Source organism: Serratia sp. 121840015-1 (assembly GCF_053627655.1).
On record NZ_JBSEYF010000001.1, the window covers coordinates 1,067,741 to 1,179,424 of the forward strand.

The 111,684-nt window shown below is 57.2% G+C and carries 108 protein-coding genes, 2 tRNA genes and 3 other RNA genes (2 of these 113 only partly in view); 60 read left to right on the forward strand and 53 right to left on the reverse strand.

Annotation, left to right across the window (positions count from 1 at the left end; all coding sequences use genetic code 11):
• The 4 genes from ACUXAC_RS05140 to mdtH all read right to left on the reverse strand — a co-directional run.
• Positions 1 to 420: the 5' end (the start) of an ABC1 kinase family protein gene (locus ACUXAC_RS05140; protein ID WP_387441371.1), read on the reverse strand. The gene continues 1,221 nt to the left of window position 1, outside the view; only the first 420 of its 1,641 coding nucleotides appear in the window; its start codon is at positions 418 to 420; its stop codon lies off the left edge, out of view.
• A gap of 35 nt (positions 421 to 455) precedes the next feature.
• The gene (gene grxB, locus ACUXAC_RS05145) at positions 456 to 1,103 is read right to left on the reverse strand and encodes a glutaredoxin 2 (RefSeq protein ID WP_060423952.1); all 648 of its coding nucleotides are present in this window, start codon (positions 1,101 to 1,103) and stop codon (positions 456 to 458) included.
• Positions 1,104 to 1,230: 127 nt separating this feature from the next.
• The gene (locus ACUXAC_RS05150; protein ID WP_049202450.1) at positions 1,231 to 1,479 is read right to left on the reverse strand and encodes a hypothetical protein; all 249 of its coding nucleotides are present in this window, start codon (positions 1,477 to 1,479) and stop codon (positions 1,231 to 1,233) included.
• 72 nt (positions 1,480 to 1,551) lie between these two features.
• Entirely contained in the window at positions 1,552 to 2,757 is a 1,206-nt protein-coding gene (mdtH, locus tag ACUXAC_RS05155; RefSeq protein WP_387441368.1) for a multidrug efflux MFS transporter MdtH, read from the reverse strand.
• Positions 2,758 to 3,102: 345 nt separating this feature from the next.
• Here mdtH and rimJ point away from each other — a divergent pair, with 345 nt between their 5' ends.
• The 4 genes from rimJ (at position 3,103) to murJ (ending at position 6,896) form a co-directional block, all read left to right on the forward strand.
• Positions 3,103 to 3,687, forward strand: coding sequence for a ribosomal protein S5-alanine N-acetyltransferase (gene rimJ / locus ACUXAC_RS05160; protein WP_197862479.1), 585 nt, complete (start codon positions 3,103 to 3,105; stop codon positions 3,685 to 3,687).
• Positions 3,688 to 3,696: 9 nt separating this feature from the next.
• Positions 3,697 to 4,341 carry a YceH family protein gene (locus ACUXAC_RS05165; RefSeq protein ID WP_087762679.1) on the forward strand — a complete coding sequence of 215 codons (645 nt, stop codon included), beginning with the start codon at positions 3,697 to 3,699 and terminating at the stop codon, positions 4,339 to 4,341.
• Complete coding sequence (locus ACUXAC_RS05170; RefSeq protein ID WP_147839859.1) at positions 4,334 to 5,254, forward strand: Gfo/Idh/MocA family protein; 921 nt, start codon at positions 4,334 to 4,336, stop codon at positions 5,252 to 5,254. Before ACUXAC_RS05165 ends, ACUXAC_RS05170 begins: the two co-directional genes overlap by 8 nt.
• Positions 5,255 to 5,360: 106 nt before the next feature.
• Positions 5,361 to 6,896 carry a murein biosynthesis integral membrane protein MurJ gene (gene murJ / locus ACUXAC_RS05175; RefSeq protein WP_033647656.1) on the forward strand — a complete coding sequence of 512 codons (1,536 nt, stop codon included), beginning with the start codon at positions 5,361 to 5,363 and terminating at the stop codon, positions 6,894 to 6,896.
• Positions 6,897 to 6,958: 62 nt separating this feature from the next.
• On the opposite strand, the gene argS is transcribed toward murJ, so the two are convergent.
• On the reverse strand, positions 6,959 to 8,689 hold the full coding sequence (gene argS, locus ACUXAC_RS05180) for an arginine--tRNA ligase (protein WP_387441365.1): 1,731 nt from the start codon (positions 8,687 to 8,689) through the stop codon (positions 6,959 to 6,961).
• 838 nt (positions 8,690 to 9,527) lie between these two features.
• On the opposite strand from argS, the gene ACUXAC_RS05185 reads away from it, so the two are divergent.
• Entirely contained in the window at positions 9,528 to 10,094 is a 567-nt protein-coding gene (locus ACUXAC_RS05185; RefSeq protein ID WP_060423939.1) for a VOC family protein, read from the forward strand.
• Here the strand turns inward: ACUXAC_RS05185 and ACUXAC_RS05190 are convergent.
• A complete protein-coding gene (locus ACUXAC_RS05190) occupies positions 10,091 to 11,239 on the reverse strand; it encodes a MalY/PatB family protein (RefSeq protein WP_197848149.1) in 1,149 nt (382 codons plus the stop codon). The genes ACUXAC_RS05185 and ACUXAC_RS05190 overlap by 4 nt on opposite strands.
• A 101-nt stretch (positions 11,240 to 11,340) precedes the next feature.
• On the opposite strand from ACUXAC_RS05190, the gene cutC reads away from it, so the two are divergent.
• The gene (gene cutC, locus ACUXAC_RS05195) at positions 11,341 to 12,099 is read left to right on the forward strand and encodes a copper homeostasis protein CutC (RefSeq protein ID WP_038877351.1); all 759 of its coding nucleotides are present in this window, start codon (positions 11,341 to 11,343) and stop codon (positions 12,097 to 12,099) included.
• Between the two features lie 271 nt (positions 12,100 to 12,370).
• Here cutC and ACUXAC_RS05200 read toward each other — a convergent pair whose 3' ends face one another.
• Both ACUXAC_RS05200 and ACUXAC_RS05205 read right to left on the reverse strand, forming a co-directional pair.
• Complete coding sequence (locus tag ACUXAC_RS05200; protein WP_100395677.1) at positions 12,371 to 13,096, reverse strand: IS3 family transposase; 726 nt, start codon at positions 13,094 to 13,096, stop codon at positions 12,371 to 12,373.
• A gap of 130 nt (positions 13,097 to 13,226) precedes the next feature.
• Complete coding sequence (locus ACUXAC_RS05205; protein ID WP_169318495.1) at positions 13,227 to 15,047, reverse strand: exopolysaccharide biosynthesis protein; 1,821 nt, start codon at positions 15,045 to 15,047, stop codon at positions 13,227 to 13,229.
• A gap of 436 nt (positions 15,048 to 15,483) precedes the next feature.
• Between ACUXAC_RS05205 and ACUXAC_RS05210 the strand changes: the two genes are divergently transcribed.
• Entirely contained in the window at positions 15,484 to 15,888 is a 405-nt protein-coding gene (locus ACUXAC_RS05210) for a hypothetical protein (RefSeq protein WP_060425843.1), read from the forward strand.
• Complete coding sequence (locus ACUXAC_RS05215; RefSeq protein ID WP_454266534.1) at positions 15,885 to 17,975, forward strand: FKBP-type peptidyl-prolyl cis-trans isomerase N-terminal domain-containing protein; 2,091 nt, start codon at positions 15,885 to 15,887, stop codon at positions 17,973 to 17,975. The genes ACUXAC_RS05210 and ACUXAC_RS05215 overlap by 4 nt, the downstream gene beginning before the upstream one ends.
• A gap of 36 nt (positions 17,976 to 18,011) precedes the next feature.
• Here the strand turns inward: ACUXAC_RS05215 and cmoB are convergent, their stop codons facing one another.
• The 5 genes from cmoB to ACUXAC_RS05240 all read right to left on the reverse strand — a co-directional run bounded on the left by cmoB (position 18,012) and on the right by ACUXAC_RS05240 (position 21,765).
• Positions 18,012 to 18,983, reverse strand: coding sequence for a tRNA 5-methoxyuridine(34)/uridine 5-oxyacetic acid(34) synthase CmoB (cmoB, locus tag ACUXAC_RS05220; protein WP_060439776.1), 972 nt, complete (start codon positions 18,981 to 18,983; stop codon positions 18,012 to 18,014).
• The gene (gene cmoA, locus ACUXAC_RS05225; RefSeq protein WP_049202466.1) at positions 18,980 to 19,723 is read right to left on the reverse strand and encodes a carboxy-S-adenosyl-L-methionine synthase CmoA; all 744 of its coding nucleotides are present in this window, start codon (positions 19,721 to 19,723) and stop codon (positions 18,980 to 18,982) included. The genes cmoB and cmoA overlap by 4 nt, the downstream gene beginning before the upstream one ends.
• Before the next feature lie 102 nt (positions 19,724 to 19,825).
• Positions 19,826 to 20,221: an MAPEG family protein gene (locus ACUXAC_RS05230; RefSeq protein WP_004932387.1), complete on the reverse strand. Its 396-nt coding sequence runs from the start codon at positions 20,219 to 20,221 to the stop codon at positions 19,826 to 19,828.
• A 102-nt stretch (positions 20,222 to 20,323) separates the two neighbouring features.
• Entirely contained in the window at positions 20,324 to 21,139 is an 816-nt protein-coding gene (locus tag ACUXAC_RS05235) for a DUF72 domain-containing protein (protein ID WP_343180361.1), read from the reverse strand.
• A 47-nt stretch (positions 21,140 to 21,186) separates the two neighbouring features.
• Positions 21,187 to 21,765, reverse strand: coding sequence for a hydrolase (locus ACUXAC_RS05240; RefSeq protein ID WP_060424110.1), 579 nt, complete (start codon positions 21,763 to 21,765; stop codon positions 21,187 to 21,189).
• Positions 21,766 to 22,018: 253 nt separating this feature from the next.
• On the opposite strand from ACUXAC_RS05240, the gene ACUXAC_RS05245 reads away from it, so the two are divergent.
• The 7 genes from ACUXAC_RS05245 to ruvB all read left to right on the forward strand — a co-directional run bounded on the left by ACUXAC_RS05245 (position 22,019) and on the right by ruvB (position 27,609).
• Complete coding sequence (locus ACUXAC_RS05245) at positions 22,019 to 22,210, forward strand: FmdB family zinc ribbon protein (RefSeq protein ID WP_033632845.1); 192 nt, start codon at positions 22,019 to 22,021, stop codon at positions 22,208 to 22,210.
• 74 nt (positions 22,211 to 22,284) lie between these two features.
• The gene (aspS, locus tag ACUXAC_RS05250) at positions 22,285 to 24,069 is read left to right on the forward strand and encodes an aspartate--tRNA ligase (RefSeq protein WP_060423918.1); all 1,785 of its coding nucleotides are present in this window, start codon (positions 22,285 to 22,287) and stop codon (positions 24,067 to 24,069) included.
• The gene (nudB, locus tag ACUXAC_RS05255; protein ID WP_019452808.1) at positions 24,069 to 24,515 is read left to right on the forward strand and encodes a dihydroneopterin triphosphate diphosphatase; all 447 of its coding nucleotides are present in this window, start codon (positions 24,069 to 24,071) and stop codon (positions 24,513 to 24,515) included. Before aspS ends, nudB begins: the two co-directional genes overlap by 1 nt.
• A gap of 20 nt (positions 24,516 to 24,535) precedes the next feature.
• Positions 24,536 to 25,279, forward strand: a complete 744-nt coding sequence (locus tag ACUXAC_RS05260) for a YebC/PmpR family DNA-binding transcriptional regulator (RefSeq protein ID WP_033647638.1) — start codon at positions 24,536 to 24,538, stop codon at positions 25,277 to 25,279.
• Positions 25,280 to 25,336: 57 nt separating this feature from the next.
• On the forward strand, positions 25,337 to 25,858 hold the full coding sequence (ruvC, locus tag ACUXAC_RS05265) for a crossover junction endodeoxyribonuclease RuvC (RefSeq protein WP_387441356.1): 522 nt from the start codon (positions 25,337 to 25,339) through the stop codon (positions 25,856 to 25,858).
• Between the two features lie 112 nt (positions 25,859 to 25,970).
• Positions 25,971 to 26,585: a Holliday junction branch migration protein RuvA gene (gene ruvA / locus ACUXAC_RS05270; protein WP_060423916.1), complete on the forward strand. Its 615-nt coding sequence runs from the start codon at positions 25,971 to 25,973 to the stop codon at positions 26,583 to 26,585.
• Positions 26,586 to 26,604: 19 nt separating this feature from the next.
• Positions 26,605 to 27,609 (forward strand): Holliday junction branch migration DNA helicase RuvB, encoded by a 1,005-nt coding sequence (gene ruvB, locus ACUXAC_RS05275; protein ID WP_038877130.1) that lies wholly within the window; start codon positions 26,605 to 26,607, stop codon positions 27,607 to 27,609.
• Between the two features lie 219 nt (positions 27,610 to 27,828).
• On the opposite strand, the gene znuB is transcribed toward ruvB, so the two are convergent.
• Together znuB and znuC are read right to left on the reverse strand one after the other, a co-directional pair.
• Complete coding sequence (znuB, locus tag ACUXAC_RS05280; RefSeq protein ID WP_038877132.1) at positions 27,829 to 28,614, reverse strand: zinc ABC transporter permease subunit ZnuB; 786 nt, start codon at positions 28,612 to 28,614, stop codon at positions 27,829 to 27,831.
• Positions 28,611 to 29,369 (reverse strand): zinc ABC transporter ATP-binding protein ZnuC, encoded by a 759-nt coding sequence (gene znuC / locus ACUXAC_RS05285; protein ID WP_004932357.1) that lies wholly within the window; start codon positions 29,367 to 29,369, stop codon positions 28,611 to 28,613. Before znuC ends, znuB begins: the two co-directional genes overlap by 4 nt.
• Before the next feature lie 78 nt (positions 29,370 to 29,447).
• Here znuC and znuA point away from each other — a divergent pair, with 78 nt between their 5' ends.
• The 3 genes from znuA to lpxM all read left to right on the forward strand — a co-directional run bounded on the left by znuA (position 29,448) and on the right by lpxM (position 32,854).
• Positions 29,448 to 30,392, forward strand: a complete 945-nt coding sequence (znuA, locus tag ACUXAC_RS05290) for a zinc ABC transporter substrate-binding protein ZnuA (protein ID WP_060424108.1) — start codon at positions 29,448 to 29,450, stop codon at positions 30,390 to 30,392.
• A gap of 21 nt (positions 30,393 to 30,413) precedes the next feature.
• Complete coding sequence (mepM, locus tag ACUXAC_RS05295) at positions 30,414 to 31,736, forward strand: murein DD-endopeptidase MepM (RefSeq protein WP_038877136.1); 1,323 nt, start codon at positions 30,414 to 30,416, stop codon at positions 31,734 to 31,736.
• Positions 31,737 to 31,885: 149 nt separating this feature from the next.
• Positions 31,886 to 32,854 (forward strand): lauroyl-Kdo(2)-lipid IV(A) myristoyltransferase, encoded by a 969-nt coding sequence (lpxM, locus tag ACUXAC_RS05300; protein WP_015378127.1) that lies wholly within the window; start codon positions 31,886 to 31,888, stop codon positions 32,852 to 32,854.
• Between the two features lie 49 nt (positions 32,855 to 32,903).
• Here the strand turns inward: lpxM and ACUXAC_RS05305 are convergent, their stop codons facing one another.
• The 3 genes from ACUXAC_RS05305 to ACUXAC_RS05315 form a co-directional block, all read right to left on the reverse strand.
• A complete protein-coding gene (locus ACUXAC_RS05305; protein WP_454266535.1) occupies positions 32,904 to 33,785 on the reverse strand; it encodes a leucine-rich repeat domain-containing protein in 882 nt (293 codons plus the stop codon).
• Positions 33,786 to 33,870: 85 nt separating this feature from the next.
• Positions 33,871 to 35,313, reverse strand: coding sequence for a pyruvate kinase (gene pyk / locus ACUXAC_RS05310; RefSeq protein WP_019452801.1), 1,443 nt, complete (start codon positions 35,311 to 35,313; stop codon positions 33,871 to 33,873).
• Between the two features lie 190 nt (positions 35,314 to 35,503).
• Positions 35,504 to 36,376 (reverse strand): MurR/RpiR family transcriptional regulator, encoded by an 873-nt coding sequence (locus ACUXAC_RS05315; RefSeq protein WP_038877144.1) that lies wholly within the window; start codon positions 36,374 to 36,376, stop codon positions 35,504 to 35,506.
• A gap of 448 nt (positions 36,377 to 36,824) precedes the next feature.
• Between ACUXAC_RS05315 and zwf the strand changes: the two genes are divergently transcribed.
• From zwf to mdtI, 4 genes are all read left to right on the forward strand, one after another.
• Positions 36,825 to 38,300, forward strand: a complete 1,476-nt coding sequence (gene zwf, locus ACUXAC_RS05320; RefSeq protein WP_019452799.1) for a glucose-6-phosphate dehydrogenase — start codon at positions 36,825 to 36,827, stop codon at positions 38,298 to 38,300.
• Positions 38,301 to 38,454: 154 nt separating this feature from the next.
• Positions 38,455 to 39,096, forward strand: a complete 642-nt coding sequence (locus tag ACUXAC_RS05325; protein WP_060439782.1) for a bifunctional 4-hydroxy-2-oxoglutarate aldolase/2-dehydro-3-deoxy-phosphogluconate aldolase — start codon at positions 38,455 to 38,457, stop codon at positions 39,094 to 39,096.
• Positions 39,097 to 39,648: 552 nt separating this feature from the next.
• Positions 39,649 to 40,017 (forward strand): multidrug/spermidine efflux SMR transporter subunit MdtJ, encoded by a 369-nt coding sequence (gene mdtJ, locus ACUXAC_RS05330; RefSeq protein WP_454266536.1) that lies wholly within the window; start codon positions 39,649 to 39,651, stop codon positions 40,015 to 40,017.
• Positions 40,004 to 40,333, forward strand: coding sequence for a multidrug/spermidine efflux SMR transporter subunit MdtI (gene mdtI, locus ACUXAC_RS05335; protein WP_016927446.1), 330 nt, complete (start codon positions 40,004 to 40,006; stop codon positions 40,331 to 40,333). The genes mdtJ and mdtI overlap by 14 nt, the downstream gene beginning before the upstream one ends.
• A gap of 63 nt (positions 40,334 to 40,396) precedes the next feature.
• Here the strand turns inward: mdtI and ACUXAC_RS05340 are convergent, their stop codons facing one another.
• Complete coding sequence (locus ACUXAC_RS05340) at positions 40,397 to 40,741, reverse strand: RidA family protein (protein ID WP_015378124.1); 345 nt, start codon at positions 40,739 to 40,741, stop codon at positions 40,397 to 40,399.
• A 133-nt stretch (positions 40,742 to 40,874) separates the two neighbouring features.
• Here ACUXAC_RS05340 and ACUXAC_RS05345 point away from each other — a divergent pair, with 133 nt between their 5' ends.
• The 5 genes from ACUXAC_RS05345 (at position 40,875) to rnd (ending at position 47,364) form a co-directional block, all read left to right on the forward strand.
• Positions 40,875 to 42,791 carry an ATP-dependent DNA helicase gene (locus ACUXAC_RS05345; RefSeq protein ID WP_038877150.1) on the forward strand — a complete coding sequence of 639 codons (1,917 nt, stop codon included), beginning with the start codon at positions 40,875 to 40,877 and terminating at the stop codon, positions 42,789 to 42,791.
• Positions 42,792 to 42,870: 79 nt separating this feature from the next.
• Entirely contained in the window at positions 42,871 to 43,572 is a 702-nt protein-coding gene (gene tsaB / locus ACUXAC_RS05350) for a tRNA (adenosine(37)-N6)-threonylcarbamoyltransferase complex dimerization subunit type 1 TsaB (RefSeq protein WP_387441346.1), read from the forward strand.
• A gap of 100 nt (positions 43,573 to 43,672) precedes the next feature.
• Positions 43,673 to 44,263 (forward strand): Slp family lipoprotein, encoded by a 591-nt coding sequence (locus tag ACUXAC_RS05355; protein WP_049271641.1) that lies wholly within the window; start codon positions 43,673 to 43,675, stop codon positions 44,261 to 44,263.
• A 209-nt stretch (positions 44,264 to 44,472) separates the two neighbouring features.
• A complete protein-coding gene (fadD, locus tag ACUXAC_RS05360) occupies positions 44,473 to 46,161 on the forward strand; it encodes a long-chain-fatty-acid--CoA ligase FadD (protein ID WP_060439783.1) in 1,689 nt (562 codons plus the stop codon).
• Positions 46,162 to 46,242: 81 nt separating this feature from the next.
• Positions 46,243 to 47,364 (forward strand): ribonuclease D, encoded by a 1,122-nt coding sequence (rnd, locus tag ACUXAC_RS05365; protein WP_038877158.1) that lies wholly within the window; start codon positions 46,243 to 46,245, stop codon positions 47,362 to 47,364.
• Between the two features lie 237 nt (positions 47,365 to 47,601).
• Here rnd and minE read toward each other — a convergent pair whose 3' ends face one another.
• The 3 genes from minE to minC are packed head-to-tail and all read right to left on the reverse strand — an operon-like array spanning position 47,602 to position 49,408.
• Entirely contained in the window at positions 47,602 to 47,871 is a 270-nt protein-coding gene (minE, locus tag ACUXAC_RS05370; RefSeq protein WP_004932303.1) for a cell division topological specificity factor MinE, read from the reverse strand.
• A gap of 3 nt (positions 47,872 to 47,874) precedes the next feature.
• Positions 47,875 to 48,687, reverse strand: a complete 813-nt coding sequence (gene minD, locus ACUXAC_RS05375; protein ID WP_016927452.1) for a septum site-determining protein MinD — start codon at positions 48,685 to 48,687, stop codon at positions 47,875 to 47,877.
• A gap of 25 nt (positions 48,688 to 48,712) precedes the next feature.
• Positions 48,713 to 49,408, reverse strand: a complete 696-nt coding sequence (minC, locus tag ACUXAC_RS05380; protein WP_454266537.1) for a septum site-determining protein MinC — start codon at positions 49,406 to 49,408, stop codon at positions 48,713 to 48,715.
• Positions 49,409 to 49,544: 136 nt separating this feature from the next.
• Here minC and ACUXAC_RS05385 point away from each other — a divergent pair, with 136 nt between their 5' ends.
• From ACUXAC_RS05385 to ACUXAC_RS05400, 4 genes are all read left to right on the forward strand, one after another.
• A complete protein-coding gene (locus tag ACUXAC_RS05385; protein ID WP_004932294.1) occupies positions 49,545 to 49,817 on the forward strand; it encodes a YcgL domain-containing protein in 273 nt (90 codons plus the stop codon).
• Positions 49,818 to 49,845: 28 nt separating this feature from the next.
• Positions 49,846 to 50,868: a lytic murein transglycosylase gene (locus ACUXAC_RS05390; RefSeq protein ID WP_421114980.1), complete on the forward strand. Its 1,023-nt coding sequence runs from the start codon at positions 49,846 to 49,848 to the stop codon at positions 50,866 to 50,868.
• A 58-nt stretch (positions 50,869 to 50,926) separates the two neighbouring features.
• A complete protein-coding gene (locus tag ACUXAC_RS05395) occupies positions 50,927 to 51,583 on the forward strand; it encodes a fumarylacetoacetate hydrolase family protein (protein WP_004932286.1) in 657 nt (218 codons plus the stop codon).
• A 121-nt stretch (positions 51,584 to 51,704) separates the two neighbouring features.
• On the forward strand, positions 51,705 to 52,151 hold the full coding sequence (locus ACUXAC_RS05400) for a YcgN family cysteine cluster protein (RefSeq protein WP_025159803.1): 447 nt from the start codon (positions 51,705 to 51,707) through the stop codon (positions 52,149 to 52,151).
• A gap of 102 nt (positions 52,152 to 52,253) precedes the next feature.
• Here the strand turns inward: ACUXAC_RS05400 and ACUXAC_RS05405 are convergent, their stop codons facing one another.
• From ACUXAC_RS05405 to nhaB, 3 genes are all read right to left on the reverse strand, one after another.
• The gene (locus tag ACUXAC_RS05405; protein ID WP_387441337.1) at positions 52,254 to 53,015 is read right to left on the reverse strand and encodes an aspartyl/asparaginyl beta-hydroxylase domain-containing protein; all 762 of its coding nucleotides are present in this window, start codon (positions 53,013 to 53,015) and stop codon (positions 52,254 to 52,256) included.
• 657 nt (positions 53,016 to 53,672) lie between these two features.
• Positions 53,673 to 54,203, reverse strand: a complete 531-nt coding sequence (dsbB, locus tag ACUXAC_RS05410; RefSeq protein WP_033643335.1) for a disulfide bond formation protein DsbB — start codon at positions 54,201 to 54,203, stop codon at positions 53,673 to 53,675.
• Positions 54,204 to 54,323: 120 nt separating this feature from the next.
• A complete protein-coding gene (gene nhaB, locus ACUXAC_RS05415; protein ID WP_087762696.1) occupies positions 54,324 to 55,889 on the reverse strand; it encodes a sodium/proton antiporter NhaB in 1,566 nt (521 codons plus the stop codon).
• A gap of 243 nt (positions 55,890 to 56,132) precedes the next feature.
• Between nhaB and fadR the strand changes: the two genes are divergently transcribed.
• The gene (gene fadR / locus ACUXAC_RS05420; protein WP_025303107.1) at positions 56,133 to 56,852 is read left to right on the forward strand and encodes a fatty acid metabolism transcriptional regulator FadR; all 720 of its coding nucleotides are present in this window, start codon (positions 56,133 to 56,135) and stop codon (positions 56,850 to 56,852) included.
• A 57-nt stretch (positions 56,853 to 56,909) separates the two neighbouring features.
• On the opposite strand, the gene ACUXAC_RS05425 is transcribed toward fadR, so the two are convergent.
• Positions 56,910 to 58,445 carry a SpoVR family protein gene (locus ACUXAC_RS05425; protein WP_004932268.1) on the reverse strand — a complete coding sequence of 512 codons (1,536 nt, stop codon included), beginning with the start codon at positions 58,443 to 58,445 and terminating at the stop codon, positions 56,910 to 56,912.
• 342 nt (positions 58,446 to 58,787) lie between these two features.
• Positions 58,788 to 59,849: an acyltransferase family protein gene (locus tag ACUXAC_RS05430; protein WP_049202493.1), complete on the reverse strand. Its 1,062-nt coding sequence runs from the start codon at positions 59,847 to 59,849 to the stop codon at positions 58,788 to 58,790.
• A 231-nt stretch (positions 59,850 to 60,080) separates the two neighbouring features.
• Here ACUXAC_RS05430 and zinT point away from each other — a divergent pair, with 231 nt between their 5' ends.
• Positions 60,081 to 60,731, forward strand: a complete 651-nt coding sequence (zinT, locus tag ACUXAC_RS05435; protein WP_033634825.1) for a metal-binding protein ZinT — start codon at positions 60,081 to 60,083, stop codon at positions 60,729 to 60,731.
• A 44-nt stretch (positions 60,732 to 60,775) separates the two neighbouring features.
• On the opposite strand, the gene ACUXAC_RS05440 is transcribed toward zinT, so the two are convergent.
• Positions 60,776 to 61,093, reverse strand: a complete 318-nt coding sequence (locus ACUXAC_RS05440; protein WP_084827699.1) for an antibiotic biosynthesis monooxygenase family protein — start codon at positions 61,091 to 61,093, stop codon at positions 60,776 to 60,778.
• A gap of 542 nt (positions 61,094 to 61,635) precedes the next feature.
• On the opposite strand from ACUXAC_RS05440, the gene ACUXAC_RS05445 reads away from it, so the two are divergent.
• Together ACUXAC_RS05445 and dadX are read left to right on the forward strand one after the other, a co-directional pair.
• Positions 61,636 to 62,940: a D-amino acid dehydrogenase gene (locus tag ACUXAC_RS05445; RefSeq protein WP_060423866.1), complete on the forward strand. Its 1,305-nt coding sequence runs from the start codon at positions 61,636 to 61,638 to the stop codon at positions 62,938 to 62,940.
• Positions 62,941 to 63,016: 76 nt separating this feature from the next.
• Complete coding sequence (gene dadX / locus ACUXAC_RS05450) at positions 63,017 to 64,090, forward strand: catabolic alanine racemase DadX (protein ID WP_454266538.1); 1,074 nt, start codon at positions 63,017 to 63,019, stop codon at positions 64,088 to 64,090.
• A gap of 8 nt (positions 64,091 to 64,098) precedes the next feature.
• Here the strand turns inward: dadX and ACUXAC_RS05455 are convergent, their stop codons facing one another.
• The 3 genes from ACUXAC_RS05455 to ACUXAC_RS05465 form a co-directional block, all read right to left on the reverse strand.
• Entirely contained in the window at positions 64,099 to 65,292 is a 1,194-nt protein-coding gene (locus ACUXAC_RS05455; protein WP_197827002.1) for a Bcr/CflA family efflux MFS transporter, read from the reverse strand.
• Positions 65,293 to 65,369: 77 nt separating this feature from the next.
• Complete coding sequence (locus ACUXAC_RS05460; RefSeq protein WP_343180314.1) at positions 65,370 to 65,930, reverse strand: 3'-5' exonuclease; 561 nt, start codon at positions 65,928 to 65,930, stop codon at positions 65,370 to 65,372.
• A gap of 306 nt (positions 65,931 to 66,236) precedes the next feature.
• On the reverse strand, positions 66,237 to 66,719 hold the full coding sequence (locus tag ACUXAC_RS05465) for a hypothetical protein (protein ID WP_060423854.1): 483 nt from the start codon (positions 66,717 to 66,719) through the stop codon (positions 66,237 to 66,239).
• Positions 66,720 to 66,945: 226 nt separating this feature from the next.
• On the opposite strand from ACUXAC_RS05465, the gene ACUXAC_RS05470 reads away from it, so the two are divergent.
• Entirely contained in the window at positions 66,946 to 67,239 is a 294-nt protein-coding gene (locus tag ACUXAC_RS05470) for a hypothetical protein (RefSeq protein WP_087762700.1), read from the forward strand.
• Between the two features lie 273 nt (positions 67,240 to 67,512).
• Here the strand turns inward: ACUXAC_RS05470 and ACUXAC_RS05475 are convergent, their stop codons facing one another.
• Entirely contained in the window at positions 67,513 to 67,689 is a 177-nt protein-coding gene (locus ACUXAC_RS05475) for a GhoT/OrtT family toxin (RefSeq protein ID WP_033634815.1), read from the reverse strand.
• Positions 67,690 to 67,991: 302 nt separating this feature from the next.
• Here ACUXAC_RS05475 and ACUXAC_RS05480 point away from each other — a divergent pair, with 302 nt between their 5' ends.
• Together ACUXAC_RS05480 and ACUXAC_RS05485 are read left to right on the forward strand one after the other, a co-directional pair.
• Entirely contained in the window at positions 67,992 to 68,402 is a 411-nt protein-coding gene (locus tag ACUXAC_RS05480) for a hypothetical protein (protein ID WP_454266539.1), read from the forward strand.
• Positions 68,403 to 68,507: 105 nt separating this feature from the next.
• Positions 68,508 to 69,197 (forward strand): alpha/beta hydrolase, encoded by a 690-nt coding sequence (locus tag ACUXAC_RS05485; RefSeq protein ID WP_049201689.1) that lies wholly within the window; start codon positions 68,508 to 68,510, stop codon positions 69,195 to 69,197.
• 191 nt (positions 69,198 to 69,388) lie between these two features.
• Here the strand turns inward: ACUXAC_RS05485 and ACUXAC_RS05490 are convergent, their stop codons facing one another.
• Positions 69,389 to 69,619 (reverse strand): hypothetical protein, encoded by a 231-nt coding sequence (locus ACUXAC_RS05490; RefSeq protein ID WP_060423848.1) that lies wholly within the window; start codon positions 69,617 to 69,619, stop codon positions 69,389 to 69,391.
• A gap of 352 nt (positions 69,620 to 69,971) precedes the next feature.
• Between ACUXAC_RS05490 and ACUXAC_RS05495 the strand changes: the two genes are divergently transcribed.
• From ACUXAC_RS05495 to ACUXAC_RS05505, 3 genes are read left to right on the forward strand one after another with little or no spacing between them, the layout of a single operon-like run.
• On the forward strand, positions 69,972 to 70,535 hold the full coding sequence (locus ACUXAC_RS05495) for a fasciclin domain-containing protein (RefSeq protein ID WP_141959428.1): 564 nt from the start codon (positions 69,972 to 69,974) through the stop codon (positions 70,533 to 70,535).
• Positions 70,536 to 70,580: 45 nt separating this feature from the next.
• Complete coding sequence (locus ACUXAC_RS05500; RefSeq protein WP_141959426.1) at positions 70,581 to 71,129, forward strand: RNA polymerase sigma factor; 549 nt, start codon at positions 70,581 to 70,583, stop codon at positions 71,127 to 71,129.
• Positions 71,126 to 71,776, forward strand: coding sequence for an anti-sigma factor (locus ACUXAC_RS05505; RefSeq protein WP_454266540.1), 651 nt, complete (start codon positions 71,126 to 71,128; stop codon positions 71,774 to 71,776). The genes ACUXAC_RS05500 and ACUXAC_RS05505 overlap by 4 nt, the downstream gene beginning before the upstream one ends.
• 85 nt (positions 71,777 to 71,861) lie before the next feature.
• Here ACUXAC_RS05505 and ACUXAC_RS05510 read toward each other — a convergent pair whose 3' ends face one another.
• Together ACUXAC_RS05510 and yeaG are read right to left on the reverse strand one after the other, a co-directional pair.
• Positions 71,862 to 73,130, reverse strand: coding sequence for a YeaH/YhbH family protein (locus ACUXAC_RS05510; protein ID WP_060423846.1), 1,269 nt, complete (start codon positions 73,128 to 73,130; stop codon positions 71,862 to 71,864).
• 131 nt (positions 73,131 to 73,261) lie between these two features.
• Positions 73,262 to 75,196 (reverse strand): protein kinase YeaG, encoded by a 1,935-nt coding sequence (gene yeaG / locus ACUXAC_RS05515; protein ID WP_004932230.1) that lies wholly within the window; start codon positions 75,194 to 75,196, stop codon positions 73,262 to 73,264.
• A gap of 426 nt (positions 75,197 to 75,622) precedes the next feature.
• Here yeaG and ACUXAC_RS05520 point away from each other — a divergent pair, with 426 nt between their 5' ends.
• Entirely contained in the window at positions 75,623 to 76,387 is a 765-nt protein-coding gene (locus tag ACUXAC_RS05520; RefSeq protein WP_015378103.1) for a MipA/OmpV family protein, read from the forward strand.
• 94 nt (positions 76,388 to 76,481) lie between these two features.
• Here ACUXAC_RS05520 and ACUXAC_RS05525 read toward each other — a convergent pair whose 3' ends face one another.
• Together ACUXAC_RS05525 and gapA are read right to left on the reverse strand one after the other, a co-directional pair.
• Positions 76,482 to 77,357: a D-hexose-6-phosphate mutarotase gene (locus tag ACUXAC_RS05525; RefSeq protein WP_060434801.1), complete on the reverse strand. Its 876-nt coding sequence runs from the start codon at positions 77,355 to 77,357 to the stop codon at positions 76,482 to 76,484.
• An 84-nt stretch (positions 77,358 to 77,441) separates the two neighbouring features.
• On the reverse strand, positions 77,442 to 78,437 hold the full coding sequence (gapA, locus tag ACUXAC_RS05530) for a glyceraldehyde-3-phosphate dehydrogenase (RefSeq protein WP_004932222.1): 996 nt from the start codon (positions 78,435 to 78,437) through the stop codon (positions 77,442 to 77,444).
• A gap of 348 nt (positions 78,438 to 78,785) precedes the next feature.
• On the opposite strand from gapA, the gene msrB reads away from it, so the two are divergent.
• The gene (gene msrB, locus ACUXAC_RS05535) at positions 78,786 to 79,199 is read left to right on the forward strand and encodes a peptide-methionine (R)-S-oxide reductase MsrB (RefSeq protein WP_004932219.1); all 414 of its coding nucleotides are present in this window, start codon (positions 78,786 to 78,788) and stop codon (positions 79,197 to 79,199) included.
• Between the two features lie 64 nt (positions 79,200 to 79,263).
• Positions 79,264 to 79,536 carry a YeaC family protein gene (locus ACUXAC_RS05540; RefSeq protein ID WP_033634809.1) on the forward strand — a complete coding sequence of 91 codons (273 nt, stop codon included), beginning with the start codon at positions 79,264 to 79,266 and terminating at the stop codon, positions 79,534 to 79,536.
• Positions 79,537 to 79,578: 42 nt separating this feature from the next.
• Here ACUXAC_RS05540 and ACUXAC_RS05545 read toward each other — a convergent pair whose 3' ends face one another.
• From ACUXAC_RS05545 to sppA, 4 genes are all read right to left on the reverse strand, one after another.
• Positions 79,579 to 80,856, reverse strand: coding sequence for a glycoside hydrolase family 18 protein (locus tag ACUXAC_RS05545; RefSeq protein WP_330112824.1), 1,278 nt, complete (start codon positions 80,854 to 80,856; stop codon positions 79,579 to 79,581).
• Between the two features lie 232 nt (positions 80,857 to 81,088).
• A complete protein-coding gene (gene pncA, locus ACUXAC_RS05550; RefSeq protein WP_387441323.1) occupies positions 81,089 to 81,721 on the reverse strand; it encodes a bifunctional nicotinamidase/pyrazinamidase in 633 nt (210 codons plus the stop codon).
• Between the two features lie 22 nt (positions 81,722 to 81,743).
• Positions 81,744 to 82,760, reverse strand: a complete 1,017-nt coding sequence (ansA, locus tag ACUXAC_RS05555) for an asparaginase (protein WP_047730911.1) — start codon at positions 82,758 to 82,760, stop codon at positions 81,744 to 81,746.
• Between the two features lie 93 nt (positions 82,761 to 82,853).
• On the reverse strand, positions 82,854 to 84,710 hold the full coding sequence (gene sppA, locus ACUXAC_RS05560; RefSeq protein WP_454266541.1) for a signal peptide peptidase SppA: 1,857 nt from the start codon (positions 84,708 to 84,710) through the stop codon (positions 82,854 to 82,856).
• A gap of 160 nt (positions 84,711 to 84,870) precedes the next feature.
• Here sppA and ACUXAC_RS05565 point away from each other — a divergent pair, with 160 nt between their 5' ends.
• From ACUXAC_RS05565 to ACUXAC_RS05585, 5 genes are all read left to right on the forward strand, one after another.
• Positions 84,871 to 85,422 (forward strand): NAD(P)H nitroreductase, encoded by a 552-nt coding sequence (locus ACUXAC_RS05565; protein ID WP_060423835.1) that lies wholly within the window; start codon positions 84,871 to 84,873, stop codon positions 85,420 to 85,422.
• Positions 85,423 to 85,579: 157 nt separating this feature from the next.
• Complete coding sequence (selD, locus tag ACUXAC_RS05570; RefSeq protein ID WP_060423833.1) at positions 85,580 to 86,623, forward strand: selenide, water dikinase SelD; 1,044 nt, start codon at positions 85,580 to 85,582, stop codon at positions 86,621 to 86,623.
• A gap of 8 nt (positions 86,624 to 86,631) precedes the next feature.
• Entirely contained in the window at positions 86,632 to 87,741 is a 1,110-nt protein-coding gene (gene mnmH / locus ACUXAC_RS05575; RefSeq protein WP_102985028.1) for a tRNA 2-selenouridine(34) synthase MnmH, read from the forward strand.
• Complete coding sequence (locus ACUXAC_RS05580) at positions 87,741 to 89,666, forward strand: DNA topoisomerase III (RefSeq protein WP_164267975.1); 1,926 nt, start codon at positions 87,741 to 87,743, stop codon at positions 89,664 to 89,666. The genes mnmH and ACUXAC_RS05580 overlap by 1 nt, the downstream gene beginning before the upstream one ends.
• A complete protein-coding gene (locus tag ACUXAC_RS05585) occupies positions 89,663 to 89,959 on the forward strand; it encodes a YnjH family protein (RefSeq protein ID WP_049271911.1) in 297 nt (98 codons plus the stop codon). The genes ACUXAC_RS05580 and ACUXAC_RS05585 overlap by 4 nt, the downstream gene beginning before the upstream one ends.
• A gap of 21 nt (positions 89,960 to 89,980) precedes the next feature.
• On the opposite strand, the gene ACUXAC_RS05590 is transcribed toward ACUXAC_RS05585, so the two are convergent.
• The 10 genes from ACUXAC_RS05590 to ACUXAC_RS05635 all read right to left on the reverse strand — a co-directional run bounded on the left by ACUXAC_RS05590 (position 89,981) and on the right by ACUXAC_RS05635 (position 94,392).
• Positions 89,981 to 90,382 carry a pyrimidine (deoxy)nucleoside triphosphate diphosphatase gene (locus ACUXAC_RS05590; RefSeq protein WP_060423827.1) on the reverse strand — a complete coding sequence of 134 codons (402 nt, stop codon included), beginning with the start codon at positions 90,380 to 90,382 and terminating at the stop codon, positions 89,981 to 89,983.
• 44 nt (positions 90,383 to 90,426) lie between these two features.
• Positions 90,427 to 91,233, reverse strand: coding sequence for an exodeoxyribonuclease III (xthA, locus tag ACUXAC_RS05595; RefSeq protein WP_033634797.1), 807 nt, complete (start codon positions 91,231 to 91,233; stop codon positions 90,427 to 90,429).
• A 101-nt stretch (positions 91,234 to 91,334) separates the two neighbouring features.
• Positions 91,335 to 91,907: an LOG family protein gene (locus ACUXAC_RS05600; protein WP_387441319.1), complete on the reverse strand. Its 573-nt coding sequence runs from the start codon at positions 91,905 to 91,907 to the stop codon at positions 91,335 to 91,337.
• A gap of 194 nt (positions 91,908 to 92,101) precedes the next feature.
• Positions 92,102 to 92,229, reverse strand: a non-coding RNA gene (locus ACUXAC_RS05605) — RtT sRNA.
• A gap of 47 nt (positions 92,230 to 92,276) precedes the next feature.
• Positions 92,277 to 92,404, reverse strand: a non-coding RNA gene (locus ACUXAC_RS05610) — RtT sRNA.
• A gap of 47 nt (positions 92,405 to 92,451) precedes the next feature.
• Positions 92,452 to 92,536, reverse strand: a tRNA-Tyr gene (locus ACUXAC_RS05615).
• Positions 92,537 to 92,632: 96 nt separating this feature from the next.
• Positions 92,633 to 92,720: non-coding RNA, RtT sRNA (locus tag ACUXAC_RS05620), on the reverse strand.
• A gap of 29 nt (positions 92,721 to 92,749) precedes the next feature.
• Positions 92,750 to 92,834 (reverse strand) — tRNA-Tyr (locus ACUXAC_RS05625).
• Positions 92,835 to 93,010: 176 nt separating this feature from the next.
• Entirely contained in the window at positions 93,011 to 93,859 is an 849-nt protein-coding gene (purU, locus tag ACUXAC_RS05630; protein ID WP_060423821.1) for a formyltetrahydrofolate deformylase, read from the reverse strand.
• Between the two features lie 68 nt (positions 93,860 to 93,927).
• A complete protein-coding gene (locus tag ACUXAC_RS05635; RefSeq protein ID WP_038877235.1) occupies positions 93,928 to 94,392 on the reverse strand; it encodes a YchJ family protein in 465 nt (154 codons plus the stop codon).
• A gap of 118 nt (positions 94,393 to 94,510) precedes the next feature.
• Between ACUXAC_RS05635 and rssA the strand changes: the two genes are divergently transcribed.
• The 5 genes from rssA to ACUXAC_RS05660 all read left to right on the forward strand — a co-directional run bounded on the left by rssA (position 94,511) and on the right by ACUXAC_RS05660 (position 100,068).
• Positions 94,511 to 95,413, forward strand: coding sequence for a patatin-like phospholipase RssA (gene rssA / locus ACUXAC_RS05640; RefSeq protein ID WP_047730554.1), 903 nt, complete (start codon positions 94,511 to 94,513; stop codon positions 95,411 to 95,413).
• A 103-nt stretch (positions 95,414 to 95,516) separates the two neighbouring features.
• On the forward strand, positions 95,517 to 96,530 hold the full coding sequence (gene rssB, locus ACUXAC_RS05645; RefSeq protein ID WP_038877239.1) for a two-component system response regulator RssB: 1,014 nt from the start codon (positions 95,517 to 95,519) through the stop codon (positions 96,528 to 96,530).
• A gap of 213 nt (positions 96,531 to 96,743) precedes the next feature.
• The gene (gene galU / locus ACUXAC_RS05650) at positions 96,744 to 97,661 is read left to right on the forward strand and encodes a UTP--glucose-1-phosphate uridylyltransferase GalU (protein WP_060423820.1); all 918 of its coding nucleotides are present in this window, start codon (positions 96,744 to 96,746) and stop codon (positions 97,659 to 97,661) included.
• A gap of 43 nt (positions 97,662 to 97,704) precedes the next feature.
• Positions 97,705 to 99,048 carry a UDP-glucose dehydrogenase family protein gene (locus ACUXAC_RS05655; protein ID WP_102984570.1) on the forward strand — a complete coding sequence of 448 codons (1,344 nt, stop codon included), beginning with the start codon at positions 97,705 to 97,707 and terminating at the stop codon, positions 99,046 to 99,048.
• Positions 99,049 to 99,057: 9 nt separating this feature from the next.
• Positions 99,058 to 100,068, forward strand: a complete 1,011-nt coding sequence (locus ACUXAC_RS05660) for an NAD-dependent epimerase (protein ID WP_060423814.1) — start codon at positions 99,058 to 99,060, stop codon at positions 100,066 to 100,068.
• 183 nt (positions 100,069 to 100,251) lie between these two features.
• Here the strand turns inward: ACUXAC_RS05660 and hns are convergent, their stop codons facing one another.
• The gene (hns, locus tag ACUXAC_RS05665) at positions 100,252 to 100,659 is read right to left on the reverse strand and encodes a histone-like nucleoid-structuring protein H-NS (protein WP_004932170.1); all 408 of its coding nucleotides are present in this window, start codon (positions 100,657 to 100,659) and stop codon (positions 100,252 to 100,254) included.
• Positions 100,660 to 101,362: 703 nt separating this feature from the next.
• On the opposite strand from hns, the gene ACUXAC_RS05670 reads away from it, so the two are divergent.
• Positions 101,363 to 101,947 (forward strand): thymidine kinase, encoded by a 585-nt coding sequence (locus ACUXAC_RS05670; protein ID WP_038877247.1) that lies wholly within the window; start codon positions 101,363 to 101,365, stop codon positions 101,945 to 101,947.
• Between the two features lie 119 nt (positions 101,948 to 102,066).
• Here the strand turns inward: ACUXAC_RS05670 and adhE are convergent, their stop codons facing one another.
• A complete protein-coding gene (gene adhE, locus ACUXAC_RS05675; RefSeq protein ID WP_387441314.1) occupies positions 102,067 to 104,739 on the reverse strand; it encodes a bifunctional acetaldehyde-CoA/alcohol dehydrogenase in 2,673 nt (890 codons plus the stop codon).
• 531 nt (positions 104,740 to 105,270) lie between these two features.
• Between adhE and ACUXAC_RS05680 the strand changes: the two genes are divergently transcribed.
• The 5 genes from ACUXAC_RS05680 to oppC form a co-directional block, all read left to right on the forward strand.
• Entirely contained in the window at positions 105,271 to 105,915 is a 645-nt protein-coding gene (locus ACUXAC_RS05680) for a YchE family NAAT transporter (RefSeq protein ID WP_015378089.1), read from the forward strand.
• Between the two features lie 696 nt (positions 105,916 to 106,611).
• Positions 106,612 to 108,249 carry an ABC transporter substrate-binding protein gene (locus tag ACUXAC_RS05685; protein ID WP_087762709.1) on the forward strand — a complete coding sequence of 546 codons (1,638 nt, stop codon included), beginning with the start codon at positions 106,612 to 106,614 and terminating at the stop codon, positions 108,247 to 108,249.
• A 148-nt stretch (positions 108,250 to 108,397) separates the two neighbouring features.
• A complete protein-coding gene (gene oppA / locus ACUXAC_RS05690; RefSeq protein WP_049199093.1) occupies positions 108,398 to 110,035 on the forward strand; it encodes an oligopeptide ABC transporter substrate-binding protein OppA in 1,638 nt (545 codons plus the stop codon).
• Between the two features lie 83 nt (positions 110,036 to 110,118).
• Positions 110,119 to 111,039 carry an oligopeptide ABC transporter permease OppB gene (gene oppB, locus ACUXAC_RS05695; protein WP_004932150.1) on the forward strand — a complete coding sequence of 307 codons (921 nt, stop codon included), beginning with the start codon at positions 110,119 to 110,121 and terminating at the stop codon, positions 111,037 to 111,039.
• Between the two features lie 14 nt (positions 111,040 to 111,053).
• Positions 111,054 to 111,684, forward strand: partial view of an oligopeptide ABC transporter permease OppC gene (gene oppC / locus ACUXAC_RS05700; RefSeq protein ID WP_049199092.1) — the 5' portion only. 278 nt of this gene lie beyond the right edge of the window; only the first 631 of its 909 coding nucleotides appear in the window; its start codon is at positions 111,054 to 111,056; its stop codon lies off the right edge, out of view.

A 111,684-nucleotide genomic window follows, 5' to 3' on the forward strand; every position in this document is an offset into this window, starting at 1 on the left:
GTAGATTTGCGCCATCGACGCCGCGGCCAGCGGCGTGCGATCGAATTCGGCAAACCGCTGTTCCGGCTCGCCCCCCAGATCGGCGATGATTTGCGGCGCCAGCGTTTCCCATGGCAACACCGCCGCCTGGCTGTGCAGGCGATCCAGTTCGTCGGTCCAGGCCGGGTCCAGCAGATCAGAGCGCGTGGCCAGGATCTGACCGAATTTGACGAAGGTGGGGCCCAGCGCTTCGAGCGCTTCGCGCAGACGCTCAGGCAGGGTTTGTGCATCCTGCGGGGCAGATTCACCACGGGCGCCGCGCAACAAGGCTCCCAGGCCCAGCAGGCGTAGAACGTCTTGCAGACCATAACGAATCAGAACGGAGGTTATTTCCTTCAGCCGCGCCCGGTCGCGAGCGGTGGCGAGCACCATTTTCAACATCAGTACGCCATGTCCTTATTTGTCATTCTCGAACGTTATTGTTCCATATCCAGCAGCAACGGCACCTCGCTGCGCTGCGCCATGCGGTTGCGGTAGGCTTCCACGTTGTCCGGCAGCGCAACCCCGGCGACGATCGATAACGAGCGCAACAGCGGGAACAGGTGAATGTCGTCCTCGGACAGCTCGCCGTTTACCGCGTCGGCGGAGACGATCAGCGGCGACAGCGCTTGCAGGTCGGCTTCCAGTTCGGCGATCAGATCGGCACTGTTGGCGAGATGTTCGGCAAAATCACCGATAGCCGCCTGTTTTTTATCGATAAAGTAACGGCGGGCGCTGTCGGTGGCGAACTCTTCGAAATCGGCATGCGCAATACGCGGCAGCAGCAATTTGGCGCTGTAACTGCCGACCCGCTGCAGCCACTCGGCAATGGCCGGGTTGGTGCTACCGGTCAGCACCGGCTTGCCGTCCAGGCTATCGACATAGCGCACGATATCCAGGCTTTCCGGCATCGCTTCGCCGTCGTCTTTGATCAGGATTGGCACCATTTTTGTGCCAATCAGGTTGAATGGGGTCGTCTCATCGTCGTTGAGCAAGGTGACCAGCCGAATCGGCTGGCGCTTCAGGCCGAAAATCATACGGGCTTTAACGCAGAAGGGGCAATGATCGTAAATGAACAGTTTCATGCTTGCTCCGGGTTGTCAGGTTTTAACAGCAATAGTTACCACAGCTTACCGAGGCTGTCTTGAAGCGCGTGTGTTGGATGGTGCGTTATTGCGACATTGCCCGCGCAACAGGCGCGGGCGAGGGGCGTTATTTCTTGGCCGGTACCGAATTGAGCACATCGATCAGGTGAATGCGGGCCTGTTCCAGATCGACCTGATCGCGCTCGTTGGCGGCGGAGACGACCTGCAGCTGTTTGATGATATCGCTTTTCAGCGCGCTGTCGCCGGCGATGATGTGGGCCAGCGCTTTTTCCACCAGGGTGGAGCGCGCATAAATCATGCGCAGGTTCAGTATCATATGTTCGAGCAGTTGCGGTAACTTTGCTTCTTCAATCATGCCGACGGGCTCCTGTGGGGTTTTTACTAACAGGATAGCAGCTGTTGCCGATTCGGCCGGATTTCTATGGCGTTAACCGCCGCGCAGCATCATCGACGCGTTGCGCCGCGGGCTGAATTGCCAGTACAGCGCCAGCAGCGTGGCAAAACCGACGGCCCCGAGCAGCAACCAGGGCAGTTCCGGCATATTCATCGCCCGTCCGGTATCGTACATCCAGCCGCCGCCGGTATAGCCCAATGCGCCGCCCAGCGCCAAACCGAGGCGGCTGAAGCCCATGTAGCTGCCGCGCGCACGCGGATCGGCCAGCGAAGCGCTCAGCGTTTCGCGCGCCGGCTCGGCGATGATCGAGCCCAGATAGAAGCAGCAGATCAGCGTGAAGACCCCCTGCAGGCTGGTGGCGAGACCGATCGGCAGCAGGCTGAGCGTCATCAGCAGCAGGCCCGCCATCAGGCGCTGTTCAAGCCGGAAGTGTTTTTCACCCCAACGCGCCAACGGATAGAGCAGCGACAGCGACAGCGCCGCTTCGATCGCGTACATCCATTTCACCGCCGCCGGTGAACCGGCAATTTCGTTGACCACGATAGGCATCATCAGCATCATCTGCACCGCCAGCATGTAGTAACCGGTCAGCGTCAGGACATAGGTGAGGAAGCGGCGATCGCGCAGAACCCGCAACAGGCCTTCTTTCATCGGCACGCGTACGGTGGAGATGCGATAAGCCGGCAGTAACCAGGCATTCCAACCGGCAGCCAGCACGAAGATCGCCGCCCCGACCCAGCAGACAAAGTGAAAGTCGTACTGCAGCAGCCAACTGCCGATCAGCGCGCCGACCACCGCGCCGGCGCTGTCCTGCATCATTAGCAGCGAGAAAAAGCGGCCGCGCTCGTGCGGACGGGTCAGTTTGATCACCAAAGCGGTGCGCGGCGGATCGAATAACGTGCCGCCGAGGGCGGAAAGTGCGCAGGAGAACCACAGGATCCAGGGCTCATCGGCCATCGCCATGGTGGCGAACCCGGCGGCGCGCAGCAACATGCCGGTGACGATCATCGGCTTGGCGCCGAAACGATCGGCAATGGCGCCGCCAAAGATGCCGAGCCCTTGTTGCAACAGCTGGCGCAAACCCAGCGCGATGCCGACGATCAGCGCCGCCCAGCCCAGCTGATCGACGAAGCGGATCGAAATAAGCGGAAAGACGACAAAGAAGCCTAACACCACCAGCAGGTTATCGAGCAACAGAAAATATTTACCCAAGCTGCGCGCTTGCGACACCAGAGACATGCTTCACCATGAGCAATTAAGAAAGAAGGGGAGACAGCCGTTCCATTCTCTACCCAATTCCCGTACGGCAACAGGGGCGGCATAGATAATATTTTTTTATCGTCAAGGTGTTACCTGAGCTGCAAAATTGGCGGAAAAACGCCGTAAAACGCGTATTCGGCGATTTACTGAGCGGCCGGGATTTTACCTCGGGGGCGGGCTACGGTTATATTGAATGCAGGGAAGCGCAGTTCTGCGGCGCTATTGGCAAAATAAAACCATGGCGAAAGATCGGCACAGGATAATGATCCGCTCGGCTTCCTAATAAATACTTCTTATCGAACCGTTTTGACTGCGGGGGAAATGATGTTCGGCTATCGCTCTGCATCGCCAAAAGTACGTCTTACAACCGACCGGATGGTGGTCCGTTTAGTGCATGAACGGGATGCCTATCGCCTGGCGGATTATTATGCCGAGAACCGGAGCTTTCTCAAACCCTGGGAGCCGGTGCGCGACGAAAGCCACTGTTATCCTTCCGGCTGGCAGGCGCGCCTGGGCATGATCACCGAAATGCAAAAGCAGGGCAGCGCCTACTATTTTATCCTGCTCGATCCGGAAGAGCAGGAAGTGCGCGGCGTGGCGAACTTCAGCAACGTGCTGCGCGGTTCGTTTCATGCCTGTTTCCTCGGTTATTCGCTGGGGGAGAAATGGCAGGGACAAGGGCTGATGTTCGAAGCCTTGCAGTCCGCTATCCGCTATATGCTGCGCCAACAGCGCATGCACCGCATCATGGCCAACTATATGCCTCACAACCAGCGCAGCGGTGGACTGCTGACGCGTCTGGGATTCGAACGTGAAGGTTACGCCAAGGATTACCTGCTGATCGACGGCAAGTGGCAAGACCACGTTTTGACGGCATACACCAATAAAGAGTGGTTACCCCCACGTTGAGGCCAAACGATGAAATATGAATTGAACGCCAAAGAGGCGCGGGTCATCGGCTGCCTGTTGGAAAAACAGGTCACGACCCCGGAGCAATACCCGCTTTCGCTTAACGCCATTACCCTGGCGTGCAACCAAAAAACCAACCGCGAGCCGGTAATGGATCTGAGCGAAAGTGAAGTGCAGCAACTGCTCGATCTGTTGCTGCGCAAACATTTCCTGCGCACCCTCAGCGGGTTCGGCAACCGGGTAGTCAAGTATGAACAGCGGTTTTGCAACTCCGAGTTCGGCCAACTGAAACTCTCGCCCGCCGAACTGGCGGTGATCGCCACCTTATTGCTGCGCGGCGCGCAAACGCCGGGCGAGCTGCGCACCCGCACCAACCGGATGCACGAGTTCAACGATGTCAGTGAGGTCGAACAGGTGCTGCAGCAGCTGGCTACGCGCGAAGATGGCCCGTTCGTGGTGCGCCTGGCGCGTGAGCCGGGCAAACGCGAAAGCCGGTTCATGCACCTGTTCAGCGGCCAGATTGATGAAGCGCCGGCGGCGCTTGAGTCTGAGGACGACGGCGACCTGAACGCCAGGGTCAGCGCATTGGAAAACGAAGTATCGGAATTGAAACGGCTGGTGCAACATCTGTTGGCGAGGGAAGCGAATGACTAAATTGCGTGTGGGCGTGGTGGGATTGGGCAGTATTGCGCAGAAGGCTTACCTGCCAATCCTCGGTCAGGCGGCGGATTGGACGCTGGTGGGCGGTTTTTCGCCCAATCAGCAAAAAGCGCAGCCGCTATGCGACAGCTACCGCATGGCCTGTTTCTCCCGTCTGGACAGCCTGGCCGAACAGTGCGACGCGGTTTTTGTCCACAGCAGCACCGCCAGCCATTTTTCCGTGATAGGCGAGCTTCTGAACCGCGGCGTGCACGTTTACGTCGATAAGCCGCTGGCGGAAACGCTGGAGCAGGGCGAGCAGTTGCTCGAGTTGGCCGAGCGGCGAGGCAAAACGCTGATGGTGGGGTTCAACCGCCGTTTCGCGCCGCTTTACCGGCAGCTCAAACAGCAAATGAACCAGCCGGCTTCCATTCGCATGGACAAGCATCGGACGGACAGCGTCGGCCCGCACGATCTGCGTTTTACCCTGTTGGATGACTATCTGCACGTGGTGGACACCGCGCTGTGGCTGGCGGGCGGGCACGAGCAACTGCTGAGCGGCCGTTTGCAGGCCAACGCCGCCGGTGAAATGCTGTATGCCGAACACCACTTCGCCTGCGGCGACACGCAGGTGACGACCAGCATGCATCGCCGGGGCGGCAGCCAGCGTGAAAGCGTGCAGGCGGTGACCGACGGTGCGCTGTATCAGTTGACCGACATGCGCCACTGGCGGCGTGAAGATGCGCAGGGCGAGTTGGAACAGCCGGTGCCGGGCTGGCAAAGCACGCTGGTGCAACGCGGCTTCGACGGGGCGGTGCGGCATTTCCTCAGCGCCGTCGCCAACCAGAGCGCGCCGGAAACCGGCGGCGAACAGGCGCTGGTCGCCCAGCGGGTGGTCGAGCGTTTGCTGCGGGATAACTCTATGTAACATATGGCGGTAGCTATTCTTTTCCGGATGCGTAAACTGAGCCGATTGTTTCACTGACGCCTGCTGTTGCAGGCGTTGATATTTACGGTACCTATCAGACAACCACATGAACCTACTCAAATCCTTGGCTGCCGTCAGCTCGATGACGATGTTTTCGCGGGTGTTGGGCTTTGCCCGCGATGCAATCGTCGCGCGCGTGTTCGGGGCCGGCATGGCAACGGACGCCTTCTTCGTGGCGTTCAAACTCCCTAATCTGTTACGCCGTATCTTTGCCGAAGGGGCATTTTCGCAGGCCTTCGTGCCGATCCTGGCCGAATACAAGAGCCAGCAGGGTGAAGAGGCGACGCGCACTTTTATCGCCTATGTCTCCGGGCTGTTGACGCTGGTGCTGGCGGTGGTGACGGTGCTGGGGATGCTGGCCGCGCCCTGGGTGATCTATATCACCGCGCCGGGCTTTACCGATACGCCCGACAAGTTTGCCCTGACGTCGGCGCTGCTGCGCATCACATTCCCCTATATTCTGTTGATCTCACTGGCGTCGCTGGTGGGGGCGATCCTCAATACCTGGAACCGCTTCTCGATCCCGGCCTTTGCGCCAACGCTGCTTAACGTCAGCATGATCGGCTTCGCGCTGTTCGCGGCCCCGTATTTCAATCCACCGGTGCTGGCGCTGGCCTGGGCGGTGGTGGTGGGCGGCGTGCTGCAGCTGGGGTATCAGCTGCCGCACCTGCGCAAGATCGGCATGCTGGTATTGCCGCGCCTCAAGCTGGGCGATGCCGGGGTCTGGCGCGTGATGCGCCAGATGGGGCCGGCGATCCTCGGGGTGTCGGTCAGCCAAATCTCGCTGATCATCAACACCATTTTCGCTTCGTTCCTGGTGTCCGGCTCGGTGTCCTGGATGTACTACGCCGACCGCCTGATGGAGTTTCCTTCCGGCGTGCTGGGCGTGGCCTTGGGCACTATCCTGCTGCCGTCGCTGGCCAAAAGCTTCTCGAGCGGCAACCACGACGAGTATTCGCGCCTGATGGATTGGGGGCTGCGCCTGTGCTTCCTGCTGGCGTTGCCGAGCGCCATTGCGCTCGGCATTTTGGCCAAGCCGCTGACCGTTTCGCTGTTCCAGTACGGCAAATTCAGCGCCTTTGACGCGGCGATGACGCAGCGTGCGCTGGTGGCTTACTCGGTAGGGCTGATGGGGCTGATCGTGGTTAAAGTGCTGGCGCCGGGCTTCTATTCGCGGCAGGACATCAAAACGCCGGTCAAGATCGCCATCATTACGCTGATTATGACGCAGGTGATGAACCTGGCGTTTATTGGCCCGCTGAAGCATGCCGGCCTGGCGCTGTCGATCGGTTTGGCGGCATGTCTGAACGCCTCGCTGCTGTATTGGCAACTGCGCAAGCAGAAGATTTTCCAGCCGCAGCCGGGGTGGGCGCTGTTCCTCACCAAGCTGGTGATCGCCGTGCTGGTGATGTCGGCCGTGTTGATTGGCGCGATGTGGCTGATGCCTGCCTGGGATCAGGGCAACATGCTGGAGCGTTTGCTGCGCTTGGCTGCGGTGGTGGTGGCCGGTGTGGTGGCGTACTTTGGCGTGCTGGCCGGGTTGGGCTTCCGCCCGCGCGATTTTGCTCGCCGGGTCGCCTGAGCCAAAGGCAAGCGTAAAAAAAGGTCGCCTGGGCGACCTTTTTGCTTTCTGGGCGGCGCAGTTTACATGCGTTCGACGGTTTCGATGCCCAGCGTATCCAGACCAGTTTTCAGCGTTTTTGAGGTCAGCAGCGCCAGCTTCAGGCGGCTCTGACGCACTTCTTCGCTGTCGGCGTTCAGGATCTGGCAGTGCTCGTAGAAACCGGAGAACAGGCCGGCCAGATCGTACAGGTAGCTGCACATGACGTGAGGCGTGCCTTCACGCGCGACGGTGGTGAGCACTTCTTCGAACTGCAGCAGGCGGGTGGCCAGCGCAATTTCGCGCTCTTCGGTCAGCGTCAGCGGCAGCGTCAGGTTGGTTTCGTCGATGCCGGCGCGTTTGAATACCGATGCCACACGGGTATAGGCGTATTGCATATAAGGCGCGGTATTGCCTTCGAAGGCCAGCATGTTATCCCAGTCGAAGACATAGTCGGTGGTGCGGCTTTTCGACAGATCGGCGTATTTCACCGCGCCGATGCCGACCACGCGGGCCACGGTTTTCATTTCGTCTTCCGGCATATCCGGGTTTTTGCCGGCGATCAGCTGTTCGGCGCGTTCGATGGCCTCATCCAGCAGGTCGGAGAGCTTCACCGTACCGCCCGAGCGGGTTTTGAACGGCTTGCCGTCTTTGCCCAGCATCATGCCGAACATGTGGTGTTCCAGCGAGACGGACTCCGGCACGTAACCGGCCTTGCGCACGATGGTCCAGGCCTGCATCAGGTGCTGATGCTGACGGGAGTCGATGTAATACAGGACGCGATTGGCACCCAGGGTTTCGTAGCGATACTTGGCGCAGGCGATGTCGGTGGTGGTGTAGAGGTAGCCGCCATCCTTTTTCTGGATGATGACGCCCATCGGATCGCCGTCCTTGTTCTGGTATTCATCGAGGAACACCACGGTAGCGCCTTCGCTTTCCACCGCCAGCCCTTTGGCTTTCAGGTCGGCGACGATGCCCGGCAGCATCGCGTTATACAGGCTTTCGCCCATCACGTCGTCTTCGGTCAGCGTGACGTTCAGGCGGTTATAGGTCAGCTGGTTTTGCGCCATGGTGATGTCGACCAGCTTGCGCCACATTTTCAGACAGTACTGATCGCCGCCCTGCAGCTTCACGACGTAAGCGCGCGCGCGTTCGGCGAACTCGGCATCTTCGTCGTAATGCTTCTTGGCTTCGCGGTAGAACTGTTCCAGATCGGACAGGCCCATGTCGCTGGCGTTTTCATTCTGCATTTTTTCCAGGTAGGCAATCAGCATGCCGAACTGGGTGCCCCAGTCGCCGACGTGGTTGGCGCGGATCACTTTATGGCCCAGAAACTCCTGGGTACGTGCCGCGGCGTCGCCGATGATGGTGGAGCGCAGGTGGCCGACGTGCATCTCTTTCGCCACGTTCGGCGCGGAGTAGTCGATAACGATAGTTTGCGGCTCAACCGGTGCGATGCCCAGTTTCGGTGCGTTCAGCACCCGATCGGCCTGGCGCGCGACCCAGTCGCTGTTCAGGAAAATGTTGATAAAGCCGGGGCCGGCGATTTCCACTTTAGCGGCGACGTCGCCGAGATCCAGCAGTTGCACCACTTTTTCCGCCAGTTGACGGGGTGGCATGCCCAGCTTTTTGGCGACGGACATCACGCCATTGGCCTGGTAATCACCAAACTGCGCCTTGGCGGATGGGCGGACCTGCGCTTCGCAATCGGCTGGCGCGCCAGCGGCGATCAGCGCCTGGCTGACTTTATCTGAAAGAAGAACCTGAATATTCACCGGGTTACCTTAATGACGAACGAGGGGCTGAAGCCAACCCCTGTGGGATTCAACGGTGGCAGGCACCGGTGCACGACTGGTGCGGTGCCTTCCACAAAACAGCCTGCAATTGTAACCGATCTGACGGACCCCGTCAGCAGTTGGCGCGGCCGCAGCGATGAAACTGTTGTCGGGTGCGGCGCGTTGATGGCCGGAAGGTGAAAGCAGAATGACCTGGCAGAATGTACGAAGGGGAGAGTTGCAAAGCTAGCGCTTTTTATTGCGGCGACCGGCATCCAGCGTGTTGCCGCTGCGTGATTTGAAATGACGGTAGATGGCGTATACGGCGATAATTATCAACACCAAGGATATCGTCAGCAATAACATAATGATCATCTCGAATTTAAATTTCCTCCAAAGTAGCCGAGTTATCTTGGTGAATCAATTGTTCGGGGTTAAATTAAGATAATCCTTAGTTTTTTATCAATTAATTTTGTTTATTTTCTTCTTTTACAATGGGTTGTGATTGCTTTTTGTGTGGGTTTGATAAGTGGGCCAGGGTTGATTAAACCAGACTATTCAATCGGATTGGCCAATGGGCTGCAGAGGGTTTTGTGCAAAATAACTTAAATCATAGCGTCATGAAGAAAAGGTATAATGGATTGCGAAAATTCTTATTTTTTATTTATCTGTTGATTTAATAAGCTGTCATCTTAATAAAAAGCTGGTTTTTATTCTCCCGGTCCGCAACCAAAAATCATTCTGAACGGCTGCTGAAAAACCTCGCAATGCTGGCGAGCGCTGTCGCCACCGTGTAAATTACGGCGTTTCACATGCGTTCCGTTGTTTTGAGGTTTCTATGACCACCCCCTTGCAGGCCATTGCCGAGCTGGACGACCTGGTGCTCGACCTGCCGCGTTTCGAGCAGGCATTGCATCAATTTGCCGCCAAATTGCGGCTTGATCTGGCCGCGTTTACCGCCGATCACATCTCTCTGCGCTGTCATCAGAACGCCACTGCCGAACGCTGGCGCCAGGGGCTGATGCAGTGCGGGACACTGCTGTCCGAGTCGATGATCAACGGGCGACCTATCTGTCTGTTCGATTTGTCGCAGCCGCTGGCCGTGGGGCCGTGGCAGATAGACTGCGTCGAGCTGCCGTATCCCGGGGAGAAACGCTATCCGCACGAAGGTTGGGAACACGTCGAATTAGTGCTCAGTGGCGATCCACAGACGCTGCACGCCCGGGCGTTGAGCTACCTTGCCGATGAAGCGCTGCTGGCCCCGGGGATCAAACTGAAGCAAAGCTCGCCAAAAGGCGAGGGCGAGCGGCTACCGAACCCGACGCTGGCCATCACCGACGGAACGGTGACGATAAAGTTTCATCCTTATTCCATTCGAGATATCGTCGCCAGCGAACAAGGTTAGCCGGGCAGTGCCGCACAGGCTCGCGCCATGCGATCGAGCGCTTCATCGAGCAGGGCCCACCGGCAACCAAAGTTAAGCCGCACAAAGCGCCGATCGCCGAAATCCAAACCGGCGCTTAATCCTACGCCCGCGCGTTCGAAGAACTGATGCGGGTTGTCCACCGGTAAAGCGCTGCAATCTATCCACGCCAGGTAGGTGGCTTCGATTGGCAAAACCGTCAACCCCGGCATGGCGTTGATGCGCTCGATCAGCCGATCGCGATTGGCACGTAGATAAATCAGCTGCTCGTCCAGCCAGGGCTGCCCGTATTGATAAGCCGCCTGCGCTGCCACCAGCGCCAGCAGATTGACCTCCGGCACGATGCCGCTGCGCGCGCGTTTCAGCCTTTGTCGCAGCGCTTCGTTGGGAACGATCGCCAGTGAAGCGCCCAGCCCGGCAAGATTAAACGTTTTTGACGGCGACATCAGCGTCACGCTGCGTTGGGCCGCATCGTCATTCAGGGTAGCGAAAGGGGTATGCCGCACGCCGGGTTCAAGCAGCAGCTCGCAGTGGATTTCATCGGAACAGACGATTAAATCGTGCTCGCGAGCGAACTGATGGTGCTGCAACAGCTCATCCCGGCGATAAACGGTGCCACCGGGATTCTGCGGGTTGCACAGCAACAGAAGCTTCTCGTTGCCGCTAAGCCGATCACGCATCACGGGGAAGTCCAACACCCAGCGTTGGCCTACCGCCGTTAGCGGCACCGAGAGGTGCTTACGCCCGGCGAATTTGGCCGCTTTGCGGAACGGCGGATAAATGGGCGAGGGGGCCAGCGTGCTCTGGTGTTCTTCGGTGCAGGCTCGCACGCACAGGTTCAGGCCGCACACCAGCCCAGGCAGGAAAATGATCCATTCAGGCTTGATGTGCCAGCCGTAGCGCTCTACCATGCGGCGGGTAAAAACCTCAATAAGATCAGGGGATGGGTGAGTGTAGCCGAATACGCCGTGCGCCACGCGACGCTGCAAGGCTTCGATCACCGCCGGCGGTGAGGTGAAATCGCTGTCGGCGACCCAAAGCGGAATAATGTCGCGGTCGCGATATTTATCCCACTTAACGCTGTCACTGTGACTGCGGTCTACCCATTGATCAAAATTGAATGCCATAGTTACAACCCTGAGCCGGTTTATGCCTAAGCATGAGCCTACGTGAGAAATGAAGAAATGAACAATTGCCGCCGTATGTTGGCCGTTATCTGGGGGTGACAATGATAAAACTGGAAGTTTGTTGCTTTAGCGTCGACTGCGCGCTGACGGCCGAACGGGCAGGCGCCGATCGTATCGAGTTGTGCGCCAGCCAGAGCGAGGGGGGATTGACGCCGAGTTATGGCACGCTGCGTCTGGCGCGCGAGCGGGTGGCGATCCCGGTGCATCCGATCGTTCGTCCTCGCGGTGGCGATTTCTGCTACGGCGCGGTGGATTTCGAGGTGATCAAACAGGATCTCCGCCAGATCCGCGAGATGGGGTTCCCCGGCGTAGTGGTCGGCATGCTGGACGAAGAAGGGCACATCGATCTGCCGCGCATGCGCGAAGTGATGAAGCTGTGCGAGGGCATGGCGGTGACGTTCCATCGCGCGTTCGACATGTGCCAAAACCCGATGGTGGCGTTGGAACAACTGACCGAGCTGGGCGTAGCGCGCATTCTAACCTCCGGCCAACAGCAGAGCGCCGAACTGGGCCTGCCGCTGCTGCGAGATTTGCGCCAGGCCAGTCACGGCCCGGTGATCATGGCGGGTGCCGGTGTGCGCCTCAGCAATCTGCACAAGTTTGTCGACATCGGTCTGCATGAACTGCACAGCTCTTCCGGCCATCTGGTACCGTCGACCATGCGTTACCGCAAGGCGGGCGTCACCATGTGCTCCGATAACGAGTTTGACGAATTTAGCCATTATTGCGTGGATGGCGAAATGGTGGAGGCGATGAAAAACGCGCTGGCCTTGGTTGATCCCCTGGCGCAAAGCGCATAATCACGCAGCTAACCGCGTTTGAAAACCGGTTTCCGGGCCGTAAGACCCCTTTGCGTGTCACTGAGCCCTCGGCGATCGCGCAAGTACCAGGCCCCGGCGTTTTGCCGGGGCTTTTTTTATGTCTTTGACCCGTCCTGAATAGCGTTGACACGTTTTCGACTTAAATCCGGAGAACGTGATAATGGCCGAGTTTAAACGCACACAACGCGACTATCCTTTGTCTTTTAAAATTGCTGTTGTTGAGCAGGTTGAAAAAGGCGAAATGTAGTGGTCAAGTAATATTGGCCACGGTTTTACAGTAAGAACGGTATCTGTTCTCTGATTCTTCTGGCGTCAGTCCACCGTTATGATGATGTGGTCTGACGCTATTGTAGTAATTCAATATATAGCGATTGATTTGCCGCCGGGCTTCGTCTTTGCCCACGTAGCCATTCGCTGGTACCCATTCTGTTTTCAGGCTGCGGAAGAAGCGTTCCATCGGGCTGTTATCCCAGCAGTTTCCCCGCCGACTGACGCTTTGCTTTATTCTGTAACGCCAGAGAAGTTGCTGATATTTCAGGCCTGTATACTGGCTTCCCTGATCGCTATGGAACATGACATCACGCGGTTGGCTACGCGTCTCATATGCCATCCGCAGAGCGTTGCTTATCAGTGCTGTATCGGCATTCGCTGACAGACTCCAGCCGATAACTCTGCGGGCAAAAAGATCCATTACGACCGCCAGATAGCACCAGCGATTTCCTGCCCAGATATAAGTAATATCTCCGTACCATACCCGGTCTGGCTCCGGTACAGCGAACTGGCGCTCTCGTCTGAGCTGGCGTACCCAAGATTCAAGCGTGGTAGAACCAACATTAACCGCTTCACTGGCTTGTCGATATGAGTAGCCCTTATCAACGATCAGCTGTGCACATTCCAGCCTGAACTCAGGGGTAAAAGTACGCTTAGTTCTCTTGTTCATTAAGTCACCTATTTTATGTTGAGGTGAGAATATCACCTTTAATCAGGTGGCCAAATTCACTGTGCCACTACACCAGTCCCTAAAATATAAAACGCCCGATGCGGTGCATCAGGCGTTTTACAGGCATAAAAGTGTCAACCTATGCCAGGACTAGTCATGTGGATGATTAGTGCTGTGCATCGGGCGAGAAGTTGAAGACTTCGCCCGGAGTAATGCCGCAGTTTAAAACGCGCACCGCATTATTGCCATTTCCGGGATTGATCAGGATATCGTGGATAGTGCGATTGTTGTTCATGACAAAACGCGCGTAGTAAAGGTTGCCGATGCGTATCCAGGGAATAGCTTCATTGCTCTCGACAGTGTCGGTATAGTTATCGTTGAACGAGCGGGCCCAAATGCCAGTCGAAGCTTGCGCGGTAGATTGATCGCCGATAGAGGATGCGATGGCCCAGAATGTTCTCAGTCCCATGCTCCGATGAATACGTTGACCTAAACCTTTATAAGCCGGGTTATCTCCATTGGCGGTCAGGATATTGCTATCCGCCGTCAGATTTCCGTCAATAAACCAGCCTACAGGCTGTTTGTCAGCACCGATGGCGATCATATTGCTGTTCGTCAAACAATTTAGCGGAGCCGCATGTAGCTGGTAGCTGCGTTGCGCAATGCTCAGTGTGCCTCTAAGAATGTTGTAACCCGCTTCATTGTTCAGACTGCCGTTCGTCCACATTGGCATGACGGTGTTGCTGAATGAAAGTTGATACCCGCCGTTCGCTTCGAAGCGAACGGCCTGAGGAGAGAGTGAACCCTTCGGTCCATTAGCGGTAGCGAAGTTAACATTGCTGATTTGCACTGGGGTGATATTTGATTGGCCAGTAGACTTTCTTAATACCAGGAAGCCCCCAACGGTATCACCATAGTCATTAATATAAGAACCGTTGGCGATTTGAATATTGGCGGAGGAATCCGAGTCGATATCAATTCCGGTACCATTTCTGTCAGCCATGAAATTGCTCAGGCTAAGGCCGCCTAAATAGGAGGTTCCTTGTGTTGTAGTTTTGATAAAGATCTTTTTGCCATAAGAGAACACATTCACCATAAACGTATTGTCGTGGCGATCGAGATTGAAAGCACAAGAACCGGTTACAGCGATAGAGGCAGTCACCGCGTTTTCTGTCGGGCGCACGACGTTGGCATTGACGTGAACATTGGTAAATCTGTTGATGTCCCTGCTTTCATAAACCCTGTAGTCGCAGCGTACTGCCCAACCGTAGATATTCTCAAAGTTGTTGGCTTCTCCACGAGCTTCAACAAAATCATAGGCGCCTACATAACGGCAGTTGGCGACTGACAGAGCGCCGGTTGCGGTAATGGTGGCCCCGTATGGAACAAACGCCTCCGGCTGGGTGGCAGTATATTTCTGATCTGGATAGAGGAACGACCAACCATCAAAGACAACGTTCTTATCGCAGGCGAAACAAACCGCACCTGCCGGCTTTTTGATGATGAAAGCACTATCGTCCGCAAGGCCTGCCCGATTAGGGCCATTGTTTGTAAGACTTGCAGGGCCTTGAGCAAGACCGCGGCGGGATCCTCTGACTGTGATGCCATTAGCGACGTTGATAGGTTGAGTGCTGGTCAGCAGATATTGAGCATTTTCCGAAGCATAGACCACTTTGTTTTTTAAACTCGCGGCATAGTTTAATGTCGCGCTGATTGCTGCGTCAGAGGTGGAAGTGCCACTAGGATCAGCGCCGAAGTGATCGAAAGTCAGTTTCTGATCCAGTCGTTTCCAGCGGGCTCCTCCCGTTGTAACCACCACGGTACCGTTATTGTCCGCACTGGTTGTATCCGTTTTCGCATAATAGAATTCGCCGCCGCCGGCGAAATGTCCGGGGGTGTGAGAAACTAAAAAGACAATCTGGTCATCTGTAACTGGCGTCAGATTACGCAATTCACTGATGTTATTAACACTAATCATATTGTTCATGAAATTTCTCCTGTTGGTTGGCAACACGATTCTCAATCAGGATGGACGTTTCAAAAAGTCGATGAGGTTTGCTGGGTGCTGATACAGCGTGAAGTTCAGGCCGCGGCAATTGGAGCATGCGTTGGCCTGGTACCTTGTCAAGACGCAGCACCGTTTCAACGCTGTTATTCGGTCGGTGGCCCCATCTCTTCTTGCGATCGCCATGCCCTGCTGATAAGTTTGTGAGTTAAAATCCTTTAAATATCATCATATTAAATGATTTTTTGGTATGTATTGCCGTGGTGAATGGTTTGCGTTCTGCCGCTCGTCACCGCGCCGGTATTTTTACCTGTTCATCGCCTGCCTTATGGCCGGAACATCACAGCATCAATTGAGGAGAGCCGTCGGCGCAGCCGCAGGGCGCGTTAACGGCGGACTAAACAAGGAGATAACGATAATGACCCGAACGGCACACTGTTTGAGCGCGGCGCTTTTACTGACGTTGGCCCTGACCGGCTGCCAGACCGCCAAGCGACCTGTTTCTACATTAAGCCAGCCGCCCAGCGCAGAAGAAATTGCGGAACAAGACAAACGGCAGCGTGAGGCCGAGCGCATGCAGCAGTGCCAGCGCGAGTTGGATGCCATGCGCGGCATGGATAACGAAAAATACCAAAAATTCAAACGCGAATTCGATACCTTGATGGGCGGCGCCGCGCAGTATGCCGGGGTTCGCCAGCGGGTCAACACGGGCACGCAGGAAACCGTCGACGCCCTGTATCGTTATCGCACCAGCCGTCTTTGCGCGGACATCAGTTCTGCCATGATGACCGGCCTGGCTGAGCGCGGAGAACGCGCCCAATGACCCCTCGTGCAAGAAAGGCCTTACTGAGCCTGATGATACCGCTGGCGTTTGCGCCGGCGGTGGCCGGGGCGGATGACGACGTGCCGGCATTATTGCAGTTTGCCGAGCGTTACCAGCGGCAGGACGCGCCGGCAGCCGAGACTGTGGTTACCCCATCCCAAGAAAGCCAAAAGCCGGCGTCCCGGCCGGTTCAAGCTCGTGAAACGAGCTCACAGAGAAAGCAACTGGCTCAGTTGCAAAAGACGCTGCGCGAGAAAGAGACTCGCTTGGAGCAACAGCAAGCCGCTCTTCAATCCCTGCAGCAGGAGTTGACCGCGTTGCGGGTTGCGTCGTCCCTGACCGCTGCCGATAAACCGACACCGGCGCCTGATTTGAGCGCGTTGAGCGACTTCGCCAGCGGCGTACGACAGGCGCTGAACCTGACGCCGCAGGAGCGCAAGGCTCAGGCGCAGATCGCCGAAGCGCAGGCGGCGTTAGCGCTGCAAAAGCAGCAAACCGAGGAGCGCGACCGGCGCATTGCCTTGCTGGAACAACGGCTGGCGGCGTTGCCTGAACAGGCGGATAAGGCTTGGCAGGAGAAACTGGCGGCGGCCCAGACCACCAACGATAAAGCGCGCCAGCGTTATGAGCAGGATAAAAAAGCGGCCGCCGCTGAGCTGGAACAGCAGAAGGCCGAGGCTGCCAGGCTGACGGGCGAACTGCAGCAGCAGCTGGCGCAGCTGCAAAAAGAGCAGGAGGGCCAACGGCAGCAGGGTGGGCAGCAAGAGAAAAGCCTGAAGACGGCGCTGGCGCAGCAAAAGGCCGAAGCCGCCAAGGTGACGGGTGAACTTCAGCAGCAGCTGGCGCAGCTGCAGAAAGAGCGTGATGGTCAACGCCAACAGGCTGAGCAGCAAGAGAAAAGCCTGAAGACGGCGCTGGCGCAGCAAAAGGCCGAAGCCGCCAAGGCGGCGGGTGAGCTTCAGCAGCAGCTGGTGCAGCTGCAGAAAGAGCGTGATGGTCAACGCCAACAGGCCGAGCAGCAAGAGAAAAGCCTAAAGACGGCGCTGGCGCAGCAAAAGGCCGAAGCCGCCAAGGCGGCGGGTGAACTTCAGCAGCAGCTGGCGCAGCTGCAGAAAGAGCGTGATGATCAACGCCAACAGGCCGAACAGCAAGAGAAAAGCCTGAAGACGGCGCTGGCGCAGCAAAAGGCTGAAGCCGTCAAGGCGACGGGTGAACTGCAGCAGCAGCTGGCGCAGCTGCAGGAAAAAAACAAGACGCAAACCGAACAAGCTAAAGCGTTGGAACAACGTTTGGCGGTGGTAACGGCGGAAAGCGCGCAGGCTGCGCAGCAGCGGGATAAAGCGACACTGCAGGTGGATAAAACGGCAACGGAGCTGGCGGCCGCCCATCAGGCGCAGCAAGCTTTGCAAGACGAGCTGAGCGGGCTGAGATCGCGGGCCAAATGGCTGCCGGATGCGCAGGCGCTCAAGAAAAAGCCGGAACAGCAGAGCTATGCTGCCGGTGTCGCTTTGGGACGCGATATTCAAACGATGCTGGCGGAGCGTAAAAATTGGGGCATCAATCCCGATAAAACCCTGCTGCTGGCGGGCGTGATCGATACCTTCAACGGCCATTACCAACTAAGCGATGCACAGTTGACCCGCGCGCTGTCGGAGTCGGAAAAAGCGGTGAACGACGCCAGAAACCAGGCGGCGAAGGTGCAGACCAGCAAGGGCGAGGCGTTCGTCACCGAGTTTAAAAAGAAGAAAGGCACGCAGAAGTCGCCTGCCGGTTTCTGGTATCGCATCGATTATGTGGGTGATGAAGCCATTAAGGAAAACGCACGGGTAGACATTGTGGTGAAAGAGAGCTTAACCGACGGCAGCGTGATTCAGGATATGGATCGCAGTGGGAAGGTGATGTCACAGCCACTCTCTGCCTATCCGCCGTTGTTCCGCGAGGCGATCGGCCATCTGAAAAATCATGGCTCTCTGACAATGGTGGTGCCGCCGGCGTTGGCGTACGGAGAAACGGGCTATGCGCCGCAGATCCCGCCGAACGCGACCATGGTGTATGAGCTGCGGATTGTCGATGTCGACAACGGGTAAATTCGGGCCGGCTCAGGCCGGCCCGATTAGCGAACGCTAGGGTTTTTTGGCGGTCAGCACGGCGCGCAGGGGCGCCGGATAGCCTTCGATCGTTTTGCTGCGATCGTTCGGATCGAGGAATTCGGCCAGTGACTCGCTGGTCATCCAGTCGGTGCGGCGCTGCTCTTCGAGGCTGGTGACGCACATATCGGCGATCTTCACGTCGACGAAACCGCACTTCTCCAGCCAGCATTTCAGCGCTTCGGCGGAAGGAATGAAATACACGTTGCGCATCTGTGCATAACGATCGCCCGGCACCAGCACCTGGTGGCGATCGCCTTCCACCACCAGCGTTTCCAGCACCAGCTCCCCTTCAGCCACCAGCTGATTTTTCAGCTGATAGAGATGATCGAGCGGCGAGCGGCGGTGATATAGCACCCCCATTGAGAACACGGTGTCGAACGCCGCCAGATCCGGCAACTGCTCGATGCCGAGCGGCAGCAGGTGGGCGCGCTGATCGCCACCCAACAGCTTGCGCACCGCTTCGAACTGGCACAGGAACAGCTGCATCGGATCGATGCCGACGGCAAAGTGTGCGCCGGCGCCGATCATGCGCCACAGGTGATAGCCGCTGCCGCAGCCGACGTCGAGAATGGTGCGGCCGGCCAGCGGAGAAATGTGCGGCAGCACGCGATCCCACTTCCAGTCGGAATGCCATTCGGTATCGATATCGATGCCATACAGCGAGAACGGCCCTTTACGCCATGGCATCAGGGTGCGCAGCATTTTCTCGATGCCCTCGAGCTGGCCCGGCGACAGGGCAGGCTCCATCTCGGCGCGTACGCCGTGCAGCAGATCGAGGCGGGTTGGGGTCAGCGTCGGCAAATGTTCCACCGAGTTGAACCACTGCTTGAATTTGCCGTGCAGTGATTCGCGTTGCCAGGCGCTCAGCTGCGCAGGCAGGGTATCCAGCCAATGGCTGAGGGGGCTTTTGGCGATGCGCTGATAGAAATCACCGAACTCGATCATTGCGCATCCCCCGCTTTCAGGGCGATCAGCGAACCGAAGTTGAAGCATTGGAACCACACTTCGGCATGCTCGAACCCGGCTTGATGCAGGCGCGCCTTATGTGCCTCTACCGAGTCGGTCAGCATCACGTTTTCCAGCATGCTGCGTTTTTGGCTGATCTCCAGCTCGCTGTACCCATTGGCGCGTTTGAAATCGTGATGCATGTTGAACAGCAGCTCGCCGACTTCGGCGTCTTCAAAGCTGAACTTCTCCGACAGCACCAGTGCGCCGCCCGGGCGCAGGCCGCGATAAATTTTCTCCAGCAGGCGCAGGCGATCGGCCGGTTCGAGGAACTGCAGCGTAAAGTTCAGCACCACCATCGAGGCGTTCTCGATGTCGATGTCGCGAATGTCGGCTTCGATGACGTCAACCGGCGTGTCGGCGCGGAAGGCGTCAATATGGCGGCGACAACGTTCCACCATCGCCGGCGAATTGTCGACGGCGACGATATTGCAGCCGGGCACCTTGATATTCCGCCGCATCGACAGCGTCGCCGCGCCCAGCGAGCAGCCCAGGTCATACACCCGGCTGTCGGGTTGCACAAAGCGTTCGGCCAGCATGCCGATCATCGAGATGATGTTGGAATAGCCGGGAACGGAGCGTTGGATCATGTCGGGGAACACTTCGGCAACGCGTTCGTCGAAGGTCCAGTCGCCCAATTTGGCGATGGGGGCGGAGAAAAGGGTATCGCGGTTTGGCATAGCGGCAAATCAGTTCAGAATTCGAAGCTGCGTAGTCTAACAGAAAAGCGTAAAAAAGCGGAGCGGAAGCAGGCGGCGCGGCCGCCTGATGATAAAACGGGATCAATGCAGGCTAAAAATCAGATCCCAGGGCAGATAGAAAATATTTGCCAGAACCATCAACAGCAAAGAGATATAGGTCGCGGCCATGCCTGAACGGCGCCAGCGAACCTCGCGGTTGCGCAAACCGTAGTAATGCACCAGCCGCCCGGCCATCAGCATCAGGCCGCAGAGGTGAATCATCCAGATTTCCGCGCCGTTCATCTCCATGATCACCAGCAATACGGCAGCGATCGGAATGTATTCAACGGCGTTGCCATGCACGCGGATGGCGGTCTGCAATTCGTAGAACCCGCCGTCGCCGTAGGCTACGCGGTACTGCATCCTTAATCTGACTACGTCATAAGAGAGTTTGATCAACAACAATGCGCCGAGCACCACATAAAGCGCGCTTACCATTTTTAACTCCGTTCCCTAACCAAAACTGGCAGCCAGCATCATAGCCGTCATTGTATTCACTGTCGCGGGGAAATATTTGATGTTATTGGTCAGATTAATAGGTCAAAACAGTGCATCCTGTTCCGGCCAGTCCGGCGGCGCAGGCAAATCGGGGATCGCCAGGCGTAGCTGCTGCCAAATTTTTTGCGCCTGCTGGGGCGAATCGCCGTTGTCCGGCGTATGAATAAACAGATAAGGCTGATGCTGTTGCTGCCACAGCGGCAGTTTTTGCTGCCAGGGTTCGAACCAGCGCAGGTTGTCGGCCAGCTGATCGCCGCCGATAAAGCGCACCAGCGGCTGGTCGGCGGTGACCAGGGCATGCACCGGCAGCTTCGGTTTTTTCTGCTGCGCATCGCGCACGGCGGCGGTATGGGGGGCGGCGTGATGCACCGGGCGGCTGTCGAGGATCACCCGATTGATGCCGCGCTGGTGCAACCCCTGATTCAGCGCACGCTCTGCCTCGCCCTTGGCGAAAAACGCCGGATGACGCACTTCAACACCGTAGGTGAATTCCTTCGGCAGGCTTTCGAAGAATTGCCACATGCGCGGCAGCTCGTCAGGGCCGAAGGCGGCGGGCAACTGCAGCCACAGTTGGCCGATGCGCTGATGCACTGGGCTCAGGCAGTGGTAAAACGCCTGCAGCTCGGCGGCGCAGTTACGCAGGGCAGCCTTGTGGCTGATGTCCGACGGGAATTTGAAGCAGAAGCGAAAATCGTCGCCGGTCATGTCGCGCCAGCGCTGCACGATTTCCAGCTTCGGCAGCGCGTAGAAGGTGGTGTTACCCTCCACGCAGTTGAAGTAGCGGCTGTAATCCGCCAAGTCACGCAACCCGATGCGGTTCCAGGCCGCATGTTGCCACTGCGGCAATCCGATGTAGATCACGGCGTCGTCTTCCTTTACTGAGATCATCAGGCTACAACTTAACGTTACCGCTCGAGCGCGGCAAGAATTTCGCCGGTGTCGCGCACCCGCGCCAGACGTGGGAAGATGTGTTCGAACGCGAAGCGGTGCATTTCCGCGTTCTGCGCGCTGCAGACGTCTTCGGCGATCACCAGTTCATAGCCGTGTTCCCAGGCGGCGCGCGCGGTGGACTCTACGCCAATATTGGTGGAGATGCCGCCCAGCACCACGGATTTGATGCCGCGGCGGCGCAGCTGTAAATCCAGATCGGTGCCGTAGAAGGCGCCCCATTGGCGTTTGGTGACCAGAATATCGCTGTCATTGACCGCCAGCGGTGCGGGGAACTCCCACCAACTGACCGGCAAGCCGCCGGCGGGCGCGGGAGCCGGTTTGTCCACCGGCTGTTTCAGCGCTTCGGCGAAGGTGTCGGACCAGCCGACGCGCACCAGCAGCACCGGCGCGCCCAGCAGACGAAAACGCGCGGCCAGCAGGGCGGCGTTCGCCACTACCTGGTCGGCGCTGTGCGGGCCGCCGGCGTAGGGCAGAATGCCGTTTTGCAAATCGATCAGCACCAGAGCGGTGGTTTGGGCGTCAAGTTTCAGCATGGATTTCATCTCGTTGCGAAGTGGATAAAAACTGTTCGGCGCGCCAGGCGAGCAGCGTACGGCGCAAACCGGGGGAGAATCAGGCTACGTGAAAAAACTGTCGCAGGTTAATGGGAAATTTGTTAATCGATGTGTTGATTCGAACGAAAACGCGCCATTTAGTGCAGTAACAATGCTGTGTTCGCACTTATCGGGCGGATGAATTTCCTTTATAATGACTCCCTTTTTTCAACACTCTTTAATCCAACGACCTATGCCGATTTATGAATATGCATGTGGTGCTTGCAACCATCGGTTAGAGAAATTGCAAAAATTTTCCGATGCGCCGCTGGCAGACTGCCCGGCGTGTGGGCAGCCCGCGTTGACCAAGTTGATCTCGTCCTCCGGTTTCCAGCTTAAGGGTACCGGCTGGTATGCGACGGATTTTAAACCGGGTAACAAGTAGAATTTATCAGATAACAGCCGCGCGACAGGGGCGCAGTAGCCCGGCGCGGCATCGGCTGTGTAAAAGGATAGCGTATGCGTACTGAATATTGCGGGCAGTTGAATCTGTCCCACGTGGGCCAGGAAGTCACTCTGTGTGGTTGGGTCAATCGTCGTCGCGATCTCGGCGGCCTGATCTTTATTGATATGCGCGACCGCGAAGGCATCGTGCAGGTGTTCTTCGATCCGGACCAGAAAGTGGCGTTCGACAAGGCCTACGACCTGCGCAATGAGTTCTGCATCCAGATCGTCGGCACCGTGCGTGCGCGTCCGGACAGCCAGATCAATAAAGATATGGCCACCGGCGAAGTGGAAGTGTTCGCCCACGCGCTGGAAATCATCAACCGCTCCGAGCCGCTGCCGCTGGACTCCAACCAGGTCAACAGTGAAGAAGCGCGCCTGAAATACCGCTACCTGGATCTGCGTCGCCCGGAAATGGCCGAGCGTCTGAAGACCCGCGCCAAAATCACCAGCTTCGTTCGCCGCTTCATGGACAGCCACGGCTTCCTCGATATCGAAACGCCGATGCTGACCAAGGCGACGCCGGAAGGTGCCCGCGATTACCTGGTGCCGAGCCGCGTGCACAAGGGCAAATTCTACGCGCTGCCGCAGTCCCCACAGCTGTTCAAACAGCTGCTGATGATGTCCGGCTTCGATCGTTACTACCAGATCGTCAAATGCTTCCGTGACGAAGACCTGCGTGCGGACCGTCAGCCTGAATTCACCCAGATCGACGTCGAAACCTCCTTCATGACCGCCGATCAGGTACGTGAAGTGATGGAGAAACTGGCGCGCGAGCTGTGGCTGGACGTGAAGGGCGTGGATCTGGGCGATTTCCCGGTCATGACCTTCGCCGAAGCGATGCGTCGCTTTGGCTCCGACAAGCCGGACCTGCGTAACCCGCTGGAGCTGGTGGACGTGGCTGACCTGGTCAAAGACGTCGAGTTTAAAGTCTTCTCCGGCCCGGCCAACGACGCCAAAGGCCGCGTGGCGGCGATCCGCGTACCGGGCGGCGCACAGCTGACCCGCAAGCAGATCGACGAGTACGGCGCTTTCGTCAACATCTACGGCGCCAAAGGCCTGGCGTGGCTGAAAGTCAACGACCGCGCCGCCGGCATGGAAGGCGTGCAGAGCCCGATCGCCAAATTCCTCAGCGCGGACGTGCTGGAAGCGGTCCTGGCGCGCACCGATGCGCAGACCGGCGATATCCTGTTCTTCGGCGCCGACAGCTTCAAGATTGTGACCGATGCGATGGGCGCGCTGCGTCTGAAGCTGGGTCGCGATCTGGCGTTGACCCAACTCGACAGCTGGGCGCCGCTGTGGGTGGTTGACTTCCCGATGTTCGAAGAAGACGAAGAGGGCGGCCTGGCGGCCATGCACCACCCGTTCACTTCGCCGCGCGACATGAGCCCGGAAGAGCTGGCGGCAGCGCCGGTCAACGCCATCGCCAACGCCTATGACATGGTGATCAACGGTTACGAAGTGGGCGGCGGTTCGGTGCGTATTCACCGCAGCGAAATGCAGCAAACGGTGTTCAGTATCCTGGGCATCAATGAACACGAACAGCGCGAGAAGTTCGGCTTCCTGCTGGACGCGTTGAAGTACGGTACGCCGCCGCACGCGGGCCTGGCCTTCGGCCTGGATCGTCTGGTGATGCTGCTGACCGGCACCGACAACATCCGCGACGTCATCGCTTTCCCGAAAACCACCGCGGCGGCCTGTCTGATGACCGACGCACCGAGCTTCGCCAACCCGGCGTCGCTGCAGGAGCTGGCGATCAGCGTGGTAAAGAAAGCCGGTGCGGAACAAGAGAGCGAGTGATGAGTTACAAGCGCCCTGAATCTATCCTGGTAGTGATTTACGCGAAATCCAGTGGTCGGGTGCTGATGTTACAGCGGCGCGACGATACCGAGTTCTGGCAGTCGGTCACCGGCAGCCTGGAACAGGATGAGTCGCCGCCGCATGCCGCGCAGCGTGAAGTCATGGAAGAAGTCGGCATCGATATCGAAGCAGAGCACCTGCCGTTGTTCGATTGCCAGCGCTGCGTGGAGTTTGAACTCTTTGTCCATTTGCGACATCGCTATGCGCCGGGAACCACGCGCAATAAAGAGCACTGGTTCTGTCTGGCGTTGCCCGAGGAGCGCGATCCGGTGATTACCGAGCATCACGCTTACCAATGGCTTGAGGCGGCCGAGGCCGTGAAGTTAACCAAGTCATGGAGCAATCAGCAGGCGATTGAAGAGTTCGTGATCAATTCAGTCCAGTAGTTTTTTTCGGAGATTTTTTTATGGCAGGTCATAGTAAGTGGGCCAACACAAAGCACCGTAAAGCGGCGCAGGACGCCAAGCGCGGTAAAATTTTCACCAAGATTATTCGTGAGCTGGTCACGGCCGCCAAGCTGGGCGGCGGCGATCCGGATTCCAACCCGCGTCTGCGCGCGGCGATGGACAAGGCGCTGTCGAACAACATGACGCGCGACACCATGAACCGTGCCATCGCGCGCGGGGTGGGCGGCGATGATGATACCAACATGGAAACCATCATCTATGAAGGTTACGGCCCTGGCGGCACCGCCGTGATGATCGAATGCCTGAGCGACAACCGCAACCGCACCGTGGCGGAAGTGCGCCACGCCTTCACCAAATGTGGCGGCAACCTCGGCACCGACGGTTCCGTGGCTTACCTGTTCACCAAGAAGGGCGTGATCACCTACGCACCGGGCCTGGATGAAGACACCGTGATGGAAGCGGCGCTGGAAGCCGGTGCGGAAGACATCGTGACCTATGACGATGGCGCGATCGACGTGTTCACCGCCTGGGAAAGCCTGGGCGCGGTGAAAGACGCGCTGACCGCGGCGGGCTTCGAAGCCGAAGCGGCGGAAGTGTCGATGATCCCATCGACCAAGGCCGACATGGACGCGGAAACCGCGCCTAAGCTGTTGCGCCTGATCGATATGCTGGAAGACTGCGACGACGTGCAGGAAGTTTACCATAACGGTGAAATCTCCGACGAAGTGGCGGCGACGCTGTAATCCGGTAAAACGGGCGCCGCCGTTCGGCGGCGCCGTGCATGCAAGGTGGATGTAGATATGGCGATCATACTCGGTATCGATCCCGGCTCACGCGTCACCGGCTATGGCCTTATCCGCCAGCAGGGGCGTCAGTTGAGCTATATCGCCAGCGGCTGCATCCGCACGGTGGTGGACGACATGCCGACGCGGCTGAAGCTGATTTACGCCGGCGTCAGTGAGATCATCACCCAGTTTCAGCCCGATTTCTTCGCCATCGAACAGGTGTTTATGGCCAAGAACCCGGATTCGGCGCTCAAGCTCGGCCAGGCGCGCGGCGTCGCGATCGTGGCGGCGGTGAATCAGAATCTGGAAGTGTTCGAGTATGCGGCGCGGCAGGTCAAACAGACCGTGGTCGGCACCGGCGCGGCCGAAAAGCCGCAGGTACAGCACATGGTGCGCTCGCTGCTAAAACTCTCGGCCAACCCGCAGGCGGACGCCGCCGATGCCCTGGCCATCGCTATCACCCACTGCCACCTCAGCCAGAACGTGCTGCGGATGAGCGAAGGGCGGTTGAACCTGGCGCGCGGGCGTTTGCGCTGACGCAAAGCGATGATTGCTCAGGCTGGATATTCATCCAGCCTTTTTTATGTTATAAGCTTTACCAGCAACGGCATGGCAGGGCGCCATGCCCGGTCATTCTGCAGGAGGGTAAATGATAGGTCGTCTCAGAGGAAATATTCTGGAAAAGCAGCCGCCGTTGGTGTTACTGGAGGCGAACGGCGTGGGCTATGAGGTACACATGCCGATGACCTGCTTTTACGAGCTGCCGGAACTGGGGCAAGAGGCCATCGTGTTTACCCACTTCGTGGTGCGTGAAGACGCGCAGCTGCTGTACGGTTTCAACGACAAGCAGGAGCGCGCGCTGTTCCGCGAGCTGATCAAGGTCAACGGCGTCGGGCCGAAGCTGGCGCTGGCGATCCTGTCGGGCATGTCCGCGCAGCAGTTCGTCAGCGCGGTGGAGCGCGAAGAGATCACTGCACTGGTCAAGCTGCCGGGCGTGGGCAAAAAAACCGCCGAGCGCCTGGTGGTAGAGATGAAAGACCGTTTCAAAGGGCTTAACGGCGACCTGTTCAACAGCAGCAGCGAGATCAGCCTGCCGTCTGCCACCGACAAAGCGCCGGATGTGGACGCGGAAGCCGAGGCCGTTTCGGCGCTGGTGGCGCTGGGCTATAAGCCGCAGGAAGCCAGCCGCATGGTCAGCAAGATTGCCAAGCCGGGCGCCGACTGCGAAACCCTGATCCGCGACGCGCTGCGCGCCGCCCTGTAAGGCCGAAAAGGGGTAGATAATGATTGAAGCCGATCGCCTGATTTCCGCCGAACCGATCAACGAAGAAGAGATCCTCGATCGCGCCATTCGTCCCAAGCTGCTGACCGAATACGTCGGCCAGCCGCACGTGCGCGAGCAGATGGAGATCTTCATTCAGGCGGCCAAGCAGCGCGGCGACGCGCTCGACCATCTGCTGATCTTTGGCCCGCCAGGGTTGGGGAAAACCACCCTGGCCAACATCGTGGCCAACGAAATGGGCGTGAATTTGCGCACCACTTCCGGCCCGGTGCTGGAGAAGGCGGGCGATTTGGCGGCGATGCTGACCAACCTCGAACCGCACGACGTCTTGTTCATCGACGAAATTCACCGCTTGTCACCGGTGGTGGAAGAAGTGCTGTATCCGGCGATGGAAGACTACCAGCTGGATATCATGATCGGCGAAGGGCCGGCGGCGCGTTCGATTAAGCTCGATTTGCCGCCGTTCACGCTGGTGGGTGCCACCACCCGCGCCGGCTCGCTGACCTCGCCGCTGCGCGATCGCTTCGGCATTGTCCAGCGGCTGGAGTTTTATCAGGTGGCGGATTTGCAGCACATCGTCTCGCGCAGCGCCGGGTGCCTGGGGTTGGAACTGTCCGACGAGGGTGCCCATGAAGTGGCCCGCCGTGCGCGGGGGACGCCACGTATCGCCAACCGCCTGTTGCGCCGGGTGCGCGACTTCGCCGAAGTGCGCGCCAACGGGGTGATCAGCGGTTCGGTGGCGGCGCAGGCGCTCGATATGCTCAACGTCGATGCCGAAGGCTTCGACTATATGGATCGCAAACTGCTGCTGGCGATTATCGACAAGTTCACCGGTGGTCCGGTCGGGCTGGACAACCTGGCGGCGGCGATCGGCGAAGAGCGCGAAACCATTGAGGACGTGATCGAGCCGTTCCTGATCCAGCAGGGCTTTATCCAGCGCACGCCGCGCGGCCGCCTGGCGACGCAGCATGCCTACCGGCACTTCGGGCTCGAGCGCGAAGCATAAGTTTTCCACCCGTCATAAAAAAGGGCCGCATCTGCGGCCCTTGACGTTAATGTTGAACTTGATGACGTTACCGGGTCTATAGAAGGCGCACATAAAAAAGGAAAATCAATTCATTGATTTTCGGCTGCTCACCACAGAGGAGGAAAAACCGCGTTTTTTCCTCCTCTGTCAGCAGTAGAAAGGGCCGCATCAGCGGCCCTTGTCATATCCCGGTTTTAATCAGGCCTGCTGTTTTTTGAACAGGCTCAGCGTGAACAGCACGGCGGCGCAGAGCACCACCGAAGGGCCGGCCGGCGTATCGTAAAACGCCGAGAAGGTCAGGCCGCCGGTGACGGCCACCATGCCGAGCAGTACCGCGACGCCGGCCATCTGTTCCGGCGTGCGCGCGAAGCGGCGAGCGGTGGCGGCCGGAATGATCAGCAGTGAGGTGATGATCAGCGCGCCGACGAATTTCATCGCCAGACCGATGGTCAAGGCGGTGACTAGCATCAATACGGTGCGTGCGCGCACCAGGTTAACGCCGTCGACGTGCGCCAGCTCCGGGCTGATGGTCATCGACAGCAGATCGCGCCACTGCCACCATAGCACCAGCAGCACCACGGCGACGCCGCCGGCGATCATCAGGATATCGCTCAGCGTGACCGACAGCAGATCGCCGAACAGGTAGGCCATCAGATCGACCCGCACGTTAGACATCAACGCCACCACCACCAGCCCGAGCGACAGGGCGCTGTGGGCCAGAATGCCGAGCAGGGTATCCACTGAAAGCTGCGGGCGGCGTTCCAGCCACACCAGGGCCAGAGCCAGCAGCAGCGTAATGGCGATCACCGCATAGAAGGGATTGATGTCCAGCAGCAGACCAAAGGCGACGCCGAGCAGCGAGGCGTGCGCCAGGGTATCGCCAAAGTAGGACATGCGACGCCAGACCACGAAGGAACCCAGCGGCCCGGCGGCGCCAGCCAACAACACGCCAGCCAGCCAGCCGGGAAGTAACAGTTCAATCATGCTTCGCGGCTCCCGGTTTTCTTCAAGACAATTCTTCCCTGCAGGTCGTGACGGTGGTTGTGATGGTGGCGATACACCGCCAGTTGCTCTGCGCCGCGGTTGCCGAACATGGCGATGAATTCGGGATGCATCGACACCACCTCCGGTGCCCCGGAGCAGCAGATGTGCTGATTGAGGCACAAGACCTCGTCGGTTTTCGCCATCACCAGATGCAGATCGTGCGAGACCATCAGCACGGCGCAGCCCAGCTCTTTACGCAGCTGATCGATGAGATCGTACAGCGCCAGCTGGCCGTTGACGTCCACCCCTTGCGTGGGTTCGTCCAGCACCAGCAGTTGCGGTTTGTTCAGCAGCGCTCGCGCCAGCAGCACGCGTTGGTTTTCACCGCCGGAGAGCTTTTGCATCGGCTGGTCGAGCAGGTGAGCGGCGTGCACGCGCTTGAGCGCCGGCAGAATGTCGGCTTTCTTTACGCCGGGCTTGAGACGCATAAAGCGGCTGACGGTCAACGGCAGGGTGGCATCGAGGTGCAGCTTTTGCGGCACGTAGCCAATGCGCAGATCGGGCTCACGCTCCAGCGTGCCGGCGGTCGGTTTGACCAATCCCAGCACCACGCGCACCAACGTAGACTTGCCCGCGCCGTTCGGGCCCAGCAGCGTGAGAATACGGCCGGGTTGCAGGCTGAGGGAAATGTTCGACAGCACCTTGCGGCTGCCGAAGGCGACGGAGATATTTTTTAGCGTTATCAGTGTAGACATCTCGAGATTACAGGTTGCAGAACGAAGCGAATGTTATAATATCACGCCTTGTTGATGAAAACGATGGGATTACTGATGATGGCAAAGAAAAATAAATGGCTGCAGCGCACGCTGCTGGCCAGCGCACTGTTGATGGCCGGCCCGCTGAGCAGCGCTTCCGCTGCGGTGGTGACCTCGATTCGTCCGCTAGGCTTTATCGCATCGGCCATCGCCGACGGCGTGACGCCGACCGAGGTGTTGCTGCCGGACGGCGCTTCACCGCACGATTTTGCGCTGCGCCCTTCCGATATCCAGCGTTTGCGCTCTGCGGACCTGGTGCTGTGGGTTGGGCCGGACATGGAGGCGTTCCTGAACAAGGCGCTGGTGCCGATCTCGGCAACCCGCAAACTGGCCATCAGCGAACTGCCGGCGGTGAAGCCGTTGCTGATGAAAGGCGAAGATGACGACGATCATGATCATGCAGGCGAAGCGCATAACCATGCCGATGACGATCATGGGCATCATCACGGCGAGTACAATATGCACGTTTGGCTGTCGCCGGAGATAGCAAAAGTGACCGCGATCGCGATTCACGACAGATTGTTGGAACTTATGCCGCAAAATAAGGACAAATTAGACGCAAACCTGCGCCAGTTCGAGAATCTGCTGACGCAAACTGACAAAAATGTTGGTAACATGCTTACGCCTGTGCAAGGTAAGGGTTATTTTGTTTTTCATGATGCTTACGGCTACTTTGAGAAACACTACGGTTTGAGTCCGCTGGGCCATTTCACCGTCAATCCCGAAATTCAGCCTGGAGCACAGCGCCTACACCAAATTCGAACACAGTTGGTTGAGCAGAAAGCGGTATGCGTTTTTGCTGAGCCACAATTCAGGCCGGCCGTAATCAATGCCGTCGCCAAGGGTACCAAAGTGCGTTCCGGAACGCTGGACCCGCTGGGCATCGGCATCGCGCTGGGGAAGGACAGCTACGGGAAATTCCTGACTCAGCTGTCAAACCAGTACGTGAGCTGCCTGAAGTAAAGCTTATGAGGATAATATCGAGTGCAGCAGATAGTCCGAACTATCGCTCTGGCGTATAACAACCTGCCACGGCCCCACCGCGTCATGCTGGGGTCGCTGACAGTCGTCACATTGGCCGTCGCTGTTTGGCGGCCTTTTGTTTACCACCCAGAACACAACCCCATTGCCAAGAGCGTCGAGTTAGAATCCAGCCAGATGCGGTCATTGCTCCCTGAAGCCAGTGAACCGATTGATGCCGACCAACCCACCCCCGATGACGAAATCCCGCAGGATGAGCTGGATCAAAAAGATGCCGGCGACGATGGCGTGCATGAATATGTGGTTTCCACCGGCGACACCCTCGGCAGCATTCTGACGCAGTACGGCATCGATATGTCGGATGTCACCTTGCTGGCTTCGCAAAACCGCGATCTGCGTAATCTGAAGATCGGCCAACAGCTGTCGTGGACCGTCAATGATGCGGGCGATCTGCAGCAGTTGACCTGGGAAGTTTCCCGCCGCGAAACCCGCACCTATGACCGCGTCGGCAATAGCTTCAAAGAGTCGAAAGAGGCGCAGCAGGGTGAATGGCGCAACAACGTGATCAGCGGCCGGGTCAACGGCAGCTTCGTCAGCAGCGCCGGCGACGCCGGGCTGAGCCGTAACGAAATAAATGCGGTGATCAAGGCGCTGCAGTGGCAGCTCGATTTCCGCAAGTTGCGCAAAGGCGACCAGTTCTCCGTGCTGATGTCGCGCGAGCATTTCGACGGTAAGAAATCGCAAAGCCAGCTGTTGGGCGTGCGTCTGCGCACCGGCGGCAAAGATTACTATGCGATCCGCGCCGAAGACGGCAAATTCTACGATCGCCAGGGCTCTGGCCTGGCGCGCGGCTTCATGCGTTTCCCGACCATGAAACAGTTCCGCATCTCCTCCAACTTCAACCCGCGTCGCGTGAACCCGGTGACCGGCCGCGTGGCGCCGCACAAGGGCGTCGATTTCGCCATGCCGGTCGGCACGCCGGTGCTGGCGGTCGGCGACGGTGAGGTGGTGATCGCCAAACGCAGCGGCGCGGCGGGCAACTATGTGGCGATCCGTCACGGTCGCCAGTACACCACGCGCTATATGCACCTGAAAAAACTGCTGGTGAAACCGGGCCAGAAGGTGAAACGCGGCGATCGCATTGCGCTTTCCGGCAACACCGGGCGCTCCACCGGGCCGCACCTGCACTTTGAACTGTGGACCGGCCAACAGGCGGTGAACCCGCTGACGGCCAAGTTGCCGCGTTCCGAAGGGCTGAGCGGCAAAGACCGCAGCGATTATCTGGCGCAGGTGAAGGAAGTGGTTCCTCAGCTGCAGCTGGATTAATACCCCCTTTTTCCGGCGCTTCGGCGCCGTCAATTTCATCGGCCTGATTGCGGGCCGATGCTGTTTTATCTGGGCGGTTCGCGGTTGTTAATTGCAAAATCGGTGATGGCAATTATGATTAGCCGAATCGCTAAGCAAAGAGCATGTGCATGCAAAACGAGAAGAAATCGAACGTAGAGTTCATCCCGCAGTTTCAGAAAGCCTTTTTATATCCGCGCTACTGGGGCGTGTGGTTGGGAACCGGCCTGATGGCCGGCATTTCGCTGGTGCCTGCGCGCCTGCGCGATCCGGTGCTGGGGGCGGTCGGCAAACTGGCCGGCAAGCTGGCGAAGGGCGCACGCCGTCGTGCCCGCATCAATTTGCTTTATTGCTTGCCGGAGCTGCCGGAAAGCGAACGTGAGCACATCATCGACCAGATGTTCGCCTGCGCGCCGCAGTCGATGGTGCTGATGGCGGAACTGGCCTGCACCAAGCCGGAGAAAGTGCTCAAGCGCGTGCGTTGGCACGGTGAAGAGGTGCTGGACAAGATCCGGGCGGAAGGGCGCAACGTCATTTTCCTGGTGCCTCACGGCTGGGCGGTGGATGTGCCGGCGATGCTGATGGCCGCGCGCGGCCAACCGATGGCCGCGATGTTCCACAATCAGCGTAATCAGCTTATCGACTACCTGTGGAATGCCGTGCGGCGTAAATTCGGCGGCCGCATGCACGCGCGCAACGACGGCATCAAACCGTTTATCAGTTCGGTGCGGCAGGGGTATTGGGGCTACTACCTGCCCGATCAGGATCATGGCGCGGAGCACAGCGAGTTCGTCGATTTCTTCGCGACCTATAAGGCGACGCTGCCGGCGGTAGGCCGGTTGATGAAGGTGTGTCGTGCGGCGATCGTGCCTTTATTCCCGGTGTACGACGGCAAAACCAGCATGCTGGACATTTATATCCGCGAGCCGATGGATGACCTGGCCGAAGCCGACGATCCGCGCATTGCCCGCCGCATGAACGAAGAGGTGGAAAATCTGGTGGGCCCGAACCCGGAGCAGTACACCTGGATCCTCAAACTGCTGAAGACGCGCAAGGAAGGGGAGATTGAACCTTACTCGCGCGACGATCTGTATCGTTAATCCTGTCTACCGCTAACGCCGGCCGGGCCACAACCCGGCCGGCGTCTCTTCAGATGTGCACCAGACAGCCGCGAGCCCGCAGGATGTCGACGACTTTAGGCGTGCGGGTGAAATCATTCCAGCGCAGGTCCAGCTTGCGCAGGCGGCTCAGTTCGCCGAGGCTTTCCGGCAGGTCGCTCAGGCGGTTGGCGCGCAGGTCCAGACTTCTCAGCGCCGTCAGCTGGCCGATATTTTCCGGCAGACGCGTCAGCTGATTGAAACGCAGGTTCAACTCGCTCAACCGCGGCAGCCGGCAGAAGGCCAGCGGCAGCTCGGCGATGGCATTGTTAGCTGCGTCGAGTATCTCCAGCTCACCGAGCTGAGCCATTTCCGCCGGCAGCGAAGTCAGGGCATTTTTCATGATATGCAGTTCGCGCAGCGCGCGCAGTTGCCCGATCTCGGCGGGCAGGCTGCCGATGCGGTTGTTGTATAAACGCAGCTCCTGCAATGCCGCAAGCCTCGGTATTGCCTGTGGTAAAGCGGTTAAATGGTTGTCGGTCGCGTTGAGGTAAACCAGCTGCTGCAGCTGCGCCAGCGAGCGCGGCAGCTCGCTAAAGCCGTTATCGCTCAGATAGAGGTATTTCAACCGATGCAGCTGCCCCAGTTCTTCGGGGAGTTCGCTTGCGCGATTGTGGCCAAAATCGAACATCTCGAGCTGTTGCAGCTGGCCAATCTCCGGCGGCAGGCGGTCGAGCTGATTACAGGAGATATTCAGCACCCGCAGATTTCGGTGCCGGAAGATCGAGGCGGGGAAGGCCGTCAGCTGATTGTCGTACAGGCTAATCTTGCGCAGCGCGTGGCCGGCTAACGGCGACTCGTCGAGCTGCGTCAGGCCGTGGCCGTCGAGATCGAGCTCATCAGCGCTCGCTGCGGGGTTGTGTTGGTGGAGCATGGCGTTCTCCGTCGTTTATGGCGATGTCAGCGCAAAAAAAATGCCGGCCAACGTGAGCCGGCCGGCATTTCGTCTGCGGCGTGAATTACTCGACGCGCAGGATACGGCTGGTATTGGTGGTACCGACGGTTTCCATCACGTCGCCCTGGGTGACGATCACCAGATCACCGGAGACCAGGAAACCTTTGTCGCGCAGGCGATTGACGGCTTCATTGGCGGCGATCACGCCGTCTTTGTGGCTATCGAAATACACCGGCGTCACGCCGCGATACAGCGCAGTCAGATTCAGCGTATGCTCATGACGCGACATGGCGAAGATCGGCAGGCCGGAGCTGATACGCGACATCATCAGCGCGGTGCGGCCAGATTCGGTCATGGCGATCAGCGCGGTGACGCCTTTCAGGTGGTTGGCCGCATACATCGAAGACATGGCGATCGCCTCTTCGATGTTGTCGAACTGCACGTCCAGACGGTGTTTGGAAACATTGATGCTCGGGATCTTCTCGGCGCCCAAACAAACGCGCGCCATCGCCGCCACGGTTTCCGCCGGGTATTGGCCGGCAGCGGTTTCTGCCGACAGCATCACGGCATCGGTACCGTCCAGCACGGCGTTGGCCACGTCCATGACTTCGGCGCGGGTTGGCATCGGGTTGGTGATCATAGACTCCATCATCTGGGTCGCGGTGATCACCGCACGGTTCAGGGTACGGGCACGGCGGATCAGTTTCTTCTGAATGCCGACCAGTTCCGGATCGCCGATTTCGACGCCCAGATCGCCACGGGCGACCATCACCACGTCGGAAGCCAGAATGATGTCGTCCATCGCTTCGTCGCTGCAGACCGCTTCGGCGCGCTCAACCTTGGACACGATCTTGGCGTTGCAGCCCGCGTCGCGCGCCAGGCGGCGAGCGTAGTTCAGGTCTTCACCGGTACGCGGGAAGGAGACCGCCAGGTAGTCGACGCCGATCTTGGCGGCGGTGACGATGTCTGCCTTGTCTTTTTCGGTCAGCGCTTCGGCCGACAGGCCGCCGCCGAGTTTGTTGATGCCTTTGTTGTTGGACAGCGGGCCGCCAACGGTGACTTCGGTAAACACTTTCATGCCCTGAACTTCGAGCACTTTCAGCTGAACGCGGCCGTCGTCGAGCAGCAGGACATCGCCCGGCACCACGTCGGCAGGCAGGCCTTTATAGTCGATACCGACTTTTTCTTTATCGCCTTCGCCTTTTGACAGGTTGGCGTCCAGCAGGAATTTATCGCCCACGTTGAGGAAGATTTTGCCTTCCTTGAAGGTGGATACGCGGATTTTCGGCCCTTGCAGATCGCCGAGGATAGCGACGTGACGTCCCAGTTTGGCGGCGATTTCACGCACTTTGTCAGCGCGAGCCTGGTGGTCTTCCGGGCTGCCGTGGGAGAAGTTAAGCCGAACTACGTTGGCGCCGGCGGCAATGATCTTTTCCAGATTATTGTCGCGGTCTGTAGCCGGACCCAGGGTGGTAACGATTTTGGTTCTTCTGAGCCGTCTGGACATGTATTACTCCGTTGACTGGTGAAGCAAATATTGGTGTTGCGATAAACGTCGGATAACGAAACCAGGCGTGAAATGTAATTTTACAACACTGATATTTCACCCGGGTTACCCGCATGAGCATGTTAACAGGGTACAGCCTCTGATGCCGTCATTCAAATGTCTGTTGAACGGCGATTTTTTCTTCGTCAGGTCACGAGTCAAAACTGTTGGGAATGACCACCCCTTTATCAAAGCGCGATTCTTTGAGCGCTTCTTTGACCCGCTTCAAGTTATCTCTGAATTTAGCCCCTCTGCGCAAGGTAAATCCGGTGGCGAGCACGTCAATGAGCGTTAATTGCGCGATCCGCGACACCATCGGCATATAAACGTCGGTGTCTTCGGGCACATCGAGCAGCAAAGGAAGGGTCGCCGCCTGAGCGAGCGGGGTGTCGCGCGAGGTGATAGCCAATACCGTGGCGTCGTTTTCTCGCGCCAGGTGAGCCATCTCCACCAGATTCTTGGTGCGGCCGGTGTGTGAGATCAATACCACCACGTCGCCTTCGCCGGAGTTCATGCAACTCATGCGTTGCATGACGATGTCATCGAAGTAGACCACCGGGATATTGAAGCGGAAAAATTTGTTCATCGCGTCGTGCGCCACCGCTGCGGAGGCGCCCAGGCCGAAGAAAGAGATCTTTTTTGCCTGGGTGAGCAGGTCAACCGCACGATTGATTGCGGCAATATCCAAATTTGCCTTTACTGTATCCAGGCTGGCCATGACCGATTCGAAGATCTTGCTGGTATAGGAATCGACGCTGTCGTCTTCCTCAACGTTACGGTTTACGTAGGGCGTGCCGTTAGCCAGGCTTTGGGCGAGGTGCAGTTTGAAATCGGGAAAGCCTTTGGTATCAAGGCGGCGGCAAAAGCGGTTGACGGTAGGTTCGCTGACGTCGGCCATGCGCGCCAGCGTGGCAATGCTGGAGTGAATGGCGGTCTGTGGGGAGGCCAGGATCACCTCGGCGACTTTCCTTTCAGATTTGCTCAGGAGTTCCAGATGGCTCTGGATTTTGTCCAGCGTATTCATATAACGAGAGTCACTCATGGTTTTATCCCTGTGGCTTTCAAGCAACAGCGCCGAATTTCGCCCGTGTTCGCCGCGCACGCAGACGCCAAACGAGCGGCTGTAACCTGGAATCGATAGGGTATGTCGATTTCAAACAAAGGAGAAATCAATGCCGGTTTAGTGAAAATATACTACGTGCTGGTAACCGTTGGCAGTCTCGACAGGGCGTATGCAGGCTTTTTTCACCAGAATATGACCTGTGTCTAACTTTCATAATGGTAACAGAGCGTCAAAAAAGACGAAAAATTACAGTTTTGCCCGCCTGTGCGGGCTCTGGCGCGCATTGGCGCTACCACTGGAATCTTGAGGTCTTTTTTCCTGCTTCTGCGCCGGGTTTGCTGGCCGTAGTCAAACAGAGTACATTAGTAATGTAAGAAAATTACAAATATCCTGCAACGAGGAGATGAACATGGCGGTAACCTCTACAGCCCAGGCGTGTGACCTGGTTATTTTCGGCGCGAAAGGTGATTTGGCGCGCCGTAAGCTGCTGCCTTCCCTGTACCAGTTAGAGAAAGCCGGACACATCCACCCGGATACGCGGATCATCGGCGTCGGCCGCGCGGAGTGGGATAAAAAAGCGTATACCGAAGTGGTCAAGGAAGCGCTTGGCACCTTCATGAAAGAAAAACTGGATGACGAACTCTGGGCCACGCTGAGCGCACGCCTGGACTTCTGCAATCTGGACGTCAATGACAGCAAGAACTTTACCAAACTGGGTAAAATGCTGGATCAGAAACACCGCACCACCATCAACTACTTCGCCATGCCGCCAAGCACCTTCGGCGCCATCTGCAAAGGGTTGGGCGAAGCCAAGCTGAATCATGAGCCAGCGCGCGTGGTAATGGAAAAGCCGTTGGGCACCGATCTGGCGTCCTCCCGCGTGATCAACGATCAGGTGGCGGAGTACTTCAACGAATCCCAGGTTTACCGTATCGACCACTATCTCGGCAAAGAGACGGTGCTGAACCTGTTGGCGCTGCGTTTCGCCAACTCGCTGTTCGCCTCCAACTGGGATAACCGCACCATCGATTCGGTGCAGATCACCGTGGCGGAAGAGGTGGGCATCGAAGGGCGTTGGGGTTACTTCGACCAGGCCGGCCAGATGCGCGACATGATCCAGAACCACCTGCTGCAGATCCTGACCATGATCGCCATGTCGCCGCCGGCGGATCTGACCACCGACCGTATCCGCGACGAAAAGGTGAAGGTGCTGCGCTCGCTGCGCCGTATCGATCAGACCAATGTACGGGAAACCACCGTGCGCGGTCAGTACACCGCCGGTTTCGTCCAGGGCAAGAAAGTGCCGGGTTATCTGGAAGAGGAAGGGGCGAACAAGAGCAGCAGCACCGAAACCTTCGTCTCCATCCGCGTGGATATCGACAACTGGCAGTGGGCCGGGGTGCCGTTCTATCTGCGTACCGGTAAACGCCTGCCGACCAAATGTTCGGAAGTGGTGGTGTACTTCAAAAACCCGCCGCTTAACCTGTTCAGCGATTCTTACCAGCAGCTGCCGCAGAACAAGCTGACCATCCGCCTGCAGCCGGACGAAGGCATCGAAATTCAGGTACTGAACAAGGTGCCGGGGCTGGATCACAAGCACCGTCTGCAGACCACCAAGCTGGACCTGAGCTTCTCGGAAACCTTCAACCAGGAGCACGTGGCGGACGCCTACGAGCGCCTGCTGCTGGAGACCATGCGCGGCATTCAGGCGCTGTTCGTGCGCCGCGATGAGGTGGAAGAGGCCTGGAAGTGGGTCGACTCCATCATGGACGCATGGAAAGCCGACAACGAGGCGCCTAAGCCTTATCAGGCGGGCACCTGGGGGCCGGTGGCCTCGGTGGCGATGATCACCCGCGACGGCCGTTCCTGGAACGAGTTCGAGTAATGCGCAATGCCGGCAGTCTGTCTGCCGGCTTTTTTTTGCCTGCGATCTGCGCGTGGGCCACATCACTTACGGTACGGCCGGACGTCCGCGCATTTGTGCGGAGCCCTGTGGCAGGGGCGTGCCATTGTTAACCGCGAGTAATGGAGAAATAACGATGAAAAACTGGAAAACCAGCGCCGAGCAGATCCTGACGGCGGGGCCGGTGGTGCCTGTTATCGTGATCAACAAGCTGGAGCAGGCGGTGCCGCTGGCGAAAGCGCTGGTTGCCGGCGGCGTGCGGGTGCTGGAGGTGACGTTGCGCACCGCCTGCGGGCTGGAGGCTATCCGCGCTATTGCCAACGAGGTGCCGGAGGCCATCATCGGCGCCGGTACGGTGATCAATCCGCAGCAGCTGCGGGAGGTGACCGAGGCGGGGGCGCAGTTCGCCATCAGCCCGGGGCTGACCGAAGCCTTGCTGCAGGCGGCGACGGCGGGGCCTATCCCGCTGATCCCGGGCATCAGCACCGTTTCCGAGCTGATGCAGGGTATGGATCACGGCCTGCGCGAATTCAAATTCTTCCCGGCGGAAGCCAACGGCGGCGTGAAGGCGCTGCAGGCGATCGGCGGCCCGTTCCCGCAGGTGCGTTTTTGCCCGACCGGTGGCATTACGCCAAACAACTACCGCGATTATTTGGCGTTGAAGAGCGTGCTTTGCATCGGCGGTTCCTGGCTGGTGCCGGCGGATGCGCTCGAAAACGGCGACTATGCGCGCATCACTGAACTGGCGCGCAGCGCCGTCAGCGGGGCTGCGTTGTAACCCGCACCGCGCCTGGGATTGGCGCATATTTGCGCACCCGCGATTATCGCAAGGCTCGACGCTTCGTTGAGCCTTTTTTAATTTTTATCGTGATTAACTTTCTTATTTTTAACCCGTTTTTTTCTGCTTTTTTATGAAAACGGCAGTTTGCTTTCTCATTTTGGCTGTGGTAAAAATATCTCAGTCGAAAATTTTACTTTTATGAGGATATTGGGCAAATCGCACGGTGTGCGGCTGATAATAGAGAACTATTATGATGACTATTAACGGAACTACCCTCAGAACCTCTACTTGCCAACTCTTCCTGTCTGCGATCCTTGCCAGTGAGCATCACTGGTGCAGCGAGCTATAGCGTCTTTCTCCCTTAACCGGTGCGGGTGGCGGGCTTAGGCCTTCACGCTACCGTTCAGCCGGGCAAACATTCTTTTTGCGTTTGGGTCAGTTTATCCCCAGGGATCTCTGCGTCTTGCGCGCCGCAATACGGCCGTTCGACGAGATAAATCGGGATAAATATGCCTTGGCGCGCGTTATTCGCCGTTTGGGAGAAAAATTATGATTTATTGGATCTTTTTAGGTTTGGCCATCATGACCGAAATCATCGGCACCTTGTCGATGAAATACGCCAGCGTCAATGGCGGCATGATCGGGCACATCGTGATGTACGTGATGATCACCGCGTCTTATGTGTTGCTGTCGGTGGCGGTAAAACGCGTGGCGCTGGGCGTGGCCTATGCGCTGTGGGAAGGCATCGGCATTCTGTTCATTACCCTGTTCAGCGTGCTGTGTTTCGACGAGCCGATCTCGGCGCTGAAGGTGCTGGGCCTGGCGACGCTGATCGCCGGCATCATGCTGGTGAAATCCGGCACCCGCAAAGAACGAAAACAGGTCAGCCCGCGAGGTGACAACCATGCAACAGTTTGAGTTGTACCACATTGGGTTCCTGGGACTGGCGATCGTGCTGGAAATCATCGCCAACATCTTCCTGAAGATGTCGGACGGCTTCCGTAAAATTTGGCTGGGGCTGCTGTCGCTGCTGTCGGTACTCGGCGCGTTCAGCGCCCTGGCGCAGGCGGTGAAGGGCATCGATCTGTCGATCGCTTATGCGCTGTGGGGCGGTTTCGGTATCGCCGCCACCATCGCCGCAGGCTGGATCATGTTCGGCCAGCGGCTGAACGCCAAAGGCTGGATTGGCCTGGCGCTGCTGCTGACGGGGATGGTGATCCTCAAACTGTCCTGATAGCCGGCAATAAAAAAACCGCAGGCGTAGCCGTCTGCGGTTTTTTTTCGTCTGCGCTCAGGCTTACAGCGCGGCGATGATTTTGATTTCCACCTTGTACTTCGGATTCATCAGCTGCGCCTGCACCGTGCAGCGCACCGGCGCGCTGCCGGCGACCACCCAGGCGTCCCAGGCGGCGTTCATCGCGGCGAAGTCGGCGGTGTTGGCCAGGAAGATGGTGGCATCCAGAATACGGCTTTTATCCGAACCGACGCGCGCCAGCAGCACGTCGATGGCGGCGAGGGCGTTGGCGGTCTGCGCGGTCGCGTCGTCGTCCAGGTTTTCCGGCACGCTGGTGTAGTAAACGGTCTCGTTGTGCACTACGGCCTCGGACCAGCGCTGATCGGGATCAATTCTTTCGATATTCATTTGCTTATCTCCATATCATAGTCGTGCTAAGGGTAGCACAGCCGGTCATGAAAATGCGCGGCGATAAAGTGGGTGGTAGCCGGGCGGCAGGCTTGGCATAATCACCGCTGAATGACACCGGCAGAGAGACAGCGTGACAGACGATTTTGCAACAGACGGCGCCTTGGCGCAGGCTATCAAGGGATTCAAACCGCGTGAGCCGCAGCGGCAGATGGCGCAAGCCGTTACCGAGGCGATCAATTTCAAGCAGGAGCTGGTGGTCGAAGCCGGCACCGGTACCGGCAAGACCTTCGCTTATTTGGCGCCGGCGCTGCGCGCCGATCGTAAAGTGATCATCTCGACCGGTTCGAAAGCGTTGCAGGATCAGCTGTATGCGCGCGATCTGCCTACCGTCGCCAAGGCGTTGAAGTACAAAGGCAAGCTGGCGCTGCTGAAGGGGCGCTCCAACTACCTGTGTCTGGAACGGCTGGAGCAGCAGTCGATGGCCGGCGGCGAACTGGCGGGGCAGACGCTGATCGATCTGGTGCAGCTGCGCAAGTGGTCGTCGCAGACCAAAGAGGGCGACATCAGCACCTGCAGCGAAGTGGCGGAAGACAGCTTCGTCTGGCCATTGGTGACCAGCACCAATGACAACTGCCTGGGGAGCGACTGCCCGCTGTATCAGGATTGCTTCGTGGTCAAGGCGCGTCGCCGCGCGATGGATGCGGATGTGGTGGTGGTGAACCATCACCTGTTCCTGGCGGATATGGTGGTGAAAGAGGGCGGTTTCGCCGAGCTGATCCCGGAAGCCGAGGTGATGATTTTCGACGAGGCGCACCAAATCCCCGACATCGCCAGCCAGTATTTCGGCCAGCAGCTCACCAGCCGCCAACTGTTGGATCTGGCGAAGGACATCACCATCGCCTACCGCACCGAGGTGCGCGACGCCGCTCAACTGCAAAAAAGCGCCGACCGTCTCAGCCTGAGCACGCAAGATTTTCGCCTGAATCTGGGCGAGCCGGGTTTTCGCGGCAATCTGCGCGACGTGCTCGGCGAACCCAACGTGCAGCGCGCTCTGTTGCTGCTCGATGATGCGCTGGAGCTGTGTTATGACGTGATGAAGCTGTCGCTGGGGCGTTCGGCGCTGCTGGACGCCGCCTTTGAACGCGCCACGCTGTACCGCGCGCGGCTCAAGCGGCTGAAGGCGGTGACGGAGCCGGGCTACAGCTATTGGTATGAATGCAACTCGCGCCACTTCGTGCTGGCGCTGACGCCGCTGACGGTGGCCGATCGGTTCCGCGAAATGCTGGACGACAAGCCGGGCAGTTGGATCTTTACCTCGGCCACGCTGTCGGTCAATGACCAGCTGGGTCATTTCACCGAACGGCTGGGGCTGACCAAGGCCAAAACGCTGCTGTTGCCGAGCCCGTTCGACTATGCCAAACAGGCGTTGCTGTGCGTGCCGCGCTTTTTGCCTTCGCCGAATCAGCCCGGCGGGGCCCGCCAGCTGGCGCGCATGCTGCGGCCATTAATCGAAGCCAACAACGGCCGCTGCTTCTTCTTATGCACCTCGCACCAGATGATGCGCGAGTTGGCGGAAGAGTTCCGCGCCACCATGACGCTGCCGGTGCTGTTGCAAGGGGAAACCAGCAAAGGGCAGCTGCTGGCGCAGTTCGTCGCCGCCGGTAACGCGCTGCTGGTGGCGACCAGCAGCTTCTGGGAGGGGGTGGACGTGCGCGGCGATGCGCTGTCCTGCGTCATCATCGATAAACTGCCGTTTACTTCACCGGACGATCCGCTGCTGAAGGCGCGCATTGAAGATTGCCGCCTGCGCGGCGGTGACCCGTTCAATGACGTGCAGTTGCCGGATGCGGTCATCACCCTGAAACAGGGCGTCGGCCGCTTGATCCGCGACACCGACGACCGCGGCGTGCTGGTGATTTGCGATAACCGTCTGGTAATGCGGCCTTATGGCGAGGTGTTTCTCAACAGCCTGCCGCCCACGCCGCGCACCCGCGATCTGAAGCAGGCCATCGCCTTCCTGCAGGCCGCCGATGCGTCGGCCACGTGAAAGATGAAGGGCTTACGGGGCTGTGCTACAATGCGCGCCCTGTATGAAAAACCCAGTTTTATTCCCGCCAGAGGTTGGCATGTCCACGCGAATTTTAGCGATCGATACCGCGACGGAAGCCTGTTCCGTCGCCGTCTGGAATCAAGGCGAAATCCACGCCCTGTTTGAGCTGTGCCCACGCGAGCATACGCAACGAATTTTACCTATGGTACAGCAGGTGCTGGCGGAATCCGGTCTGGCGCTCAACCAGCTCGATGCGCTGGCCTTCGGTCGCGGCCCCGGCAGCTTTACCGGGGTGCGCATCGGCATCGGCATCGCTCAGGGCCTGGCGCTGGGTGCCGATCTGCCGATGATTGGCGTTTCTACGCTGCAAACCATGGCGCAGGGCGCCTGGCGCGTCAGCGGCGCGGAGCGCGTGCTGGCGGCGATCGATGCGCGTATGGGGGAAGTCTACTGGGGGCAGTTCGAACGCCAGGTGGACGGCAGCTGGTTGGAAAGCGAAGGCGAGGCCGTGCTGTCGCCGGCGCAGGCGCTGGAGCGTGCGCAGCGCCTGCAGGGCGAATGGGCCCACGTCGGTACCGGCTGGCAAACCTATCCCGACCTGGTCAACGGTTCAACCCTGAGCGTACGCGACGGCCAAATGCTGTTGCCGCAGGCGCAAGACATGCTGCCGCTGGCGCTATACGCCTGGCAACAGGGGGTGGCGGTGGCGGTGGAAAACGCCGAGCCCACCTATCTACGCAATGAAGTGACCTGGAAAAAACTGCCGGGCCGCGAGTAATCGCGGCGTATTGTGCTGTTGTTGATGCCGGGCGACGAAAGCCTGCAACTTGAACGATGAAACGCGGTCAAAGTTACAGGCATTTCAGGAGATTGCGACCATGTTAATCCGCACTGCAAGTAAAAAGCTGTCGCTGCTGGCCGTCGCCTGCGGCGCGCTGGTTCTGACCGGGTGCGTCACCGTACCGGATGCGATCAAAGGCTCCAGCCCCTCGCCGGTGACTCAGCTTTCCTCGGTACAAAATGCACCGAACCTGTTTACCGGCGCGGAAGCCCGCTTCGGCGGCACCGTGGTCAACGTCGCCAACGAGCAAGGGCGCACGGTGCTGGAGATTGCGGCGGTGCCGCTCGACAGCGGTGCGCGGCCGATACTGGGCGAACCGTCGCGCGGCCGCTTGCTGGCCACGGTAAACGGCTTCCTCGAACCGGTTGATTTCAAAGGCCAGTTGGTGACCGTCGTCGGCCCTATTACCGGGCTGAAAGAGGGGCGGATCGGCATGACGCCGTATCGCTTCGTGACGATGAACGTGACCGGTTTCAAACGCTGGCATCTGGTGCAGCAGGTGGTGATGCCGCCGGCGCCGATGGGCCCCTGGGGCTGGCGTGGTGGCCCGTGGGGACCCGGTTGGGGGGCAGGCTATGGCTGGTATAACCCTGGCCCGGCACAGGTGCAAACCATCGTAACCGAGTAGCATACGCTTGATGTGAACAAATTTGACAGGGCGGCTCAGGCCGCCTTTTTGTTTTTTGGGATAAGGAATATCCGACAATTAGTGACGTACATCGCAACCTGAATAATGTTTAAAACCCGAACTGGTCTGCTGAGTTAAAATATTGTTATGGTTAGGCTGCGAGTTTGAGGGCTGCGATGATAATTAGTAATGATTTCAGGAGTAATACCTTGGATAAGGTCTGGTTAAAACGGTATCCGGCAGATGTGCCCGCAGAGATTGATGCCGATCGCTATTCGTCGTTGATCGAAATGTTTGAGCATGCCGTGCAGCGCTATGCCGATCAGCCCGCCTTTATCAACATGGGCGAGGTGATGACCTTCCGCAAACTGGAAGAACGCAGCCGCGCTTTCGCGGCTTACCTGCAAAATGAACTGGGCCTGAAGAAGGGCGACCGCGTCGCGCTGATGATGCCAAACCTGTTGCAATACCCCATCGCGCTGTTCGGCATTCTGCGCGCCGGCATGGTGGTGGTCAACGTCAACCCGCTGTATACCCCGCGCGAGCTGGAGCACCAGTTGAACGACAGCGGTGCCAGCGCCATCGTCATCGTCTCCAACTTTGCCCATACGCTGGAAAAAGTGGTGTTCAACACCCAGGTCAAACACGTGATCCTGACGCGCATGGGCGATCAGCTTTCGGCCGCCAAAGGCACGCTGGTCAACTTCGTGGTCAAGTACGTTAAGCGCCTGGTACCGAAATACAACCTGCCGGACGCCATTTCATTCCGCAGCGCGCTGCAGCGCGGCCGGCGTCTGCAATATGTGAAACCGGACATCATTAATGCCGATCTGGCCTTCCTGCAATACACCGGTGGCACCACCGGGGTGGCAAAGGGCGCGATGCTGACGCACCGCAACATGCAGGCCAACCTCGAGCAGGCCAAAGCTGCCTATTCGCCGCTGTTCCGTGAAGGGCAGGAACTGGTGGTGACGGCGTTGCCGCTCTACCATATTTTCGCGCTGACGGTGAACTGCCTGCTGTTTATCGACCTGGGCGGGCGCAATTTGCTGATCACCAACCCGCGCGATATTCCGGGGCTGGTGAAAGAACTCGGCAAATATCCGTTCACCGCCATGAGCGGGGTCAATACCTTGTTCAACGCGTTGCTGAACAACGAAGATTTCCACAAGCTCGATTTCTCTACGCTGCGTTTCTCGGTCGGCGGCGGCATGTCGGTGCAAAAAGCGGTGGCCGAGAAGTGGGAGAAAACCACCGGCAAACACCTGCTGGAAGGCTATGGCCTGACGGAGTGCGCGCCGCTGGTGGCCGGTAACCCTTACGATCTGAAACACTACAGCGGCAGTATCGGTTTGCCGGTGCCGTCGACGGACATTCGGCTGGTGGACGACAACGGTCACGATGTGCCGCCGGGTGAACCCGGCGAACTGTGGGTCAAAGGGCCGCAAGTTATGTTAGGCTATTGGCAGCGCCCGGAAGCCACCGATGAAGTGCTGAAAGACGGCTGGCTGGCGACCGGTGATGTGGTGACCGTAGACGAACAAGGATTTGTGCGCATCGTCGATCGTAAGAAAGATATGATCCTGGTCTCCGGTTTCAACGTTTACCCGAACGAAATCGAGGACGTGGTCAGCCAGCATCCGAAGGTGCTGGAATGTGCGGCGATCGGCGTGCCCAGCGAAGTCTCCGGCGAAACGGTGAAGATCTGCGTGGTGAAGAAAGACGCTTCGCTGACCAAGGAAGAGCTGTTGACCCATTGCCGTCGCCACCTGACCGGGTATAAAGTGCCTAAAATTGTTGAGTTCCGCGATGAACTGCCGAAGTCGAACGTCGGCAAGATTCTGCGGCGAGAACTGCGTGATGAGCAAAAAACACCGAAGCCGGCCGATGCCGCCTAGGTGTCGCTCTCGCGCCTGACTATCAACAACGCCGGTGAATGCCGGCGTTGTTGTGTTTGAATCCTACAAGAGAATGATGTTTTGAATTATCAGTTGATCACTACCGATGCCGGATTGCAGCAGGTCTGCGAGCAGGCGAGAAAGCATGCCCAGATTGCGCTGGACACCGAGTTTGTCAGAACGCGCACCTACTATCCGCAGCTGGGCCTGATCCAGCTCTACGACGGTGAACAACTCTCCCTCATCGATCCTCTGCCGATCAAGCAATGGCAGCCGTTTGTCGACCTGCTGGCCGACACCGCCGTGGTGAAGTTCCTGCATGCCGGCAGTGAAGATCTCGAAGTGTTTCTCAACGCCTTTAAAACGCTGCCGACGCCGATGGTCGATACCCAGATCCTGGCGGCCTTTACCGGCCGGCCGCTCTCCTGTGGCTTCGCGACGCTGGTGGCGGAGTACATGAAGGTTGAGCTGGACAAGAGCGAGTCGCGCACCGACTGGCTGGCGCGTCCGCTGACTGAAAGGCAGTGCGTGTACGCGGCTGCCGACGTGTTCTATCTGCTGCCGATGGCCAAACAGCTGGTGCAGGAGACGGAAGAGGCCGGTTGGACCGCGGCGGCCAATAACGAGTGTCTGCTGCTGTGCCAGCGCCGTAGCGAGACGCTGGCGCCGGCATTGGCCTACCGCGAAATCAGCAACGCCTGGCAGCTGCGCCCGCGTCAGCTCGGTTGTCTGCAGAAGCTGGCGGAATGGCGGCTGCGCCAGGCACGCGAGCGCGATCTGGCGGTGAACTTCGTGGTGCGTGAGGAAAACTTGTGGCAGGTGGCGCGCTATATGCCGTCTTCGCTGGGAGAACTGGATTCGCTGGGCCTGAGCGGGCCGGAGATCCGTTATCACGGTAAAACGCTGCTGGCGCTGGTGGCGGAAGCCGAAGCGCTGGAAGAATCCGAGTTGCCGGCGCCGTTGGCTAACCTTATCGATCAGCCGGGCTACAAGAAGGTGTTCAAAGACATCAAGGCGGCGATCGCTGCCGTCAGCGAGCAAAGCGGGTTGAGCAGCGAACTGCTGGCATCCCGTCGCCAAATTAACCAATTGCTGAACTGGCATTGGAAACTGAAGGACGGCGAAAGTCGCCCTGAATTAATCAGCGGCTGGCGCGGCGATCTATTAATGGCACCGCTGCAGGACATCCTGAAAGATTATTAATCGCTGATTATCACCAGGGCAGGGTAGGGAAACTCTGCTCGGGTGAATATAGGCAGGAAATAATGCGTTGAAGGTAAATCTGGCCAGAATTTACTTTAAACGAGGCGGCGGCAAAGTTAATTGGGAATTGTCCCAAAGGGAAAAATCACTTTTTTGCTGGCGATAAAGCTTAATGACTGGATGCACATACAGTTACCCCCTGCATAAAATATACAGGGGGTAATTAATGCGTCGCAATCATTTAGCTGCTTCTTCCGATTCCGGTAATGTCACGTTAAGTTCAAGTACCGAAATATCGTCCCCTTTCTGCTCGAATTGCACGTGCAGCATTTCAGGATCGATCTGAATGTATTTGCAAATAACCGCCAGAATATCGCGTTTCAGATCAGGCAGATACGGGGGCTCACTGTCCCCGCGACGACGCTCTGCGACGATAATCTGCAGCCGTTCCTTGGCTATATTGGCTGTCTGTTTTTTGCGGGACAGAAAGAAGTCTAATAAGGCCATGGTTTATCCCCCAAAAAGGCGTTTCAGGAAACCCTTCTTCTCTTCTTCAATGAAGCGGAATGGGCGTTCTTCCCCCAACAAGCGGCAAACAGTATCGTCGTACGCCTTACCGGCGTCTGACTCGGCATCCAGAATGACAGGCTCACCCTGGTTGGAAGCGCGCAGCACGGACTGGTCTTCCGGAATCACACCCACCAGTGGAATGCGCAGGATTTCCAGCACATCTTCCATGCTCAGCATGTCGCCACGGCTGACGCGGCCCGGGTTGTAACGGGTCAGCAGCAGGTGTTCCTTGATTGGCGATTCGCCTTTCTCGGCGCGGCGTGACTTGGAAGAGAGGATGCCCAGGATACGGTCGGAGTCGCGTACCGAAGACACTTCCGGGTTGGTGGTGATGATAGCTTCGTCGGCGAAGTACAGCGCCATCAGCGCACCGGTTTCGATACCGGCCGGTGAATCGCACACCACGAAGTCAAAATCCATCTCGCCGAGATCGTTGAGAATTTTTTCAACGCCTTCGCGGGTCAACGCGTCTTTGTCGCGCGTCTGCGAAGCAGGCAGGATATAGAGGTTTTCAGTGCGTTTGTCTTTGATCAACGCCTGATTCAGCGTGGCATCGCCCTGAATCACGTTCACGAAATCATACACTACCCGACGTTCGCAGCCCATGATCAGGTCAAGATTACGCAGGCCGATATCGAAATCGATCACGACGGTTTTCTTGCCTTTCTGGGCCAGGCCGGTAGCGATGGCCGCGCTCGAAGTGGTCTTGCCAACGCCCCCTTTACCCGATGTAACAACAATAATGCGTGCCATGAAATGGATTCCTTGTCAAAAGGGCTTAGTTTAAAGGTTGTATGGTTAAAGCGTTATCCAGCAGGCTGAGTCGTACGGCCTGCCCGACGTAATCGGACGGGATTTGGTCGCTCAACCAGTACTGCCCTGCGATAGAGACTAGCTCAGCCGCCAGGTGGGTGCAAAAAATCTGACATTGCGTGTCGCCTGACGCGCCTGCCAGTGCGCGACCGCGCATCATGCCGTAGACATGAATGTTGCCGTCGGCAATCAATTCGGCGCCGGCGCTGACGCTGTTGGTCACGATAAGATCGCAGTTGCGGGCGTAAATCTGTTGGCCGGAACGGACAGGCGTGCTGATGATACGCGTTTTAGCGGGGGCGTTATCCGCCGCCACGGGCGCAGGCGCAGGCTCCGGCGGCGCCATCTTCTGGCCTTTGCCTTCGCTCAGCAGCGGCAGCCCGGCACGGGCTATCGCGCGCTTTTGACGCTCATCTCTGCAACCGCTGATACCCACAACGCGCAGACCTGCTGCCGCGACAGCCTGTTGAAGTTCTTTCCAGTTCGCATCGCCATCCAGCGTTGCGACGTTGATAACAACAGGGGCGTTTTTCAGAAAAGCGGGCGCTTGCTCAACTTTTTCCTGTAACGCCTGACGTATTACCTCAGGCTGCGAATTATGCAAATGAACAACCGATAGGGTAAAACTGCTGCCTTTTAGCTCAATTGGCGATTGTGACATCTATCCTGACTCAGTCTCAGCAACTTTAAATCCCCGGAATACCACTCGGGGTGCGATATTCCGATGTACTATAAGCATGTTATAGTCAGAGTTATATCCAGGCAAGACGCTCCCTCAATTAAATAGAGTTAAAAAAATGCTTTGTGTGATCTATAGAAGCCCGAAACGCGATCAAACTTATCTTTATGTCGAAAAAAAAGACGATTTCTCTCGTGTGCCGGAAGAGCTGATGAAAAGTTTCGGCGTGCCGCAATTCGCCATGATGCTTTCGCTCGATGAGCGCAAGAAATTGGCCTCGGCGGATATCGAAAAGGTGAAGCAGGCGTTGAAAGACGAAGGCTATTACCTGCAGTTCCCGCCGCCGGTAGAAAACCTGCTCAATCAGCATCTGGCGGGCGACAAGGCCTGAGACGGCGGCCACGGCCAGGGGAGGCGCGATGACACGTTCGGCGAGAAGAACCGTATTGGCCGCCTGGCTGGCGCTGGGCGGTGTTCTGATACCGGGCGCACCGCAGGCGGCACAGGAGGCGACGCTGGCGGCGAGCGGCCGGGATCCGGCGCAGTTTCCGGCGTATGTCGAGCAACTCAAGCGCCAGGCGCGGGAGCAGGGCATCAGCCAGAGCACCCTTGACCGTGCTTTTGCGCAAATACATTTCGTCGATCGGGTGATCAAGGCCGATCGCAATCAGCCGGAGCAGAAGATTACCCTGGATGACTACCTGCGGCGTGTAATGTCGCCCGCCAAGGTGCGCCAGGGGCGCGAACTGTACCGGCAGCGCCAGGCGCAATGGACGCGCGCCAGCGAGCGCTATCGGGTGCCGGGGCGCTATATCATCGCGCTGTGGGGCATGGAAAGCGCCTACGGTAAGATTCAGGGGCGGGAAGACGTGGTGTCCGCGCTGGCGACGCTGGCGTTTGAAGGGCGCCGCGAGGCCTTTTTCAGCCAGGAGCTGATGGCGGCGTTGCAGATAGTCGAGCAGGGGCACGTCGGCGATACGCCCCTGAAAGGCTCCTGGGCCGGCGCAATGGGGCAATGCCAGTTTATGCCGAGCTCTTTCTTGCGCTACGCGGCGGACGGCGACGGTGACGGGCGCATCGATATCTGGAACAACACTGATGATGTCTTCGCGTCTACGGCCAGTTATTTGTCCAAAGAAGGCTGGCAGGCCGGCATCGGCTGGGGGCGCGAGGTCAAATTGCCCGCCGGTTTCAATCGGGCCGAGCTGGGGTTGAAAGACGCGCAGGCGCGCAGCGTCAACGCCTGGCAACAACGCGGGGTGCGTCGTGCGGATGGCAGTGCCTTGCCGCACGCTGTTCAGCGCGGTTGGATCATCGCGCCGGATGATCTGCAGGGGCGGACGTTCCTGGTCTATGATAATTTTCGCACCCTCATGCACTGGAATCGCTCTTACTATTTCGCCCTCGCCGTGGGTATGATGGCGGACGCGATCGGGCATTGATCCGGCACACCAATAATCGGCTTGGCGCGCCAAGCCTCTACAGTTTGGGAGAAGCGGTATGTATCAACATAGAGACTGGCAGGGTTCGCTGCTCGATTTCCCGGTGAACAAGGTGGTCTGCGTCGGCAGTAACTACGCCGATCACATCAAGGAAATGGGCAGCGCGGTTTCCGTCGAGCCGGTGGTGTTCATCAAACCGGAAACGGCGCTGTGCGACATTCGCCAGCCGGTGGCCATCCCCAAAGAGTTCGGTGCGGTGCATCATGAGGTGGAGCTGGCGGTACTGATCGGCACGCCGTTGAAACAGGCCAACGAAGACCGCGTTGCGCGGGCGATCGCCGGCTACGGTGTGGCGCTCGATCTGACGCTGCGCGATCTGCAGGCGGGCTTTAAAAAAGCCGGTCAGCCTTGGGAAAAGGCCAAGGCCTTCGACGGTTCCTGCCCGATGTCGGGGTTTATCCCGGTGGCGGAATTCGGCGATCCGCAAAATGCCGAGCTGTCGCTGACCGTTAACGATCAACTGCGCCAGCAGGGTAATACGCGTGACATGATCACGCCGATCCTGCCGCTTATCAGCTACATGAGCCGTTTCTTCACGCTGCGCGCCGGCGACATCATCCTGACCGGCACGCCGCAGGGCGTGGGCCCGATGGCCTCCGGCGACATGCTGAAAATCAGCCTGAACGGCAAAACGCTCAGCACCCGCGTGATCTGATCTCTCTTGCCGCCGGCGCCGTCGGCGGCAAAGCTTGCATCTTGTGGCTAAAATGTCTATATAGTCCCCCCTCGAACCTGTGCGCAGGTGACTTATCCATTTACCGAAACCGGACGCTAACATGTCACAACTCGCTTTTTGGCAACAGAAAACGCTGGCGGAAATGTCAGAACAAGAGTGGGAATCGCTGTGCGACGGGTGCGGGCAATGCTGTTTGAATAAGCTGATCGACGAAGATACCGACGAGATTTATTTTACCAACGTAGCCTGCAACCAGCTCAACATCAAATCCTGCCAATGTCGTAACTATGAGCGGCGCTTCGAGCTGGAAGAGGACTGCATCAAACTGACGCGCGAGAACCTCACGACCTTCGATTGGTTGCCGCCGACCTGCGCCTATCGCCTGATCGGTGAAGGCAAACCGCTGTTCCCTTGGCACCCGCTGCTGAGTGGCTCCAAGGCGGCGATGCACGGCGAGCGCATCACGGTGCGGCATATCGCGGTGCGCGAGAGCGAAGTCGTGGACTGGCAGGATCATATCCTCAACAAGCCGGACTGGGCCAGGTAACGTCACCCCAGGGCAGCAAGAGGGCGGCGTATTCAGACATTCCGCCCTCTGCGCTATCTGGCGCGCTACCGACGGCCGCGGGGTTATGGCATAACCGCCACTTCACGCTTTTTTATCGCGGCGATGCCAGTTCGCCAGATTTTTCAGCGGCTGCTTCACATACGGGCTGGCTTTGATCAGGCTGAACAGCAGTTTATTCACCGCCGTACCCACCTTGTCCATCGGCCGGTCGATATCGAGAAACAGTACCGCACGCAGCTCGTCGGTGTCGTTGCGGACCTCGTGCTCGTAGGAATCATCAAACAGAATCACTTTGCCCTCATCCCAGTGCAGGATCTGATCGTCAACGCGGATCCACAGCTTTTCCCGATCCTTTGGCACGATCAACCCCAGGTGCGCACGCACCACGGCACGGGTCGGGCCCTTGTGGGGCACGATGTGATAGTGCGGTTTAAGAATCGAAAACATCGCGGTGCGCATGCCGGGGATCTCGCTGACCGCCTGTGCGGTGCGCGGGCAAATGGCGCAGTTCTCATCAACCCGCTGCCCGTAGACAAACAGCCCGAAAGTTTTCCAGTTATCCCCTTTAGAGATGCGTTTCTGAGCCGGCGATATTTGGTGGAACGCGGGAATATCTTCCGGGTGCTCCAGCAGCCGATCCAACTCCTCCCGAATTGCCGGCCAATGGGCTTCCAGCGTGGCCACCCAGTTAAATTCATGATTACCGATCTGCGGCGTAGTCGAGATTAGCGAATGACGGGTCTGAAATTCGCCGTTCCAGCGCAGGAATCTTTTCCCGGCTTTAAGCAGCAGGCGGCGCAGGAGGGGGCGCTGAGATGCAGGGGGCAATGCGGTATCCGGCATAGAATCGTGTCCTTGATGTCATTGACGTTATGCAGTCAGCCAGAGACAGGGCCTGGCTCACCGAAAGAAAGGGTGAAAATCACAACGTCATTTAGCATAAGGAAAGCATCGCGAATGATTTTAATCATTAGTGCGCGAACGGTGAGCGGGCCTTGGGATAAAGGGGAAGGAAGGAAAAAAGCCCCTGCAAAGATGAGGGGCAAGACACACAACAACACCAGGGAAATCGGTAATACTCACTTTGCCGATACTATAAGGATTTTATGGGCAAACTTCACCAAAATATTGTGCTCTGAATGTGACAAAGACGCAGTGGTTCATAAGTAACGGTAATTTATTGCTGTCCTAAGGCCGAAAGGAAAGCGCTGGCGCCGCCCGTTGTTGCCCGCCAACATCGCAGAAGTTTAATGTTATGTAAATTACGCGCTTAACTGAGCCGGAATGCTTCTTTTTAAACGATAAGTTGGGTAATTTGGCCGCTCTCCCGCATGTTCGAGAGTATAACAATGAAAATGATCCGTCTGTTTGCCGTGGCTGGAGCGCTGATTGTGCTCGTTTATTTCCTTACACATACCTGAAATGGGGTTATCTCTGAATTTGACCGCAATATCCTAAAAAAACGGCGCCTTTCGGCGCCGTTTTTTGTTTGTCTGCCGATCAGCGGCCGAACAGGTCGCGGCGACGTGGGCGAACAAATTGTGCGATCAGCACAATCAGCGCCACCAGCAGATAGGCGCCGAAGATGCCGACCAGCCACTGTGGCATTTCCAGCGTCAGGAACTGCCATTGGCGCACGGAGCAGTCGCCGGAAGCGTGGAACACCGCCGGCAGCCATTTGTCCAGCGGCAGCCACGAAGGGAAGCTGACGAAGAAATCGCAGGTATTGAACGGCGAAGGGTGCAACTGGATCATGGTGTGCTTCCACGCCAGCTGTACGCCTTCCCAGGCGCTGTAAATCCACAGCAAGATCGCCACATAGCGCAGTGGGGTTTTCGGCGCGATGGCGCCCACCAGCGAGGCGCCGAGGATGCCGAACAGCGCGCAACGCTCATAAATGCACATGACGCAGGGCTGCAGCAGCATAACGTGCTGGAAATAGAGCGCGACCAGTTCCAACACCAACGCTGTCAGGGCCATCAGCAGCCAGGCGCCGCGTCCTTGTGAACAGCGGTTAAAGAATTGCAACATATCTAGATTCTTCCATGCAGTAAGCAATTGAACCGGCAGTGTAAACCAATTCCTTCTCGCTGCCAGCCACCTGGGCCGGATTCAGCGTAAAAATAGTCGGTTCACCCTGCCAGCGCCGCCTTAGTGGCCGACGGCGTCGATGGGCGGCAGCGCCAGCCAATGCCACTGCGTCAGCAGCTCGGTCGCCGGCTCCAGCGTGAACTGGACGCACAGCAGACCGACCACCGTCAGCACCACCGTATAAGGCAGGGCCATCCACACCATGCGGCCATACGACAGACGCACCAGCGGCGCCAATGCCGACGTCAGCAGGAACAGGAACGCGGCCTGGCCGTTAGGGGTGGCGACCGAAGGCAGGTTGGTGCCGGTATTGATGGCAACCGCCAGCAGCTCAAACTGCTTCAGCGCGATGGTGCCGGTCTCCAGCGCCGTGCGCGCCTCGTTAATGTAAACCGTGCCGACGAACACGTTGTCGGAAACCGACGACAGCAGGCCGTTGAACAGGTAGAACAGCGAAAGCTGAGAGGCGGGGTCGGCGCGCAGCACAAACTGGATCACCGGGCTGAACAGGTGCTGCTCGATGATCACCGCGACCACGGTGAAAAACACCGTCAGCAGGGCGGTGAACGGCAGCGCTTCTTGGAACGCTTTGCCGATGGCGTGTTCGTCGTTCACGCCGCACAGGGAAGTGGCGAGGATGATCACCGACAGGCCGATCAGCCCAACCTCCGCCAGATGGAAGGCCAGCGCCAGCACCAGCCAAACGCCGATCAGCGCCTGCATCACCAGCTTGAGGCGTTCTTGCCTGCTGCGGCCAGCGGTGGCTTTGCGATCATACTCTTTCAGCACGTCGCGCACCGCCGGCGGCAACTGCGCGCCATAGCCAAACAGGCGAAAACGCTCTACCAGCCAACAGACCAGCAGGCCGCACACCAACACCGGCAGCGTGACCGGCGCCATACGCAGGAAGAAATCGATAAAACCCCAGCCCGCGCTTTTGGCGATGATCAGGTTTTGCGGCTCGCCCACCATGGTCATGACTCCGCCGAGCGCGGTGCCGACGCCGGCGTGCATCAGCAGGCTGCGCAGAAAGGCGCGGAATTGTTCCAGCGTCTGCTTGCGCTCTTCACCGGTGAAATCGCTGTCATCGCCGATGTCGCCATCGGGGCGATTCGACGTCACGTTGTGATAGATGGAATAAAAGCCGGTGGCCACGCTAATCACTACCGCCACGACCGTCAGCGCGTCGAGGAAGGCGGAAAGGAAGGCGGCGGCCAGGCAGAACGCCAGCGACAGCAGCGTTTTTGACCGGATGTTGAGCAGCAGCTTGGTGAACACGAACAGCAGCAGCTGCTTCATAAAGTAGATGCCGGCCACCATAAAGACCAGCAGCAGCAAGACTTCCAGGTTATGTTCGATTTCCTGCGAGACCTGCGCCGGGCTGGTCATGCCGATGGCCACCGCCTCCAGCGCCAGCAGGCCGCCCGGCAGCAGCGGGTAGCATTTCAACGCCATCGCCAGGGTAAAGATGAACTCGACCACCAGCAGCCAACCCGCGACAAACGGGCTGGCGAAGAAGAACACCAAGGGGTTGACCGCCAGGAAAATGAGAATAGTCAGTTTGTACCAGTCGGGAGATTGCCCCAGAAAGTTTTTGAGCAGGGCGCTGCGCAGGGTTGTTTCCATTGTCCTTTATGCATCCTTAAATCAGTCGTAGCACGTACCCTAACAATGCGGCGGGGGCGGGCGCAACCGGAGCTTGTTTTACGGCGGCAAATTTCTGCCGGCCGGTGTTTTTGCGCGTTTTTTGCCACTTTATGCACACTTTCGTTTATTGTTTTTCGCTCACGCTATGTCATGTCAGCACGATCTGGTATGATGAGCTGATTACTTTTACTGATTTTATCGTCGCAACGGAACGTCAAACACATGGTCATAAAGGCGCAGAGTCCTGCCGGTTTCGCGGAAGAGTACATTATTGAGAGTATTTGGAATAATCGCTTCCCCCCTGGCTCTATTTTGCCCGCGGAGCGTGAGCTTTCGGAGTTGATTGGCGTCACGCGCACCACGTTACGTGAAGTGTTGCAACGTCTGGCCCGCGATGGCTGGTTGACCATTCAGCATGGCAAACCGACCAAAGTGAACAATTTCTGGGAAACGTCCGGCCTCAATATCCTTGAGACCGTGGCCCGTCTCGATCACAAGAGCGTCCCGCAGCTGATCGACAACCTGCTGTCGGTGCGCACCAATATCGCGTCGATCTTTATTCGCGCCGCGGTGCGCAATCATCCGGAACAGGCCCAGGAAGTGCTGGCGAAGGCCGCCGAGGTAGAAGATCAGGCGGACGCTTTCAATCTGCTCGATTACGAGATCTTCCGCGGCCTGGCGTTCGCTTCCGGCAACCCGATCTACGGCCTGATTTTCAACGGCCTGAAAGGGCTGTACACCCGCGTGGGCCGTTACTACTTCTCCAACCCGGAAGCGCGCAAGCTGGCGCTGACCTTCTACAGCAAGCTGTCCACGCTGTGCCATGAGAAGCTGTACGACCAGGTGATGGATACCGTGCGCAACTACGGTAAAGACAGCGGGGCGATTTGGCAGAGTATGCAGGGCACCATGCCGAGCGATCTGACCGAAGCGCGTCGCTAATCGCGTATTCATGAAATAAGAAAGGGCGCCATTTGGCGCCCTTTGTCGTTGTGGCGGTTACAGCGGCGTCGGCCGCGGCGGGCAACGATCGAGCAACTCCACGCTGCCATCTTCGTTTTGCTGCTCGAGGATCACGTCGAAGCCCCACAGGCGATGCAGGTGCTTCAACACGTCGCGGCGGCTCTTATCCAGCGGTGCGCGTTCCTGCGGGATGTAACGCAACGTCAGCGAGCGGTCGCCGCGCAGGTCCACGTTCCAGATCTGAATGTTCGGCTCATGGTTGCTCAGGTTGTATTGCGCCGACAGCTCCTGGCGGATCGCCCGGTAACCGGCTTCGTTATGGATCGCGGCAATCTCCAGATAGTTGTTGCGATCGTCGTCCAGCACGGTGAACAACCGGAAATCGCGCATCACTTTGGGCGACAGGAACTGGCTGATAAAGCTCTCGTCCTTGAAGTCGCGCATGGCGAAGTGCAAGGTGTCCAGCCAGTCTTTGCCGGCGATGTCCGGGAACCAGTAGCGGTCTTCTTCGGTTGGCGACTGGCAGATGCGCTTAATGTCCTGGAACATGGCGAAGCCCAGCGCATAGGGGTTGATGCCGTTATAGTACGGGCTGTTATACGGCGGCTGATACACCACGTTGGTGTGGCTGTGCAAAAACTCCAGCATAAACCGCTCGGTCACCCGGCCCTCGTCGTACAGATGGTTGAGGATGGTGTAGTGCCAGAAAGTGGCCCAGCCCTCGTTCATCACCTGAGTCTGCTTTTGCGGGTAAAAATACTGGCTGACCTTGCGCACGATGCGCAGCACCTCACGCTGCCAGGGTTCCAACAGCGGCGCATTCTTCTCGATGAAATAGAGGATATTTTCCTGTGGCTCGCTCGGATACCGGCGCGCCTGCTCCGGCGACTCTTCGCGTTCGACGCGCGGCAGGGTCTTCCACAGCGTGTTCACCTGGCTTTGCAGATACTCTTCGCGGCTTTTCTGGCGCGCTTTCTCTTCTACCAGGGAGATTTTCTGCGGGCGTTTGTATCTGTCGACGCCGTAGTTCATCAGCGCGTGGCAGGAGTCCAGCAACCGCTCCACTTCATCGACGCCGTAGCGTTCTTCGCACTGGCTGATGTAGTGGCGGGCGAACAGCAGATAATCGACGATGGAGCTGGCGTCGGTCCAGCTGCGGAACAGATAGTTATTCTTGAAGAACGAGTTGTGGCCATAGCAGGCGTGCGCCATCACCAGCGCCTGCATGGTGATGGTGTTCTCCTCCATCAGGTAGGCGATGCAGGGATTGGAGTTGATGACGATTTCATAGGCCAGCCCTTGCTGGCCCTGTTTGTAGCGCTGTTCGGTTTCGATGAACTTCTTGCCGAAGGACCAATGGGTATAGTTGATCGGCATGCCGACGCTCGAATAAGCGTCCATCATCTGCTCGGAGGTGATCACCTCGATCTGATGGGGGTAGGTGTCGAGCCGGTAATGCTTGGCGACGCGGTCGATCTGCTCCAAATACACCTGCAGCAGCTCGAACGTCCAGTCCGGTCCATCGCTCAGACGTTTATCATCCTTAACCTTTTCATGTGTTGAAGTAGTCATCAGCGCACCCTCATTATTCACGGGTCTTGCTCAAACGGCAGGCCCTGTAACAAGCATAGTTCAAGTCATAATTAACCGTTGCAAATCAGTGAAATAAAAATGTCGGTACGCAGGGGAGCGAACGGCAGTCAATCCAGCGCCCGCCGGCGCCGCGTCCGTCCCGGCAGAAGGCGGCGCAGCGCCGCGCTTCCTCTTCGAGTATAACCCTGCGGCTGGGGGGCGCAATAGGTGAAGCCGCGCGGTGCGTTGAATGCCGATGTTTGTGAAAGAGGGGTAGAAACCGCTTCGATAATGAAGCGGTCTGTTTTCAAAAAGGCGGGGGAAAGATGTTGCGCAAAATGGTCATGCGGCTTTCAGGCGATCCCTCAACCGCAGGATTCTCACCTCAAAGAGTTCATAAACCAGCTTGGCGCTGAGCATTGTCATGGCGACAAACAGTGACCACATTGCAAGGCAACCGATAGCAGAATCGGGTTTCGGCAAGTAGTGATTGAGGGCTAATAAAACGGGCAGATTGGTTAGATAGGCGGCGTAAGACCAGCGTGCAATTCTGGAGGTTACCGCTTTCACTGCATTGGGAATATCCGTATTGTAGAACGCGGTTATCAGGCAAGCGAAGCCAATGTTGGCAATATCAAATAAAAAGACTTTCAGGAACCTGCTTTCATCCATGAAAGCATCAGGCTGAGACGCGATGGCTATCGCGATAGGAATAAGTAATAACCCTACCCAGAAGAACCGGTTGATTTTATTTGATACAAACAGCCAGGAAAAAATAACGCCAATCATGAGCGAGTCAAGACGATATAACGATGTTGAGCGAATTTCGTTAAACGTCAGTTGCGTATTCAGCGCTGCGTTCACTCTAAAGAGCAAAGACATCAGTATCATAGCGGCAATGGCCAAGAGAATACTGACTTTTCTATCTTTCGTTATGAATAAAAAAACGGCTATCACTATGGGGAATAAGAAATAAAAAACTTCTTCAACAGCCAGACTCCAGGCCTCACCGAAGAAGGTGGGGTGTGGATGGACTAAGCTCTGCGTGAACGTGGAGAAGGCCAGTATGTTGGGCAGTGCTTCAGGCCTGATATTGTTAATGAAGAATAAATTTAGTAATAAAAAAAGTAGATAGCTGGGATAGGTTCTCATCCAGCGCCGAAACCAGAACGCGGGGATCCAGCCGAGTGGTGTTCTGGCTGCTTTCACCTTCTCGAATATGATTCTGCCGATCAGAAATCCGGATAAGACGAAGAACAGTTCTACCCCTAAGAAGCCACCGAACTTAAAAGTTTGCGCCGCTGGAAATGCTGACAGTAGAAACGTTCTGCCGTGTGAGAGAATGACCATAATGATTGCAGCGGACCTGCATAGGTCAAGCCACGGGTTTAGCGGTTTTTTCATAAAGCTTTCATGTTATCTCGGACAATCACTGGCCGGGATTCTAGCACAACGTCAACAAGAAACCCTCCAGCCTGACAAGTCTCTCGCAGTCAACGCATCCTGTTGTTCCAGGTCACCGTTCGCCTATTGCCATTCAGCAAAGAGACCTGCCGATAAGGGCGCATTGGGATTGAAATTTGTTATGTTATATTGTAACTTTTAATTTTCTCAATGACGGACAAGGAGCATCTTTTGGCGAGGCATTTTGGCAAACTGGCGGTGGCGCTGGCAGCGTTGTTTATCGGTGGGCAGGCGCTTGCCCACGGGCATCATTCACATGGCAAGCCGCTGACGGAAGTGGAAAAAAAGGCGGAAGCGGGCATATTCGACGATAAAGACGTCAAAGATCGCGACCTGGCGGATTGGGAGGGCGTGTGGCAATCCGTGTATCCTTATCTGCTCAATGGGGATCTCGATCCGGTGTTCAAGAAGAAGGCGGAGCAGGATAAGAGCAAGACCTTCGAAGAAGTGAAGGCCTATTACCGCAAAGGGTACGCCACCGATGTGGATACCATCGGCATTGAGAACGGCGTCATGGAGTTTCATCGCGGCGACCAATCCAGCGCCTGTCAGTATAAGTACGCCGGGCATAAGATCCTGACGTATGTCTCTGGTAAAAAGGGCGTGCGTTATCTGTTCGAATGCCAGGATGCCGGCAGCCTGGCGCCGAAATTCGTGCAGTTCAGCGATCACATTATCGGCCCGCGCAAATCGGCGCATTTCCATATCTTTATGGGTAATACGTCGCAGGAGGCGTTGCTGAAAGAGATGGACAACTGGCCGACCTATTATCCCTTCCAGCTGCAGACTAAAGAAGTCGTGGACGAGATGCTGCATCATTGATGCCGCTCCCCCGCAACCACAAGCCCGCTTGCGTGGGCTTGTGCTCAGCCAAACGGTCTGATTTGCAGGTAATCGTCCGTCACTGCCATTTCAAATAACGTTTCATCCGCCAATAACGTCGCGCGCATTCGTTCCCGGGCGTGACGATAGCGCTCATCCAACTGAATATCACCGGCGCTTTCCCATGCAGCGCGGCTTGGCCACTGCGCGTAGCCAATAAACTGCCCGCCCATATCACGGTGCAGGCGGGAGCCGAGGCTGCCGCGCTGCAGATAAATGCCTTGGGTTAATTCAAGCCAAGCCTGGCGAAAGGCTTGTTCGTGTCCGGGTTTGACTGAGAACCGGTAGAGGGCGATGAACATAAGGGATTCTCCGGAAGAGCGACAATATGAACTTTAGGAGCTGCTTCTGGCTTTAACGTTCATATCGTGCTGCAGCACTCAACCTAAACGGGCGGGGCTGAGGTAATCGGTCGTTTTATTCCGGTAGTAAAATAAAGGTTAATTTTTCGCTGAAATTTTACGCGATTTTTCTGCTGCGAGGAGAAACGCCTCTCTTTGTCTGTTGTTTTGGTTTTTTTAATTTTATTGGTTTTTTATTCTGATTATGTGATGAGTGGTATTTTTATATTCTGTTAAATCATTGTTACTTATCACGCCTTTTTTTCTTGATATCATTGCTAGCATTGCTATCGAATCAGCGGTGCTCTGACGCCGTATCCCCCCTTAAACCGCATCTTATCGCTATTTTCAGGTGGCTATTGCAAATGCAGAACCCATCGACGATAAATTAATTGTGAATATTGTCACGTTTGATGATGAAGTTGTTGGACGGATTTTTTCACTGAGTTAATTTCCTGTGAGCAGAAGATTATGCTTTGTGAAGCCTTGAGCTGGAGTCAGCGATGCGAGTGGTAATTTTAGGTAGTGGAGTGGTGGGCGTAGCCAGTGCCTGGTATTTGGCGAAGGCGGGGCATGAGGTGACGGTGATCGATCGTCAGCCAGGTCCTGCACTGGAAACCAGCGCGGCGAACGCCGGGCAGATTTCACCGGGCTATGCCGCTCCCTGGGCGGCGCCGGGCGTGCCGCTGAAGGCCATCAAGTGGATGTTCCAACGCCATGCGCCGTTGGCGATCCGTCTCGACGGCAGCAGCTTCCAGCTCAACTGGATGTGGCAGATGCTGAAAAACTGCAACACCGAACACTACATGACCAACAAAGGCCGCATGGTGCGCCTGGCAGAATATAGCCGCGACTGTATCAAGGCGCTGCGGCAGGAAACCGGCATCCAGTACGAAGGCCGCCAGGGCGGCACGCTGCAGCTGTTCCGCACCCAACAACAGTTCGAAAACGCAGCGAAAGACATTGCGGTATTGGAAGATGCCGGGGTGCCTTACAAGCTGCTGGAGGCCAGCCAGCTCGCCAGCGTTGAGCCGGCGCTGGCCCAGGTGGCGCACAAGCTGACCGGTGGTCTGCAGCTGCCGAACGACGAGACCGGCGATTGCCAGCTGTTTACGCAACAGCTGGCGAAGATGGCAGAGCAGGCGGGCGTGACTTTTCTGTTCAACCGCAGCGTCGATCGTCTGCTGGTGGAGGGCGACAAGATCGCCGGCGTGCAGTGTGGCGAGGAAGTGTTCAAGGCCGATAGCTACGTGGTGGCGTTCGGCTCCTACTCCACGGCGCTGCTGCGCGGCCTGGTGTCGATACCGGTTTACCCGCTGAAGGGCTATTCGTTGACCATTCCTATCACCGACGAAGCGGCGGCGCCGTTCTCTACGGTATTGGATGAGACGTATAAAATCGCCATCACGCGCTTCGACCAGCGTATTCGCGTTGGCGGCATGGCGGAGATCGTCGGTTTCAACACGCAGCTGGAGCAAAAACGGCGCGAAACGCTGGAGATGGTGGTACGCGATCTCTACCCGAACGGCGGCAGAGTGGAGGACGCGACGTTCTGGACCGGCCTGCGGCCGATGACGCCGGACGGCACGCCAATTGTCGGCCGCACTTCGCTGAAGAACCTGTATCTCAATACCGGGCATGGCACGTTGGGCTGGACGATGGCCTGCGGTTCCGGGCAGCTGTTGTCCGACCTGATGTCCGGTATTACGCCGGCGATCCCTTCCGATGATCTGGCGGTGGCGCGTTACAGCGCCGGGTTTCGCCAGCAACACGCGGTTCCGCTGAACGACGTGCATCCCGCACGTTAATCGTCGACGCTGTCATAGACTTTCCCGGCCACGCGCAGGCGCGCGTGGCCGCTGTATGCTGCCCCAAGGAGAACCGATGCCCCGTCCCATAACCGCCACGATGCATCTCGGCGCGATTGAAAATAACCTGCAGGTGGTGCGCCGTTTCGCCCCCGGCGCCAAAGTGTGGGCGGTGGTCAAAGCCAACGCCTATGGCCACGGTATCAAACACGTTTGGCGCAGCATGGCGCAAACCGACGGCTTCGCCATGCTGGATCTGGCCGAAGCGGTGCTGTTGCGCGAATCGGGTTGGCAAGGGCCGATTCTACTGCTGGAAGGTTTCTTCCAGCCGCAGGATCTGGCGTTGCTCGATCGTTATCGCCTGACGACGGCGGTGCACAGCGACTGGCAGCTGGCGGCGATCGCCGACGCCACGCTGAGCGCGCCGCTCAATGTTTATCTGAAAGTGAACAGCGGCATGAATCGGTTGGGGTTTGCACCTGAGCGGCTGCGCGAGGTGTGGCAAAGGGCGCAGGCGGTTGCCAATATCGCCGAACTGACGCTGATGAGCCATTTCGCTACCGCCGACGGCCCGGAAGGCGTAACCCAGCAGATGGCCACTATCGAGACGGCGGCTACCGATATACCGCTGCCGCGCTGCCTGGCCAACTCGGCCGCTACGCTGTGGCACCCTTCGACCCATGGCAGCTGGGTCCGCCCTGGGATCATTCTGTATGGCGCTTCGCCGAGCGGTTGCTGGAATGATGTTGCGGCGACGGGGCTGCAGCCGGCGATGACGCTGAGCAGCGAGATCATCGGTATTCAACAGCTGAAGTCTGGCGATCGCGTGGGGTACGGCGGCCGTTACAGCGCCGCCAGCGCGCAGCGTATCGGCGTGGTGGCCTGCGGCTATGCCGACGGCTATCCGCGCCATGCGCCGACCGGTACGCCGGTATGGGTGGATGGTGTGCTGACGCGCACGCTGGGAACGGTATCGATGGACATGCTGGCGGTGGATCTGACGCCCTGTCCGCAAGTCGAACTGGGCGCCGAAGTGGAGCTGTGGGGGAAACGCCTGCCGGTGGACGAGGTGGCCACGGCGGCAGGGACGTTAGGCTATGAGCTGCTGTCGGCCTTAGCGGCGCGGGTGCCGGTCGTCACCGAAGCCTGAGCCGCGGCTCAGGCGACTTTTCTAATCTGCCCTTTAATCTGCTTGCTGAGCCGCCGCGCATGCAGCGCCAGCAGGCAGCCTGCCAGCATCACCAGCGCCAGCGAGAGCTTGGGTTGCAGCGGCAACGCCATCGCCACCAAACCCAGCGCGGCGCCGCCCGCCATCTGCACGAAACCGACCAGCGCGGACGCGACGCCGGCCTCATTGGAATACGGCTCCAGCGCGTAGCTGGTGGCCGGGCCCATCACGAACGCCAATCCAGCGCAGGCGCTGGCGACCGGCAGCATATACGCCAGCCAGTGCGCTTGTGCCGTTGCAGGCAACAGCATGACGCCCAGCAGCAGGCCCAGACAGCCCAGCCCCATCAACAAGCCGCCGGTCGCCAGACAAACCGGGCGGCCGACCTTGTGGATGATGCGGTTGGCGAAGAAGCTCACCAGCATGATCCAGAAACCGTTGGCGCCGAACACCAGCGAGAATTGCAGCGGGGTCAGGCCGGCGGTACCCATCAGCACGTTCGGTGCCAGAGAAACGTAGGTCAGCGCCATGCCCATCGCCCCGGAGTTCACCACCGCAAAGGAGAGGAAGCGGCGTTCGCTGAGGATACGCGCGTATTGGCGCACCGGCAGCCCTTTGACCGGCACGGTATCAGCGGGGCGGGTTTCCGGCAAGCGCAGCGCGATGAGCGCCAACACCAGCAGCGCATAGCCGACCAGGAACCAGAAAGGCGCGCGCCAGCCGAAGGCTTCGGCGAGCAGGCCACCGAGCAGCGGCGCCAGCGCTGGGATGATGTTCAGCGTGCCGTTGAGAAAACCGAAAGCGCGGGCGGCGTCGTCGCCATTCAGGCGATCGCGCACGCCGCTGAAGGCGACGACGGCGGTGCAGCAAACCGCCACCCCTTGCAGCAGACGCGAAGCGATGAAAACAGTCGGGTTGGTGGCCAGCGCCGCCATCGCGGCGCCGATCATGTAGAGGATAATGCCGGCCAGCGCCACCGGCTTGCGTCCATAGTTATCGACCAGCGGGCCGGCGATGACCTGGCCGAGGCCGAGCACCAGTATAAACAGCGATATGGTGGATTGGATCAGCGCTTCACTGCTGCCGAGGCCGACGGCAATGGCGGGAATGGTCGGCAGGTAAAGATCGATGCCTAATGGGCCGAGCAGCACCAGGCTGAGAAGCATAAACAGAAACTTTTGCATAACAGGAAAGGCACGTCCGAGTGACAAAGAGGGCTAGAGTAGAGACTCTGGCGGCAAATGAAAAGGGGCAAAGCGGGTCAGCGCTGCGCCCCCTGGCGGTAATAGAGCGCCGAGACGGTATCGGCCACATAGCGGGCCTGGTGGCGAGCATCATCCAGCGCGCGATGCGGCATGCCCTCGAACGGGCGGGTCTTTTTCGGGTTAAAGCCGTGCAGTTCCGCCAGCGTGATCACCGTGCGTACGTCCTGAGTATCCCAGAATTTCCACGGGCAGGGCATTTCCAGCTGCTGGAAGGCGTGCTCGAGGATCGCGCAGTCGAACTCTTTGCCGTTGCCCCAGACTTTCACCGTATCGGTGCTGTTCATATGGATGAAGCGGCTAAGGCTGCTCAGCACGCGCTTCAGGCTCTCGGTGCCGCCGAAGGCCTGCTTGCGCGCTTCATCGGACTGTTTCGCCCACCAGGCGACCGTATCCAGGCTGATGGTACGGCCCGGTTGGTCTTTCTGGCTGCTGACGGCGGCTTCGAATTCGGCGCCCAGCCCCCCGGTTCGGGGATCGAAAAACACCGCCGCAACCACCAGGATGACGGCGCTGGGTTTTATATCCAGGGTTTCAATATCTAACATCAGATGGTGCATCGGCGTTTCCGGTGGTTGGCGTGGTAGCTTAATGTTACTACAGAACGTGCGCCGATGCGGCCGGTGCGCACATGAAATCCTTTTAAAGCGCCACGTTCAGGTTATGATGCTTGGGATACTCTTGTCTGGTTGGTCGCTATCGGTGAGAACGCTTATCTTTATTCTGTGCATGGTTGGCTACTTGCTGCTGCTGGGCTACCTTAGCGTGTTTGTCACGGACAAGATCTGTGAGAAGGCGGGCAACTACACCAAAATATGCCGCATCGTAGACATTTCCGAGCCCCATATCCCCAAATAGCGCCGTGTTTACCCCAGGTAGTCAGTGGTAATCAACGGGGTCAGGATGGCCGCCAGCGCCGTGAGCGCGCCCCATTGCCGCCAACCCAGCCGCGCCAGCCAGTCATGCCGCTGCGGGGGCGTGGCCAGTTGCCCGACGGCCACGGCACCGGTAAGCAGCAGCGTCAGAATCAGCAGCACCAGGCCGCGGCTCACCAGCGTGAATTCAACATGCAGCACATTGGCGTAATACAGGCGCATCAGGATAAAATAACTCAGCAAGATCCAAGCGAAAACGACGTTCTTCTTGAGCACCTGCTGCAGCATCAGCGCGAGGAACAGGCTGTGAAACAGCGACAGCAGGGGTGCCTCAAGCGGATGCCGAACGCAGACGTTGTAGACCGCCATGTAAATGTTGAAAACCAGCAGGATATAGATCACGTAAATATACCAGCCGTAGATTACTTTGAGCTTTTTCGGGCTCGGCGGCAGGGCGAGTGCGTCCGGTTTCATTAATGCCTCCTGATTGATGCCCGGCAAACGCTGCGGTTGAAGACGGCGCGGCGGCATCGTAATTTAAAATTCACAGGGTATATATCACCCGCGCGCTAAATGACGATTAAACACAGGATCGGCTTTATTTCCGCGCTGGCCTGGAACTCTTTTTCGTGCGCGGGGTCGGCTGGCGTGTGACTATTTGGCGGTTTCTGCACCATGGTGAAAGACGCAATATATTGATATGAAAGATTATAAAAACACTTCGGGCACTAAGATTCTGCTGCTGTTCAGCCTGGCGTTTTACACGCTGTTGCCGCCGCTGTTGACGGCGGCCGTGTTCAACCGTTTCAATCTTAACCCCTTCGCGATCGTCAAATTTTTGCACTTCAACCCGTTTTTGGCCGACCGGGGCATACCCGGTTATCAAACTTTCTTCTACTTGCTGATGCTCTGGTTGGGGATGAATATTTTTCTGTGGCTGCTGGTGTGGGGGACGGGGCGGTTGTATCGGTGCTGGCGAGCGCCGCGCGGCTGATATTTTCCCAAAGGGAAAACGTTGCGCAGGGAAATGACTTTACAATCAATAATGAGACGTATTATCATCTTTTCGCCGGTGAGGGGAAAGGGTTGTCTCCTTCTGTGCCCCCCGAGCCGGCACGACATTGCTCACATTGCTTCCAGTTTTCATGCCAGCCTTGCGCTGGCGTTTTTTTATCCCACGCCAAAAATCCGCGACGCCGGCGGCCTTCCCTTTTTCATTAGCATGGCTGTTTAAAAACCCAAACCCGCCGCGAGGTCTGTTGGGGGATTAGAACAGCGAAAACAGCAACACGACCGGCAGGCTCAACGGCCAGGTTAACCCGATGGTCAGTGCGCTGATACAGCGTATTTTGACGGTGTCCCGGCTAACCAGGTAGGTGAAAATCATAGAAACTAACAGACCAATAAAATAACAGTATTGCGTTGCAACCCACAGCGACGACATGAAACCCGATCCCAGTTGTATTTTTACGCGCGAATTCTAGGAGCTTGGCGGGTGATAATCAATGACCAAAGGCCGTTTATTCATACCTTTATCCATAAGAATGCATAATTTATTTCTATAAAGAACGTAGGGTTATTAACGGCTTTCCGGTTATTACAAAAAGAAATCAACAACATAGTTACCGGTAACATTTTGCGTCTGGCAAGCCCTCTGTTTGGGGGACTACGCCAGGTCAGAAAAAAGTCGACGAGGGACGCAGAAAGGGGATAGGACTGTTATCCGTAAATATTATTGATGTATCTGTGGGCGGAAAGGTTAAGGCGGGATGGCGTCAGGTTTTGCTTTCGTGGGCACTTGGGGGGGCGGTTTTAGCGCATCGTCCCGATGCGCTGCTTGCCAGCCAGGGAGGGGGATTTATTGCCGCCGCAGGTTTAATGAATGTTAAGACCGTAGACGAACAGCCACGAAAACAGCAGCGCCAGCAGGCATGCCATAAAAACGATGGAGATCATTTCCTTCACAACTTCATTCCTTTTCCCGGTGAGCTAAATTTACTTCTCTTTGTTTTTGCGCGAGATTTTAGATCGGTATGGGTAAAAATCCTAGTTTTAATCCCGTTTTTTGCTTTGCACGCTGCGTGGATAGGCCATGGCGATGCCGGGAAATCGCGTGCGTTAACCCGTCGTAGCTATTGCCGAACGCCGCTAGCCTGACTATATAAAAATGAGGACTGCGTGACGTCGCCGGTAGCAAGGCGCGCCCCTTAAGGGCTGCAGTGCATCTGTCTATAGCGCTTCCCTAAGATGAAGGAGTCGGCAATGAGCACAAAACCCACTATCGTGCTGGTACACGGATTCTGGGGCGGCGCCGCGCACTGGAGTAAGGTCATCCTCGAGTTGTCGCGTAGGGGATATTCGGCGATGCATGCGGTGGAAATGCCGCTGACCTCGTTGGCTGAGGATGCGGAACGCACGCGCAAGATGGTCGCGCAGCAAGCGGGGCCGGTATTGTTGGTGGGGCACTCTTACGGTGGTGCCGTGATCACGGCAATGGGCAACCTGCCTAATGTGGTCGGCCTGGTCTACATCGCCGCCTTTGCGCCGGACGCCGGAGAAAGCCCCGGCGGTATTACGCAAGCGCATCCTCCTGCGGCGGTGGCGAATCTGGCCCCGGACAGCGACGGCTATCTGTGGATCAAAGCCGACAAGTTTCACGAGAGCTTTTGCCAGGATCTGACTGCCGACGAAGCGCTGGTGATGGCGGTGGCGCAGAAGGCTCCGCTGGCCGATACCTTCGGTAACACCATCGGCGAACCGGCATGGAAACATAAACCGTCATGGTATCAGCTCTCCAGCGACGATCGCATGATAGCGCCGGAGAATCAGCGGCACATGGCGCAGCGGCTGCGGGCCAAGAAAGTTATGGTGCTGGATGCCAGTCATGCTTCGCTGGTTTCCCATGCCGCAGAGGTGGCGGGATTGATTGACGAAGCGGCCGGTTATGAATAAAGCCAGGGCAGAAAGGTAATCAAGGTGACAGCCCGCAACAGACTGTCTATTACGTCGGGCTAAAGAGCCGGCGTAATAGGCGCTTATTAAGGATAAGGGGTGATATCGCTATCAAGGATAATGATGAACATCATCATTAACACCACGAGGGTGGCAATAATGGCGTAGATTTCCGCCTTGCGCATATCGCCTTAACGCCCGTTGACGCCGATCATTTCTATTGCTGCACGATGCAGTCTCTGAAAATAATCATCGGGCTGTTTTTCCACCTCCTGGATAAGGCAGGCGAGCAGGTTCTGTTTGGTTATCGGCTTGTTGGCGGTCAGCACCAGCAGCACGCTTTTGCCGAGCAGGCAGCATATTTGCTTATGGTATTCATCAACATCTTGCTTGTTGAGGCCATAGAGAGTGTAGTCGATCATGATGTCTAACCTGCTGACAGGTAAATGCCCGCCTTGGCGGGCTGAGAAGCCATGGAAAAATAAAATGAGGCAAATTTCGCTTAGGAAAGGACTTAAGCGATGAGGTAACGATAACTGAATGGGAATATTCCTATCAAGCCGTGCGGGCGTTGAGGCGAATGTTTAGGAATAACCTCAGAAGAAAGAATGGAAAGTGGCTGTCAGCACCGGAGCACGTATTTGTTAGGGATCTTTGTAAAGGTACTCGTTCCTTTTGCTTTATTTTTTGCCATCCGTGCATCCACTTGGCGCACCTCATACGTATATCAGTAATGAGCGACACTTCCGCTCCGCTTACGTTGAGGACTTAATCATGAAAACGCTTATCTCCACTATCTTCACCGGCTCATTACTGTTCAGCGCCGCAACCCTGGCCGTTGCCGCTGATTCGGCATCCGTGATGGTTGGGGGGGCTGCGATGTACCCCTCAAAAAACATTGTGCAAAATGCGCTGAATTCAAAAGATCATACGACGCTGGTCGCGGCGGTTAAAGCTGCCGGCTTGGTCGACACCTTGCAAGGCAAAGGACCTTATACGGTCTTTGCGCCAACGAATGCCGCATTCGCCAAATTGCCGGCCGGTACGGTGGATAATCTACTAAAACCTGAGAACAAAACTCTGTTGACCAGCGTGTTGACCTATCACGTCGTGGCCGGGAACTATGACATGAAAGCGCTGGAGAGAAAAATTGAGCAAGGCGGAGGACGGGCGGAACTCAAAACCGTCAATGGCCAGTCGCTATGGTTTATGAATAACGGCCCGCATAATATTCAGATCAAAGATGCCAAAGGCGACGTCGCCAACATCAGTACCTATGATGTGCGGCAGCAAAACGGTGTAATCGAGGTTATTGATACCGTGCTAATGCCCAAGTAATGCCTATACTCGAAATGGGCAAAGCTTACCCGCTTTAGGAATGGTATGGATCACTCGTTGAAAGAAAACCAGATAATGTGCTTAAAGGCGATCGCTAATGGCGATCGCCGAGCATTTGAACGCCTGTACAGTTCGACATCCGCATGTTTATTCGCCATTGCGCTACGCATGTTGCGTAATCGTCAGTGGGCAGAAGAGGTTCTGATCGACGGCTTTCTTACCGTATGGCAACGTGCTGGAGATTATGATCCGACCATGAGTTCGCCTATGACATGGCTTACTCATATTATAAGGAATCGATGTATTGATGGATTGCGTAGCCGGTACGGACGCCATGCCGAACTGGAAGAAGAATATAGTGACCAAATCCCTCAGTCGGAAAATGAAAGTTTGGATGACGATGGGGAGCAGGCTAAAAAGTTAAACGATTGTTTGAAGCATCTGACTTCTGAACAACGGCAAAGTATTGTTTTGGCATATTATCAAGGGATGTCGCACGCGGATATCGCTGATTGGTTGCAGCAACCGCTGGGTACGGTTAAAAGCTGGGTCCGTCGTGCGCTATCGCACCTGAAGGATTGCCTAGGCCTATGAACAGACGTGAAAGTGATGAAATGCTGGCTGCAGAGTATGCTCTTGGCACGCTCAGAGGGAATGCTCGGCTGCATTTTGAGCGCCGTCTGAAAACGGATAGCGTTTTAGTTTCCCAGGTTGGAAAATGGCAAAGTATCTGGTCAGGGCTGGATATCGGTATCACGCCTGTCCCTCCGCCCGAAAGCGTTTGGAAAAGAATTGAATTAAATCTGCCTCGATACTCTTCGTCCAGACGGCATATCCGAAACTATATTGCATGGGGGGTTGCGGCGGGAATCGGCGTATTGAGCCTGAGTTCGTGGTTTCATTGGCGTACGCCAGAGCTGAAACCGCTAGTTGTGCTGAACGGAACGAATCAAGTGTCGTGGGTTGTGAGTTCCGATAGGCAAAGAAAAATTGTTCGAATAACACCATTAGGCCTGGCCGCTATTCCCGTCGGAAAAAGCCTTGAATTATGGCTTATCCCCGTTGGGCATAAGCCCGTTGCAATTGGCCTTGTAAACGAGAAAGGCATGAGTCAGTTTTATTTGGCGGATGCTGATTTAGTTAAAGGAACAACGATTGCCATCAGCCTAGAGCCGTTAGGCGGCTCGCCGAACCAACAGCCGACCGGCCCTGTGTTGTATTCCGGCGAATTGGTTCTATGATTTGATGTCGAAAGTATCCTGAATATGATTTAAATTCGTTCAGTATGAAAACGGCCGGAGAATATGTGTCCGGCCGTTTTTATGGTTATACGGTCTGCTTGCGAAACAGTTCGCGGAATACCGGATAAATATCGTCCGGCTCGCGGATATGCTGCATGGCGAAGTTGTCGAATTTCGCCTGCAGATCCTCATATTCGCGCCACAGCGTCTGATGAGCGCGACGAGTGATTTCTATATAGCTGTAATAACGCACCATCGGCAGGAGCTTCTTCGCCAACAGCTCATGACACAGCGGTGAATCGTCGGCCCAGTTGTCACCGTCCGACGCCTGCGCGGCGTAGATATTCCATTGCGCCGGGTCGTAGCGCTCTTCGACGACGTCGTTCATCAGCTTCAGCGCGCTGGAGACGATGGTGCCGCCGGTTTCTTGCGAATAGAAGAACTCCTGTTCGTCCACCTCTTTCGCCTGGGTGTGGTGGCGAATATAGACCACCTCGACGTTTTTGTAGGTACGGCTCAGGAACAGATAAAGCAGAATGTAAAAACGTTTGGCCATATCTTTGGTCGCCTGATCCATCGAGCCGGACACGTCCATCAGGCAGAACATCACCGCCTGGCTGGAGGGTTCCGGCCGGCGCTCATAGTTTTTGTAGCGCAGATCGAAGGTGTCGATGAACGGCACGCTTTCGATTTTCTTGCGCAGTTCGGCAATCTCCTTGCGCAACCGCTCCTCTTCCAGCAACTGCACCGGTTCAGTGTTTTCCAGCTGGTTCAACTCGTCTTCCAGTTCGTGCAACGCGCGCCTTTTCCCGGCGGTCATGGCGGTACGCCGCGCCAGCGAGTTTTGCAGCGATCGCACGACGCTGATGTTGGCCGGCACACCGTTGGCGGTATAGCCTGCGCGGTGGGTTTTGAACTCGGTCAACTGCTTGTACTGGTTCTTTTTCAGGTTGGGCAGGGCAAGATCTTCGAACAAAAGATCGAGATACTCGTCTTTGGAAATCTGGAAGACGAACTCATCCTGGCCTTCACCGTCCTGGCTGGCGTTGCCCTGGCCGCCGCCACCGCCTGATCCGCCCTGAGGCCGCTCAACGCGATCGTTCTGCACGAAGTGGTCGTTGCCCGGATGCACCCGATGGCGCGTGCCGCCGCGCCCCTGATGAAACATCGGTTCGTTGATATCGTCAGTGGGGATGGAGACCGATTCCCCGCTGTCTACGTCGGTGACCGAACGCTTGTTGATGGCTTCGGCAATCGACTGTTTGATTTGCGACTTGTAACGACGCAAGAAGCGCTGGCGGTTCACCATGCTCTTGTTTTTGCCGTTCAGCCGTCGGTCAATGAAATAGGCCATACTTCCCCCAAACGACGTTGCCAACTCTTCATGTCCCGGTCGCTGCAGCGCAATGTGCCGCCCCTCCGTGGGCTGCGCTGCAACGTCCATGACGGTGGACATGGCCCTGATAATGCCGCTTACCTGAGGCGTTATGAGGATTTTCTGACCCGCAGATACCATTCACACAGCAGGCGCACCTGCTTACGGGTATAGCCTTTCTCCATCATACGGTCGACGAAGTCGTCGTGTTTTTTCTGCTCGTCCGTCGAGGTTTTGGCGTTGAACGAAATCACCGGCAACAGTTCTTCGGTATTGGAGAACATTTTCTTCTCGATCACGGTGCGCAGCTTCTCGTAGCTGGTCCAGTTCGGGTTACGGCCGTTGTTATTGGCGCGGGCACGCAGCACGAAGTTCACGATTTCGTTACGGAAATCTTTCGGATTGCTGATCCCGGCCGGCTTTTCAATTTTCTCCAGCTCGGCGTTCAGGGACTCACGATCGAACAGCTGACCGGTATCGGGATCGCGATACTCCTGATCCTGAATCCAGAAGTCCGCGTAGGTCACGTAGCGATCGAAAATGTTCTGTCCGTATTCCGAGTAGGATTCCAGATAGGCGGTCTGGATCTCCTTGCCGATAAACTCGGCGTATTTCGGGATCAGGTAGCCTTTCAGATGCTCCAGGTATTTCTCGGCCAAATCCTGCGGGAACTGTTCGCGTTCGATCTGCTGTTCCAACACATAGAACAGGTGCACCGGGTTAGCCGCCACCTCGGCGTGATCGAAGTTAAACACTCGCGAGAGGATTTTAAAGGCGAAACGGGTGGAGAGGCCGTTCATGCCTTCGTCAACCCCGGCGTAGTCGCGGTACTCCTGATAGGACTTGGCCTTCGGATCGGTATCCTTGAGGCTTTCGCCGTCGTACACGCGCATTTTCGAGTAAATGCTCGAGTTTTCCGGCTCTTTCAGCCGCGACAGCACGCTAAACCGCGCCAGCGTCTCCAGGGTGCCCGGCGCGCAGGGCGCGTGGGTCAGCTCGCTGTGGTCCAGCAATTTGTCGTAAATCTTGATCTCTTCCGACACGCGCAGGCAGTAAGGTACCTTGACGATGTACACGCGGTCGAGGAACGCTTCGTTGTTCTTGTTGTTACGGAAGGTCACCCATTCGGATTCGTTGGAGTGCGCCAGAATAATGCCGTTGAACGGCAGGGCGGAGATGCCCTCGGTGCCGTTGTAGTTACCTTCCTGGGTCGCCGTCAGCAGCGGGTGCAGCACCTTGATCGGTGCTTTGAACATCTCGACGAATTCCATTATCCCCTGGTTGGCGCGGCACAGGGCACCGGAGTACCCGTAGGCGTCCGGATCGTTCTGCGCGTGGTTCTCCAGTTTACGGATATCCACTTTACCGACCAGCGCAGAGATGTCCTGGTTGTTCTCGTCGCCCGGTTCGGTTTTGGCGATGGCGATCTGTTCCAGAATGGAAGGGCGCACTTTCACGACTTTAAACTTGGTGATGTCGCCGCCGAACTCATGCAGGCGCTTGGCCGCCCACGGCGACATGATGGTGCCGAGATAGCGACTGGGGATGTTGAACTCTTTTTCCAGGATCGAGGCATCTTCCTGCGGATTGAACAGGCACAGCGGATGATCGTTGACCGGGCTGCGTTCGCCGTTGGCGCTGAGGGTATAGATGGGCACGCGCTGCATCAGCGCCTTCAGGCGTTCCGCCAGCGAGGATTTACCGCCGCCCACCGGGCCGAGCAGGTACAGGATCTGTTTCTTCTCTTCCAGGCCCTGGGCGGCGTGTTTCAGGTAAGAGACGATCTGTTCGATGGCCTCTTCCATGCCGTAGAATTCTTCGAAGGCCGGATAGCGTGCGATCACGCGGTTGGAGAACAGGCGCGACAGGCGTGATTCTAGCGCAGTGTCGACCATCACAGGTTCACCGATAGCCATCAGCAGACGTTCGGCCGCGTTGGCATAGGCACTGCGATCTTGCCGGCAAATGGTAAGAAATTCCTGCAGTGTGAACTCTTCGTCCTTGGCAGCTTCGTAGCGCTGGCGATAGTGGTCAAATATGTTCATGATGCCCGTCCTTTCGTTATTAGCACAGGTTAAAGAGAGCGTGTGATAGTGTTCTGGCTCCCGAAAGATGAGAATACGCCTGAGTACAGCAACCCGTATGCCAACTTGGTGCGCTTATTATCGCGAGTTGCGCTGTATGCCACTGGGCCCAGGATAAATTCACCTTCTGATTTAAGCTTAGTTTGCTTGCCGGAAAATTTCCTGCCGCAGAAAAAGCTTTTTTTAAGTCATATCAATGACTCAGTTATTACCGTGTGAGCCAAATGCCTTGTCTGGCGCGGCCTGCGGGATGAAACGTCACCGTTCCGCCATGATTAATTCATAATTCCGCTATAAGTTATTCGATCTTGGTCGTTTTCTATTGTAAAGATTAGGCGCGTAACTAAATTTTCACATAAACTGTTGCAGCTATTAACCCTGTAATTTATGGAAAAAGAACCAGTGAAGATTTCAAAACTCAAAACGCTAGCAATTATCGCTTCCGCAATGGTTTGTGCGCAAAGTGCTCAGGCGGGAACCTGGTCACTCGGCGCTGCCGCGCTGGTTAGCCCGGACGCGTATCGTGGTTATCAGGACCGCGTTTATCCGGTGCCCGTTATCGACTATGAAGGTGACGACTTCTACTTCCGTACTCTGACCGCCGGTTACTACCTGTGGAAGGATCAAGAAAACCAGCTGAGCATCATGGGTTACTACACGCCATGGGGCTACCGTCCGGGCGACAGCGACGATGATCGCATGAAGCGTCTCGACAAGCGCCGCGGCACGCTGATGGCCGGCCTGGCCTACTCGCACAACGCCGAGTGGGGCACCCTCCGCACCACCTTCACCGGCGACACGCTGAACAACAGCAACGGTCTGGTGGGCGATGTGGCTTACCTGTACAAGTTTGATCTGGACGCGCTGACGCTGGTCCCAGGCGTGGGCGTGATGTGGAACAGCAAGAACCAGAACAAATATTACTATGGCGTCAGCGCCAATGAATCGCGCCGCAGCGGCCTTGACAGCTACACCCCAGGCGATAGCTGGGCGCCTTATCTCGAGCTGAGCGCCAATTACCAGATCAACAAAAGCTGGAATGCCTTCTTCGTCGGCCGCTATGTGAAGTTGTCTGATGAAGTGAAAGACAGTCCGATGGTGGATAAATCCTACACCGGTTTGCTGATGACGGGTGTGAGCTACACCTTCTAATCACGCATTGCACGATCATCGTGCATGGCGTGCATCAAAAAGGGGCGCTGGCGCCCCTTTTGCACATCTGTGGTGCGCTGCCGCGCACGGCTTTTCAGGCTTTCTTACGGCTGCGGAAGGTCACACCCAAACGGGCCGGTTGTTCGCCGGCGGCGACCAGCGGTTTACTGACGCGCCCGGTCTCTACGCAGACCATGGTCTTGTAACCGTCGTTCGGCATATCCCCCATGCTGCAGGAGAGCTCTACGCCCGGGTTCCAGGCGATAACGTCACTCATATGATGGTGGTGAACCTCGATGGTGCGCGCGAGCGCCGGATCGCGGATCTGGCTGAAGGCCTCCGGGCGGGTGTAGACGCGGTCGGTTTGGCCGACGAAGGTCACTTCGCCCGCCTGGCGCGCCTCAGCGCCGCCCGCCACCTTGTCGATATAAGGCTCGCCCAGGCCCGCCACGCTGACCCGATCGATGTCGCCGACCTGGAAGTAGCTGTGCAGCGCCGCCGTAGCCTGATAATCGCCGTGCGATTCCAGCTCGATCTCGCACTCCGCACCCAGCTTGAAGCGGGCAATCAGCGTGAAGGCGTGCGGCCACAGTTTGCGGGTCTGCTCATTGTCTTTCAGGGTAAAGGTCAGGATGACGCCGTTGTCATCTTCATCGTGCGCCGTCAGGCTCCAGGGCTGATTGCGGGCAAAACCGTGGGAGGGTTGTGCTACCGGGCCGAACCACGGCCAGCAGATCGGCACGCCGCCGCGGATGGCCTTACCTTTGGCGAAGGGGGTATTACTGCTGAGCCAAATCACCGGCTGCTCACCGCTGGGCTGCCAGGCCAGCAAATGGGCGCCTTGCAGCGCGACGGCCGCGCGCACTTTCGGGTGCGACACCACAACCACGCCCAGCTCATCGAGTTGACGCTGGCTGATGTAAGGCGAAATCTGTTCGGAAACGGGCAGGGTGAAAATTTTCTCGTTCATTTCATTACCTTAATGTTTGCCGGAGAGACAAATAAAAAAGGGCGACAAAAATGTCGCCCTCATTATCAGCTTAACATCATGCCATTACTTGGAGATGTGAGCGATCAGGTCCAGAACCTTGTTGGAATAACCGGTTTCGTTGTCGTACCAGGAAACCAGTTTCACGAAGTTGTCGTTCAGTGCGATACCGGCTTTGGCATCGAACACGGAAGTCAGCACTTCGCCGTTGAAATCGGTGGAAACCACGTCGTCTTCAACGTAGCCCAGAACGCCTTTCATAGAACCTTCAGCGGCATCTTTGATGGCTTTCTTGATTTCTTCGTAGGTAGCCGCTTTTTCCAGACGCACGGTCAGGTCAACAACGGATACGTTAGGCGTCGGTACGCGGAACGCCATACCGGTCAGTTTGCCTTTCAGCTCTGGCAGAACAACGCCAACCGCTTTCGCTGCGCCGGTAGAAGAAGGGATGATGTTCTGGGATGCGCCGCGGCCGCCGCGCCAGTCTTTGTGGGACGGGCCATCAACGGTTTTCTGAGTGGCGGTGGTCGCGTGAACGGTGGTCATCAGGCCTTCAACGATACCGAAGTTGTCGTTGATGACTTTAGCCAGTGGCGCCAGGCAGTTGGTGGTGCAAGAGGCGTTGGACACGATGTCCTGGCCGGCATATTTGTCAAAGTTGGCGCCACGCACGAACATTGGGGTCGCATCTTTGGATGGGCCAGTCAGAACGACTTTTTTAGCGCCAGCGGTGATGTGTTTACGTGCGGTTTCGTCGGTCAGGAAGATACCGGTCGCTTCAGCAACCACGTCAACACCCACTTCGTTCCACTTCAGGTTAGCCGGGTCTTTCTCTGCGGTAACACGGATGGTTTTGCCGTTAACAACCAGGTGGCCGTCTTTAACTTCTACCGTACCGTTGAAACGGCCGTGAGTAGAGTCATACTTCAGCATGTAAGCCATGTACTCTGCGTCCAACAGGTCGTTGATTGCAACGATCTCGATGTCAGAACGCTCTTGAGCAGCACGGAAAACAATGCGACCGATACGGCCAAAACCGTTGATACCTACTTTGATAGTCATATATTCCACCAGCTATTTGTTAGTGAATAAAAGGTTGGTTGTAAAATTACAAAAACCTTACCCAGCGTCAAGCGGAATCGTGTCAATTCTTGCGGCAAGTCAAACCGGAAGGGTGGTTTTGCACGCTTATTGCACAGTCCATTTTCGCTCGGCCTCATCCGTTATATGGGGACAAGCCGCCAAGTATAAAGTCAGCATACGCAAGATGTGTGATCGCTATCACATATCATCGTGACGTGGCCTTTATGGGCTACAGTTTAGGCCAAAAACCCCTGCAGCGGTGTTAATTTTTTGTTATTATTAATCATTGTTTTCGTTGACATTATCCACATTCAGAGATAAGCACAAATGGCTAAAGAGACAACCCCCGGTCATCCGGTCACGGAACTGAATGAAATCCAACGTTATGTGACGCAACAGCGCGGCACCGAAGCGCCGTTCAGCGGCAAATTGCTGCACAACAAGCGCGAGGGCGTGTACCATTGCCTGTGCTGTAACCAGCCGCTGTTCTATTCCGAAACCAAATACGATTCCGGCTGCGGCTGGCCGAGCTTTTATGAGCCGGTTTCCGCCGATGCAATCCGTTATCTTGATGATAATTCACATAATATGCACCGTGTTGAAATCCGCTGCGGTCATTGCGACGCGCACCTGGGGCACGTTTTCCCCGATGGCCCGCAGCCGACCGGCGACCGCTATTGCGTCAACTCCGCCTCGCTGAGTTTCACCGATGGCGAAAATGGCGACCAAACGGCCGGCTAAGTGGTAATTTAACCAACAAAATCGATTCAGCTAATTATTCATCTGTTAAGCGAGAAGGGCTCTGATGGACGTGAAAGATCTGATTGCGGCGATGACGCCCGAGATATACCAGCGCCTGGTACAGGCGGTTGAGCTGGGCAAATGGCCGGATGGCGTGGCGCTGACGCCGGAGCAAAAAGAAAACAGCCTGCAGGCGGTGATGCTGTGGCAGTCGATGAACAACGTCGATCCGCAGCACATGAGCATCGGCACCGACGGGCAGATCGTGATGAAGAGCAAGCAAGAGCTGAAACAGCAGTTCGTTGCCGAGCCGCTGGCCAAACTCAAACCGCAGTAAGGTTGCCCTAAAGCGGGGCGATGACGCCATCGCCCCGTCGGTTCACCGTTTTTCGCCCTTGATACCCAGCGATTCCGCCAGCTGCTGTGCCAGCCGGTTGTTATCGTCCGCGCCGTACTCCCAGAACATCGCCCCTCCCAATCCCTGGCTTTTGATGTACTCGGCCTTGATGGCCACCGAACGCGGGTTCTCGTAGGAGATGGCGAACAGCGGTTTGCCTGCGGCGGATTGCAGCGTCAGGTAAGGTACCTTGGCGTCGTCATCCCAGTGCTCGCGAAAACGATGCTGCGGATCGTTGAGCAATTTGCTGACGATATCGTGGTATTTAAAGTAGGTGTCTTTGCCGAGATCCAGCCCCAGCGCGTTGAACAGGGCGGTTTCGCGCGTGCTGAAGTATGGCTGCGTCACCGGATGTTTGGCGGCGTCCGGCTTGTCCCAGTCGATGCCCGCCTCGGTCGCCCGCTTCGGTACCCGGCCGTAGAAACCGATGCCCAGGTTCATCTTTGCCGGTTTCAGTCCGGCAGCCAGATAATTCTTTACCACGAAATCGGCGCTGTAACGGTCGGCGGCCGCCACGGTTGGCCAACGCTTTGAATCGTACAGGTTGGCATTGAAATACTGCGTGCCGTAAGCCATGTCGTAGGTCATCAGATTGATGTAGTCGAGGTAAGGGGCAATGCTTTTCACATCGACCCATTCCTGCGGGCTTTTGACGTTGGCCCCGACGGCGATGGTTAACAGCTTGCCTTTACCCAGCGCCTGGTGAAGCTCTTTCAGCAGCAGGGTGAAGTTGTCGCGGTCTGCCGGTTGGCTTTCCACCAGCCCCCAGGCGCCGTTCACCGGATATTCCCAGTCCAGATCGATACCATCCAGCTGATACTGTGCGATCACCTGCAGCGCGGAGCGGATGAATATCGCCCGGTTTTCCGCAGTCGCCGCAGCGGCGGAGAAGCCGCGTGCGCCCCAGCCGCCGACCGACAGCAGCACTTTCAGCTCGGGGTTCTGTTTGCGCAGCACCGGCAGCCGTTGCAGATCGGCCGTTACCTTCGGCGACAGGTAGATCTGGTGGCGGCGAGCGGGGTCTTTCAGCGCCGCATTGGCTTCGTCTTTCTCGCCGTTGTAGATCAGGCCGAACGAATAGTTGAGGTGGGTGATTTGCGTGACGTCCAGCTTGTCGATGTCGCCACCGGGGCCGGCGGTGACGTCGCCGCCGCCGTTGAAGTAGCCGACGGAGAGATAAGCCGCCTTAGCCGTGCCTGCGCCGGCCATAGCCAACTGCACCGCCGCCAGTAAAGGCAGCAGTTTTCGGGTTATTTTCATGTCTTTCTCCTTGGGTCGGCAAGGCCGACCGTACCGCCAGAGGCGGTCACAATAAAGCCGGGCTCAGCGGGCCCCGGATGCGTATAACCGATTGACGCCAAAAGCGTCGCAGCCATAACAGCAAAAGCGCCTGCCGGTCACAAGCCGTTGGGGAAGAAGAAGGGCGGTATTGTGAGCGGCGTCGATATTTTCGCCGCCGCGCAGAGAGGGCGCCGGTGGCGCCCCGGAGGATTTAGCTGGCGAGGAATTGTGACAGGGTAACCAGTTGTGCACCGGCGCGCGCCATGTCCTGCAGCGCCCGCTCGCTGTCGTCCGGCTGCAGATTCACGCCGCGGCAGCCGTCGACGATCACCTGCGTTGGATAGCCGGCAGCCAGCGCATCCAGCACGCTGAACTTGACGCAGTAGTCGGTCGCCAGGCCCATGATTGCCAGCCGCTGGACGCCCTGCGATTGCAACCAGCCGTGCAGTTCGGTCTGTGCACGGTGGCCGTTATCGAAGAAGGCGCTGTAGCTGTCGATGTCCGTCTCCTGCCCTTTGCGAAAAACGGCATTGATATGTTGCCGCTGCAACCGGGGGTGAAAATCGGCACCGTGGCTCCCTTGCACGCAGTGCACCGGCCACCACACCTGCGGCAGGCCCTCCAGCTCGCCAAGGGTGCCGACCTGTGCATGGGAATTCACCGCAAAGCTGCGGTGATTGGCGGGGTGCCAGTCCTGGCTGGCCACGACCGGCTCGCCACGCGCCAAACAGGCGGCGATCGCCTGATTGGCAACCGGGATGACGGTATCGCCCGCCGTGACCGCCAGCGCGCCGCCGGGGCAGAAATCGTTTTGCAGATCGATCAACAACAGGGCCGTTTTCATCGCCGCTCCAAAGATCAGTAGGTTAACCGTTGATGCTCAGTTCGCCGCGCAGGTCTTGCTGCATCAGGGCGCGGATTTGTTCCGGCGTCAGCGGCTGGCTCAGCAGGTAGTGCAGCTTGGTCAAGGCGGCTTCCACCGTCATGTCGAAACCGCTGATCACCCCGGCGTGCGCCAGCGCGTTACCGGTGGCGTAGCCTTCCATATTGACGCGCCCGGAGATGCACTGCGTCAGGTTGACCACCACGATGCCGCGTTCGGAGGCCGCACGCAACTCGTCGATCAGCTCGGCCTTTTGCGGCGCGTTACCGACGCCGTAGGAGCGCAGGATCAGCGCCTTGACCGGTTGCAACAGGAAGTTGCGCACCACCGCGCCGGAAATGCCCGGATAGATGGTGACCACGCCGATCGGCTGCGGCGTGATGTCGTGCACCCGCAGCGCGCCGTTGCAAGCCGGGCTGTCGATGCCGTGCTGGCGACGAATGTGAATGCCGGCTTCCAGCAGCGGCGGCAGATTCGGGGAGGCGAAGGCGTCAAAGCCGTCGGCGTGCGCTTTGGTGGTGCGGTTGCCGCGGAACAGCTTGTTGTTGAAGAACAGGCTGACTTCGTTCACCGGATGGTTAGCCGCCAGATACAGCGCGTTGAGCAGGTTGGTCTGGCCATCGGAGCGCAGCTCCGCCAGCGGAATCTGCGAACCGGTGACGATCACCGGTTTAGCCAGGTTTTCCAGCATGAAGGAGAGCGCCGATGCGGTGAACGCCATGGTGTCGGTACCGTGCAGGATCACGAAGCCGTCGTAGCGATCGTAGTTCTGTTTGATGTCGTCGGCGATGTGCTGCCAATCTTCCGGCGTCATGTCCGAAGAGTCGATCAATGGCGCATATTCATGAATGGTGAAATCCGGCATTTCCGGGCGATGGAATTCGGGCATTAGCGCCAGCTGGCGCTGCAGGTGGCCGGAAACCGGGATATAGCCGTGATCGGAACGCTGCATGCCGATGGTGCCGCCGGTGTAGGCGACGTAAATGGATTTCTTTTGCATGGTCATGATTTTAACAAAGATAAGATGGGCTGAATTATAGGGGCATGGCGGCAGAAAAAAAGCCCGGCGATGGCCGGGCTGCAGAATTATTTGTTAGCGGACTTCTCCGCAGGTCAGACAGATCGCATAACGGTTTTGCGGATCGTTCAGGTTATTGAACAAGCCCGGCTGTTCTTTCACCGCGTTGGCGACCGAGGCCAGCGGGGCGGGCAGCATGGCCTGAATCGCCGCCGGCAGCATGGCGTGAATGGAAACGCCGAACTGGCTGAGCACCATATCGCTCAGGCTTGGGGTATCGACGAACCAGTCGAGCTGCCACTGCTGCAGCTTCGCCAGTTCGGCGGCTTTCTTCACCGCGTCGTCGAAATCGCCCAATTGATCGACCAGGCCGTTGGCCTTGGCGTCGCTGCCGAGCCAGACGTGGCCTTGCGCGATTTGGTCAACCTGCTGCGGGGTCATCTTGCGCGATTTGGCGACCAAATCGAGGAAGTTCTTATACCCGTTTTCGATGTTCAGCTGCATCATCTGCGAGAACTCTTGCGGCAATGCCTTGGTGACCGCAATGTCGGCCAGCGGCGAGGTCGCCACGCCGTCGGTGTGCACGCCCAGCGTATCCAGGGTTTTCTCGTAGGTGTTGATGATGCCGAAAATGCCGATGGAGCCGGTCAGGGTGCTCGGGCTGGCGATGATGTAGTCGGCCGGCGTCGAAACCCAGTAGCCGCCCGACGCGGCCATGCCGCCCATCGAAACCACCACCGGCTTGCCGGCGGCGCGCACGGCGGCCAGTTCGGAGCGGATCACTTCGGATGCGCTGACGCTGCCGCCCGGGCTGTTGACGCGGAACACGACGGCCTTGATGGCCGGATCCAGGCGCGCCTGGCGCAGCTCGGCGGCGGTGGTATCCCCCCCGACGTTACCTGGCGTCTGCGGGCCGTCCATGATGGCGCCGTTGGCGAACACCACGGCGATCTTGCCGCCCTGGTTGGCGTCCGGCTTCGGCTGGTAGTCGTAGATGCTGGTGGCGTTGAAATCGTTCGCCTGCTTGTCCCAGCCGAAGGTTTTGACCAGCTGATTTTCGATCGCGGTGCGCGAGGCCAGCTCGTCCACCAGCTTATTGTCCAGCGCATAGCGGGCGGTGTCGCCACCGGCCGCCTGCAGGCCGCTCAGCACGCCGGCGGCGCCCGGGAACAGCTGCTGCGGCGTCAGCTGGCGGTTGGCCGCCACGGTTTCCAGATAGTTTTGCCACAGGCCGCCAATCCAGCGGCTGTCCGCTTCGCGCGCCGCCGGGGACATATCGTCGCGGATCAGCGGCTCGACCGCCGATTTATAGGTGCCGACGCGGAAGATATTGGTGGTGACTTTAAGCATGTCCAGCAACGACTTGTAATACAGGTTGTTGGTGGCGAAACCGTGCAGATCGACCGCGCCCTGCGGCGACAGGTAGATTTTGTTGGCGTAGCTGGCCAGGAAATATTGCGTCTGGTTGTAGCTGTCGCCGATGGCGAAGATCGGCTTGCCGCTGTCGCGGAACTCGCGCAGTGCCTTACCGATATAACGCAGCGACGGTTGATCGGCGCCGGCGAAGTCATTCAGCTGCAACACCATGCCGGTAATGTTTTTGTCGTCTTTGGCCTTGCGGATGCTGTCCACCACGTCGAACAGCGAGTTTTCCTGCAGGCGGCTGCTGGAGGCACCCAACAGTTCGCGGCCCCATTGCCGCACCCGGTTGTTTACCGAAGGCTGATCGACCACCACGCCGCTTAAGTCGACCATCAGCGCGCCGCGCGCCGGGGCCGTCGAGGTGGAGGAACTTTGGAAGGACAGATAGATGCCGACCCCAACCAGGATCAGCAAGACCAGGAACAGGTTAAGGATCAGTTCCCTGATAAAATTCAGCAGACGCCATGTCCACCGGAAAATGCCGGCAATAATTTGCCACAATGTGCGCATGTGCTCTCCAACAAGAGTCGAGAATGTTCCGCTATCCTAATGAGCGGCCGGGTAAATGTCAGCTTTAAATCGTGGCACGCAGACGCTATCGCCGAGGCTGTAACTCGTCGTTTAGCTATGTTAACGTGGCCGGAATGAAAATTGTTATCAGGAGTTTACGATGGATGCTCTGGATCTTTTATTGAATCGCCGCTCGGCTTCGCGCCTGGCGGAACCGGCGCCGGCGGGGGAAGTGCGTCAAAATATCATCAACGCGGGCCTGCGTGCGCCCGATCACGGCGCGCTGCAGCCGTGGCGTTTCGTGATGATCGAAAATCAGGGCCTGGAGCGCTTCAGCCAGCTGCTGCAGGCGGCGGCGAAGCAGGATCAACTGGACGAAGCGGCGATCGAAAAGGCCACCAAGGCGCCGTTCCGCGCACCGCTGATCATCACCGTCATCGCCCACTGTACTGAAGAGACCAAGGTGCCGCGCTGGGAGCAGGTGGTTTCCGCCGGTTGCGCGGTGCAGGCGATGCAGATGGCGGCGCTGGCGCAGGGCTTTAACGGCATCTGGCGCACCGGCGCCTGGACCGAGCATGCGCTGGTGCGCGAAGCCTTCGGCTGCCGCGAGCAGGATGAGATCGTCGGTTTCCTCTATCTGGGCACGCCACAGCTGAAGGCCGCCACCAAGGTGACGCCGCCGGACAGCGCGCCTTTCGTCAGCTATTTCTGAGTTTTCTCCCGCGGGGCGCGGCGAAAATGCGCCAAACCCCGCAAAATTGCATGGTTTCTGAGCAGGCCGTTCGCATATCGGCGGCCCGCTCTTATCAATCCCCTCGGCAAGCGCTACCCTATGATATCTTGAGTGCCGTTACCGAAGGGAGTGGACTATGACATCGCCAGCGATCCGTTTAACCCAGTACAGCCATGGCGCTGGCTGCGGCTGCAAAATCTCACCGAAAGTTCTCGAAACCATCTTGCACAGCGAGCGGGAAAAGTTTGTCGATCCGCGCCTGCTGGTCGGCAATGAAACCCGCGACGACGCGGCGGTGTACGACATCGGCAACGGCGTCGGCATCATCAGCACCACCGATTTCTTCATGCCGATCGTCGACGATCCGTTCGATTTCGGCCGCATTGCGGCCGCAAACGCCATCAGCGACGTGTACGCTATGGGCGGCAAACCGATCATGGCGATCGCCATTCTTGGCTGGCCGATCGCCAAACTGCCACCGGAGGTGGCGCAGCAGGTGATCGACGGCGGGCGTTTCGCCTGCCAGCAGGCGGGCATCGCGCTGGCCGGTGGCCATTCCATCGATGCGCCGGAACCAATTTTCGGCCTGGCGGTGACCGGCGTGGTCAATACCGAGCGGGTGAAGAAAAACAGCGCCGCACAGGCCGGTGCGAAACTCTATCTGACCAAGCCGCTGGGCATCGGCGTGCTGACGACCGCCGAGAAGCAAAGCAAGCTGCGCCCAGAGCATCAGGGCCTGGCGACGGAAGTGATGTGCCGCCTGAACAAGCCGGGCGCCGACTTTGCCGAGGTGGCGGGCGTTACGGCGATGACCGATATCACCGGCTTTGGTCTGCTGGGTCACCTGAGCGAGGTGTGCCAGGGCTCCGGTCTGCAGGCGACGGTCTGGTTCGATCGGGTGCCGAAGCTGCCGGACGTCGAGGCGTATATTGCCGAAGGCTGCGTGCCGGGTGGCACCGGGCGCAACTTCGACAGCTATGGCCATCTGGTGGGCGAGATGAGCGATTTGCAGCGCCAGCTGCTGTGCGATCCGCAAACCTCCGGCGGCTTGCTGTTGGCGGTATTGCCTGAGTCGGAGGCGCAGGTGCTGGCAATTGCCGAGCAGCACGGTATCACGCTTAACGCTATCGGCGAATTGCATGCCGCACAGACCGGGCAGCCGCTGATCGAGGTTGCGTAGTGTCCAACATGCAAGGAAGGCCGGACAGCGACGATTACCCACGAATTTTCCTGCAGGACGTGCCGCTGATTGACGTGCGCGCGCCGATCGAGTTTCAGCAGGGCGCCTTCGCCCAGGCGGTGAATTTACCGCTGATGATCGACAGCGAACGCCAGGCGGTCGGTACCTGCTATAAGCAGCATGGGCAACAAGCGGCGATCGCGCTTGGCCACAGCCTGGTGAACGGCAAACTGCGCGAACAGCGCACCGCCGCCTGGCTGGCGGCCTGCGCAGAGCGGCCCGCAGGCTATATTTACTGCTTCCGCGGCGGGCTGCGCTCGCAGCTGGTGCAGCAATGGCTGCATGAGGCCGGCGTGGATTATCCGCGTATCACTGGCGGTTATAAGGCACTGCGCAATTATCTGCTCGGTGTACTGACGCAAAGCGCGGCATTGCCGATGGCCCTGGTGGGCGGCAATACCGGCAGCGGCAAGACGCTGCTGGTCAACGAACTGGCCGACGGCGTCGATCTGGAAGGCGCGGCGCGCCATCGCGGTTCATCTTTTGGCCGAACGCTGGCGGGACAGAGCTCGCAGATAGATTTTGAGAATCGTCTGGCTGTGTTATTGCTGAAAAAACAGCATGGTGGCAGCCGCCGTTGGGTGCTGGAAGACGAAGGGCGGATCATCGGCAGCAACAATCTGCCGTTGCCGTTGTTCAACGGCATGCAGCAGGCACCGGTGGCGGTGATCGACGATCCGTTCGACATTCGCCTGGCGCGCCTGCAGGCGGAATATATCGACGGTATGCGCGAACAGTTCGAACAGGCCTATGGCGTGGAAGAAGGTTGGCGGCAGTACGACGACTATTTGCATCACGGCCTGTTCGCCATCCGCCGCCGTTTGGGCCTGGAGCGCTTCCAGCAGCTGACGCAGCGGTTGGAGGCGGCGCTGCGGGCTCAGCGCCTCAGCGGCCAGGGCGACGCGCACCGCGAATGGTTGGCGCCTCTGTTGCAGCAGTACTACGATCCGATGTATTGCTATCAGTTGGAAAAGAAAGCCCAGCGGATCGTCTTCCGTGGGAACTATGCAGAAGTAAGAGAATTCTTGATGACGTTCAGCCAGAAAAACGGTGATTAATGCGACTGTTCATAGCCGAGAAACCGAGTTTGGCGCGCGCCATTGCCGACGTCTTGCCCAAGCCGCATCGCCGTGGCGACGGCTATATCGCCTGTGGCAACAACGACGTGGTGACCTGGTGCGTCGGCCACCTGCTGGAGCAGGCTCAGCCTGACGCCTATGACAGCCGCTATGCGCGCTGGTCGTTGGCGGATCTGCCGATCATCCCCGAAAAATGGCGCTTGCAGCCGCGGCCTTCGGTCAGCAAACAGCTCAGCGCGATTAAAAAGCTGCTGCTCGAAGCCGATGAAGTGGTTCACGCCGGTGACCCGGATCGCGAAGGGCAACTGCTGGTGGATGAGGTGCTGGACTACCTGGATTTGACGGCGGAGAAGCGCCAGAACGTGCGCCGCTGTCTGATCAACGATCTCAACCCGCAGGCGGTGGAGCGTGCGGTCGAGCGCCTGCGCGACAACCGAGACTTTATCCCGCTGTGCGTGTCCGCGCTGGCGCGTTCGCGCGCCGACTGGCTGTACGGCATCAATATGACCCGCGCCTATACGCTGTTGGGCCGCAACGCCGGTTACGACGGCGTGCTGTCGGTGGGCAGGGTGCAGACGCCGGTGCTCGGATTGGTGGTGCGTCGCGACGAAGAGATCGAAAACTTCGTGCCAAAAGACTTCTTTGAGGTTAAGGCGCACATCGTCACGCCGAAAGAAGAACGCTTTGTGGCGCTGTGGCAACCCAGCGACTCCTGTGAACCTTATCAGGATGAAGAAGGGCGTTTGCTGCACCGGCCGTTGGCGGAACACGTGGTCAAGCGCATCGAGGGCCAGCCGGCCCTGGTCACGGCCTATAATGATAAACGGGAATCAGATACCGCACCGCTGCCGTTCTCGCTTTCCACGCTGCAAATCGAGGCGGCCCGGCGCTACAACCTCAGCGCGCAACAGGTGCTGGACGTTTGCCAGCGGCTGTACGAAACCCACAAATTGATCACCTATCCGCGTTCCGACTGCCGCTATCTGCCGGAAGAGCATTTTGCCGGCCGCCACGCGGTGCTGAACGCCATCAGCGTGCACCAACCCGAGCTGTATCCGCAGCCGGTGATCGACAGCGATCGCCGCAACCGCTGCTGGGACGATAAAAAGGTCGATGCGCACCATGCCATCATTCCCACCGCCCGCGCCGGCAAGGTCAATTTGACGCAGGATGAACGGAACGTGTATGGGCTGGTGGCGCGCCAGTACCTGATGCAGTTTTGTCCGGATGCGGTGTTCCGCAAATGCGTGATCGAGCTGGATATCGCCGGCGGCAAATTTATCGCCAAGGCGCGTTTCCTGGCGGAAGCCGGCTGGCGCACGCTGCTGGGCAGCAAGGAGCGCGATGAGGAAAACGAAGGTGCACCGCTGCCGGTGGTGGACAAAGGCGATGAGCTGCTGTGCGAGCGCGGTGAAGTGGTGGAGCGCCAGACGCAGCCGCCGCGGCCGTTTACCGACGCCAGTCTGTTGTCGGCTATGACCGGCATCGCGCGATTCGTACAAGATAAAGCGTTAAAGAAAATCCTGCGGGCGACCGATGGTTTAGGAACGGAAGCGACGCGAGCGGGGATCATCGAATTGCTGTTCAAGCGGGCGTTTCTGTACAAGAAGGGACGCTATATTCACTCCAGCGAAACCGGGCGCGCGTTGATTCACTCGCTGCCGGATCTTGCTGCGCGCCCTGATATGACGGCCAACTGGGAAGCCACGCTGACGCAAATCAGCGAGAAATCCTGCCGCTATCAGGACTTTATGCAGCCGTTGGTCGGCACGCTGCAAGAGCTGATTTATCAGGCTAAGCAGAGCCGGGCGAGCATGGCGTTTCGTGGATTGCCGCCGCCGCCCTCCAGCGGAGGCAAAAAACGCAGGAAAAGCGCCGGCAAGGCGCAGGAGAAGAGTGAATGAAGCGTGGACTCAGTGGGGGATTGGCTGCCGCTGCCCTGATGTTTTCCGGCCTGGCAGTCGCCAATCGCGGCGATGTGGACGTGGTGTTACCGGTTTCGCCGGAGATTTGGGGCACGGCCAAAAGCGGCGTCAACCCACCGCCGGCACAGCCCTGCAACCGCTGTTGCGTCTACCAGAATCAAAACTATTCCGAGGGCGCGGTGCTTAAAGTGGAAGGGGAAGTGCTGCAGTGCGTGCGTGAACCTAACACCATCGGCACCAACCCCTTGATTTGGGTGCGATTGAAGAAGTGACGATGTAACCTGTCGCCGCGCTCAGCGTGCACCGCTTTGCGCGGCGATATAGTCCGCCAGCAGTGGAACGTCGGCGGGCGCCAGGGCGTATTCCTGCGCCTGCTGCGGCGTAACCCAGACCAACGCCGAGTGGCAGCGTTGTTGCAGTTCACCGGAGAACGCCGTGACTTGCCAGGCGTGCAGGCGGATGATGCGTTCGCCTTGCTGCCACTGATTGCTGCCCACATAGTCGCCGATACGGGCGCAAATTCCCAATTCTTCATCCAGCTCGCGCGCCAGCGCTTCTGGCTGGCTTTCGCCCGTTTCAACCTTGCCGCCGGGAAACTCCCACAGACCGGCCTGATCGCTGCCTGTGCCGCGCTGGGCCAGTAAAATGTGGCCGTTCTGTTCCAGAATAGCGGCTACCACGTCGATAATTTTCATTGGCTTCACAGAGTAAAACCCCGGCGAGCGCCGGGGTGATGGGGTTACAGCGTAAACTCCGCCCAGACCGGCGCATGGTCGGAAGGTTTTTCCATACCGCGGGTTTGATAATCGATGCCGGTGGCGATGCAGCGCGAAGCCAGCGGGGTACTGGCCAGCAGCAGATCGATACGCAGGCCGCGGTTGTCGTCGAACCCTTTGGAACGGTAGTCGAACCACGAGAATTCGTCGTTGCGCCCCGGGTTGGCGTGGCGATAGGTGTCTACCAGGCCCCAGTTCAGCAGGCGGTCCATCCATTCGCGCTCTTCCGGCAGGAAGGAACACTTGCCGGTGCGCAGCCAGCGTTTACGGCTGTCTTCGCCGATGCCAATGTCATAATCGCTCGGGCTGATGTTCATGTCACCCATGATCAACACCGGGGATTCCGCCGACAGCTGCTGCTCCAGGTAGTTTTGCAAATCCTGATAAAAGCGTGTTTTAGCCGGGAATTTGATCGGGTGGTCACGGCTTTCACCTTGCGGGAAGTAGCCGTTGATCACCGTCAGCGTGCCCTGCGGCGTCGCCAGATCGGCCATGATGATGCGACGCTGCGCATCTTCTTCATCGGTCGGGAAACCGCGGCGCACGGCCAGAGGCTCCGCTTTGGTCAGCAGCGCTACGCCGTAATGGCCTTTTTGCCCGTGATAGAACACGTGATAGCCGTGCTGGCTGACTTCTTCCAGCGGGAACATGTCGTCGTGAACTTTCGTTTCTTGCAGGCCGATCACGTCGGGCTGGTGCTGTTCGATAATTGCCGCCAGCTGATGCGGACGCGCGCGCAGTCCATTGATATTAAAAGAGACAAACTTCATGAGCGGTGCCGTTTTCACGAGAAAAATGTGCTGTGATAGTAGCAGAGTTTGGCGGGAAATGTAACGCAGACAGCGGTAGGGCCGCTGGCTGCGCAGCGGGTTTATTTCGCCCAGCGGTCGTAATTTTTGGGTTGATAATCGTCAAACTGTTGCAGCAGCGTTTGCGCCGATTCACTGATGTGCAGGGTGCCGAGATAGTCGTGGCGCATAAAGCCCTGATCGGCGACGTGTTCGAGGAATTGGCTCAGCGGGCGGTAGAAGCCGTTAACGTTCAGCAGGCCGACCGGCTTGTTGTGATAGCCGATTTGTCCCCAGGTCCAGATTTCAAACAACTCTTCCAACGTGCCGATGCCGCCGGGCAGGGCGATAAAACCGTCCGCCAGCGCGGCCATACGGGCTTTGCGCGTATGCATATCAGGCACCACTTCCAGTTCGGTCAGGCCGCGATGCGCGGTTTCCGCTTCAACCAGGCGCTCGGGGATAATGCCGACAGCTTCACCGCCCGCCGCCAACACTGCATCTGCCACGATCCCCATCAATCCTTTCTTGCCGCCGCCGTAGATTAAACGGCGCCCCTTTGCGGCCAGCAGCTGCCCCAGTTGACGAGCCTGCTCGGCATAAGCGGGATTGACGCCTTCACTGGCGCCACAAAAAACGCAAATATTGTTTCGCATCCACCTGTTCCTTACTGCACTAAAGAAGCCAGTGGTATAGCGAATTGTCGGCCGGAGTTCAAGTTACGGCTGGGAGTGAGGAAATAAAACATCGAGGTGAACGCGGGGAATAAGGGGGGGTAATTGAGTTTTATTGATACGAGAGCATTGGGGGCGATGTGCTTTAAGTCGATTTGGGAATGTTCTGCAAGAGATGGTGGTGGGGGAAGGATGATTCGTCGCTGTGCGACTCACCCTGCGGGCCGCGCTGAAGCGCGTTGTCTCACTGCGTGAGACTCGAACCTTGGTCGAAGCTTCTCATCCTTCCCCGGTGCGGAGCATTATGGATGCGGTGTGCTTTAAGTCGGTTTAGGGAGTTTTTGCAAGAGATGGTGGTGGGGGAAGGATGATTTGTCGCTGTGCGACTCACCCTGCGGGCCGCGCTAAAGCGCGTTGTCTCACTGCGTGAGACTCGAACCTTGGTCGAAGCTTCTCATCCTTCCCCGATGCGGAGCATTATGGATGCGATGCGTTTTAACTTGGTTCAGGGATTTTTTTTAAGGGATGGTGGTGGGGGAAGGATTCGAACCTTCGAAGTCTGTGACGGCAGATTTACAGTCTGCTCCCTTTGGCCGCTCGGGAACCCCACCATGATATTCATGGATTTACTAATTGTTGCTCCGGTTTTATCCGGAAGAAACCTGGCCGGCTTCTTTACTGCTTCTTCGCTCCTGGCGGAGAAAAGATGGTGGTGGGGGAAGGATTATTCGTCACTTCGTTCCTCACCCTTCGGGCCGCGCTAAAGCACGTTATCCTTCCCTTTCTGATTCGCTTTAACCCAATGCGTATCAGCAACGAAAAGATGGTGGTGGGGGAAGGATTCGAACCTTCGAAGTCAGTGACGGCAGATTTACAGTCTGCTCCCTTTGGCCGCTCGGGAACCCCACCATATTACATGGCTATTTAACTGGCCTTGCTTGCGAGAGCGCTGTCTCGGTAAGCGGGGCGCATCATATCAAATGAAGCGGATGTGTAAAGCATTGAAATGCAGAAAATGAATCGTTTGCCGTTTTTTTATTCTTGACGGTGCATCCCTGAACGAAATGCACCGATTTATTGAACGATTACAGAATAACGGTGCGGTTGCCGTAGACGAAGACGCGCTGTGCCAGCACCTGATACAGCGCGCGGCTGAGCACATTTTTCTCTACGTCGCGCCCGGCGCGCATCATATCCTCGGCGGAATAGGTGTGATCGACGTGGATCACGTCCTGCATGATGATCGGGCCTTCGTCGAGATTGTCGTTAACGTAGTGGGCGGTGGCGCCGATGATTTTTACCCCGCGCTCATAGGCCTGGTGGTAAGGGCGCGCGCCGATAAACGCCGGCAGGAACGAATGGTGAATGTTGATCACCTGATTCGGATAATGCTGCACGAAGGCCGGGGTCAGCACGCGCATATATTTGGCCAGCACCACGTAATCCGGCTGATATTGATCGATCTGGGCCGTCATTTCGCGGTCGTGTTGCTCACGCGTCAAGCCTTCGTGGCTCACCAGATGGAAAGGAATATCGAAACGTTCCACCAGCGTTTGCAGCGTGTCGTGGTTGCCGATCACGGCGGCGATTTCAACGTCGAGGCCGCCATAGGCGCTTTTCATCAACAGATCGCCCAGGCAGTGGGCCTCTTTGGTGACCAGCACCACGATGCGGCGGCGCCCGGTGCTGTGCAGCTCGCGCAGCGAACCTTCCGGCAGCGCGCTGTCCAGATCGGCCAGCAGCGTGTTGTCGTTGAAAATGCCTTCCAGCTCGGTACGCATGAAGAAACGCCCGGTGCGGTGATCGACGAACTCATTATTCTGAACGATATTGAGTTCGTGCTTGTAACAGATGTTGGTGATCTTGGCGATCAGCCCTTTGGCGTCCGGGCAGATGGTGCGTAACACTTTCCGTTGTACATTTTGGTGTGGCATGGGTTTGAGGATCCTGTCTGATACTGAACGTCCTGTCTGCGCAGGCGTAAACGTGAAGCGCCGGCCGGCTAGCGCCCGCAGCACTTCTTGTATTTTTTCCCTGAGCCACAGGGACAAATTGCATTTCTGCCGGGCTGGGGTTTGGTGCCGTCGATATAATACCAACGTTGATCGCGACGAAGGAAGCGCGAGCGCTCATGCATCGCCTGCGGTTCGCCGCTTTCGCCATCGGTAAAACGGGCGATGAATTCGACGAAGCCTTCGTCCGGCTCATGGCCGGCTTTCTCTTCCACGATCGTCAGGCCCAGCCATTCGGTATTTTTAAAGCTGTCGACGATCGCATTGCGCCAGGCTTCGGCGCCGCAGTCGGGGTGCCAGGTAGCGATCAGATAATCGACGTTATGATTCACGTAGGCGGTGAAGCGTGAACGCATCAGCTGGCCGGGCGTCGGCGCCGGTTGATTGCCGCTGATAAAAGGGGCACAGCATGCGTTATACGCCAGTCCGCTGCCGCATGGGCATGATTCGGGCAAAATAACTCCTGAGAAGACGAGGCAGAAAATGAATTTAGCGCATATGTTACCTAACAATATTCGTCAGTGACAATCTACCCTGAAAGCAGATACCCCCTGTTACCGAGAGGATGGCGCTATGCGGCAAATCAAGATCGGACTGGCGCTGGGAGCTGGCTCGGCTAAAGGCTGGGCGCACATCGGCGTGATCAATGCGTTAAAGAAACTGGGAATTGAGGTCGATATCGTTGCCGGCTGCTCTGTCGGTGCGTTAGTGGGCGCGGCGTTCGCCAGCCATCGCCTGCCGGCGATGGAGCAGTGGGTGCGGTCGTTCAGCTATTGGGACGTGATTCGTCTGATGGACTTTTCCTGGCAGCGTGGTGGCTTGTTGCGCGGCGATCGGGTGTTTAACGCCGTCGGACAGCTATTGAAGATCAACGATATTGCCGAATGCGCGCTGAAGTTCGGCGCCGTGACGACCAATCTCAGCACCGGCCGCGAACTGTGGCTGACCGAAGGCGATATTCATCAGGCGGTGCGCGCTTCCTGCAGCATGCCTGGCCTGCTGGCGCCGGTGTGGGCCGACGGCTATTGGCTGGTGGACGGCGCGGTGGTCAATCCGGTGCCGGTGTCGCTCTGCCGGGCGCTGGGTGCCGATATCGTCATCGCGGTCGATCTGCAGCATGACGCGCACCTGATGCAGCAGGATTTGTTCTCGGTACGCATTGAGGACGAAAGTTCGGACGATGCGCCTGCCGATACCTGGCGCGGGCGTCTGAGAGAGCGCGTCGGCAGAATGCGACAGCGTAAACCGACGACGGCGCCGACGGCGATGGAGATTATGGGCACCTCGATTCAGATGCTGGAAAATCGCCTGAAGCGTAACCGGATGGCGAGCGATCCGCCGGACGTGCTGATCCAACCTTTTTGCCCGCAAATCTCGACGCTGGATTTCCACCGCGCCGATGAAGCGATCGAGGCAGGGTTACTGGCGGTGGAAAAACAACTGGATCGGTTGTTGCCGTTGATAAAAAATAGATAATTCTCGGTTCTTGGTTGGCAATGCGCGGTCGGTCTGATTCAGACGAGCATAAGTGACCTTTTTGAGCCACTATTACACTATGGAAAGGGACGAGGCTCGGCTGATGGCATTACCACTCACTCACAAACGCATCTTGATCGTTGAGGACGAACAGGTTTTTCGTTCCGTGCTGGTCGGTTATTTGACCTCGCTGGGCGCTGAAACCGGCGAGGCGACCAACGGTTTGCAGGCGCTGAGTGCCGTCGATGACTTCAAGCCCGATCTGATTCTGTGCGATCTCGCGATGCCGGAAATGGGCGGTATCGAATTCGTTGAGCACCTGCGTTTGCAGGGGGGGCAGATCCCGGTGCTGGTGATCTCGGCCACCGACAAGATGGCCGACATTGCCAAGGTGTTGCGCTTGGGCGTACAGGATGTCCTGCTGAAGCCCCTGACCGATCTCAATCGCCTGCGTGAAGCGGTGCTGGCGTGTTTATACCCCAATATGTTCACCTCTCAGGCGATTGAAGAGGTTGAGCTGTTTCAGGATTGGGATGCGCTGAGCAAAAACCCTTCCGAAGCCGTCAAACTGCTTAAACAACTGCAACCGCCGGTACAGCAGACCATTGCACATTGCCGGATCAACTATCGGCAGTTAACCACGGGCGAAAATCCCGGCCTGGTGCTGGATATTGCCGCGTTGTCAGAAAAAGACCTGGCATTCTATTGCCTGGACGTCACGCGCGCCGGCGATAATGGCGTATTGGCGGCATTGCTGTTGCGCGCATTATTTAATGGGTTGCTGCAAGACCATCTGGCTAATCAACAACATCGTCTGCCGCAAATGTCAGCATTGTTAAAGCAGGTTAATCAATTATTGCGGCAGGGGAAATTAGATGGCCAATTCCCACTGTTGCTGGGATATTACCACGCCGAAAATAAGAACCTGATTCTGGTGTCCGCCGGGCTGCATGCCAACGTCAATACCGGGGATAATCAAATTCAGCTGAGCAACGGCGTACCGCTGGGGACGCTAGGGGCTACCTATATGAACCAGATCAGTCAACGTTGCACCGCCTGGCAATGTCAGGTGTGGGGCAGCGGGGGCCGATTGCGGCTGATGCTGAGCGCTGAATAACGGGCGCCGAGCGGCGAGATCTTAAGCTATTCACTTATCGGTAATTAAACCGTTTATTTATTCTCCCGATTATCAGAACGGGTAATAGTCCTAAATGTTTTCGATTTGTGTTCTGGCTAATGCTCGGCGCGCATAAGCTGGTATACTCCGGAGGTTTTTTTATATCGAGCCCAAGCTCATAAAATGAGCGCTTTAGCTTTAAGAGAGGAAATAATGCCTGCTGTAAATCGCAAAGTCAGAAAAGCCGTGATCCCGGTTGCAGGCTTGGGTACGCGGATGTTACCGGCCACCAAAGCCATTCCAAAAGAAATGCTGCCGCTGGTTGATAAACCGCTGATCCAATACGTCGTCAATGAGTGTATTGCGGCAGGGATTAACGAGATTGTGTTGGTCACCCACTCCTCCAAAAACTCGATCGAAAACCATTTTGATACCAGTTTCGAACTGGAAGCGATGCTGGAAAAACGCGTCAAGCGCCAATTGCTGGATGAAGTGCAATCGATCTGCCCGAAAGGCGTTACCGTAATGCAAGTCCGTCAGGGGAATGCCAAAGGTTTGGGGCACGCTATTATGTGCGCCTATCCGATGGTGGGTGATGAGCCGGTTGCGGTGGTGCTTCCGGACGTGATCCTCGACGAATACAGCGCCGATCCGAAAAAAGATAACCTGCGCGAAATGTTGCAGCGCTTCGAAACCACCGGCGTCAGCCAGATCATGGTTGAGCCCGTGCCGCATAAGGATGTCGGAAACTACGGCGTAGCCGATTGTAAAGGTGTCAAGCTGCAACCGGGCGAAAGCGCGCCGATGGTCAGCGTGGTCGAGAAGCCGTCGCCGGATAAAGCGCCTTCCAATCTGGCGATTGTCGGTCGTTACGTGCTGTCCGCCGATATTTGGCCGCTGTTGGCGAAAACGCCTCCAGGCGCCGGCGACGAAATTCAGCTGACTGACAGCATCGAAATGTTGATGCAGCAGGAAACGGTGGAAGCGTATCACCTGAAAGGCGTGAGCCATGATTGTGGCAACAAACTGGGTTACATGCAGGCATTTGTGGAATACGGTATGCGCCATGCCAGCCTCGGTAAAGAATTTTCTCAGTGGCTGCAACAGGTTGTTGCCGCTGACAAGAAATAATTGAGTGATCTTTCGTCTTAATTTGAAAAACTAGGATTTTCACATGAAAGTAACAGTTTTTGGTATTGGTTATGTGGGTCTGGTGCAGGCCGCCGTGCTGGCTGAAGTTGGCCATGACGTTATGTGCATTGACGTCGACGAGCGAAAAGTCGAAAACCTGAAAAAAGGAAATATCCCGATTTTTGAACCGGGCCTGACGCCGCTGGTGCAGCAAAACTATGAGGCCGGCCGTCTGCATTTCACTACCGATGCCAAAGCGGGCGTGGCGCACGGGAATATCCAGTTCATCGCCGTCGGTACGCCGCCGGATGAAGACGGTTCCGCTGACCTGAAATATGTCACTGCGGTTGCTCGCACCATCGCTGAGCACATGACCGATCGCAAAGTGGTGATCGACAAATCCACCGTTCCGGTCGGCACGGCGGACAAGGTGCGTCAGGTGATGGCGGATACGCTGGCGAAGCGCGGCAGCAACGTGCCGTTCGACGTGGTGTCTAACCCGGAATTCCTGAAGGAAGGCGCGGCGGTGGCAGACTGCATGCGCCCTGAGCGCATCGTGATCGGCACCGATAATCTAGAGGTGATCGAACCTATTCGCGAGCTGTACGAGCCGTTTAACCGCAATCACGATCGTATGATCATGATGGATATCCGCAGCGCAGAGCTGACCAAATATGCCGCCAACTGTATGCTGGCGACCAAGATCAGCTTTATGAACGAAATGTCCAACCTGGCGGAAATGCTGGGTGCGGACATTGAGAAAGTGCGTCAGGGCATCGGTTCTGACTCACGCATCGGTTATCACTTCATCTACCCTGGCTGCGGCTACGGTGGTTCTTGCTTCCCGAAAGATGTCCAGGCGTTGATCCGCACGGCGGAGCAGATCGGTTACCAACCGAAGCTGCTGCAGGCGGTAGAGCAGGTCAACTACCAACAGAAAGACAAGCTGAACAGCTTTATCAAAGACTACTTCGGCAGCGATCTGAAGGGTAAAACCTTCGCGCTGTGGGGCCTGGCGTTCAAGCCGAATACCGATGACATGCGTGAGGCGTCCAGCCGCGTGCTGATGGAGAAGTTGTGGGCTGCCGGCGCCACCGTTCAAGCCTACGATCCGGAAGCGATGAACGAAGTTCAACGCATCTATGGTCAGCGCGACGATTTGAAGCTGATGGGAACCAAAGAAGCTGCGTTGCACGGCGCCGATGCTTTGGTGATCTGCACTGAATGGCAGAACTTCCGCGCACCGGACTTCGATGTGATCAAGAGTGCACTGAAGCAGCCGGTGATCTTTGATGGGCGTAACCTGTACGATCCTGAGCGTTTGGAAAATCGCGGCTTTACCTACTACGCGATTGGCCGCGGAGCCTCGATTAAACCAGTTATTTAAGGAGTGGGTATGAAATTCCTGGTTACAGGCGCCGCAGGGTTTATTGGTTATCACGTTGCAGAGCGTTTATTGGCCGCCGGCCATCAGGTTGTCGGCATCGATAACCTGAACGACTATTATGACGTGGGCCTGAAAATGGCTCGTCTGGACAGACTGACGGATAAGCCGGGATTCCGCTTTATCAAGCTGGATTTGGCTGACCGTGAAGGTATGGCGGCATTGTTTGCCGAGCAGCAGTTCCAGCGAGTCATTCATTTGGGTGCTCAAGCCGGCGTACGTTATTCGCTGGTCAACCCGTTGGCTTATGCGGATGCCAACCTGATTGGCCATTTAAACGTTCTGGAAGGCTGCCGTCACAATAAGGTCGAGCATTTACTTTATGCTTCCTCCAGCTCGGTATATGGCCTGAATCGCAAGTTGCCTTTTGCCACGGAAGACAGTGTCGATCATCCGGTGTCATTGTATGCGGCAACCAAAAAAGCCAATGAGCTGATGTCGCACAGTTATTCCCACTTATACGGTCTCCCGACGACCGGACTGCGGTTCTTTACCGTATATGGCCCTTGGGGGCGTCCGGACATGGCGCTGTTCAAATTCACCAAAGCCATATTGGCGGGGGAGAGCATCGACGTATATAACCATGGCGAAATGCATCGCGATTTTACTTACATCGATGATATCGCTGAGGCGATAGTGCGCTTGCAGGCGGTTATTCCGCAGGCAAATCCATCCTGGACCGTTGAACAGGGATCGCCGGCGACCAGTTCTGCTCCGTACCATGTTTATAATATCGGCAATAGCGCTCCCGTAAAACTGATGGAATATATCAGCGCGCTGGAGCAGGCATTGGGGGTCACCGCCCGTAAGAATATGCTGCCGATGCAACCAGGCGATGTGATGGATACCAGTGCGGATACGGAAGAGCTTTATCGTGACATTGGTTTCAAACCGGAAACCGGCGTTGAAGAGGGTGTGAAGCGCTTTGTTGACTGGTATAAGGCATTCTATCAGGTTCAATAATTGGACGAGATTTAATGCGATACAGGGGCCTTAGGGTCCCTTTTTTTTCACTGAAATTTCATGATCGAAGGAAAAGCGAATTAGGATATTTACTAAAAGGATAGGGGGGCGGGTACAGAACGATAAGATTTAAAATGAAAAGGCCCCCCGCAGGGAGCCTTTCAGATACGGACTGAATCGCTATTACAGCAGGAAATCGTCCAGAGATTTACCTTGCTCTTCGATAGCTTTCTTAATCACCGCAGGAGTACGGCCTTGGCCGGTCCAGGTTTTCAGCTCGCCGTTTTCGTCTTTATATTGGTATTTAGCAGGACGTGCTGCACGTTTTGCTTTACCGGCAGCCTTGTTGGCAGCCATGGTTTGCAGCAGTTCATTCGGGTCGATACCGTCAGCAATCAGCATTTCGCGGTATTGCTGCAGCTTACGAGTGCGTTCTTCGATTTCTGCTTGAGCCTGGCTGTCTTCTTCGCGACGTTCGTTCACAACAACTTCCAGTTTCTCGAGCATTTCTTCCAGCGTTTCCAGCGTGCATTCTCTTGCCTGGGCGCGCAGGGTGCGGATGTTGTTCAAAATCTTTAATGCTTCGCTCATTGTCCTAGTCTCAAATTATATTGGTGGGGGGCGTCTCGATAATAATAGAGTGCTCTTTTCTTTTCTGCAATAGCCAAATTGACTTGAATACTCAAATTTACCTTTAAAAAAACCGTTAATCGGATCAGTCCGACAAATAATAGGAAGGCCTGTTAACTATTACCTTCATCGAGCTTAAGTCAAAATTTCAGCAGGCAGGCTTTAAAGGGCGCGTGTCGCAAGGCTTTCATCGATAAGTTATCGCCGTAATTTATATCAATATTACAATGGGTTCTGTGGGCTTAATCACGCCATGGCAAGGCAGACATTGTAAACAATAGGGGTATATAGGTAAAGATTGCGTCAGGTAACGTCGGGGCGTCGGCGAAGGCGATTAAATGCCCGTTATTGGCCTCACGTATAAATAGACAGGCGTTCCGCCGCAGCTACAGCGCCTGCAGAGGGGAAAGGGCGGCTATGCATTAATGGGCAAATGCCTGTGGCTAACCATTAGCAAGAATTAATAGTGATGACAGGCATACATTATCCTGTAAATAGCTGTAAAAAGAACATGCCGACAGAACGATATGTTTCGCTTGAAAGCGCATTATTACGGCGAACGCAATATTCGTTCGCTTTGGGCTGAGCCGGGGGTCGGGTTATGGTACACTCACCGTCCTAATCAACATTTGAATATTTCTTATACCATCGGAGTGGCGGGGCCATGGCTCAACTTTATTTTTATTACTCTGCGATGAATGCCGGCAAGTCTACCGCGCTGCTACAGTCTTCATATAACTATCAAGAGCGTGGTATGCGCACGCTGGTGTTCACCGCGGAGATCGATCACCGCTATGGCGTAGGCAAAGTCAGCTCGCGCATCGGGTTATCTTCACAGGCCCAGCTCTATAACAACGACTCAATGCTCTTCGCCATGATTCAGCAAGAGCATCAACAGCAGCAGGTGCATTGTGTGCTGCTCGATGAAAGCCAGTTCCTGACCAAAGCGCAGGTTGAGCAATTGTGCGATGTGGTGGACCAACTGGACATTCCCGTATTGTGTTACGGCCTGCGCACCGATTTTCTCGGTGAGTTGTTTACCGGCAGCCAATATTTGCTGGCCTGGGCCGATAAGCTGGTGGAATTGAAAACCATCTGTCACTGCGGGCGCAAAGCCAATATGGTGCTGCGACTGGACGAGAATGGCAAAGCGATGCATGCCGGTGAACAGGTGGTGATTGGCGGTAACGAGAGCTATGTCTCCGTCTGCCGCAAGCATTATAAAGAGGCGATTCACTCCCTGGACTAAGGGTGAAAATGCCGCCAGAGCCCGCTGAAGCGTTTTGGCGGCGTGAATCGAAATGCAGCGCCTCAGGCGCAATAAAAAACCCGCCGTTTGGCGGGTTTTTTTATCGGTTCACGGAACCGTTATTTCTTGGGCTTCTTTACCGCGGCTTTGGCGGTAGCCGGAGCGGCCGCTTCCTCTTCTACCGCTTCGCTGAATTCGCGGCCGTAGAAGGTATCCAGCATGATTTGCTTCAGCTCGGCAATCAGCGGATAGCGTGGGTTGGCGCCGGTACATTGGTCGTCGAATGCATCTTCCGACAGCTTGTCGACTTTCGCCAGGAAGTCCGCTTCCTGCACACCCGCTTCACGGATGGAGGTTGGGATGCCCAACTCGGTTTTCAGCTCGTCCAGCCAGGTCAGCAGTTTCTCAATCTTCTGCGCAGTGCGGTCGCCCGGTGCGCTCAGGCCGAGGTGGTCGGCGATTTCAGCGTAGCGGCGGCGCGCCTGAGGGCGGTCGTACTGGCTGAAGGCCGTCTGCTTGGTCGGGTTGTCGTTCGCGTTGTAGCGAATGACGTTGGAAATCAGCATCGCGTTGGCCAGGCCGTGCGGAATGTGGAACTCCGAACCCAGCTTGTGCGCCATGGAGTGACAGACCCCGAGGAAGGCGTTGGCGAAGGCGATACCGGCGATGGTGGCGGCGTTGTGCACGCGTTCACGGGCAACCGGATTTTTCGCGCCTTCTTTATAGCTGGCCGGCAGATACTCTTTCAACAGTTTCAGCGCTTGCAACGCCTGGCCGTCGGAGTATTCGTTCGCCAGCACTGAAACGTAGGCTTCCAGCGCGTGGGTGACCGCATCCAGACCGCCGAAGGCGCACAGGGATTTCGGCATGTTCATCACCAGGTTGGCATCGACAATTGCCATGTCCGGGGTCAGCGCATAGTCGGCCAACGGGTATTTCTGTCCGGTGGTGTCGTCGGTTACGACGGCAAACGGCGTGACTTCCGAACCGGTGCCTGACGTGGTGGTGATGGCGATCATTTTCGCTTTCACGCCCATTTTCGGGAACTTGTAGATACGCTTACGGATGTCCATGAAGCGCAGCGCCAGATCCTCGAAGTGGGTTTCAGGATGTTCGTACAGCACCCACATGATTTTCGCGGCGTCCATCGGCGAACCGCCGCCCAGCGCGATGATGACGTCCGGTTTGAAGGAGTTCATCTGCTCTGCGCCCTTGCGCACGATGCTCAGCGTCGGATCGGCTTCCACTTCGAAGAACACTTCGGTTTCGATGCCGTGAGACTTCAGAACCTTGGTGATCTGGTCGGCATAGCCGTTGTTGAACAGGAAACGGTCGGTCACGATGAAGGCGCGTTTTGCCCCGTCGGTCGCCACTTCTTCCAGCGCGATAGGCAGCGAGCCCCGGCGGAAGTAGATCGATTTCGGAAGTTTATGCCACAACATGTTTTCTGCTCGCTTCGCTACAGTTTTCTTGTTGATCAGGTGTTTAGGTCCGACGTTCTCAGAGATGGAGTTACCACCCCAGGAGCCGCAACCCAGCGTCAGCGAAGGCGCGAGTTTGAAGTTATACAGGTCGCCGATACCGCCCTGAGAAGCCGGGGTGTTGATCAGGATACGAGCCGTTTTCATTTTATCGCCGAAGTAGGCGATGCGAGCCGTTTGGTTATCCTGGTCGGTGTACAGGCATGAGGTGTGGCCGATACCGCCCATGGCGACCAGTTTCTCAGCTTTGGCGACGGCGTCTTCGAAATCTTTGGCACGGTACATCGCCAGGGTAGGCGACAGTTTTTCATGGGCGAAAGGCTCGGACTCGTCGACCAGCTTCACTTCGCCGATCAGCACTTTGGTGTTGGCCGGCACTTTGATGCCCGCCATCTCGGCGATTTTCGGTGCGGATTGCCCCACGATGGCCGCGTTCAGACCGCCGTTTTTCAGGATGATGTCCTGAACCGCTTTCAGTTCTTTACCCTGCAGCAGATAGCCGCCGTGGGAAGCGAAACGTTCGCGTACCGCATCATAAATAGCGTCGACGACGATGACCGACTGTTCGGAAGCGCAGATAACGCCGCTGTCGAAGGTTTTGGACATCAGGATAGAGGCGACCACGCGCTTGATGTCTGCGGTTTCGTCTACCACGACCGGGGTATTACCGGCACCGACGCCGATGGCAGGCTTGCCGGAGCTGTAGGCGGCCTTCACCATGCCCGGGCCACCGGTGGCCAGGATCAGGTTGATGTCCGGGTGGTGCATCAGCTGGTTGGACAGCTCGACGGTCGGTTGATCGATCCAACCGATGATGTCTTTTGGCGCGCCGGCGGCGATAGCGGCCTGCAGCACGATATCGGCGGCTTTATTGGTGGCATTCTTCGCACGCGGGTGCGGCGAGAAGATGATGCCGTTACGGGTTTTCAGGCTGATCAGCGCTTTGAAGATCGCGGTAGAAGTTGGGTTGGTGGTAGGAACGATACCGCAAATCAGGCCGATAGGTTCGGCGATGGTGATGGTACCGAAAGTGTCATCTTCAGACAGGATGCCACAGGTTTTTTCGTCTTTATAGGCGTTGTAGATGTACTCGGAAGCGAAGTGGTTTTTGATCACTTTGTCTTCGACGATACCCATTCCGGATTCTTCCACGGCCATTTTGGCCAACGGGATACGGGCATCAGCAGCGGCGAGGGCGGCAGCGCGGAAGATTTTATCCACTTGCTCTTGAGTGAAGTTGGCATATTCGCGCTGGGCTTTTTTGACACGTGCGACAAGCTCGTTCAGTTCAGCGACATTCGTTACAGCCATAATGCTCTCCTGATAATGTTAAACTCTTTCAGTAAATAAGCCGTGCGAGCCACTAGTATAGTCCTAACGGGAATAAACGGTGATGAGAATACCGGGGCTTTCCCGCGTTATTTCTTCGCATGCTGCTGATTTGCTTAAAGAGCTTTACCCTACGCGAGCCGGAGGGGCAGACCGTGAGGAGAACGGAATCGGCGATGTGGCCACCCACTTTGTTCTACTCCCTGCCTACGACTAAGAGCTTACCCACTGTTGGGTAGTTGATTTGTGATCTAAATCATGAAAACTGCAAGCTGACACCTTTCAGCTTGCGGGTGTTGGGAATCATTCTTGATAACTGTGAGCAATGACTCTTTTTTCAACATAAAAAATCAAAAGGCCATACATCACTTTAACAAAGGGCATTTGTTTCGCTGCATAACTTGCTGACAGTCAAAAATGCTGCTCTGGCCGGATGGATTACCCGCGGCAATTCCATTACATTAGCGCGCATAGGCAGCACACCTTTTTATAGTACTTAACGCGGAGCCATCTGTGGGCCAATCTCTGTTGGATCTTTCCGGCTTTATCAAGTTCTTTGTCGGTCTGTTTGCACTGGTCAACCCGGTGGGCATTTTGCCGGTGTTCATCAGCATGACCAGTTACCAGGCGGAAGCGGGGCGCAATAAAACCAACCTGACCGCCAACCTGTCGGTCGCCATCATTCTGTGGACCTCGCTGTTCCTGGGGGAAGGGATCCTGCGGATGTTCGGCATCTCTATCGATTCGTTCCGCATCGCCGGCGGTATTCTGGTGGTGACCATCGCCATGTCGATGATCAGCGGCAAGCTGGGGGAAGACAAACAGAACAAACAGGAGAAGTCGGAGAGCGCGATCCGCGAAAGCATCGGCGTGGTGCCGTTAGCGCTGCCGCTGATGGCGGGGCCGGGGGCGATCAGTTCTACCATCGTGTGGAGCTCCCGTTATCACAACTGGCAAAGCCTGCTCGGTTTTACGGTCGCTATCGCCTTGTTCGCCTTTTGCTGCTGGCTGTTGTTCCGCGCCGCGCCGCTGTTGGTGCGTTTGCTGGGGCAGACCGGCATCAACGTGATCACCCGTATCATGGGTCTGCTGCTGATGGCGCTCGGCATCGAGTTTATCGTTACCGGCATTAAGGCGATATTCCCCGGCTTGTTGTAATACGCCTTGTTTAGCCGCGCACCTTTCGCGTTAGCGCGGCTAAAATTAATTTTAAAGTTTAAATTATTTATTGGCTCGCATTATTATAGTGCACAGGATGAATAAAATTTATGCGGTTGCACTCTTATGTTGCATAAATCTCATGTTGTTGCTCAAAAAAAACGCTAAGCGTTATTTCAATCACTTTTCCTCCCCCATTTCTGCCCATTTCGCCCCCGCTAAACGGTCACGCTGTTGTTAAATTAGTCACATCATTCTGTGGGGCTTGTCTCACTTTCATCCAGGTGTTATTAGTGATTAACCGCACATAGGCAGGTGTTTGTTCTTTGAATGGTTAGATTGTTAACTGAATGTTTCTTTTTGCAGCAGTGAGATCGTGCTGATGGTTTCAATTGAAATGAATGTGGTTTTTTTGTCTTTAAAATCATGCTGATGATCTCGATTTTTACTGCCTTCCATCTTGGTGGCCGGATTGGGCTTCGTGCGATAAAAGAGAATTGCTTAACATTTTCGTAAAATTTATTGGCTATGGAATTTGGCTTCTGCTAATTTCCGAGCAACTTTCCCGTGGTCAATTAACTGAAATGCGCCACAAAAACGGGAATGATTTTTGCTGGTATCCGTTTATTTAGAATTCTTATAAACACTTCACAAACTTCGATAAGCGATGCTTGTCGGTGAAAAGGAGCCTCGATTATGCAGCAAACCCTGAAGCGTACTTCTTTGACCTTGTTGATTAGCGGCGCGCTGGGCGCCGGCGCCGTAAATAGCAGTTTGGCGGCAGAGGTTCCGGCCGGCGTCCAATTGGCGCAGCAGCAGAATATTGTGATCAACAACGGTAGCGAAGTGGCTTCATTGGATCCGCATAAGGTCGAGGGCGTCCCGGAAAGCAATATCATTCTTAACCTGCTGGAAGGGCTGGTGAGCACCGACGCCAACGGGCATGTGGTGCCGGCGGCGGCGACAAGCTGGGAAAACCAGAATTATCAGCAGTGGACCTTCCACCTGCGCCCCGGCGCGGTGTGGAGCGACGGCAGCCCGGTGACCGCGCAAGACTTCGTCTACAGCTGGCAGCGTCTGGCCGATCCGAAAATCGCTTCGCCCTATGCCAGCTACCTGCAATACACCAAAGTCGAGAATATCGACGACATCCTGACCGGCAAGAAGAGCCCGCAGACCCTCGGCGTTAAGGCGTTGGACGACCAGACGCTGCAGGTGACCCTGAGCGAACCGGTGCCGTATTTCATCAGTATGTTGAGCCACACGTCGCTCAAACCGGTGAAACAGGCGGTGGTGGAGAAATTCGGCGATAAATGGACGCTGCCCGCCAATTACGTCGGCAACGGCGCTTACCGCCTGAAAGAGTGGGTGGTGAACGAGCGCATTGTGCTGGAGCGCAGCCCGAGCTACTGGAACAACAAGCAAACGGTGATCAATCAGGCGACCTTCCTGCCGATTACCTCGGAGGTCAGCGACGTCAACCGCTTCCGCAGCGGCGAGATCGACATCACCAACAGCGCCATTCCGCCGTACCTGTACGTCAAGATGAAACGCGAAATGCCCGAGCAGCTGCACGTTAACCCTTATCTGTGCACCTTCTATTACGAGCTCAATAACAAGCGGGCGCCGTTCACCGATCCGCGCGTGCGTACGGCGGTGAAGATGACGCTGGATCGCGATATTATCGCCAACAAGATCATGGGCCAGGGGCAAATCCCGGCCTACAGCTTCACGCCAACCTTCACGGAAGGCGCCAGCTTCACTCAGCCTGCGTGGGCCGGCTGGAGTCAGGAGCAACGCAACGCCGAAGCCAGGAAACTGCTGGCGGAAGCGGGCTACAGCGACGCCAAGCCGCTGAAGTTCTCACTGCTGTACAACACCTCCGATCAAAACAAACAACAGGCGATCGCTGCCGCGTCGATGTGGAAGAAGAACCTGGGCGCCGAGGTCACGCTGCGCAACCAGGAATGGAAAACTTCGCTGGAGAGCCGCCATCAGGGGCAATACGACGTGGCGCGTGCCACCTGGTGCGGGGATTACAACGAACCCAGCGCGTTCCTGAACCTGGTTCTGTCCAACAGCAGCATCAATACCGTGTTCTACAAGAGCCCGGCGTTCGACGCCATCATGGCCGCCACGCTGAAGGCGCCGGATGAGGCCGCGCGCGCCGCGCTCTATCAGCAGGCGGAAGCGCAGCTGGACAAAGACTCCGCGTTGGTCCCGGTTTATTACCGCGTCAGCGCGCGTTTGATCAAGCCGACGGTGGGTGGGTTCACCGGCAAAGATCCGCTGGACTATACCGACGTTAAAAATCTTTACATTATCAATCAGTAAAGGGGTATTCCTCACGCCGAGGGGCAGGGGAATATAGGGAAGGCCGGCCGCCGCATTCGTTCCGCGGCGGCGGGAAAACAAAGTCCGCTTACGGGCAACGCGGGTTCCACGAAGAGCCTGTGATAATAAAAAACTGGAGTCGATAAGTATGACCAACATCACGAAGAAAACGCTCATTGCCGCCGGCGTCATCGCCGCGCTGGGTATCACAGCAACCACCAGCGCTTTCGCCGCTGACGTCCCGGCGGGCGTGCAGCTGGCCGACAAGCAAGAAATCGTCAAAAACAACGGTTCCGAAGTGCAGTCGCTGGATCCGCACAAGATCGAGGGCGTGCCGGAAAACAACGTCACGCGCGACCTGATGGAAGGCCTGGCGAACAACAGCCCGGACGGTTCCATCGTGCCGGGCGTCGCGGAAAGCTGGGATAACAAGGATTTCAAAGTCTGGACCTTCCACCTGCGTAAAGACGCAAAATGGTCCAACGGCAAGCCGGTGACGGCGCAAGATTTCGTCTACAGCTGGCAGCGCGTGGTGGATCCGAAAACCGCGTCGCCTTACGCCAGCTACCTGCAGTACGCCCATGTGGAAAACGTCGATGACATCATCGCCGGTAAAAAAGACAAGTCGACGCTGGGCGTGAAGGCCATCGACGACCACACCTTCCAGGTGACCCTGAGCGAGCCGGTGCCTTATCTGGTTGAAATGACCCCGCACTACGCCATGAAGCCGGTTTACAAAGACGCGGTAGAGAAGTTTGGCGAGAAGTGGACGCTGCCGGCCAACTACGTCAGCAACGGCGCTTACAAACTGAAAGACTGGATTGTCAACGAACGCATCGTACTGGAACGCAACCCGGAATATTGGGATAACGCCAAAACCATCATCAATAAAGTGACGTTCCTGCCTATTTCGTCGGAAGTGACCGACGTTAACCGCTACCGCACCGGTGAAATCGACATGACCTACAACAACATGCCGATCGAACTGTTCCAGAAGCTGAAGAAAGAGATCCCGAAAGAGGTGCATGTCGATCCTTACCTGTGCACCTATTACTACGAAATCAACAACCAGAAGGCGCCGTTCACCGATGCGCGCGTGCGTGAAGCGCTGAAGCTGGGCATGGATCGCGACATCATCGTCAACAAGGTGAAAAACCAGGGCGACCTGCCGGCCTACAGCTTTACGCCGCCATACACCGACGGTGCCAAGCTGACCGCACCGGAGTGGTTCGGCTGGACGCAGGAAAAACGCAACGAAGTGGCGAAGAAACTGCTGGCCGACGCCGGCTACGGCCCGGGCAAACCGCTGACCTTCTCCCTGTTGTACAACACCTCCGATCTGCACAAGAAGCTGGCGATCGCCGCCGCCTCCATCTGGAAGAAAAACCTGGGCGTGGACGTGAAGCTGGTGAACCAGGAGTGGAAAACCTTCCTGGATACCCGTCATCAGGGCACCTATGACGTGGCGCGCGCCGGCTGGTGTGCCGACTACAACGAGCCGAGCTCGTTCCTGAACATGATGCTGTCCGACAGCAGCAGTAATACCCCGCACTACAAGAGCGCCGAGTTCGACAAGCTGATGGCCAACGTGTTGACCGCGAAGACCAAAGACGAGCGCGCCGAGCTGTATCAGAAAGCGGAAGTTCAGCTGGACAAAGATTCCGCCATCGTTCCGCTGTATTACTATGTGAACGCCCGTTTGGTGAAACCTTACGTCGGTGGTTACACCGGCAAAGACCCGCTTGATAACGTGTACGACAAAAACCTGTACATTATCAAGCATTGATACGGTAAGAGCCGGCGGCGCAGGCCGCCGGCCCATGTTGAGAATAATAAGCCGTCATCAGGCTGTCGCACAGGGTTAGGGCAATGCTTAAATTTATACTTCGTCGCTTGTTGGAAGCGATCCCGACACTATTTATCCTTATCACCATCTCATTCTTCATGATGCGCCTGGCACCCGGCAGTCCATTTACCGGGGAACGCGCATTGCCGCCGGAAGTTATGGCGAACATCGAAGCCAAATATCATTTGAACGACCCGATCTGGAAACAGTACGGTCATTATCTGGCGCAGCTTGCGCAGGGAGACTTCGGCCCGTCCTTTAAATACAAGGACTATTCGGTGAACGATCTGGTCGCCAGCTCTTTCCCGGTGTCCGCCAAACTCGGCCTGGCCGCGTTTCTGCTGGCGGTGGTGCTGGGGGTGAGCGCAGGCGTGATTGCCGCGCTGAATCAGAACACCAAATGGGACTACACGGTGATGGGGTTCGCCATGACCGGGGTGGTGATACCCAGTTTCGTGGTGGCGCCGCTGCTGGTGCTGATCTTCGCCATCACGCTGAAATGGCTGCCGGGCGGTGGCTGGAACGGCGGCGCGCCTAAATTCATCATCCTGCCGATGGTGGCGCTGTCGCTGGCCTATATCGCCAGCATCGCCCGTATCACGCGTGGCTCGATGATTGAAGTGCTGCACTCCAACTTCATCCGTACCGCGCGCGCCAAAGGCTTGCCGATGCGTCGCATTATTTTCCGCCACGCGCTGAAGCCGGCCCTGCTGCCGGTGCTGTCCTACATGGGGCCGGCGTTCGTCGGTATCATCACCGGATCGATGGTGATCGAAACCATCTACGGTCTGCCGGGGATCGGCCAGCTGTTCGTTAACGGCGCGCTGAACCGCGACTACTCCCTGGTGCTGAGCCTGACCATTCTGGTGGGCGCCCTGACCATTCTGTTCAACGCGATCGTCGATGTGCTGTATGCGGTCATCGATCCGAAAATCCGTTATTAATCTGGAGCACGCGAATGATGTTGACTAAAAAGAACAGCGAAGCTCTGGAAAACTTCAGCGAGAAGCTGGAAGTGGAAGGGCGCAGCCTGTGGCAAGACGCGCGTCGGCGCTTTATGCACAACCGCGCGGCGGTCAGCAGCCTGTTTATTCTGGTGCTGATCACGCTGTTTGTGGCGCTGGCGCCGATGCTGTCGCAGTTTGCCTACGACGACACCGACTGGGCGATGATGTCCGCCGCCCCAAGCGTGGAATCGGGGCACTATTTCGGCACTGACTCCTCCGGGCGCGATCTGCTGGTGCGCGTGGCGATCGGCGGGCGCATCTCGCTGATGGTCGGCGTGGCGGCGGCGCTGGTGGCGGTGGTGGTGGGCACCCTGTACGGCGCAATGTCCGGCTATCTGGGCGGCAAGGTCGACTCGGTGATGATGCGCCTGCTGGAGATCCTCAACTCCTTCCCGTTCATGTTCTTCGTGATCCTGCTGGTGACCTTCTTCGGCCAGAACATCCTGCTAATCTTCGTGGCGATCGGCATGGTGTCGTGGCTGGATATGGCGCGTATCGTGCGCGGCCAAACCCTCGGCCTGAAGCGTAAGGAATTCATCGAAGCGGCGCTGGTGTGCGGCGTCTCCACGCGCAATATCGTGC

Bases quoted from the DNA above. Each gene is read 5' to 3' on its own strand.
- grxB (WP_060423952.1), bottom strand. From the start codon at position 1,103: ATGAAACTGTTCATTTACGATCATTGCCCCTTCTGCGTTAAAGCCCGT.
- ACUXAC_RS05150 (WP_049202450.1), bottom strand. From the start codon at position 1,479: ATGATTGAAGAAGCAAAGTTACCGCAACTGCTCGAACATATGATACTG.
- mdtH (WP_387441368.1), bottom strand. From the start codon at position 2,757: ATGTCTCTGGTGTCGCAAGCGCGCAGCTTGGGTAAATATTTTCTGTTG.
- rimJ (WP_197862479.1), top strand. From the start codon at position 3,103: ATGTTCGGCTATCGCTCTGCATCGCCAAAAGTACGTCTTACAACCGAC.
- ACUXAC_RS05165 (WP_087762679.1), top strand. From the start codon at position 3,697: ATGAAATATGAATTGAACGCCAAAGAGGCGCGGGTCATCGGCTGCCTG.
- ACUXAC_RS05170 (WP_147839859.1), top strand. From the start codon at position 4,334: ATGACTAAATTGCGTGTGGGCGTGGTGGGATTGGGCAGTATTGCGCAG.
- murJ (WP_033647656.1), top strand. From the start codon at position 5,361: ATGAACCTACTCAAATCCTTGGCTGCCGTCAGCTCGATGACGATGTTT.
- ACUXAC_RS05185 (WP_060423939.1), top strand. From the start codon at position 9,528: ATGACCACCCCCTTGCAGGCCATTGCCGAGCTGGACGACCTGGTGCTC.
- ACUXAC_RS05190 (WP_197848149.1), bottom strand. From the start codon at position 11,239: ATGGCATTCAATTTTGATCAATGGGTAGACCGCAGTCACAGTGACAGC.
- cutC (WP_038877351.1), top strand. From the start codon at position 11,341: ATGATAAAACTGGAAGTTTGTTGCTTTAGCGTCGACTGCGCGCTGACG.
- ACUXAC_RS05205 (WP_169318495.1), bottom strand. From the start codon at position 15,047: ATGAACAATATGATTAGTGTTAATAACATCAGTGAATTGCGTAATCTG.
- ACUXAC_RS05210 (WP_060425843.1), top strand. From the start codon at position 15,484: ATGACCCGAACGGCACACTGTTTGAGCGCGGCGCTTTTACTGACGTTG.
- ACUXAC_RS05215 (WP_454266534.1), top strand. From the start codon at position 15,885: ATGACCCCTCGTGCAAGAAAGGCCTTACTGAGCCTGATGATACCGCTG.
- cmoB (WP_060439776.1), bottom strand. From the start codon at position 18,983: ATGATCGAGTTCGGTGATTTCTATCAGCGCATCGCCAAAAGCCCCCTC.
- cmoA (WP_049202466.1), bottom strand. From the start codon at position 19,723: ATGCCAAACCGCGATACCCTTTTCTCCGCCCCCATCGCCAAATTGGGC.
- ACUXAC_RS05230 (WP_004932387.1), bottom strand. From the start codon at position 20,221: ATGGTAAGCGCGCTTTATGTGGTGCTCGGCGCATTGTTGTTGATCAAA.
- ACUXAC_RS05240 (WP_060424110.1), bottom strand. From the start codon at position 21,765: ATGCTGAAACTTGACGCCCAAACCACCGCTCTGGTGCTGATCGATTTG.
- ACUXAC_RS05245 (WP_033632845.1), top strand. From the start codon at position 22,019: ATGCCGATTTATGAATATGCATGTGGTGCTTGCAACCATCGGTTAGAG.
- aspS (WP_060423918.1), top strand. From the start codon at position 22,285: ATGCGTACTGAATATTGCGGGCAGTTGAATCTGTCCCACGTGGGCCAG.
- nudB (WP_019452808.1), top strand. From the start codon at position 24,069: ATGAGTTACAAGCGCCCTGAATCTATCCTGGTAGTGATTTACGCGAAA.
- ACUXAC_RS05260 (WP_033647638.1), top strand. From the start codon at position 24,536: ATGGCAGGTCATAGTAAGTGGGCCAACACAAAGCACCGTAAAGCGGCG.
- ruvC (WP_387441356.1), top strand. From the start codon at position 25,337: ATGGCGATCATACTCGGTATCGATCCCGGCTCACGCGTCACCGGCTAT.
- ruvA (WP_060423916.1), top strand. From the start codon at position 25,971: ATGATAGGTCGTCTCAGAGGAAATATTCTGGAAAAGCAGCCGCCGTTG.
- ruvB (WP_038877130.1), top strand. From the start codon at position 26,605: ATGATTGAAGCCGATCGCCTGATTTCCGCCGAACCGATCAACGAAGAA.
- znuB (WP_038877132.1), bottom strand. From the start codon at position 28,614: ATGATTGAACTGTTACTTCCCGGCTGGCTGGCTGGCGTGTTGTTGGCT.
- znuC (WP_004932357.1), bottom strand. From the start codon at position 29,369: ATGTCTACACTGATAACGCTAAAAAATATCTCCGTCGCCTTCGGCAGC.
- znuA (WP_060424108.1), top strand. From the start codon at position 29,448: ATGGCAAAGAAAAATAAATGGCTGCAGCGCACGCTGCTGGCCAGCGCA.
- lpxM (WP_015378127.1), top strand. From the start codon at position 31,886: ATGCAAAACGAGAAGAAATCGAACGTAGAGTTCATCCCGCAGTTTCAG.
- ACUXAC_RS05305 (WP_454266535.1), bottom strand. From the start codon at position 33,785: ATGCTCCACCAACACAACCCCGCAGCGAGCGCTGATGAGCTCGATCTC.
- pyk (WP_019452801.1), bottom strand. From the start codon at position 35,313: ATGTCCAGACGGCTCAGAAGAACCAAAATCGTTACCACCCTGGGTCCG.
- ACUXAC_RS05315 (WP_038877144.1), bottom strand. From the start codon at position 36,376: ATGAATACGCTGGACAAAATCCAGAGCCATCTGGAACTCCTGAGCAAA.
- zwf (WP_019452799.1), top strand. From the start codon at position 36,825: ATGGCGGTAACCTCTACAGCCCAGGCGTGTGACCTGGTTATTTTCGGC.
- ACUXAC_RS05325 (WP_060439782.1), top strand. From the start codon at position 38,455: ATGAAAAACTGGAAAACCAGCGCCGAGCAGATCCTGACGGCGGGGCCG.
- mdtJ (WP_454266536.1), top strand. From the start codon at position 39,649: ATGATTTATTGGATCTTTTTAGGTTTGGCCATCATGACCGAAATCATC.
- mdtI (WP_016927446.1), top strand. From the start codon at position 40,004: ATGCAACAGTTTGAGTTGTACCACATTGGGTTCCTGGGACTGGCGATC.
- ACUXAC_RS05340 (WP_015378124.1), bottom strand. From the start codon at position 40,741: ATGAATATCGAAAGAATTGATCCCGATCAGCGCTGGTCCGAGGCCGTA.
- tsaB (WP_387441346.1), top strand. From the start codon at position 42,871: ATGTCCACGCGAATTTTAGCGATCGATACCGCGACGGAAGCCTGTTCC.
- ACUXAC_RS05355 (WP_049271641.1), top strand. From the start codon at position 43,673: ATGTTAATCCGCACTGCAAGTAAAAAGCTGTCGCTGCTGGCCGTCGCC.
- minE (WP_004932303.1), bottom strand. From the start codon at position 47,871: ATGGCCTTATTAGACTTCTTTCTGTCCCGCAAAAAACAGACAGCCAAT.
- minD (WP_016927452.1), bottom strand. From the start codon at position 48,687: ATGGCACGCATTATTGTTGTTACATCGGGTAAAGGGGGCGTTGGCAAG.
- minC (WP_454266537.1), bottom strand. From the start codon at position 49,408: ATGTCACAATCGCCAATTGAGCTAAAAGGCAGCAGTTTTACCCTATCG.
- ACUXAC_RS05385 (WP_004932294.1), top strand. From the start codon at position 49,545: ATGCTTTGTGTGATCTATAGAAGCCCGAAACGCGATCAAACTTATCTT.
- ACUXAC_RS05390 (WP_421114980.1), top strand. From the start codon at position 49,846: ATGACACGTTCGGCGAGAAGAACCGTATTGGCCGCCTGGCTGGCGCTG.
- ACUXAC_RS05395 (WP_004932286.1), top strand. From the start codon at position 50,927: ATGTATCAACATAGAGACTGGCAGGGTTCGCTGCTCGATTTCCCGGTG.
- ACUXAC_RS05400 (WP_025159803.1), top strand. From the start codon at position 51,705: ATGTCACAACTCGCTTTTTGGCAACAGAAAACGCTGGCGGAAATGTCA.
- ACUXAC_RS05405 (WP_387441337.1), bottom strand. From the start codon at position 53,015: ATGCCGGATACCGCATTGCCCCCTGCATCTCAGCGCCCCCTCCTGCGC.
- dsbB (WP_033643335.1), bottom strand. From the start codon at position 54,203: ATGTTGCAATTCTTTAACCGCTGTTCACAAGGACGCGGCGCCTGGCTG.
- nhaB (WP_087762696.1), bottom strand. From the start codon at position 55,889: ATGGAAACAACCCTGCGCAGCGCCCTGCTCAAAAACTTTCTGGGGCAA.
- fadR (WP_025303107.1), top strand. From the start codon at position 56,133: ATGGTCATAAAGGCGCAGAGTCCTGCCGGTTTCGCGGAAGAGTACATT.
- ACUXAC_RS05425 (WP_004932268.1), bottom strand. From the start codon at position 58,445: ATGACTACTTCAACACATGAAAAGGTTAAGGATGATAAACGTCTGAGC.
- ACUXAC_RS05430 (WP_049202493.1), bottom strand. From the start codon at position 59,849: ATGAAAAAACCGCTAAACCCGTGGCTTGACCTATGCAGGTCCGCTGCA.
- ACUXAC_RS05440 (WP_084827699.1), bottom strand. From the start codon at position 61,093: ATGTTCATCGCCCTCTACCGGTTCTCAGTCAAACCCGGACACGAACAA.
- ACUXAC_RS05445 (WP_060423866.1), top strand. From the start codon at position 61,636: ATGCGAGTGGTAATTTTAGGTAGTGGAGTGGTGGGCGTAGCCAGTGCC.
- dadX (WP_454266538.1), top strand. From the start codon at position 63,017: ATGCCCCGTCCCATAACCGCCACGATGCATCTCGGCGCGATTGAAAAT.
- ACUXAC_RS05455 (WP_197827002.1), bottom strand. From the start codon at position 65,292: ATGCAAAAGTTTCTGTTTATGCTTCTCAGCCTGGTGCTGCTCGGCCCA.
- ACUXAC_RS05460 (WP_343180314.1), bottom strand. From the start codon at position 65,930: ATGCACCATCTGATGTTAGATATTGAAACCCTGGATATAAAACCCAGC.
- ACUXAC_RS05465 (WP_060423854.1), bottom strand. From the start codon at position 66,719: ATGAAACCGGACGCACTCGCCCTGCCGCCGAGCCCGAAAAAGCTCAAA.
- ACUXAC_RS05470 (WP_087762700.1), top strand. From the start codon at position 66,946: ATGAAAGATTATAAAAACACTTCGGGCACTAAGATTCTGCTGCTGTTC.
- ACUXAC_RS05475 (WP_033634815.1), bottom strand. From the start codon at position 67,689: ATGTCGTCGCTGTGGGTTGCAACGCAATACTGTTATTTTATTGGTCTG.
- ACUXAC_RS05485 (WP_049201689.1), top strand. From the start codon at position 68,508: ATGAGCACAAAACCCACTATCGTGCTGGTACACGGATTCTGGGGCGGC.
- ACUXAC_RS05490 (WP_060423848.1), bottom strand. From the start codon at position 69,619: ATGATCGACTACACTCTCTATGGCCTCAACAAGCAAGATGTTGATGAA.
- ACUXAC_RS05495 (WP_141959428.1), top strand. From the start codon at position 69,972: ATGAAAACGCTTATCTCCACTATCTTCACCGGCTCATTACTGTTCAGC.
- ACUXAC_RS05500 (WP_141959426.1), top strand. From the start codon at position 70,581: ATGGATCACTCGTTGAAAGAAAACCAGATAATGTGCTTAAAGGCGATC.
- ACUXAC_RS05505 (WP_454266540.1), top strand. From the start codon at position 71,126: ATGAACAGACGTGAAAGTGATGAAATGCTGGCTGCAGAGTATGCTCTT.
- ACUXAC_RS05510 (WP_060423846.1), bottom strand. From the start codon at position 73,130: ATGGCCTATTTCATTGACCGACGGCTGAACGGCAAAAACAAGAGCATG.
- yeaG (WP_004932230.1), bottom strand. From the start codon at position 75,196: ATGAACATATTTGACCACTATCGCCAGCGCTACGAAGCTGCCAAGGAC.
- ACUXAC_RS05520 (WP_015378103.1), top strand. From the start codon at position 75,623: ATGGAAAAAGAACCAGTGAAGATTTCAAAACTCAAAACGCTAGCAATT.
- ACUXAC_RS05525 (WP_060434801.1), bottom strand. From the start codon at position 77,357: ATGAACGAGAAAATTTTCACCCTGCCCGTTTCCGAACAGATTTCGCCT.
- gapA (WP_004932222.1), bottom strand. From the start codon at position 78,437: ATGACTATCAAAGTAGGTATCAACGGTTTTGGCCGTATCGGTCGCATT.
- msrB (WP_004932219.1), top strand. From the start codon at position 78,786: ATGGCTAAAGAGACAACCCCCGGTCATCCGGTCACGGAACTGAATGAA.
- ACUXAC_RS05540 (WP_033634809.1), top strand. From the start codon at position 79,264: ATGGACGTGAAAGATCTGATTGCGGCGATGACGCCCGAGATATACCAG.
- ACUXAC_RS05545 (WP_330112824.1), bottom strand. From the start codon at position 80,856: ATGAAAATAACCCGAAAACTGCTGCCTTTACTGGCGGCGGTGCAGTTG.
- pncA (WP_387441323.1), bottom strand. From the start codon at position 81,721: ATGAAAACGGCCCTGTTGTTGATCGATCTGCAAAACGATTTCTGCCCC.
- ansA (WP_047730911.1), bottom strand. From the start codon at position 82,760: ATGCAAAAGAAATCCATTTACGTCGCCTACACCGGCGGCACCATCGGC.
- sppA (WP_454266541.1), bottom strand. From the start codon at position 84,710: ATGCGCACATTGTGGCAAATTATTGCCGGCATTTTCCGGTGGACATGG.
- ACUXAC_RS05565 (WP_060423835.1), top strand. From the start codon at position 84,871: ATGGATGCTCTGGATCTTTTATTGAATCGCCGCTCGGCTTCGCGCCTG.
- selD (WP_060423833.1), top strand. From the start codon at position 85,580: ATGACATCGCCAGCGATCCGTTTAACCCAGTACAGCCATGGCGCTGGC.
- mnmH (WP_102985028.1), top strand. From the start codon at position 86,632: ATGCAAGGAAGGCCGGACAGCGACGATTACCCACGAATTTTCCTGCAG.
- ACUXAC_RS05580 (WP_164267975.1), top strand. From the start codon at position 87,741: ATGCGACTGTTCATAGCCGAGAAACCGAGTTTGGCGCGCGCCATTGCC.
- ACUXAC_RS05585 (WP_049271911.1), top strand. From the start codon at position 89,663: ATGAAGCGTGGACTCAGTGGGGGATTGGCTGCCGCTGCCCTGATGTTT.
- ACUXAC_RS05590 (WP_060423827.1), bottom strand. From the start codon at position 90,382: ATGAAAATTATCGACGTGGTAGCCGCTATTCTGGAACAGAACGGCCAC.
- xthA (WP_033634797.1), bottom strand. From the start codon at position 91,233: ATGAAGTTTGTCTCTTTTAATATCAATGGACTGCGCGCGCGTCCGCAT.
- ACUXAC_RS05600 (WP_387441319.1), bottom strand. From the start codon at position 91,907: ATGCGAAACAATATTTGCGTTTTTTGTGGCGCCAGTGAAGGCGTCAAT.
- purU (WP_060423821.1), bottom strand. From the start codon at position 93,859: ATGCCACACCAAAATGTACAACGGAAAGTGTTACGCACCATCTGCCCG.
- rssA (WP_047730554.1), top strand. From the start codon at position 94,511: ATGCGGCAAATCAAGATCGGACTGGCGCTGGGAGCTGGCTCGGCTAAA.
- rssB (WP_038877239.1), top strand. From the start codon at position 95,517: ATGGCATTACCACTCACTCACAAACGCATCTTGATCGTTGAGGACGAA.
- galU (WP_060423820.1), top strand. From the start codon at position 96,744: ATGCCTGCTGTAAATCGCAAAGTCAGAAAAGCCGTGATCCCGGTTGCA.
- ACUXAC_RS05655 (WP_102984570.1), top strand. From the start codon at position 97,705: ATGAAAGTAACAGTTTTTGGTATTGGTTATGTGGGTCTGGTGCAGGCC.
- ACUXAC_RS05660 (WP_060423814.1), top strand. From the start codon at position 99,058: ATGAAATTCCTGGTTACAGGCGCCGCAGGGTTTATTGGTTATCACGTT.
- hns (WP_004932170.1), bottom strand. From the start codon at position 100,659: ATGAGCGAAGCATTAAAGATTTTGAACAACATCCGCACCCTGCGCGCC.
- ACUXAC_RS05670 (WP_038877247.1), top strand. From the start codon at position 101,363: ATGGCTCAACTTTATTTTTATTACTCTGCGATGAATGCCGGCAAGTCT.
- adhE (WP_387441314.1), bottom strand. From the start codon at position 104,739: ATGGCTGTAACGAATGTCGCTGAACTGAACGAGCTTGTCGCACGTGTC.
- ACUXAC_RS05685 (WP_087762709.1), top strand. From the start codon at position 106,612: ATGCAGCAAACCCTGAAGCGTACTTCTTTGACCTTGTTGATTAGCGGC.
- oppA (WP_049199093.1), top strand. From the start codon at position 108,398: ATGACCAACATCACGAAGAAAACGCTCATTGCCGCCGGCGTCATCGCC.
- oppB (WP_004932150.1), top strand. From the start codon at position 110,119: ATGCTTAAATTTATACTTCGTCGCTTGTTGGAAGCGATCCCGACACTA.